The organism is Paenibacillus sp. JT31N17, assembly GCF_056269255.1.
Genome location: NZ_JBWDNP010000002.1, coordinates 115343 through 230685, shown reverse-complemented (window position 1 = coordinate 230685; position 115343 = coordinate 115343). Strand labels below are relative to the sequence as shown.

Genomic DNA, 115343 nt, shown 5'->3' with positions numbered 1-115343 from the left:
GGGCGGTTTTATTGCGCGTTGACCCGGGTCCCCCATTTCTGTCGACGCAAAGTTCAAATGATGTCAACAGCATTCATGACGAAACCTCCTTTTCCTTTGATTGATCTTGGAAGCGTTCTATTCTACGATTATTTCAACCCCTTTAATCAAAGACTATACAGGAGGGGAATTTTTTATGGGAGGTTAACAGGATGTCTGAACAACTTACTGGCCGGCAAGCATCCTCAGGCGGGGTCAAAGTTTCCGTGCAGCGTTTCGGGCGTTTTCTCAGCGGGATGGTTATGCCGAATATCGGCGCTTTTATCGCCTGGGGCTTGATTACGGCTTTATTTATCCCGACGGGCTGGATACCCAACGAATATCTCGGCAAGCTGGTTGATCCCATGATCACCTACCTGCTGCCCCTTCTTATCGGATATACAGGCGGTCAAATGATCCACGGCATGCGCGGAGGCGTTATTGGAGCCATCGCCACTATGGGGGTTATCATAGGCTCGGATATTCCGATGTTCATCGGAGCGATGATTGTCGGCCCCTTGTCCGCCTGGATCCTCAGGGCCTTCGACAGATCCGTGGAGGGCAAAATCCGCTCGGGCTTCGAAATGCTGGTCAACAACTTCTCCGCCGGCATAATCGGAGGCGCGCTTGCTCTTGGAGCTTACACCGGCATAGGTCCGGTCGTAGAGAAAGCAAGCCAACTGCTGGCTTCCGGCGTGGAGGGCCTGATTAATGCAGGTCTGCTGCCCTTGGCCAATATTCTCATTGAGCCGGGCAAAATCCTGTTTCTGAACAATGCCATCAATCATGGCGTGCTGGGGCCGATCGGGCTCGAGCAGGCTTCCAATACGGGCAAATCGATCATTTTCATGCTGGAGTCGAATCCGGGACCCGGTCTTGGCATTCTGCTTGCTTACTGGTTCGTGGGAAAAGGCCTTACGAAGCAGTCTGCGCCGGGAGCGGCCATCATTCATTTCTTCGGCGGCATTCATGAAATTTATTTCCCTTATATTCTGATGAACCCGCGGCTTATCCTTGCGGTAATCGCAGGCGGGGTTACAGGCAGCTTCACCTTCACGATCTTCAATGCCGGACTTGTAGCCACTCCATCCCCGGGCAGTATATTCGCCTACATTGCGATGGCGCCCAAGGGCGGATTGCTCGCTGCACTCAGCGGTATACTGACCGCTGCGGTCGTCTCTTTTCTGGTTGCCTCGCTGCTGCTCAAAACAAGCCGAAAAGCGGAAGAAGAAGGCGATCTGGAGCTTGCGCAGCAGAAAATGCAGCAAATGAAAAGTGAAGCCAAAGGGACCGCTGCAGCCGCAGTCGCAAATGCCGCTCCGGTTCCAGGAGCTGCTGTCAAAGCAAAAGCGGATGTTTCCAAAATCGTGTTCGCCTGCGATGCCGGCATGGGCTCAAGCGCGATGGGCGCGTCTATACTGCGCAAGAAAATCAAGGCCGCAGAGATTCCGGTAACGGTGACCAATACCGCCATCAGTGAAATCCCGGCCGATGCGGACATCGTCATCACCCACAGGTCGCTGACGGACCGCGCCAGACAGAAGGCTCCCGGAGCGGAGCATATTTCCATCGACAATTTCTTGAAAAGTCCTGAATATGACGAGCTTGTAAACAGGCTGAGCGTATCCTAATAGATCGAGGATTGATGCCGATGAACCTATCCAAGAGACAGCGACAAATTATTGAATTGCTGCTTAACAAGCAGGGCGAGCTGACGTCGGGCGAAATTGCCGAAGCCATCAAGGTCAGCTCGCGGACGATTCACAGAGAGCTGGCTCAGGTGGAGGAGGCCCTGAGGGACGCCGGCATCTCTCTTCTTAAGAAATCCGGATCAGGCATCCAGCTTGAAGCGGAGCAGGACAAACTTCAAGCCTTCAAGCAGCAGCTCTCCAGGATGAATCCCGATCATTTCACCGCAAGAGAAAGAAAGGTGCTCATTCTTTGCTGGCTGCTGGAAAGCCCGGAACCCGTCAAGCTGTTCCTGCTTGCCCATGATCTGCATGTGGCCGTTCCGACCGTCACCGCCGATCTGGATGAAATCGAGGATTGGGTCGTCAAGCAGGGACTCGCTCTGGTCAGACGGCGCGGATACGGGGTGCAAATTATCGGGCCGGAGGCTGCGCTCCGGGGAACGATCGCAAGGCTCGCCAGGGAGCAGCTTGACGATTCTGAATTATTCGGACGGTTCGGCGGGCAGCCTGCTGATCCGCTGTCTGGCGAGCTGCTGAATATGATCGGAAGAGAGGATAGTTTCTTCAAAGTCGAGAAAGCCCTGTGGCAGCTGGAGGATCAATGGCCGACAACCTTGTCCGAGGCCGATTATACGATGCTTCTTATCTCCTTGTCGGTCAGCTTGACCCGGATCCGCAAGGGAAGAACGATTTCCCCCGCTGAGGCAGCGGGGGCTTTGGCCAAGGAAGACGCGGACAGCGGAGAACAGGCCAGGCTTCGCATGTTCATGGATATGATGGGAATCACACTCCCGGAAGAAGCCGCCTATATCGGGCAGCAGCTCGCGGACTGGAACAAGCCGCAGGTGATTAATCCTTTGCTGGCCGATAATTTGCAGCTGGCTGACACCATTGTCCGGATGATCCGGATTGTCGAAGACAGGCTCGGGGTAGAGTTAATGCAGGACCGCACGCTGCTTGACGGGCTGATCCGTCATGCCGGACCGGCCCTGCAGCGTCTTCGTGAAGGGACCGCCATCCGGAATCCGCTGGTAGCCCAGATCAAGAAGGATTACGAGAAGCTGTTTCTCATTGTCAGGCAGGCGGTCAAGGACACCGTTGCCGAACCTTCCGTTCCCGATGAGGAAATCGGCTTTCTGGTCATGCATTTCGGCGCTTCGCTGGAGAGATTGAAGCAGTTTCCGCGGCATGTCCGCGCCCTTCTCGTCTGCACCAGCGGAATCGGTTCATCCAAGCTGCTGGAAGTGAGAATCAATAAAGAGCTTCCCCAGATTGATCTGATCGGACGCGCGTCCTGGTTCGAGGCTTCGCGATATCCGGAGGATCAGTATGATCTGATTATTTCAACCGTCGATCTGCCGGTTGAACCGGACCGTTATATCAAGCTCAGCCCTCTGCTGACGGCTGAGGAAGCGGTTAAGCTGCGAACCTACATTCAGACCATTACCTTAAACCGTCTTCCCTCCGTCAGACAGGAGAGCTCCCTTAGCAGCGATGCGCTGGAGAGGCTGCGGCGGATGAGCCGTTATTCGGCGATCATCCTGTACATTATGGATCAATTCGAGTGCTATCGCGAGGATATTCCTCCGGATGAATTTCATCTGAAGGGCATCTTAACCCGTCTGTGCGCCAGGTTGCGGCGCAGAGATGCCATCGACCGTATTGAACCGATTGTAAACCAGCTGCTGGAGAGGGAATCGTATGGCAGCCAGATCATTCCCGACACGAAGCTGGCCTTATTCCATACAAGAAACGAATTTGTTCCGCGTCCTGTGCTCTGCCTGTTCACGCTGGATCAGCCGCTGCTGCTGGATGATCAGAAGCCTGTCCATCAGATTCTGCTGATGCTTGCGCCCTTGAAGCTGTCCTCCGACAGCCTGGAGGTGCTGAGTGAAATCAGCAGCATGCTCCTGTCCAGCGAGCTGATTCATCTGCTGGAGCAGGGAGACAAGGCGTCCATACAGCAATTTTTCTCCCATGAGCTCGAGGCTTTTCTGCAAAACAAAATGGAATGGAGTGATTGACCTGTGAGCATTTTATCGAGAGACAAAGTAAAATTAAATGTTCAAGTGAAGGACAAATATGAGGCGATCCGTGTTGTAGGCCAGATGCTCGTTGATGCAGGGCACGTCCCTGCCGAATATATCGGCAAAATGATTGAACGGGAGGACAGTCTGTCCACCTATCTTGGAGGGGGGCTTGCTATCCCCCATGGCACCAATGATGCCAGGAGTCTGATCCGCTCGACCGGCATGTCCATTGCCATTGTTCCGGACGGCATTGACTTCGGTGAAGGCGAACCCGCCTATCTGATTATCGGAATTGCCGCCGCCGGCGACGATCATCTCGAAATTCTGACTCATGTGGCCGAGCTTGTATCTGATGACGACACACTTGAGACCATTCTCCAAACCGCTGACAAGGATGAGCTGCTCCGCATCTTCGAGCAGGGTATGGAAGCATGAAGGCGGTCCAGTTCGGCGCGGGCAATATCGGCAGAGGCTTTATCGGGCTGCTGCTGTCCCGTTCCGGGCTCGCCGTAAGCTTCGTCGACGTCAACGAAAACCTTGTCAATCTGCTTAATGCGCGGAAGCAGTATGAGGTCATCCTTGCCAATGCCGCTTCGGACGCGGCAACCGTACGGCAGGTTGCCGCCATTAACGGAAACGACATCGATCAGGTGACGCGGGCCGTAGCCGGGGCGGATCTGGTGACGACGGCCGTGGGGCTGCCGGTTCTGAAAGCTATTGCCGCGGGGATAGCCTCAGGCATCGAGCTCCGCCTGCAGAGCAGCATTCCCGCCCCGCTGCATATCATTGCCTGCGAGAATGCCATAGGCGGGAGCACGCAGCTCAAAGCCCATGTGTACAGCCATCTGTCAGCCGAATATCAGCAGCTAGCGGACCGCTTTATCCGGTTTCCCGATGCGGCTGTCGACCGGATCGTCCCGCTTCAGCATCATGACGATCCGCTGATGGTTACGGTCGAGCCTTTTCATGAATGGGTCGTTGACGGCTCTTCCCTCCTGGAAGGCTTCCCTGTTATCGAAGGCATGCACCTTGTTTCGCATTTGGAGCCGTATATCGAACGCAAGCTGTTTACTGTCAACACAGGCCACTGCTGCGCCGCTTATCACGGTTACCTGCGCGGTTACGCCACAATTCAGCAAGCGATGAAGGATGAGGCCGTTCAGTCCGAAGTCCGGAATACATTGCAGGAGACAGGCGCCATGCTGATCCGAAAATACGGCTTCGACGAGCAGGAGCATATGGATTATATCAGCAGCATAATGGAGCGGTTCATCAATCCATATCTGATGGATGAGGTTGTACGTGTGGGACGTTCCCCGGTCCGCAAGCTGTCGCCGGATGACCGGCTTATACGTCCGGCAATGGCCGCCCACGCGCTTGGTCTGGAGGTTGCCCATTTGGCGCGGGCTGCGGCCGCTGCCCTAAGGTTCAATTATAAGGAAGATCCTGAGGCTGTACAGCTTCAGGAGTCCATTGCCCGGTATGGCCTGCATCCGACAATCACCAGTTATACCGGAATTCCTGAGACCCATTCGGTTCATCAGGAAATCGCGCGACACTATGAGGCGTTGAATTAAGCAGAAACGGCGCCGCCGTCTTTTGACGGGCAGGTAAGTTTCTTCTCTAATGGATAATAGTGAAACTTATACATTCTATAAGGATAAGAAGAAACGGCTGAAGCCGTGTTTTAGCGGTAAAGTTAGTTTCTTCCTCAATGAGCAAGTATGGAGATATTTTATCTATCTTATATTTCAAGAGGATCCAGCTTAAAAAAGGAGGGTATGCCAACATGCCGAGCTTATTAATAACAGGCATCCCGGCTTCACCCGGCTATGCCATTGCTCCTGCGTTCAGGCTTCAACCGGATGCGTATATCCCGCAGCCTGAAACAGTTGCCGATGCAGAGCTGGAAACAGAGCGTTTCCAACATGCCCTGCAGCAGGCGCGCACAGAGCTTGAAGCGATTCGCGAATCGACGGAGCAGCGGCTTGGAGGCGGGAAAGCCGAAATATTCGAGGGCCATCTGCTCCTGCTGGAGGATCCTGATTTGATCGATGTTGCCATCGACAAGATCCGGACGGATCTCGCAAGCGCCCCTTATGCGCTTTATGAAACCGCCCAGACATTCATTCAGGCGCTCAAAGCGATGGAGGATGAGCTCCTGCAGGCCCGGGCAGTCGATATTGAAGATGTAACCGGACGGGTCATCAACATCCTGCGGGGCAGCTCCACCCGGACTCTCTCCGACATTACAGAGCCTTGCATCCTCATCGCCCGGGACTTGACCCCTTCGGATACGGCCCAGCTCAATCCGGATATGGTGAGAGGATTTATTACGGAGGCCGGCAGCCGCACTTCCCACTCCGCCATCATGGCACGCTCGCTCGATATTCCGGCTATTGTCGGAGCGGGAGCGCAGATCATGGCGGTCTCCACCGGAACGCAGATGATTATCGATGCCCTGGCGGGCGAAGCCATTATCGGTCCAAGCGAGGAGGAGCTCACGCGGTATCAGGATAAACGTTCCGAATACGAGTCCAGAGCGGCTGAGCTGAGCAAACTGAAGAATCAGCCGACTGTGTCCTCCGACGGGCATCATATAGAGCTTGCCGCCAATATCGGCAGTATACAGGATGTGCAGAAAGCCATTGACAACGGAGCGGAGGCCATCGGATTGTTTCGCACCGAGTTTCTTTATATGGGCCGCAGCTCTCTGCCTACGGAAGAAGAACAGTTCAGCAGCTATAAATATGTGCTTGAAAAAATGCAGGGCAAGCCCGTTGTTATCCGCACGCTGGACATCGGCGGAGACAAGGAGCTCCCTTACCTGAATCTGCCCAAGGAAAGCAACCCGTTTCTTGGCCTTCGGGCGCTGCGCTTCTGCCTGGCTAATGAAAGCCTGTTCCGTACCCAGCTTCGCGCCCTGCTGCGCGCTAGCCCATACGGAAATCTCAAGATAATGTTTCCGATGATAGCCGTGCCGGAGGAGCTGCGGGAAGCGAAACGCCTGCTTCGCGTGGAGCGGGAAAAACTGCTTGCGGAAGGCATTCCGGTAAACTTGCAATTGGAAGTCGGTATGATGATCGAGGTGCCGGCTGCGGCGATTGCGGCAGATCTGTTCGCCAAGGAGGTTGATTTCTTCAGCATCGGCACCAATGATCTGATTCAATATACGATGGCGGCCGACCGGATGAACGAGACGGTCTCCTATCTGTACCAACCCCATCACCCTTCCATTCTCCGGCTGGTGGCGATGATTATCCGCGCCGCGAAGCGCGAAGGGAAATGGGTCGGGATGTGCGGAGAAATGGCCGGCGACGCGGCGGCCGTCCCGCTGCTGCTCGGACTCGGGCTGCATGAATTCAGCATGAGCGCCGGCACGATACTTGCGACAAGGGAACTGGTTGCCGGACTCCCGTTCGGCACCTGGAGCCAGCTGGCCGAGCAGGCGCTCTCCATGGGCAGCCAGCAGGAAGTGAAGGATTTCGTTCAGGCGAATATGCAAGGAGGAAAACAATAGGATGCAAACTCAAACCTTTACCATCGTGAATCCGACCGGCTTCCATGTAAGACCGGCCAAGACATTCGTGCAGACCGCAAGCGGTTTTCCCTGCAAAATCACGGTCATCAACAAAGGCAAGAAGGTGAATGGCAAAAGCTCGCTCAGCATGCTGACACTGGGCATTGCCGCAGGGGAGGATGTCACCCTGGAGATTGACGGCGAGCAGGAAGCGGAAGCCATGCAGACACTCGGCCAGCTGCTTGTTCAAATTCACGAATAGCTTTCAGATGTCAGAGAATAGCAGCCAAAGAGTCAGGCTCCTTAACCGGAGCCTGACTCTTTGGCTTGATTCTTTGTTGCAAGTTAGAATTTCCAAGATTGAACACTCAAGTGTTTAACGCTGGATTGCTCAGAGGAACTTCTCTGCGAACTCGGCATGCCGCCCTTATTCCTTTACGCTTCCCAATACAATGCCCTTCATAAAGAAACGTTGCAGGAACGGATAGACAATGAGAATCGGCAGCGCCCCCAGGAATATCTGGGCGGCCTTGGCTGTCCGGTCGTTCACTTCAGCAAGTGAAGCCATGTCGGCGGATGATACCAAGGACAGGTCGCGATTGATTACAACGGTCTGCAAATAGCTCTGAAGCGGATAATGATCGGGAGAATTCATGAAGATCAGCCCGTCGAACCAGGAATTCCAATGATTGACCGTGGCAAACAGCGTAATGGTAGCCAGCGCCGGCAGGGATAAGGGCACGAATATCCGCCATAACGTCGTCCAGTGTCCCGCCCCGTCAATAAACGCCGCCTCCTCCAGCTCCTTCGGCAGTCCGCGGAAGAAATTGAGCAGCAGGATGACGTTAAAGACAGGAACCGCCGAGGGCAGCACCAGCGCCCAGATCGTATCCATGATGCCGGTGTACTTGATCGTCATATACAGCGGAATCAGGCCCCCGCTGAACAGGATGGTCACTACAAACACCCAGGCGTAGAACGTGCGCAGCGGAAATTTCCTGTTATCCTTGGCAAGCGGATAGGCAACCATGATGGTAAGCAGCATATTGACGACGACACCGATACCGACCCGCTGAAGGGTCACTAGGATAGAATTGAAAAAAGCCGGTTTCTTCAAGACGAACTCGTAAGAACTGAGTGTGAATTCCACCGGCCAGAACTTGACGAACCCCGCCTGTGCCGCACCGCTGGAGCTAAAGGATACAGCCAGCACATGAATCAGCGGCAGCAGGCATATGACAGAAAGCAGGCAGAGAAACAGATAGTTGAAGCCGATAAAGATCCGTCGGCTGAATGAATAATGTTCTACCATGGCTTCTGCTCCTTTCTTTAACTAGAAGATACGATAGTTGGCAAAGCGGTACGCAATATAATAAGAGAGTGAGATAAAGACCATGGACACAATGGATTTGAACAGGCCGACCGCCGTTGCCACACCATATTGGGCGTCAATCAAGCCAATCCGGTAAACAAAGGTATCGATAATGTCCCCTGTCTCGTATACCTGAGGACTATATAAATTGAACACCTGATCGAATCCGGCATTCAGCACATTTCCCAAACTTAGCGTGAGCAGAAGGATAATGATCGGCGCCATGCCCGGAAGCGTAACATTGAGCGTTTGCTTCCAGCGGTTGGCTCCATCGACAATCGCCGCCTCATAGAGAGCCGGATTAATACTCGTCAAGGCTGCCAAATACACGATCGTGTTAAACCCGAATTCCTTCCAGGCATCGGATGCCACCAGCACATAACGGAACCATGAATTATCGCCCAGAAAATAGATCGGCTCGATGCCGAACAAGCCAAGGAATTGATTGACGATCCCATTGGACGGGGACAGGATATCAATCAGAATCCCGCCAAGAATAATCCAGGAAAGGAAATGAGGCAAATAGATCAGCGTCTGTACACCGCGTTTGACAAACTCCTTCTTGACCTCATTGAGCAGAAGCGCGGTAATAATCGGTACGACAAGGCCTGCCACGATCTTCATTAGGGCAATGTAGACGGTGTTCAGAAGGATCAGCTTCGTCTCCGGCATTTCCAGGACATAACGGAAATTATCAAGCCCAGACCATTTGGAGCCAAAAATCCCCTTGGCCGGCACGAAATTCTCGAAGGCAATAATGAATCCGAACATGGGACCATAATGATAAATGAGAATGAGGATAAGTCCCGGCAGGATCATGAGATGCAGCGGGAGCTGTCCGCTCCATTTTTTCAGCGACATACGGCACCTCCTCAACGTTATTTAATAGAAACCAAAAGTGATTCAGCGGAAGCCGTGAACGAGGGGAAGACGGTATTCTCCCCCTCATTCCGACTGACAATTACTTGTTTTTAGCCCACTCGTTCACCTCGGCCGTAATCTCGTCACCGCCAAGCTTCTTCCAATCTTCAACAAATTTATCAAAACTATCGATGGGATCTCCCATTATAATCTTGGTAAACACCTCCAGCTCGCGTTTTTGCAGATTGGATTCCTTCTGTACCATTGCCGGCGTAGGCGCCCCGTAGAATTCAGTCATTTTCAATCTGTCGGAATTGACATAGTCATTAATGATGACGAAAGAGCCTGTTTTGCCGAAAACCTTGTCGTATGCCCAACCAAGCGGATCCTCGTTGGAGCCATTCAGGAAGGCAACGATTTTACCGTAATTGTCCGTTTCCTCCGGATTAAGAGCAGATGTGTCTTTGCTGTCAAGCGCTGCCGATACATGAAGATGAATATCCAGATTTTTACGTGCAGGCCAGGCAACGAATGGCGGGAATTTATGATATTCGAAGCCATCGCTTGTGAAATGTGCGGCATAATTCTCCGGTGTCGTCGTTTCTCCCCATCCGGTTTCCACAAACAGGTTCATCATTTTCAACAGCGCTTCAGGATTTTTCGCGTCCTTTTTAACTGCATAATATTTGCCGACCGCGAAGCCGACCTGAGGGGTCACAGGCTTGTCGTCGGCGGATGGAACGGCGTATGACTGCCACTCTGCAGTGGGGTCATTCTTCTTGGTGTCAACGAGCGGCCACAGCGGATTCGACATGCCTCCGAACTCGATTCCCAGCTTGCCGGATGCCGTCAGCTCCGCTTCTTTCCCGCCGTCTTTGACCCCGAATTCCTTGTCGATCTGGCCTTTTTTGTAAAGATCCTGCAAAGCGGCGAGCGCCGTCTTCATCTCCGGCTGAATGCTGCCGTATACGATGCTGCCTTCCGCATCCTTAATCCAGCTTCTTGGGTAAGCATGATAGGCGTTCATAAAACCGGTGATATCGGCAAAGCCTCCGTACAGATCTTTGTTTAGAGCAATGCCGTAGGTGTCGTCCTTCCCATTCTTATCCGGATCCTGCGTGGTGAACGCTTCCGAGATGGTCAGAATATCCTGCATCGTTTTGGGCTCGGGCAGATTAAGCTCCTTCAGCCAATCGCTGCGGATCCATACCATAGCCGCCCCGTCCATCGAGGAGCCTGTACTTGGAATCGCCATCAATTTACCGTCAAATGTAGCCGATGCCAGGGCGTTAGGACCGTCCTGGTTCAGTACTTCCTTGAGAAAAGGGGAGCCATATTTTTCATAGATCTCAGTCAAATCCATCAATTCGCCCGCGTCCTGCAGCTGCTGCAGCTGCTTGGAGCTTACCGGGATAAAATCAGGAAGATCTCCCGAAGCAATGGACACATTCATTTTCTGCTCGCCCTGTCCTCCCGCCTGGTCACCGCTGACTACCCATTGATTTTTAACCTTGATGCCAAGCTTATCTTCGATCGTTTTCGTCCAAACATTGCTCTCTATGGAATCGCCTGCGGGATATTTATAGGTGTCGTTGACGATCCGAACTGTAGAAATCTCGATAGGCGGATCAAACTTCCCAAGGTATGGTTCCGGCTCGCTGGCGCCGGCATTGCCGGTTCCATCCGTATTCTTCGTTTCCGTATCCGTTGCGGTCGCCTGGTTGCCTCCATCTGCTGTATTGGAGCTTTCCTTATTGTTGCCGGAGCTGCAAGCGGTTACAAAAAGCATAATACATACGAGCGTCAGAATTGCCGTCCATCTTGTGGGCTTGCTCATTTTTTCGAACCTCCCTATTTAGTGTGGTTGCTATGTTTCCAGTTTAAGGGCAGGCCATACATGCGTAAATGTCACTCTGTTCTGATTTGTTATCTTCTGTTTGGTTCATGTCTTGGCGCGGAACTCCTGAGGTGTCAGATTCAGCCGCTTCTTGAAAAAACGTGTAAAATAACCTGCGGTTTCGAAGCCGACCTTCTCCGCAATCTCATGAATCTTCAGCGGCGTCGTCTCCAGAAGCTCCTTGGCTTTCTCCAGACGGATCCGGGCAATATACTCCGAAAGATTATTCCCCGTCGATTGTTTGTACAAGACCGACAGATAGGTAGGATTCAAATACACGATCTCCGCAAGCTTCGTCAGCGACAGATCGCCATCCAGATGATGGCAGATATGCTGGTGCAGCTTATTGATCACCTGTGAAGTCCGTTCATCCTGAAGCTCCCTGCGCCGGGCAAGAATCAACAAGGACAGCGTCAGGAAGGTTTGGGCGGCCTGCTCGCTGGTAGAGTGCGTCGATAGATTGAATAAGCCTTCAAGGTCGATATCGCTTCCGTCGGCTCCGGGATTCAACCACTCCAGCTGGGCCAGCAGCAGGGCCGCTACCGAATAATAGACCTGCACATAATCAGCGAATTTGGTTGGCCGGCCCAGCACCTCCTTCAGGTATTCGATAAACGGTTCCTCCATCCCCTCGTTCATCAGCCGCTCCAGCTTATCCATCATCATTCTGACCGGAGGAAGCGGATCTCTGCCGCCTCCTTCATCCAGCGGATCTACGCTCATCAGCATGCCAACTCCGTTTCCAATTCCAAGAACCAGCTTATGCCTCATATTGGCGTACGCTCGGGACAGTCCCGTCCATGTTACAGGGTACGCAGGGCTGATGAAGGATACCGGCTGTTCCAGCAGGCGAAGGCAGGTTTCTTGGACGGATTCCAGCGTTCCCTGAACGAAGGAGCCTGTTTTCCTCCAGAGAGCCGCCGAATGGCATGCCTTGACTTCATGTGTTTCATGGCCGGAGGGCTGGATCAGCAGCACGAGATGATTGGCATCCAGATTTACGGAGAAAAAAACGGCTGTTTCAAAAAACTCGGCCGCAATATTTTGAATCGCGTACAAAAGCAGCATTTGATCCCGAGAATCGGCATTCTCCTCTGAACGGTCAATGCGCCCGATTACAGGGATCAGTTCCAGGTCAAGGGACAGCGGGATGTCCAGCTCCTGCATTCTCGCCTGAACAATGCTGCCGCTAAAATGAGGATCCAGCAGGGAGGTGAACCATTCCCTGTGCAGCAGAGGGAGCGCTTTATGCATCTGTTCCTTGGCCTGCAGCATGAACTGGTCGCTCCGCGTCTCTTCCCTCAAAGCCTCCATCGCCTTGCGGATGCTGCGGAGAATCGCCTCGTCGCCTTCGGTTTTCAAAATATAATCGACCGATCCTGTCCGAATCGCCTCCTGGGCGGTTTGCAGCTCGCGGATACCGGTAAGGAAAATAATTTTGCAGCGGGGCCACTGGCTGACCACCCACTTCTGCAGCTCCAGACCTGTCATACCCGGCATGCGGATATCGCTCAAAACAATATCCATCTTCGTCCGTGTCAGCCACTCCACCGCTTCTTCCGGCGCATAGGCGCGATAAAGCTCAAGCTCCAGATCCGCGGTATTTTCCAGCATTTCGTATAAGCCGTCTACCGTGTATGGCTCATCGTCCACGATCAACAGTCTGATCATCCCGGCATTTCCCCTTCCCTCGGCAGAGTCATGGTTACTTTCAGGCCTTTCTCTTCACCTGTCTCGAGCGTCAATCCGCCGAGGCCGCCATATCTGATCTGGATGCGGCGATGCACGTTCAGAAGTCCCGTATGCTCATGCGCCTGATCGTCCTGATGCAGCTTGCTCTGAAGCTCGCGCAGCTTCTCCTCGTCGATAGTGCCCCCGTTATCCTCGACGATGATGACGATCTTATCCGGCAAGCAGATGATGCGGACACGAATCCATCCGCCTTTGCGCTTGTGCTCCAGCCCGTGATTGTAGCAGTTCTCAATCAGAGGCTGCAGGATAAGACGGGGGACCGCAGCGGCTCCCGCTTCTTCCGGCAGTTCATCGAATTCCACTTGAATCCGGTTCCCGAAGCGGACGGACTGAATTTCGGCATAGGTGCGCGCATGCTTGATTTCGTTCTCCAGTGGAACCTCATCCGCCCCGTCGCGTGTAATGAATTCAAAATACTCCCCGAGATGCTTGGTAAAATAAATGACATTGTCATGGTCCTTGAGCATGGCCATCCGGTACAAAATGAAATAGCTGTTATATAGAAAATGCGGATTGATCTGCGATTGCAGATGTCGCAGCTCGGCTGTACGCGCCCGGTACTGCTGCTCGTACACCTCATGCACCAGCACATCCAGACGCTTGACCATCCCGTTGAATTGCCCGTATAAATAACCGAATTCATCCTTGAGCGGATAATTCATTTCCAGATTGAAATGACCCTGCTCAATCCGCCTGAAGGACCGCACCAGTTTCTTGAGCGGCTGGTGGATAATCAGATAGATGCTGTAGGAGAACAGCAGCACAATAAATATCGAGGCAATGGACAGGGCAGAGAACCAGGACCGGTAGGAATCAAGCGATGCGGTCACGCTTTTGCTGGGAATATACATGAACAGCGTCATCCCAAGTCTCGTGGAGGACTTCGAAACCACCATATACGGATCATCCTTCAGCGTGACCTCGCGGATCTCCGCTTCATGGGCGGCGCTTGCCGCATGACTCATTCCCGCCTCCTCCAGCATGCCGGCATCGGCTTCATTGCGTGTTCCGCTGACCGTCCAGGACATCCTCTCCCCGGCCAGGATAGCGCCGCCCCCTTCATTGGTGAATTCCTTGAGGACATCGGCCAGCTCCTTCCGGGAAATCTCCACTGTCAGCAGGAACACCGGCTTCTGATCGCTGGAGACAGCCGGGTCCGGATAAGGCAAGCTGATGAATATCCGGTCCTGCCACACGAGGAATGGAGACTCAAAACGATTGGTCGACTTCGCGAGTGATTGAAATTGATCCTCATTAAATGAGGTGAAAATATTATCGTTAGCCGATACTGTCCGGTTCATCGACGGAATAAAAGCGCTTGCATTTTCAACGAACTTGCTGGAGCGCTTGAGGATATCCAGTCGTTTCTTCAGGCCCAGCTGCGCCTGCATCTTCTCGATCTCGGACATAACCTCCGCGGAGGAGGACAGCTTGAGCAGATCCTCGTCATTGACATACTCCTGCAGCAGCGAGATCACCCGGCTCAGGTCGAATTCCAGCATGTTCACGTACAAGGAAGTCCGCGAGAGCAGCGACTGGGTAATTTCCTTCTCCACTGTGCCCGAACCGGCGTCATTCATCCGCCAGCTGATCAGATACATCGGGCTGAGTATGACCAGAAAGGTCAGCACCAGCTTGGGGTATATCGACAATGAAGTCATCCTGTTCCATAGGTTCATGCTCCCACTCCAATCATGGATCGTTGTGTGACTGCTTCTGCTTGTTGACCTGGATCCTCATACGGCGGATGCTGAACATGAAATCGTTCGATTTCATATTCAAACCAACCGCCTCTATACAAACCATATCGCACCGCCAATCAATTGTATAGACCGTACCTTTCTCTCGCTATAAGGTCAAAAAAAAATCTCCCGGAATTTATGGGAGACTGAAGCAATAACCTATATTTTACAGGCAATTATCGCGGAGAAAGAATGGCCGGCTTTACGACTTGCCCTCATGATCTTTCACCGTTGTTGAAGCTTTTCCCAAAATCCCCGCCATCCTGTCATGGTGCTTGTTGTAAGACGGATACGTTAAAATTCATTTACGCAGTGGGGCGGCTTGCCGCCAGACAAAACTGCCTTAATGTTATCTATCGCAATGCCGGCCATTTTCAATCGGGTTGCGATGGTGGCGCTTCCGATATGAGGCAGCAGCGTTACGTTCTCCAAACCCAATAAACGATGCCGGGATGTGATGGGCTCCTGTTCAAATACATCCAGTCCCGCCCCCCATATCCGTTTGTTTTTCAAAGCATGAAACAATGCCGCTTCGTCAACGTTCTCCCCCCTGCTCGTATTGATCAAGACAGCATTGGGCTTCATCAAATTGAATTCCCTTTCGCCCAACATTCTGCGGGTCGCCGGAGTAGAGGGCGCCACCATGACAACAAAATCCGATTTGGTGAGCAGGTCGTCCAACCCGGCATAAGCGACGCCAAGCTGCTGCTCCGCTTGAGGTTTCCGGTTTCGATTGCAGTACAGGATATTCATGCCGAAACCGGCCGCCCTTCGGGAGACGGCCTCACCGATACGCCCCATACCGATAATCCCCAAAGTCGAGCCCCAGACATCCTGCCCTGTCAGCAGCATCGGCCCCCAGCTGTTCCAGCGATCCGCCTCAATAAACGCCATCCCTTCCACGATTCTTCTGGAGACTGCCAGGAGAAGGGCAAATGTCAGATCTGCAACGGCTTCTGTCAATACATCCGGCGTATGCCCCACATAAATCCCCCGTTTTGAAGCTTCCTGAATATCGATATTGTTATAACCAACCGCCATCGTACTGACAATTTTAAGCTTTGCGCCGGCACTCAGGACCTGCTTGTCAATTTGATCGGAAACATTAGTAAGGAGCGCATCCGCTTCAGCGGCTTCTCTCACAATCTTGTCGTGGGGCATCGGCTCGTCTTCGGACGGCCACATATGAATGCGGTAATTTCTCTCGTCGAGTTCCTGAATGATTGGGTCCGGCAGTTTCCTCGTAATCACAATCTTCTTTCGGATTTCCATTTAATAAGCATCCTCCAGCAACGCAATCAATCCTTCTTTCGTTGGCACACGCGGATTATTCCGAATCAACCTGTCGATCTGCAGGGCTTTCTCCGCAATGCCGGGCAGGCTCTCATTCTTCACCCCGATAGACGAAAGCTTCGTGGGAAGACCAATCGATTTCAACAGCTCGTGCACCTTGTCAGCAACCAGCAAGGATTGCTGCCTGGACTCAAGCCGGCTGCAGTTCAAATGGAAGGCTTCAGCTATAAGCGACATTTTCTTGCCCTGCACCTCGGCGTTGAACATCATCACATAGGGAAGAAGCAATCCCGTTATCTCCCCGTGCGGCGACTTGGCGGCTCCGCCTATTGGATAAGCCAGAGCATGAGCAAGAGCGGTTCCCGCATTCGAGAACGCGATCCCGGCAAACAGACTGCCTAACAGCATGTTTGATCTGGCTTCCAAATTTGTTCCTTGCTGCACAGCCGTTACCAGATTGTGATACAGCAGCTCGATCGCCTGTAAAGCGAATGTGTCGCTGATGGGATTGGAGCCCTGAAATAAAATTTCGCCCTCTGCTTGAATATACTTGAAGTCCTTTGCCATATAGGCTTCTATCGCATGCGATAAAGCGTCGATCCCTGAGCATGCGCTCACGTATGGAGGCAGCTCAAGCGTCAATTCAGGGTCCAGCAAAGCAACGGAAGGACGTAAATAATTGTTCGAAATCCCCACCTTGATGTTATTCTCCGTATCGGTTACAACGGCAACGGAGGTTACCTCCGAGCCGGTCCCCGCGGTTGTGGGAATAGCGATCAGGGGAGCAATGGGATGATCGATTGCATTTTCCCCAAAATAGTCCCTCGGATGCCCCCCTTGCGCCAGCAGCAAGGCAACGACTTTGGCAAGATCAATACTGCTGCCTCCGCCCAATCCGATAATCGCGTCGATGTTCATCTGAGCTTTGGCAAACTCGTAGCATTCGACCGCCTTCTCGACCGGAGGCTCGGGTACAGCCTTATCATAAACGATCAGTTGATATCCCCAGTCCCGCAGGAGGCCGGTGACCTTCGTTGTCAGGCCGCTCTTTGTGATCCCCCGGTCTGTTATAAGCAAAAGATTTTGGGCCTTCAGCCTTTTCAAAACCGCATCCAGCCTCATAATCGAACCGTTTCCGAATACGATTCTTTCCGTCAAATAAAAATCCCAATAGTTCTTCATGTCCGCCTCCTTGATACCTAACCCATATCGATAACGACGATTCTCTCTTCCGTCATTTCCTGAACCGCATAATAGGGTCCTTCTTTGCCGATCCCGCTATCCTTGACCCCGCCATAAGGCATAATATCCGCCCGGTAGGAGGAAGCGTCGTTAATGATGACACCGCCAAACTCCAGCCTTTGAGCCGCTTTCAGGGCCAATTGCAGGCTGGATGTGAAGAAACCCGCTTGAAGGCCATAGCTGGAATGATTTGCAGCTTCCATGGCCTCTTCCACCTCATCATAAGGAACGATGCATATGACTGGAGCAAACACTTCCTGACATACCACCTTCATATCGGGGGTAACCTCCGTAAGAATCGTCGGATGCAATAGCGCTCCCTCACGGACTCCGCCAAAGGCCACTCGGGCTCCCTGCTGCACCGCCTCTTGAATCCATTCCTCCGCACGCATCGCAGCCTTCTCGGAAATCATCGGCCCTACAATCGTATCCTCCAGCTCCGGGTTGCCCACTTTCAACTGGCTTGCAATGCTCGCAGCCCCTTCAATAAAATCATGATAGATGTCGCGGTGAACATAAATTCTCTGAACAGATATGCAAGCCTGACCATTGTTCGCAAATCCGCGCGTGACACAGAGGCGGATCGCTTTCTCGATATCAGGCGCGTCTTTGTGAACGATATTGGGCGAGTTGTTGCCCAGCTCCAGGGAAACCTTCCGAATTCCCGTTGAGCTTTTGATATGCTTGCCTACCCCGGCGCTGCCGGTAAAGGTATACATGGCAATCCGCTCGTCTTCAAGCAAGTACTGGCCTGTCTCTTCGCCCGAACCGTTAACGATATTCAAAAACCCCGGAGGCAGACCGGCCTCCAGCAGGATTTCCGCCATTTTGACTGCACTGATGGGGGCGAGCTCGGACGGCTTCAATACGATGGCGTTGCCGGCAGCCAGCGCCGGGGCTACTTTATGCGCGACCAGGTTAAACGGGAAGTTGAAGGGCGTAATGGCACAAATAACGCCTACCGGGACCCGAATCGTGAACGCTATCTTCCCTTCTTGTCCCGGCTGCCCCTGGATTGGGACTTCCTTGCCTGCAATGCGCTTCGCCTCTTCCGCCGAAGCGATAAACGTCTGGATGCCCCTTTCCACTTCCGCGCGGGCGTCCCGCAATGCTTTGCCGCATTCCCGCACTATCGTGAACGCCAATTCCTCTTTCCGCGCTTCAAACAGCTCCGCCGCTTTCCTTAAAATCCCGTAACGCTTCATGACCGGCACCTTATGCCCGCGAAACGCGGCGGCGGCGCAGCTTACGGCCTCCGCTACATCCTCCCTGGACGATTTGGACACTGCCGCCAGAATCTCGTTAGAATACTTATGAACGACAGGGAATGTTTCACTCGACTCCCGCCACTGCCTTCCAATTAAATTTCCATAGACCAATATGCTCATTGCAGCCTCCCTGGGTATGATCGTTAACAAAACACAAGACGCCACTGACTCTGGGGAAGCGGTCAAATGGCATCCTGCATGCATGCTTAGATTACGATTACGATACTCTATGCTTCTTAATGAAGTCTTCCGATACCTCCGTCCCCATTCCAGGCACTTCGGGCAGCAGGATTTCGCCGTTCACCATCTTCATCTTGGTTACCAGCATCCCATGATCCTGCTGCTTCAAGCTTCCGCTTTCGAGATAAATCGCATTCGGAATGGCGCAGAGGGCATTGACATTCGCGGGTCCTCCTCCGTGACTGGCAATTTTCAAGCCGGCCGCCTCGGTAATCGCTCCGATTTCCAGCCATTCCGTGAGCCCGCCCGCTCTCCGGTTGTCGGGCTGATAGATGCTGCCTGCGCCCGTTCTGACCGCGTCGTAAAACTGGTAGCGCGTGTAATAGTTTTCCCCGATGGCAAGCGGAATCGTAAGCTTGGCCGCCAGACGTGCCTGACTTTCCTTATACTGCGGAATCATCGGCTCCTCGTACCAATAAACCCCCAATTCCTCGTATGCCTTCCCGCGGCGCAGAGCTTCCATTTCATCGAACGCCTGATTGGCATCGATCATGACCCGGATATCAGAACCCAATTCCTTCTGCACGATGCGGATCCGGTGAAGATCATCCTCCAGAGAGGTCTTGCCGACCTTCAGCTTGACCGCGCGAAATCCCTCTTCTGCAGCATCCACGCATTTTTGAACGTACTCTTTCTCCGTATCGTAGTACCATCCGGCCATCGCGTAGGCAGGAATCCGATCCCGGCTGGCTCCTACAACATGACAGGAGGGTTTGCCAAGCGCTTTTCCGACAATATCCCACACGCAAGTGTCCAAGGCCGCGATCGCAAATTGCGCGATTCCTTCTACACCGTGATAATCCGCAGAGGCCCACAGCTTTTGCCGGATTTTCCGCGCGAAGAAAGGGTCCTCGCCGACCATGAGCGGCAGCATCTCCTTCTCCAGGATGACCTTGACGATATCGCAAATGGATCTGACCCTTCCGACATGCGTCGTCGCATAGCCGGTAATGCCTTCGTCCGTAAATAGCTTCGTCACCACATATCCGCCAGCGTCAAACGTGTTCATCGCATCGAAAACCGGCTTCTTGACTTCCGTCTGCAGTATGATTGCTTCCAGACCCGTAATTTTCAAGTTCAGCACCCCGCTAAGAAATTATTTATTCCCCGTACTATCCATGTCTGTTTACTCAAATATATACAACAACCTTATTGGCTTCGACCTGCACCTGGTAGGTTTCTACCGAAGGCAGGTCCTGCTCCTCTTCCACCGCGACTTCGTATGTTTTCACCAGGCATTTGTGCGGATCGAACAGCGATTTGCCGGTCGTCAGGTCAAATTCCCAGCCATGCCAGGGACAACGGATGATCTCCCCCTCCCGGGCATACTTGTATTCGCCGGGGGCCGACGGGAGGGTTGTTCCTTTAATCGAGCCCACGCATAGCGGCGCAGCCTGATGCGGACAGGTGTTCTTCAGCGCGTAGTACTTGCCGCCGACATTAAAGATGCCGATACTGCGATTTTCCAGGGTCATGACCACTCTGGCGCCCTGCGGCAAATCGCCTACATTCCCAATGATATGTCTTCCCACAGTGCATCCTGCCTCCTTGCCCGTTTACAGTTTATAAAACTCTTTCGCATTCTCGTAGAAGATTCGGCTCCTCAAGGCATCCGGCAGCTTCGGGAATGCCAGCTTCGGCGAATCGAAGTCCCAATGCGGATAGTCGCTTGAAAACATGAGGATATGCTCCGCATCCAGCATCTCCAGCATTTGCAGCAGATGCTGGTCGTTATCCGGCCGCTCCAGCGGCTGCGAGGCAATGCGCACATGGTCGCGCAAATATTCACTCGGCTTCTTTGTCAGCCAGGGAACCTCATACCGCAGCCCTTTATACTCCTGATCCAGACGCCACATCAAGGGCGGCAGCCATGAAACCCCGCCTTCGACCAGCACAATCCGGAATCCCGGGAACCGTTCGAATACTCCTTCTGTCAGATAGCTTACAAGATGCGCCTGGAAGGCAAGCGAGAGGCAGGTATGCCATTCAATATAGTGGGTCGGGTATCCCGGCGACGGCTGGACATTAATGCCCATCCCGTCCGTGCCCGGATGAATCGCGAAAGGCAGTCCGTGCTTGTCGCAAGCCTCATAGATCGGGTAATACTGGCGCTGTCCGAAGGGAGCGCGCGCTCCGGAGTCCGTCATCACCTGCACAAAATGCGGGTGGCCGGCCCAGCGTTCAATCTCTCGCGCCGCAGCTTGCGGATCCTGGTGGGCAATCGTTATCGAGCCCTTGAAGATGCCGTCTGCATTGTGCTTCCCCAGCCAGGTATCCGCCAACCATTCGTTATAAGCGGACGCGATAGCCGTGGCGAAATCGGGATCAGGGATCATGTTGCAGAACGCCCGCGGCATAAGAATGGCATGCTCATGGCCGAACGGCTCGAAGAGCTGCTCCCTTACGAAATCCGGGTCGGTTCCTATGCCTCCCCCGCCCGGCGGCACAGCGTCCATGCGCATGCCATGCACGGGATTGTCGAAAAAGCCGCGGCCGCTCCCTTTGTACCGGCTTTTCCATGGCTCCGGCATATAAGAGCGGATCTCATCCATGCTTCTGGGATACGGATGAACATCGCAATCTATGATGGCTTTGGTTGATTTGCGGATCGTCTCTGCTGCTGCTTCCATAGTGAGCCTCCATCCAATTCAATTTTATAAATAGGCCAACCGGCCAAAGCTTGACCGGTCAGCGCTTGCAAACAGGCTTTGCTCCTTCATTTATGACTGGGTTTCGTACCAGTCATTCGCTTCTTTGGTGAGCTGCTCGCCGCCCGTTTTATACCAATCCTCCACCATTTGGTCGAAGGTGGCTTCAACGTCTATCTCTCCCGTAACGGCCTTGATCACGTATTCTTTGACGCGCGTATCGAGAATTTCCATATTCTGCGCCTGGGAAGGGAGCGTCACCTTCAATGCGTTCTCGAAGTATGGATAATCGCGCAAGACATCGCCGCCAAGCTTGAATCGCTGCGTTTCACGTGGTCCCCCAACGGTGCCCAGCCATTCCGGATTTGTCCATCTCATCGGGTTGGTTGTCCATACGGCTCCGAGCTTGGTGATCTGGGGATCGAACAATTCATGTTCTCCCCATTGCGGATTAAAGATCCGTTCGCCGGCGTCGTTCATGATCATCATAACGCCATCCGGACCCCACTCCAGCATGTCATTCGTCGGTTTGTCTGTATTAATGTAATCCAGAATCTGCAGCAGCTTGTCATATTTCTCCTGCTCTTCCTCCAATTTCTGGCTGAATACAAGAACCGACTCCTGCAAGCCGACCCGATAATAGCCTTTATGTCCATCCGGTCCAGCTACCGGAGGAAGATTAATGTAATACGGCTGCGGCATTTCAGCATTAAAATCCTTTTGTGCGGCCAGAGAGTAAAACTCTTCCGGATTGTCCTTGCGCTCTTCGAACCAGGCCTGCCACTCCGGATTAGCGACGACCCATTTGAAATTGACATGACCGTCATTGTCATACTGATAATCATCGAAGCTCAAGTTGTCCATATAACCGATTTTGCCTGACGCAAACTTTCCGGCTACATCCTCCACCTCTGTGTTTTTCCCCTTCTCCGTAATAAACTCAGGGTCAATGAGCTCCATTTCATACCACTTGTTCAGTCGAATCAAGGCTTCTTTGGTTTCCTGGGTGGTGAGGCCAAACTGCAGCTTGCCGTCTACATCACGCCATTGAAAAGGACTTCCGCCATAGGCGCCAAAGATGGTCTGAAACCAGACCTCGCCAGGATAATCGCTGCCGTTCGATAGCGCGTAGGTGTCCTTCTTACCGTTGCCGTCCGGATCTTCATTGCGGAATTTAATGAAGATCTGCTCCAGCTCGTCAAGCGTTTCGGGAAGCTTATTGACGCCCACCTTCTGCAGCCAGTCCGCGCGGATGGCGCCCGGACGCGGAACGCCGCCGTTCGGATAAAGGCGCGGAAGCCCCATGTTCTGACCATCCACCTGGGCAATGGTCAACAGCGTAGGGTCATTCTTCTCAAGAAGACCGTAATAATGCGGCATGTTAGTTTTAATCATATCTGCGGGAAGCTTCGCCAGAATCCCCTGCTTCGTGTACTCCGGAACATCTGCCAGCGACACCACCGTCAAATCCGGAATGGAACCCGTTGCGAGCGCCAGGTTCAACTGCTCCTTGCGATTTCCGCCATCCAGCTTCAGGAAATTCAGCTTGACGTTGAATTTCTTCTCAAAGTACCGCTTGCCGAATGCATTATCCTCCGGACTGTCCCCCAATTGGAACGTATACTCATAAGTTGGCGTTTCGGCAAATTGGGCCGGCGTTTCGGTCTCTGCCAATACTTTCTCGAAGATGACCTCTGCCGCTTCCGCAGACAAAGGGTCCAATCCGGCCGTCTCGCCTCCTGCTTCTCCGGCAACCGTCGACGGTTCTGTTTTCTTCGCGCTGCTGCCGGTGCAGCCCGCTAACAAAGCGGTTGTCATGCACAGAATCAGAGCCAACGCCCACGCACGCTTCATTGTCCTGCCCATTCGGTGATCCCTCCATGGATATATTTTTATCTGGTCCATCATGCTGCAAGCAATCAGCCTTTCACTGCGCCCATTACGACACCTTTCACGAAATACTTTTGAATAAACGGATAGATGCATAATATGGGAAGCATGGTGATCAGAATGCCGGCCGCTTTCATGCTTTCCGGCGTCGGCATCAAAGATTTGTCGAAATAATCCATCGTGCTGCTCATCATACTCGCGCTCTGCTCAATGACCAGCTTTCGGATATGCACCTGTATGACCTGCATCTCGGATGACTGAACGTAAATCAACGAATCAAACCAGGAGTTCCAGTGATTCACCGACACCCACAGGCTGATGGTCGCAATCGCAGGGGCCGCCAGCGGAGCCATAATCTGAAAGAAAATACGCACATCGCCGGCCCCGTCTATCTTCGCTGATTCCTCCAGGCTCTCCGGGATTGTCATAAAAAAGTTCCGCAGGATCAGCATGTAGAAGGTATTGAATAGAAACGGCGGCGCCAGGATATAAACCAGCGGATTATTGAGCAGCCCCAAATTTTTAATCAGAATGTAGGTCGGGATGAGACCGCCGCTAAAAAACATCGTGAAAATAAAGAGAAAGGTGAACGACTTTTTAAATGGAATTTTTTTGGAGAGCGCATAAGCGGCCAAACACATCAATATAACCGCTGCAGCCGTCCCTGCCACCGTGCGTCCGATTGTATAGGCATAGCCCGTGTAAATATAGGATTGGTTGATAAACCCTTCATAAGCTGCCCAAGTAAAGCCCTGCGGCCAAAGAACAATCGAGCTGTCCAGCGCCGCCATCCCTTCTCTGGTGCTGACCGAGAGAACAAACAGGTACCAGATGGGATAAAGGACCGACAACGAGAGCAGCACCATGCCCGTATAATTCAGAGCATCAAACCAGGTGAACTTAATCCTGCCTGACATGCTGACACCCCCTACCATAGTCCGGCTTCGCCATATTTTCGAGCCAAGCGATTGACGAGCAGGACAAGCCCCAATGCAATCACATTTTTAAATAAGCCCACCGCTGCCGAGAAGCTGTAATTCATTTGTACAAGCCCCACCCGGTATACATACGTATCCAGAACATCTCCCACTGCATATACCGCAGGGTTATACAAATTGAAGATTTGGTCAAAGCCGGCATTCATGATATTTCCTACATTAAAAATCATCATGATGATGATCACATTCGCGATTGACGGCAGCGTCACATGCCACATTCGCTTGAACCGGCCGGCGCCGTCAATGGTAGCCGCTTCATAGATCTGCTGATCGACGCCGGCAATCGCGGCCAGGTAGATAATGGATCCCCAGCCCACACTTTGCCAGACATCGGAAGCAATGAGGGTCGGCACGAACCATTTTCCGCTTGCCAGGAAGAAAATAGGCTTCCCTCCAAGCAGAACAATAATTTCATTGACAAGCCCGGAAGGGGAGAGCAGCTCCACCATGATGCTGCCGATGATGACCCACGACAGAAAGTGGGGCAAATAGGTGATGCTCTGGATAATTTTTTTGAACCTTCCATGGAAAACCTCGTTAAGCAGCAAAGCAAGCACAAGTCCGGATGTGTATACGAAGATTAACTTAAGAAAACTGATGATCAACGTATTGCGCAGCACCCGGCTGAAATCCGGTGAATCGAACATCCTCTCGAAATGAGTAAATCCAATCCATGGACTGCCGATAATGCCCTTCATGACGGAGAAGTCCTTAAAGGCAATCGTCACGCCGTACATCGGAATATAATAAAAGATTACATACCAGACAACCGCCGGCAATAAAAACAACAGCAGGACCTTGGTTCGTTTGATGTCCCTGATTACTGCCCCGATCTTGTTCTCCCCTCTAATTGCTGCGGGAGAGGCTATTGCTTCGATTCCCTTCTCCAACTCAACCATGGATGTCCCTCCTTTCCCTTAGAATGTGTTATGAACGTTCCACCACCTGGTCTATCAGCCCCAATGCAACCGCATTCATGGATGTTGATGATTCAAGCGCTGTGGATAGAACAGGCCGGATGCGGATGTCTTCCGCTGTCTCCTATTCAAGCAGGATTCATCCGTTTCGACAATAAACATGATTCCTCGGTATGCACATTGTTCTTCGTCCCTAATCATAAAACCCGGAAATTCCAGCCATTATCAGGTATTTCAGCTGCTGCTTCTTCCTGTAAGCGGACTTTTATGTGCATGCTGCGAAATATGTGCATGGCCCTGGGAGCGAATAGAGGCATTAGGTTGCGGACATTTACGGTTTGCAGCGCAAAAAAACCTCCTTCAAATGCGTAGTGAAAATCATTTGATGAAGGCTCCTGCCAAGAATAAATAAATCAATGACGGGTTTATCTCACTTTCTGAAATCTCCCGGCGTCACTCCAACCACCTTCTTAAAAACCCTGATAAACGAAAAAGAGTGCACATAACCAACCTTCAGCGCGATAACCTGCACGGAGTCCGTTGTTTCCATCAGCAGGCGCTTGGCCGCTTCCATCCGGACATGGACCAAATAATCGATGAATTTTTCCCCGAATTCTTCTTTAAACAGCTTGCTGAGAATACGCGTGCTCAGATTGAACTCTTCACTGAGCTGAAGAAGCGACAGCTCCGGATTGGCATAATTAACGTCAATCCATTTTCTTACCTGGCGAATCGACTGGCTATACTTTTTTTGCTCGCGTATTTGCAGCAGATAGGATTGCATGCCGGTCAGAATAGATGTTGACACCATTCTAAAATCCTCCAAAGTGTCGAAGCGGCTTAGTTTGTCAGCCAGCTCCGGCATCCATTTCTCCTCCCAAATGCCGGTTCGTCCGCCATGCTCCGACATCTTTTGATTGAGGTGATACAGCAGATAGTTAAGCACCCTCAAGATATCTTCACGGGTAGAGAGACCGCTTTGAAGCTCATCCATGAACGAGGAAAACAGCTGCTGCCAGTTCTCGCCGCCCATTCGGTAATGGTGAACAAACGCCCGGATCAATTCCATATAGCGATACAGATCCCCTGCGGGTCTATCCGGCAAGTCCCGGTATTGAATCACTGCCCCGTTCCCGAAGAAAGGCTTATGATTCAAAGCATCCAGCGCATGCCCATACAATTGAGGGAGCTCGCTTGCCTTGTCAGCTTCCCCCCCTATACCAAACGTAACGGTAAACTTCAGATTTTGCTCGGACCAGCGGGCTGCCCTCTCCCCTAAATCGATCATCGGCCCATCGCCGCTTTCCGTCCCGACCTCCGCTTCTTTTGCAAAGTAGAGAATTCCAAGCTGGGATGCATGGATCCATTCAGCCCAAAGCGATCCTCCGCTTTCAGCTGCCATCTCCTGAACGGCACTGTAAATGACATACTTCAGAAGATCCTGCTCCCGGTCTGTATACTCGCGCATAAAATCTGCAAAGCGGTCAATTTCCATAACGGCAAACACGAAATGCTCAAATTGGCTGGGAAGGCTCAGCCGCTCCATTTCCTTCTTCCACTCGTCGACGGGCTTCGAAAATCCCTCTTCCAGAAGCTCCATGAATAAATGGTGGCGCAGACGGTGAGCATCATATTCAAATTGCGATTGAAAAACTCGCGACTGCTCCAATAGTTTGTCAACAGCCATGTCGATCATGCGAATTTCGTCCTGACCGCCGCCGCGCTCTCCCACCATGCTGCTGATTCGATTGAAGATCGACTCGATCGGTTTATAATTTCGGCGTGTGACGTAAACGATCGAGGCCAGTCCCAGCAGGATCGACACAAATCCGATCCCAATCCAGACGTACGGAAACGACGAAAGCAAGCCAAACCGGTATTTTGACTGGACACCTGTTGAAATTTCCCAATTCGTATAGTCGGATTGAACGCGCGAGATGACTTCACCGGAATCCGCATCTTCTTCCAAAGTCGTAAAGATCAATCCTCCATCCGCATCCAGCATACGTACAAAACTGATGTCCAGCTTGGACATATCCGCTACCATTTCCCGAAGGACATCCACCCGTATATTCACGACAATCACACCGTCTCTGCCTGTCTGGAACGGTGCTTTCCTTACCAGCGTGACTACCTCCGTCGATGTCGGACGCTTGCTGTCCTTATAGACGCGTTTACCGCTCCAGGAGGTTAATGAATTTCCTGCCATATGCTGAAGCAGGAAATCCCGGTCTTCGAACTCGTCAATATTAGAGAAAGCGCTTTCAGTTACAACTTGTCCATCCGAATAACGGTAAATGTACAAGGAATCAATAATTGAGAAATTGAGAAGCAGATTGTTCAGCTTTTGGTTCATCCGGTAAATCGTGTAGGGCGCCTTTCCCTGCTCATCGAAAAATTGCCGAATGGTCTCATCCACCAAAATATCCCGGATGATGACCTTGTCGATCGGTTGAAGGATGTTCTCAACGGATTGATCGAGCTGCTCACCGATAATCTCGATCGATTTGATGGTGGAGGTTTTGATATATTCACTTAATGCGAAGAAAAATACGAGGAATAGAACGGATGAGAGCATAAAAAAGATTGGCAGGTATGATAACAAGGTTTTATAAAACCAATGTTTCTTCATCCTCATCGTACATTCTCCGGCTGATAGACTGTAAATTCCATGAATAGTCCCTTTCTCTCCATGAGTTAATGACCCTTTTTAGCTACATACGCGAGCGTCTTGTACTAGGAGACGGCAAGAAATAGGCTGCCAGGATCAGATTGATCAGATTCTCCCGATAACCCGTCAAATCGAAGCAAGATTCATTCCGGGGGCTAGAAGTCAAGTCTAAAATGAAAACGTATACTTCCTTGTATTCAAGAAAAGAGTCTGCGCAAAGGCAGACTCCCGTAAACAAGACAATTAATATTAGTATATCATCTCGTCAAGGTATAGACAACATGCGGATCCCCTTGGTAAAAGGGTCTATTCATTCCCTTCACCGGAGCAGCGCTGCAATACGGCGGTTGATTCGCTCCCTCGTTCCCAGCAGCCAGGCAGCCTCTACGGGGTAAGTCTTGAAGGTTATCGCTTCCTCCAGCTCCTGCTCCATGACTTCCAGCGCAGCGTCTCTGCCGCCAAGCCGTTCTAGCAGCTCGAGCGCCCGCTGATCCTGCAGCGCTTCATAGAACACCTCCCAGCGGATAGAATCGATGGGTCCCTCCGCTCCCGGATACACGGCGAAAGCGTCACCGGATGGAAAAGCATATTCCGCATCGGTAACCCGGAACGGATCGATAGCTCGGACCGAATGCCGCGAATACCAGAAGTTATACCCCCAATGCAGGAATCCCTGGATGCCGAATTTATAGAGCTGCAGCCCCAGCACGCGGTTGCGGGCCGAAGGCATGCTGAAGAAACGGTTCGAAACCTCTTGATGCTGGCCGCAGCAGTAATAGGTCCACAATGGCTTTACATTGTTCTCCAGAAAGGGAGCGATATGATCATTGGATGGAATCGGTACGGGAACAAGTCCATGATCATAGAAGGCATAATCCGACAGCGCCTCAATAAATGCAAATTCAGCCAGATGCTTCTTCAGAATGCCGCTGGCCAGCCGGTAAGCCTCCAGATGATCGGCATTCGGCTCATCCGACACATGAAAATAGCTGTTCTTCTCAAGACCTTGCCCGCGGATAAACTGTACAAGCCGGGGCAGAAACTGATCCAGGAACCGCGTATAGGCTTCGCCTCCGGCTTCTGTTTCCCAGCCGAAGATCCGTTTCTCCTCTCCTTCCACGGTAGCGACAATCTTCGGCGCATGCTTCGCGCCCCACTGTGTGAACAGATGGGAAAATTCGAAATGCTGAATCCCCTGTCCATGGCACATATCGATCCAGCGCTTCAGCAGCGTGAAGTCAAATACATATTCATGCCCGGCTGTTTGCTCCACGCCGATCAGCTGCACGGTCGGGCGTTCGCCCCCGATGGCTGTATCCAGCGGCGGGGTAAACAACGGAGTAAGCAGCATATTTACGCCATGAGCTGCGGCATTATGCACATAACGCTCAATCAGCCGCCAATGCTCCTCGCTGAATACCTCAACCCCGTATTGGGTCGCCAGACAATCGCAGTGAAACCATTCCGTGTGCAGCAGCTCCTGCTCAGGCAGCTCGGCCTGCACGATCTCCAGCTTGAACTGCTCCTCTCCCAGCAGTTCTCCGGCAGCATTCTTGAACCTGATATCGATCGGATACGAGGTTGTTTCTTCCGCATATAGAGGCGCAGCGCTCTCCGGCCTTGAGGGCAGACTTACGGTGATCCATACCGCACGCCACTGGCCGGCAACCGCCCTCAGCCCGTCGCTTAACGGGTACAGCGGATCGGGAAACAAGCCCGGCGTCGTACGCAGGTAACGGTCATCGGGATTGACGTATACAGGCATCTCCGAAGGAGCAAGTCCCACGGAGCGAATGGTCATATAGGGCAAGAGCGGCGAATCCGCCTCTACACGGAGGTCGGCAATCGTTGTGCTGGAGCGGTAAGCGATCTGGAAGGAAAATACCTCTTTCCATAGAGCGGTTCCGTCTGCTGAACGTTCATCCTGAAGCTCCGAATCGGCAAACACCTTTGCCAGCGAGCTTAAGGAGCGTGTTTCAAAAGCTGTCGTCGTTTCCTTCATGGGTTTAATCCCCTTTGTCCAGTTAGAATCCGTATGCCGCCCCCGAACCCTGGATCAATCAGGGAAGCTCCGGTCAGTTATTATGGCTTCATCTTAACAATGGGTGAGCCTGTCGGCAATCTCAAAATATTAAACCATTCTATAACAGAATTGACCTTGCGGAAAGGATGTCCATCAGCATCCCATGTATTCTTTTCCCGCGTATGTTAGAATTATTGTGATAGGATCATATAAGCTGCCATTCAAATATAGAACAATATTATTATGGAACAAGGAAGCTGCGCTACGCCTGACACGCGTATCCGCAGGGAGGACAATCATGCTGAAGCCCGATTCATTCGCGTTCCGTTATGCCGAGCCGCTTCCCTATATGCTGCTGGATTCCATGGGCTGGCAGAGCGCAAGCTCCGGAAGCTATGGGAACAAGGGGCTTAAGCGGACAGACCATGGCCATGTTATTTTTCAATATACTTTAAGCGGCGAAGGGATAATCGAAATTGAAGGACAGACCCATACCCTGCAGGAGGGCAAGGCTTTTATGGTGAAGATTCCAAGCTCCCACCACTACTATTATGCAGGCGGGCAGGGAAAGCCATGGGAGTTTGTCTGGCTGAACGCCAAAGGCGAGGATGCCGTCCGCATGTGGGACCGTATCCTCGCCAGAAGAGGGCCGATTGTATCGCTGCAGAACGAATCACAGCCGGTGGCGCGGTTTTGGGAGCTGTACCGGGCTGTAGCCGTTGAACGGATATACGAATCCGCTCCGCTTTCGCAGCTGCTGTATGGATTCATGCTGTCCCTGCTGGCGCCGGATACATTCACTGCTCCTGGTCCGGAGTCTCATCCGATTATTAAGAAAGCAAAGGATTACATGAAGAATCACTATGCCCGCAATTTGTCGCTGGAGGACATCGCGTCGCAATGCGGCATTTCCCGATCATACTTGTGCCGGCTGTTTCAGCATAAAGAAGGCATCTCCCCATTGGAATTCCTGCGCCGCCGGAGGGTGGAGGCTGCCGTTACCATGCTTCGCCGGACCGCTGTCAGCGTGCAGGATATCGGCAGAATGTGCGGCTTCGACAGCCCCAGCTATTTTGGCAAAGTATTCCGGGAATACCTGGGGCTGTCTCCCCGCGACTATCGGACCGGGAAGCTGGATCATCCATATGACACGATATTTCTGGAATAGCTCTGCAATTGGCCGTATTTCCCAGCCCTCCTGCATTGATTGGCGTGCTGCGCGTCAGTCAGAATTCGCAGACTCAGCCGGTTCATCACGAAGACTGGCCCTGCAGGATGCAGGACCAGTTCATGAACCGTCTACGATTCTAGTATCATCTGTAGAGTCGAATGGCGGTCAATTTCTATACGATCGTGGAATGTAATCAGCCGGTCTGTTCTATTGAAAGGAACAGCCGCACCCCCGCACCGGATCTCCGCAATCTCCCTGCCCTCCAATAGAGCGCTCGAAAAGGACTGCAGCGCCAAATTCCCGCGTTTGACCTCCAATTCGAGAACGCCTCCCAGGTGACGGAATTCTCCCCAGCCTTCGCTCAAGCTCCAGAAGCAGCTGAATTGGTCCTCATTCAGCTTCGGATTAAACCCGATATGTCCCTTGGTCATATCGTATTCAAATCCGCTAAGCGCAAGCAGCAGACCATAAGAAGCCATGGAACGCACATAATTGCTGCCGCATTCGAATTCATTCCACGGATTGCGCTTCTCTCCGTCATAACGGTCTCTGATCGCCCTGACGGCGGTTAAGCCTTCCTCCACAAACCCCTCGTAAATCATATGGCAGGCAGCCTGATACTCGAAGCCGTTCATGCACTCGTCGGCGTAAGGAACCGGAACGACCGGACTGTTATTATCAGGCCAGGTGCAGATTAAGAGACCATCCTCCTCGTTGAGCGCGTAGATCCGGCAGGCGTTGGGATAGTCGCGCAGGCACTCGATAAAGTTGTTGTCATAAATCGATTTGACCGCCTGCTTCACCTTGCTCTCATCCAGCACATAACCAAGACCGACGATATGGGCGAACCATTGGCCCAGCACCTGGTCAATGCCGCAGCCTTCGCCAATCTGATATTTGATTTCACCCGCTTCTTCATTCCAGTAGGCCGCAGCGGCTCCGAACGGCTCCAGAACCGTTTTGTCCTTCAGATCGACCAGCTGGTGAAAATATCTTCCATTATATAGATGCTCATTCGCCCACTTCGAGCCGCTGGCGAAAATCCCGTTATATTCGGCTGTTTTCTCCGGCTCTCCCATCGCTTCCGCCATCTCGGCCGCGGCCTTGAGCGCCGTCAGATACATACTGGTCAGCCACGAGTTCGGGCCGAACAGCTCCATGTCGAGAGTATGATGCTGCCGTCCCTCCATCACGCCGTCCTTGTCATAATCCCAACGGTTCTCATTGGTCGGCTCCCATGCATATTCAAGCGCCCGCTGCACCTTCGGCCATACCGAGCGGAGCCACTGATGATCGCCGGAGATCTTCCACTCCCGATAGGTCTTGATGATGCCTCCCATCTGTCCGTCTGCCGCAGCGAAGAAGAAATTCTCCCTCGTTGTCCGCTCGGCTGGAAGAAACAGCCGGAAGGCCATTTTGCCATTATCGAATTGAGCGTAGTTATAGTCGATATTGCGCATCGACCGGGCCAACGACGGGAACAGAAAAGCCGTCGCCTGCTCATAATTCCACACATGGGTGCAGGAGCCCTCGCAGGAGCCTTCATTCGTATGAACGCCTTCGAAACCATACAGCGTTCCATCGGTCAGTCGCAGAACGGTCGGCGATTTCAGAATGGAGATGTTGCCGGCAACGGCGTCCAGCACATAATCCGGCAGCGTCGAGCGGAACAGCGTATCGCGGAACAAGCCGGATTCCTCGCGCAGCCGGTCATATTCGGTCAATACATACTGCGCGGTCTCGGTCGAGTCCGCAAACCGGGTCGCGTAATAGTTGGTCCAGGAAGGATTCCTGCCCGCCTCCGCACCTTCCCCGGCTCCGGGATTCCAGAAATTCACACAGTTCGGGAAGCTCCAGCTGATGACGAAGCGGAATACCGCTTTCTCACCCGGCCCGATGCTCTGATGCCCGCACAGCAGCCCGACATCCTGATGCTTGTTATGCGAGCTGCCGGCATCCAGTTCCCGGGGATTGTCGTAATGACGCTCCTGCAGCCGCCCTGGCGTAACAAAGTCCTTCCAGAACACGGTCAAATTATCAAACCAGCTGCCGCGGTACCAATACGATTGATAGCTGGTATCCGATTGGTCGGTTGCCAGCGTCAGGTCGCCGAATTCCGGCGAATCGGCCTCGTAATGAGTGGAAGAGAACGTCATCGCCGGATTGCTGCCAAGCTCCATTTTCTTATTGACGGCTCCCTTGAAGAACGGATTCGTCAGCACGCCGGCCAGGCTGATATCCAGCGTATCCGCCGTCTTGTTCGTCACTTCGTATTCAAAAATGGCGCAGGGGAGCGAGGAGTCGTGGTCATTCAGCGGAATAAACGGATTGAATGCCGTCAGCACAACCCCGATAGGATCGCCGGCATCTGCAAAGGAGATTTCCGCAAAGGGATACTCTCCCTTGAACGCCGTTTCCGAGAAATGCGGGAAGCCCGTCAGATTCTCGCGTCTTGGCCCATAGCCGTAGCCCTCGTATTTCCCCCTGCCCTCTCCCATATAAGGCGCTTTCAAATCCCCGTGCAGCACCTTCGCAAGCTTCACCTCCCCGTTATGCTCAGCCTTGACCGTGAAGAAGGAGAAACCGTTGTAGCTGAGCTTATTGGGGCGGTTGTAAATTTCCCAATCGATCAGCCGACCATTGCCGGCAAGTCCGATGCTGCCTGCGCCTATCCCGCCGAGCGGAAACGAAATCTGTCCCGTTCTGGCGCCGGTGAAGGTGAATTTCTTGTCTGCCGGGTATAAGCTTTGTTCAAATGTTTTCTGCATCATAATAGCCTCCTCATCTGATTACAACTTTAATCCGCCGGTGCTGATTCCTTCAACCAGATATTTCTGGCCTGCTATATAAAACAGCAGCGGAATGCTGAGGGACATTGCGACTCCCGCAAGAATCGCGGACAAATTCCCCTGGCCAAAAGCTCCGCTCAGAACAGCCATTCCGATCGGCAGCGTCATCTTCTCGAACGTATTGAGAAAGATGAGCGGACCGAAAAAATCATTCCAGGTTCCGATGAAGGTCATAACGGATGTAACTGCGACAGCGGGAAAAGCCATCGGCATAATAATCTTCAGAAAGACATACATCCGGCTTGCCCCATCCATATAAGCAGCCTCGTCATAGGTAGTGGAGACGGTCATCATCAGCTGCCGGATCAGGAAAATCCCCAGCGGATTAATCAGCCCCGGCAAAATCAACGCCCAATGCGTATCGACCATCTCCAGCTTTGACATCAGAATAAAACGCGGTATGACGGTCACCTGGGCCGGAATCATCAGCCCCGACAGAAAGACGAGAAACAGCAGATTCCTTCCCGGGAACCGGATTCGTGAGAAGGCGAAAGCCGCCATGCTCGAAATGAGAATATGACCAGCTACGATAATCAGGCTTATTTTCATACTGTTCAGAATGAAATTCAGAAAAGGCACGCGGATGAATACTTCCGCATAGCTTCCCAGATGAAAGCTGGTCGGGAAAATAGCGGGCGGCAGCGAGAACGAGTCCTTGGGCAGCCGGAAAGAAGTCGAAATGATCCACAGGAAGGGAGCCAGCATCAGGAAACAGAGCAGCAGCAGCCCTCCGTCCAGCAGCAGTCTCTCCCATCCGGTGCGGCTTACGCGTTCCCGCTTGGGCGCAAGCCCGGCTCCTGTTTGAACACTCGGTTCCATAAGCATATCCTCTCCCTCTTATTCCTGATCATAGTAGACCCATCTTTTACTGAGCGAGAACTGGAATACCGTGATCAGCAGGATGATCAGGAACAGGCTGAGCGACAAGGTGGAGGCATAGCCCATATCCTGATTTTGAAAAGCCACCTCATAAATATACATATTGACTGAACGCGAGGCGTCGCCAGGTCCGCCGCCCGTAATCAGATAAGGCTCATCGAAAATCTGCGTCGCGCCAATAAGGGTGGTCACCAGCACGAAGAAGATCGTAGGCGAGAGCATCGGCAGCGTAATGGAGAAGAAGCGCTGCAAGGGCCTCGCCCCGTCAATCTCGGCAGCCTCGTACAGATTTGCCGGGATATTTTGCAGACCGATAAAGTAGAATAGGAACGCGCTGCCGATCCCTTTCCAGAAGCTGTACACCGCAACAGCCAGATACACCCAATGCGGCGATTGCATCCATGGGATCGCATCAATCCCGAGCAGCCCCAGGAAGTAGTTCAGTATGCCAAAATCGGTGTCAAAGATAAACTGCCAGGCAACGGCAACCGCCGCCGAGGTAGTCAGCACCGGAAAATAAAACACGGTCCGGTACAGGTATTTCCAGCCATTGGCGATCTTCCGGTTCACAGCCAGTGCCAGCAGCAAGCCCAGTACAGCATGGAGCGGCGTCAGAATAAGCACATACTTGAGCGTATTGCCGTACATCTCCAGCAGCCTGCCGTCCTGAAAGAACTGCCTGAAGTTATCCCATCCGATCCAGGATGCCGGCGTGATCACATTGTATTTGGTAAAGCAGAGATAGATGGATACTACAACCGGCTCCCCGATAAATACAGCGAAGAGCAGCAGCGCGGGAGCAAGGAAGGTATAGCCCGCGATAGCATCCCAGAGCGTCCGGTTTCGTGTCATGCTTCACGATCCTTTCTTGGTAAGCCGCGAGCCGGTACGGGCGTGCCGGCCCGCCCTGCTTATTTTTTCAGAATGACGTCTATCTCCGCCTTGGCCTTCTTCATTGCGGTTGCGGCATCGGATTGGTTTGCGAGAATCTCCGACATATACCGGTTGAACACCCCTTCGATTTCGGCATACTGCATCGGCGCCTCAACCGCCTGGGCAATATCGGCGCTTTCCTCAAACACCTGCCAGTTCTCGGCCTGCGTAGTCGGAAGCACCTCCTCCATGACCGAGATCCGGGTCGGAATCGACGTATTGGCGAGCGTTGTTTTTTGGGAGAACTTCCCGCTCAGGAAAGCGGACAGCTTATAGGCGGCCTCCGGATATTTGGACGATTTCAGCACCGGAAACGCACCGGAGCCGAAGATTACTTTGTTCGTCTTGAAGGTCGGCAGCAGCTGCAGGCCGATGCTGGTGAACTTGTTCTTGTCATAGGAGGCGAACGGCCATTTGCCTGCCGCATACATGGCGACCTGACCGCTCATCAGCATTTGGGTGGCATCCGTCTTGGGACCCGGAACCGGCGCGACTTTATATTTATAGATCAAATCCTGGAAAAACTGCATGATCTCGATCGCATTGGGATCGTCCAGCCTGCTGGCCGTCATGTCTTCATTCAGGATGCTGGCTTCATTGTTGTACAACCAGGCCGATGCGCCGAAATAAAAGTTCGGAATGGCAAACCCGTATACCTTCCTGCCGTTCTTATCCGTTGTCAGCTTCTGGGCATATTCCAGAAAATCATCCCGGGTCCAGTCCTTGCCGGGCAGAGGCAGGCCTGCCTCCTTCAGCAGATCCGTGTTGAAATGCATGACGATATTGTTCCAGTCCCACACGAAGCCGTAGGTTTTGCCGTCCACGACAAATGGAGCCTGCAGCTTGGGATGGAGATCGTCATAATCGTCCAGCGCTTCCGGATTTACTTCCATGTAAGGATCGAGCGGCAGCAGAAGCTCCTGCCTGGCGAACATCTGGATGCCTTCAATGGCTACCCGGATGACATCCGGCGGGTTTCCTCCGGCGATCATCGTTTGAATTTTGTTGAAATAATCAGCCCAGCCCTTGTTCACCACTTCAATCCGCTTGACCTTAATATCGGGATACAGCTTGTTGAATTCCGCCAGGATGACTTTAAGCTGGGCGTCGGACGCGTCGCCCTTGCCCCACACCAGCGTCAGTTCAGCTTTCTCGCCGGTCGTTGTATTCCCTGAAGCCTCCTCATCTGCGGTATGGTCACCGCCAGCGCCGTCGTTCGTTTGATTGGTTGTCGTACCTGACGAGCTGCAAGCGGCAAGCATTGCGATTATCATCATAGTCAGAAGAGGAAACAGCAATAATTTCTTCAAGATGAACACCATCCCTGCTTGAATTTAGTCTGACCCCCGTGTAGGTAGACGTCATTGAAGCTGCGGAGACCAGCTGTTTTCGTTCACGTGCACGAATTTAAACAAAAAATATTACAACCTGCTTGAGGGAGCGTCCTCCCAATTTCCAGAACAAACCACATACACCAATTTTCATATTACGTTCACGTGAACATTTTGATCATAGCATAGGCTTTTTTTCATGTAAACGTTTTATTTTTATCGAATAAGGACCTGCTTAACGCGAAATTTGTCGGTTTTCCCGGCTGTCTTGACCCCGATATTGATCTGCGTTACGATAAGTCAAATTGATACTACAGCGGAGGCAAAGCCCGTCATGAATGTTACCAGTAAGCAAATTGCCGAGCTATGCGGAGTTACCAGAGGAACGGTGGACAGGGCGCTGAACAATCGTCCCGGCATCCGTCCGGCTACACGGGCAAAAATATTGAAGGTGGCCGAGGAGCTCGGTTACCGCCCCCATTTCCTTGCTCAAAGTCTTGTAAAAGGACATACAAAAACGCTTGGGATCGTGCTGTTCGATATTCAGAACCAGATTTTCTCCCAGTTATTCCATGCCTTCGAGGCCGAGGCTCGAAAGCAGGGGTATTTTGTCTATCTTGTCCTGTCCAACCGCAGCAAAGAGCTCGAGCTCGAATATATTAACAGTCTGCTCGACCGCAAGGTGGACGGGATCGCGCTGCTGTCCATCAATGAGGGCAAAAAATTCGAGTCCGCGCTGCTTAAATCCCGTACGCCCATTGTCACCTTCGGCAACCGCATATCCGGGCCGTTCCCGTACGTCTGGCTGAATGACAAGCAGGCTATCAGCGACGCCGTCGATCATCTGGCAGGGCTTGGATACCGGCAGCTGATCTATGTCAGTCTCCCGCTCCGCCGCCGGGGGGAGGAGAATATCTATGTTCCCGAGCAGAGATACGCCGGATTGCTGGAGGCTTGCGGAAGAAACCCGGACCTCGGCTTCAAGGTCGTCATGTCAAGGGAATATATAGCGGAAATATCAGCTCTGTACGAGCAGTCCCGCGGGAAAACCGCGATCCTCTGTTCGAGCGATATCTATGCGCTGGAGATCCTGAAATGGCTAAAAGCCCAAAAGATCCGTGTACCGGATCAGGTTGGGCTGATGGGTTTTGACAATATCGATATTCTGAATTACGTCAATCCGGCGCTTGCAACCGTGGATTACAATGTGAATGAAATCGGCGCCCGTCTGGCTGATACATTAATTGCACGTATTCAGGGCCGCGACGTCCCGGACGAGTCGTTTATCCGGCATGCCATCGTCCCCGGCGAATCTCTTTGAAGTCCGGTTGAAAAGACAGCTCCGCACGGGGAAACATCTTCCGACATTCGTAGGCGCTGCAAGCCGGCAGCCGAGCCGCACTAGCTCCGCTCCTCCAGAATAACAAATCCCCAGCGGTCAAGCGTCAGCTCCTGTCCGTTCTCAACCGGCCGGCCCGAAAGCAGCTCCTGCGCACCGGCAAACGGGCTGTTAAGGCTTGCCGGCTGATCCGAATAGTTAAAAATATAGCGGATGCGGCGGCCAAGCTCATTCATTCCCGACTTGATAATAAGCGGGAATGCCAGCTGCTGCTCCACGCTCCATAACCCCGCTTCCCGAACAGCCTGCTCCAGCAGCTTGGCTGTTAGGGCAGGACTCGGCAGACAGCCTATGTAGGTGGCGCTGCCTTTCCCGTAATGATTGCGGGTAATGGCGGCATATTCGCCCCAATGGGAATGATCGTAATAAGCGAGCACCTCCGCCGAATGCGGGGTGATCAATTCCATCCAGGCTTCAACCACATTGTCCTCTTCCCCAACCTGATAGGGATCATCCCTCAAACCGACGTTGCGGGGCTCGGCAAACATGCTGTAGGAGATTCCGCAGGCTTCTCCGACCATCCCCGGCTGTGCGGTTGTCCGAACCTTCACATCCTCGTCGGTAAAACCGCTTTTAAATGTGTAGACGATATGGCCGCCTTCCCGGACGAAAGCATTAAGCTTCTCCAGCAGCTCGCTTGGAGCGGTATAAAGCGCCGGTACGACCAGCAGGGAATATTCCGCCAAATTGCCGCTTCCCGGATGCACAAAATCGCACTCGATATTCATCCGGTACAGTCCATCGTAGAGACGTCGAACAATATCGTTGTATTTGACGCCGCCTGGCAGCTTGAACCATTCCAGAGCGGTCAAGGACTCGTTGCTGACCAATATGGCCGTCCTGTTACGTTTCTTCAGGTTGATCAAGTGAGTGCTAAGCCGGCCGAAATCCCTCCCGATTGTTCCGGCTTCCTTGTACACCGGATTAGGCTGAAAATCGTGGCTGAGCAGCCCCTTCCAGTAAGTCTCGAAGGAATTATGGATGGAATGCCAATGCCAGTAAGCAACCATATTGGCTCCCGAAGCCAGATGGCTGAACGCCTGCAGCCGGAGCTGGCCCGGATAGGGAACCCAATGGGCGAAGGCCTGGGCCTGCGTCTCCATCACCAGATAATTGCTCCCTTTCAGAGATCGCGCCATATCGCCGCCGAACGAAATTTCCGTCCCGGTCAGCTCATCCTGCGAGGGATGATAGATGTCCACACCGGCAATATCAAAAGCCTCCGCAGCGGCAAAATGATCCACATCCGGCTGAACGCCATAGGAATAGCCCCGCCATTCAAAATCGAAATTTTGCGTAACAAATTGACCCGCCTGCTTGTATTCGCCTACAATCGCCGCCTGCCAGGCGAGAAAATCCGTTACCAGCTTACGCTGGAATCTGGCAAATTCCGCCCCCAGACTGCCGTTGACCGTCCCTATTACGGACGGGAAGTCTTCCCAGCTGTTGATCCGGTTGCTCCAATAATCCAGCCCGAAGCGGCGGTTGATCTCATCCAGGGACTTGAATTTATCCCGCATGTATTTGACAAAACGAAGCTGTACATTCGGTCCCGAAGTGTGATAATGCTTCGTTTCATTGTCTGTCTGATAGCCGATCACAGCGGGGTGGGTGCTGACGCGGGAGATCAGCTTGCGGATGATCCGCTCCGCGTAGAAGAGATAGACAGGATGGGTGATGTCCATGATCTGTCTTGCGCCATAACGCCCCGGCCCCTTCTCTGTTTCCGCCAGCACGTCCGGGTACTCGCGGACCATCCATGTCGGAACCGCATAAGTCGGCGTTCCCACAATAACGGCGATTTCCGCCTGATGCATCGCGTCCAGTACCCGGTCGACGGAGGAGAAATCAAATATGCCATTTTGCGGCTCATGCGTGCTCCAGGTCGATTCCGCGATCCGCACCACATTGATCCCCGCAGCCTTCATCATTTCAATATCCCGGTCGAGCCTTTCATAAGGCATATATTCATCATAATAGGCCGCGCCGTACAACAGCTGCTTCACACTGCCGCCTCCTTCAATTCACACCGTTTAGCCTTTAATGGCGCCTTCCGTAATTCCCTCCATGATGAAGCGCTGGAAGAAGGCATAGATGATAATGACCGGAATCGCCGTAAGCACCAGTGCTGCGAGAATAAGCGACCATTCCTTGTTGTACTCGCCAAACAGCATATTGGTCGAAAGAATGAGCGTATACCGCGTGACATCCGTCAGCATCAGCAGCGGAAGCAGGAAGTCATTCCAGATCCACAGAAAATCGAGAATGGCGATCGTCACCGTAATCGGCAGCAGCAGCGGGAAAATAATGCGGAAATACGTCTGAAACTCGCCGCAGCCGTCTATATGAGCCGATTCCTCCAGCTCCCGCGGAATCGATTTGACGAAGCCATGATAGAGAAAGATGGCCATATTGACGCCCAGTCCGATATAGATCAGGCCAAGCCCTGCGGCGCTGCCCTGCAGATGCAGGCTTTTGGCCACCCGCGTTAGCGAGATCATGATCGAGTGGAACGGCACCAGCATGGAAGAAACGAACAGGAAGAAAATAAAAGCGCTCAGCTTGCCTGGCGTTCTGGACAGCTTGTAGCCTGCAAGACCGGCCGAGAAGACAATCCCGGCGATGCCGATAACAGATACAATGACCGAGTTGAGGGTGCTGTTCAGCAGATGAATCTGCGTGAAGGCCTGACTGTAGTTCTCAAAGTGCAGCTTGGTCGGAAGAGACATAACCGAGCTGAACATTTCCCCCTGCGTTTTGAACGAATTGATAAACGCCATATAGATCGGGAAGAAGGATATGGCTCCAAGCACCGTGAGGACGGCATTGATCAGAATGGAAGCAGACCGGTTCTTACTCATGACTCCACCTCTCTTCGCTTCGTGACGCTGATTTGAATGATCGTAACGATCAATACGATAACAAACAAAATGATCGATTTGGCGCTGGCATAGCCATAACGGAAGTTGTTGGAGAAGGCTTCCTCGTAGATGTTCATCGTAATGACCTGTGTGCTTCTGCCAGGTCCGCCGCCTGTCAGCCCGTATACGACCTCAAACACTTTGAAGGCTCCGTTGAGCGTAAGGAAGAAACAGATGGTGACCGCATGCGTAATCATGGGAAGCGTCACGCTTCTGAACCGCTGCCAGGCATTGGCCCCGTCGATGACCGCCGCTTCCTTCAGGGATTGCGGAACGCCCTGCAGGCCTGCCAAATAGATAATCATCATATAACCGACACCGTTCCATAGGGAAACGATAATAATCGAGAAGAAGGAAAACTTGGGATCGCCGATCCAGGATTGATCCATGAAGGTCAGGAATGTTTTCTCGGCAAGCTGTGTTGTGACCTGCGTGAAGATAAAGGTCCACATAAAGGCGCCGATAATCATACTGATCATATTAGGCATAAAGAATAACGTCCGGAAGAACCCTTTGGACCTGGTCCGCGATTCGATAAGTACAGCCAGAAACAGTGCAAAAACATTTTGCAGTACAACCATAAACACAACATACTTCAATGTAAACCACAAAGAAGTCAGAAAATCCGGGTCATCCTTGAGCGCTTCAACAAAATTGGTAAGCCCGACAAAATCATAGGTCGGGTTCAGGCCATTCCAGTCCGTAATGCTGTAATACATGGCACCCAGCATCGGAATCAGCAGAAAAGCGGTATAAAGGATCAGAGAAGGCGCCAAGAAACCAAACAAAGAGGCATACCTTTTAACTTGCTTTGCTAACATGTTCCATCACCTCATGATTGGAGTCGCACACTTTGGAAAAAGGCGGAAGAGAAGCTTAAGGCCCGGGGGACTTTGCTCTCTTCCGCAGCGGATTGGCTTATTTGTTTACTTTGTTGAAGTCCTTCCAGGCTTTATCCAACGCTTTAATCACGTCATCCTGCGACATTTGCTTCACAAAGTAGCTTTGCAGCGCTTTGCCCACTTCATCCTTAACGGCTTGCGGCATAACCGGATCCTGATAGGATTTGCCATCTTTCACATAGACCATGGCGTCATTAACCCAAGGATAGGTTTCAAACGTATGGGATTTGGCAACCGGATTGAATTTCAAGCTTTCGTAAAATGCGCTGGAAGTCTTGTCATCCAGTACATAGTTCAGGAAATCAAGCGCGTACTCTTTATTTTTGCTCGATGGCGATACAGCCAGTGCCGTTGACGTACTCAGATCGATTCTCGTTGCATCCGGGTTATCGTTAACCGGCAGGGGCGCAACGCCGAAATCAAAATCAGCTTTGGATTTGAGAATCGTATCGGCAAACCATGGACCTTGGATCCACATGGCCGCTTTGCCGGCTGCAAACGCTGCTGCGCCGTCGTCTCCGTTGACTTCCATCGCTTTGTCCGTACCGTTCGCATTAACCAGGTCGATAATGTTGAACATATCCTTCATTTCGGCAAAAGAACCTTCGTCCTTATTCATCTTGTCGATGAAATCCTTGTGATCCGTACTGACAAGCGCGCCTACCGAAAGCGGCAGGAACAGCTGCGGAATCCAGGCCTCCTGATAGGAGAGGAGGAACGGCGTGATTTTCTTCGCTTTGAGTTTTTCGACGATCGCCTTCATTTCCGTCAAGGTTGTCGGAGGCGTGATGCCGTTGTCTGCGAAGATTTTCTTGTTGTAGAGGAAGCCCCATGCCAGAGATTCCATCGGAACAGCTACAATTTTATTATCAATCGTTACGGAAGGCTTGACGCTGTCCAGCAGCTTGTCGGCAAGCGGCTGATTCGTCAGATCTTCCAGATATCCGGCCTTGTAGAAGGAAGGAGCCTCATTGACCGCATGAAGGCTGAAAATATCCGGGGCATCATTGGATGCCATTCGCGTTTTCAAAATTTGCGGAGCGTTATCCGAGTTCGGCATTTCCAGCTGAACTTTGATATCCACATTTTTTTCCGCTTTCTCTTTGGCTACAAAATCATTGATGTAACCCTCGTATTGCTGCTTAAAGCGGGGCTGGCCAATAAAAAATTTAAGTGTGACCGACTTTGGCTTGCCTGCGTTCGCATTGCCTCCATCTGCTGCACCATTCGTATTGTTATTTGTGCCGCCACCGCTGCCGCATCCTGCCAATAGACCGACAGACAGAGCCGTGCTAAGTACAATACTCCATGCTTTTTTCATCTGTGAAGACCTCCCTGACACCTGATTTGAATACGGTTTCATTGTAATACTTAAATGAAAGCGTTTAATTGGACGGAATTATCCTCTCTCTTTGCACTTTATTAAACCTCATGCATTCCTTTGCGCAATTCTCCCGGGGCAATTCCATGCTGTTTCTTGAATACTCTGTAGAAATATCCGAGCTCCTCATAGCCGCACATCTCGGCAACCGTCTTGATCGGAATCCCCTGAAGTATCCATTCCTTTGCCTTTATCATTCGCACCTGCTGCACGTAATCCGTCATATTTTGTCCAAATTCCTGCTTAAATATTTTGCTTAAATACTCTTTCGATACAAAAAATGAGCGGGCTACCTTATCCAGCGAAATCGACTCGGCAAAGTTGTAATCGATAAAGGTTCTGATCTCATCCAGATTCAGCTTATTGCGGAATTTCCGCTGTTGGATCAGCAAATGCAGAGAGGTCAAGTAACGCTCGCCCAGCTGCTGGACCATCCCTTCAAGACCGGGCAGCATGAGCTCTGAATCATACTCCACCTGGCCAAGCTCAATGGAATTGCTCACCGTCAGCTCCTTGAGATGGGACAGAAATTCCTGATACAGCTGTCTCATCCAGGTTTTATCGCTATATCCCCCCGACTGAAGCTCCTTCAAAAAGGCATCCAGCACATGTCTGATTCCCTCTTCATTCAGCTCATGGTAATGTACGGACAAGAGCAGCTTGTACCGTTTGATCAAATGAAGAATATCGGCGTCGAAAGGAACATATCCGCCTGATCCTGCCGGTTCGGCTTCCAGCTCCGCCTTGCATTTGCCCAGGGCATGGTTGAGCTCCGCCGCATCGATCGGCTTCAACAGATACTCGTTGACCTTATACCTTATGGCATGCCTGGTAAACTCGAAATCATCGTAGCCGCTGACCACAATAATTTTGATTTCCGGATGGTTCTCGTTCAAATATTTCAGCAGCTCCACGCCGCCTGCGCCCGGCATATGCATATCGGTAATGACAAGCTGCGGAGCAAACGTCTGAATCAGCCTTTCAGCCTCCAGCCCATCCTCGGCCTCGCCTACAATTTCCATATCAAGCTCCTGCCAGGAGCCGAACCGTTTGATAATATCTCTTGTCCACTGCTCGTCATCCACGATAATCGCCCTGATCATTTAGTTCTCCCCCATTTCCGTCATTGGCAAATAAATTCTTACCGTTGTTCCCAAGCCCAGAACGCTCTCCATTGTGACGCCATAGTCAGGGCCATCATGCAGTCTGATTCGCGCCGCCACATTGCTAAGCCCGATATGATCCCCGCTTGTCCCGATTGAATCCGCATCAATCTGCAGCTTGCGGTTCACCCGGTCCAGCCTTTCTGCGCTCATGCCCTTCCCGTTATCCTGAACGGTAATAAGCATCCCCTGTCCGTATCTGGCGGCCTTCACCGTCAATGTCCAGCTTGACGACTTCAGATCAAAACCGTGCATAAAGGCATTCTCGGCGATCGGCTGCAAAATCAGCTTCGGTATCTGACAGATCTCAAGGCCCGGCTCCACCACGATCTGCGTCACAATCCGGTTGGGATACCGCTGGCCTTGAATGAACAGATAATTGCGCAGATGATTAAACTCCTTCTCCAGCTCCACCCACTCATTCGGCTCGCGGATGACATATCTGAACATATCGCTCAGTGCCTTGATCACCGCATACAGCCGGTCCGGCGTCTGCGAGAAAGCCATTCCGCCGATAAGCTGCAGCGTGTTTTGCAGAAAATGCGGGTTGATTTGGGCCTGCAGCGCTTTCAGCTGCGCTGTTTGCTTCTCCAGATTGATGCTGTACTCCGTCTTGATATGATCCCGTATCCGCTGGGACATATTGTACATTTTGAGCTCCAGCAGCCCGATTTCATCGACCCGTTTGGTAGGCGAGATGTTCTCGTCCTTCATGAAGCTCAGATTCTGCATGGACCGGGCCAGCTTCACAATCGGTTTGGACGAGGTCCAGGCCATAATAATGGCTATCGCCAGGGACACGACAATGGACACGGCGCCGACAATCAACCCGTATTGCAGCGTCGTTCTGGCGCTTTGATTGATTTGGGACATCGGAATCATTTTGACCAGCTTCAGGCCCCAGGGATCGAGCGTATCGTAGAAGACATAATTATCCTTGGTTTTGAGGTAGCCCGGACCGCTGCCCATCTGCTGCAGCAATCCTTCCACGTCTTCTTGCTTCTGTGAGCCGCTGGGCTGAAACATGATTTTGCCGGCCTGATCGGCTATGAATACGGTGCTCTCCAGACCCGGATTAATCAGGTCCATGGCATCAGCGGTTATTTTCCAGTTCACCTTGAGCGTGACAAAGCCCAGCTGCTCTTTCGTCTCAAAACGGTTCAAGCTCCGGGTCAGCTCAAAATAGCCCGGGGTTTCCGTGCTGTTCTGAATCAGATAATCCTCTTTGCCGGCAATCATCCGCAAATACATGTCCGGTATATGAGGCGGCGTTTTGATCGCCGTCTGCATCATGCTGATCTTGAACTGCTTATGATTCTTCAGCATATACAGCTGGATATCGAACAAATTCTCATTCGCCGAATAAGAGACGGAGGTAATCGTGTCGATAACTTCCTTTTGCACATCGTACAAGCTCGCATTGCTGGTTTCATCCAGTACACGCAGATATTCATTAAGGGCAGGGCTGATGAAGATCGTATAAACAATGGTGTTGAGCCCGGACAGCTCCTGCTCCAGATAATCCCCGGTCCATCCGATTCGTGACAGATTCGATGCCAGCACCTCGTCCTCCATGGATGCCCTCGTGTTGTCCGTTGCGAGCAGCGTCACAATGATTACCGGCAGCACCGTGAGCACCACCATGATCAGGATCAGCTTATTGCGGATGCTTTTGCGGAAGGGCCCCGTTATTGTGCTATAAACGGATTTCAAAAAAGCCATATTGGACCTCCTCGTAAAAATATGGCCGAAAATAGCCTGGTTCGTATGCCGCTTTTTTTCGGGCCTTCCTAACATAGCACAAAATTGATAAAGCCGGGAGTCGTCTGTAAAGTATCCCCAAATGAAGACACAAAAAAAATCGCCAAGTATAATACTTGACGATTGACTAGTTTGAGGTTATTTTATTACCATACCGTTGGTCCTTATTTGATATCATAAAGCCCGAGACGGTTGGTAAAGGATGTATGGATTCTGGGAAAATTGCGGCTTTCCTGAGCGTTCTGTTCGGCTGGTTTCAGCTTCGCAGTCAGCTCCATGAACCAGGCTTCGTCATGCGTTGAAAGAGCCAAGTCGATGAGGTTCAGTATTTGCCCGACATCGTCAAACGAGGCTACCGGTAAACGCTTCAGGCCATGCTCACGAACCGTGATCGATTTCCCAACTGCTTCTTCATTGTCGGATTTAACTACCATCAGCTTCACAATTCCCTGCTGCCCGTCCATGGATTCAATATAACCATGAATCAATTCTCCGTTGCTCGTATTCGCCTGTACCCAATCGCTTATTTCAAATGTCATCTACAACACCACCCATCGTGAAATTTACTAACAATCTGTAACAAACTAAGTTACACCTGTCTAGACAATTTGACGACTCACAGCATGATGCTGAATTCCCGTCTGGTATTGTCTGGCATACTGTAATTATAACTGTTACAGTTACTATTGTCAATCCTTCCGCTGAGAAATATTGAGAGCATGTAAAAGCTGAATCATCCTTGGGGACTGCTTTGAAGCAAGTCTCCTCCCGCAGGAATTGATGAAGTTTTTTGTGATAAAAGCTTTGTTCCCACGTTAAAAAAGCATCAGTGCAGCCCTCCAGGAGAGGGCGCGTGCTGACGCTTTTTAGGACTGGAGAGTTTATGCTCACTCAAAATCGTAACGTTGTTCCTTCCAGGGATCCCCGTACATATGATACCCGTTGCGCTCCCAGAAGCCCGGCTTGTCTTCGGCCATAAACTCGATGCCGCGCAGCCATTTTGCGCTTTTCCAGAAGTAGAGATGCGGTACGACCATCCGCACCGGGTAACCGTGATCCGGCGTCAGCAGCTCCCCGTTATGACGGATGGCCAGGAAAGAGGTATCCCGCATAAAATCCTCCAAGGGCAAATTCGTCGACCAGCCATGCTCTGCGTGCAGCATGACAAATTTCGCCTCAGGCCTCAGCTTTACCTTCTCCATAACCGCTGCCACCGGTACGCCTTCCCACACATTGTCCAGCTTGGACCATGTGGTGACGCAATGGATATCGTTGCCGAATTCCTTCATCGGCAGCTTCATAAAGTCGCTGTAGGGAATAACCGCATCTTCATCCACCAAGCCGAATATCCGCAAATCCCATTTGCTCATATCCCGGTAATAAGGCACCTCGCCGTAATGCAATACCGGGAATCCCGCCGTCAGCCGCTGTCCGGGCGGGACCCGTAATGCCTCGTCATCCCTTTTGCCTTGAGCATGATCCAATTCCATTCCCATCACTTATCGCCTCCAAACAAGGGGTTATAGGCCTCGCCGCGTACGAAATACCAATGGTCCCACCGTTAACGACAGCGCGAGCATGGCCGCTCCAAACAGGAAGGAGATGCCATAGCTTTGCAGCCAAAACGGGCTTTCATCAATCCAGTTGTAGATATAGCCGCCGACCAGCGGCCCGATGAAGCCGGTAAGGCCGGTAAGCGCGGAATAAACCGCCACATACATCGGACGATCCGATTTGGGCGTGTCGCCAATGATCAGATTGAATACCAGCAGGTTGTATCCGCCGAGGCCAAATCCAAGCGCGCAATGAACAATAATCAGCACCAGCAGCGCAGGCAAAATCTCGATGCCCGCCCACAGCATGCAGGAAGCCGAAATAATCGGCAGCGTCCAGAGCAGCAGTGTGCGCGTGGCGAATCTTGTATTTAGTGTGCCCCAATAATAATAGCTAAACATCATTGCAATCATTTGAACCGTCGTGATCACCGTAATTCTCCATTTGCTGATCTCCAGAATTTCCAGCATCACGAAGGAAAACAACGGAATGGCCACATTTTGCAGCAAAATAAACAATGCGATAAACACTACTGCCCGCATATAAGCCGAATCCTTCAGCGGCTTGAGAAACAGCGCTGCGGAGCTTGTCGCCATCGACCGCTCGAAGGGCAGGTTCGGATAGCGCCACAGCTCAATTCCATTCCACACCGTACAAACCGCACTGATAGCATACAAAATGACAAAGCCGGTTTGCTCGTTGAAATGATCGAGAATCTGACCGCCAACCAGCAGCGAAATACTGGCAAATGCCCAGTGGATCGTATTGCGGATGCCAAAATAACGCCCGCGCACCTTCATCGGCACCATATCGGCGATCATCGAGGTAAAAAACATACCGCTTGTGGACGCACTTACGAAGGACACCAGGAACATCCCGATAAATACAGGAACGCGCAGCTCTTCAGTCACGAAGAAAGGAATGAGTCCGGTAGCTACCCAAATAATCCGGTGGGTTATGCCAAAGACGGTGAGCAGCAGGCGGCGGTTGTTAAAGCGCTGCATCGAGAAAGCGGCCACCAATTGCACCAGATTGGCCAGCTGCGGAATCGCAACGGCCAGACCGACATCCTCCGAATTGCCTCCCAGGAAGACAATATAAATCGTTAACATAGGGCCGCCCAGCAAATTGCCGATAATGGTGGCCGGAATTCCTTCCATAATCGAGGTTAGCAGACCTCTACGCTGGTCGGACAGCTTCTTTCGGCGAAAAACCGAAATGAGATGAAGCCAAAATGACATGGTGTTTTATCCCCTTCTGGATGACTGGACCGACTGTATTTCTGCTAACACCACTGTCAAAAATTTTACACCAACAGCTCACCGAGCGTCCGCACCATCACGCCTGTTCCACCCTTGGACTCCCAGGAGCGCTCACGATCCAGATACGCCGTTCCGGCAATATCCAGATGCACCCAAGGCCTCTCCTCGGCAAAAGCCCCGATAAACAATCCACCGCTGCTGGCTCCGCCGAACCGGCCGCCGCTGTTCTTCATGTCCGCTGCATCGCTCTCCAGCTGCTTGCGGAATTCCGGATATGCGGGCAGCTGCCAGATCCGTTCGCCTGCTTTCTTGGACGCAAGCATCACTTCCTGCAGCAGGGTCTCATCATTGGTCACGGCACCCGTAGCCACATTGCCCAGCGTGACCAGTACAGCGCCTGTCAATGTAGCCACATCGACGAGTCTCGTTGCCCCGCGGCGGATAGCCATGGTCAATCCGTCTGCCAGTACCAGACGGCCCTCGGCATCGGTATTGACAACCTCAATGGTGAGACCGCTCATCGTCTTGATCACATCGCCCGGCTTGAACGCGCGGTCCGACGGCATATTCTCAGCAGTAGGGATTACAGCCACCACGTTAACCGCAGGCTGAAGCTCGCCGATTATGCGCATAGCGCCGAGCACAGCCGCGGCGCCTCCCATATCGGAGATCATAGCCTCCATTCCCTGCGGCTTCTTGAGCGAAATCCCGCCGGTATCGAAGGTAATGCCTTTGCCGACAAGACCCCAGACATCCTTGTCCTGTGGGGCACCGTTATAGTGAAGTACGATCATTCTTGGCGGATTGGCGCTTCCCTGTCCGACGCCCAAGAGTCCCCCCATCCCCTGCTCCGCTGCGGACCATTCATCGAGAACCTCACAATCCAGACCATGCGTCAAAGCCAGGGCTTCCGCCTCTTCCGCCAGCATCTCGGGGGTAAGCTTATTGCCCGGCAAATTGACCAGGTCGCGCGCATAGCCAACCGATTCCGCGAATACCGTGCCGCGCCGTATCCCTGCATCCCAGGAAGCGGCAGCATGCGCCTGCGAGCCTGCGTGCGTATAATTGACGGTCTGAAGCGTCGACTGCCGCTTCTCCTCGTCCTTCTTCTCCGACTTGCGGCTGAAGCTGCCGAGCAGGTAGCCTTCCGTCAAAGCCTGCGCAAACTCTATAACCATAGATTCCTGTGTAATGATAGAGATCCCTCCGGGCAGAATCTGACGGACAGAAACAGCCTTCACCCGCTTAGCCGACTTCGCGGCTGCCGCTGCAGCATCACGAAGACTATCAGCGTTCAGATCCGTACTCGGCACGCCGACGTAAATGACATAGGCTTGCGGAAGAAGTCCAAGCGTAGCCAGACAAAGCGTCTCCCTGGGCTCCGCGTTGAATAGTTTGCTATGAAAATGAGTTCTGAGAGATTCATCAAGCTGGGGATGAACCCACTGCGCATCCGCCGCCTCCTCCGCACGCAACTCTTCCCGGCTCACGAAACAGACAATCGTATCGAATTCTGCTTCTTGCGCCGCGTATGTAAACTTTATACTCACCCGAATCACCGCTTTCATTATTCATATTCCTTTTTTTGTATGCAAAAAATCGGGTTGAACCGATTTCTGAGTACATACCCAGAACCAAGTTTATAACCCGATTCTAATCGTTTATTCCACCAATGGCAAATAGATATTGAACTCCGTTCCCACGCCGCTGTTGCTGGATAGCCGTATGGTCCCGCCATGATTGCGGATGATCCGGTAGCTCACCGAGAGTCCCAGACCTGTACCGGCTGCCTTTGTCGTGAAAAAGGGCTCAAACAGCTTTGCTTTCGTCGTATGATCCATGCCTTGTCCATTGTCGCGTATCGTAATTTCCGCATAGGTGCCGTCACGCATGGTCACGATATCGATCAATCCCGAACGTTCGTCTTTCATCTCCTCGATGGCATCCATGGCGTTGCGCACGATGTTCAGAATCACCTGCTTGATCTGCTTCACATCAATCGATACCGTGAGCTCTTCATCATAGGATTCAAACTGGATTTGGCAGCCCTTCATATGAGCTTCGCTTTCGCACAGCAAAATCACTTCCCGAAGCAGCGAATTGATGGGAATATTCTGTTTCATGGGAGCAGACGGCTTGGAGGAGTTAAGAAACTCATAAATGATATCGTTAGCCCGGTCGATCTCAGCCAATATAATCCGGGCATATTCTTCTTTTCCAAGCTGCAGTAAATGTGGGCGCAGAAGCTGAATGAAGCCCCGGATCGATGTCAGAGGATTGCGGATCTCGTGGGCGATCGCCGCCGCAATCTTGCCCAGCATCGCCAATTTATCGTTCTGGTAAGCGCTCTGCTCGATCTGCTTATACTCCGTTACATCCTTCACGCTGAACAAATAATCGCCATCCAGCTGATCCCCGTATGTAACCGTCACCAGCATATGGCGGCCGCTGGAATCCTGAAACTCCATATAACGGCTTCTTCTCAGAAACATTTCCTTATACAGCTTTATCAAAATACGTTTGGTGCCCCGCCGCAGCTGCGAGTTGGCCAGAATTTCCCGAAGATTGCAACCGATGAGTGTTTTGCGGGGAATATCAAGCATCTTGGCCATCTGCAAATTAATAAAGGACAGGATGCCATCGCTGTCAAATATCGCAATGCCGCTGTCCATGTGCTGCAGCACATTCTCGTATTTATTTTTGACCATCCGAAATGAACGATGGGAACTCAGCAGCATATCGCGCATTTCATTAAAGCGCTGCTCCGGAGTCTCATCCGGCTGCAGCCGGAATCTGAAGGCTACCATCAGCTCAATCAGGAAAATAAAGGACCGGCTGTACAGTTGAAGCGCTTCTTCAGATTCCACATTCGCCACCAGCGTTTGCATGGATTCCTCATGTATCGCGATGATGTCCTCCGGATGAATGCCATGCAGCAATTTTCCTATTTCGGTCGCTTGAAAGAGTGATGCCTCGCTGCCGCTGCGAATATACTCGGCAAGAGCCGGAAAGTAGCGTTTTCGAATTGCTTGCATGTTCTACCCCTCTCCTGCAGCACAAATCGGTTAATCGATATGAAGCGGAGAGACCAGCCATTTACGAAACGTCATCACAGTCCCGTGTGCACGATCACGTATCATATCCATATCATCGACGAGCTTCTCCACATTGGTTATTTGGCCCCGGCTCAGTCCATGAAATTGGTCAAACAGCCGCACTTCGATGCCGAGCTCCGATTCTCCTCTGCATCCGGCGATGGTTCGTATTCCCATATATCCTTTCTCACTGAATGCATTCAGCTTTATTGCCAATTCTGAAATGATATACGCAATAATCGTCTGATCAACGAGACCAAAGCCGATCGCTTTTGCAATGCCCCTTCCTCTCTGACGTGCGATGATGACATCGGCCGTCCCGCGAAAATGGAACATTTCCACTATACGATATCGCCTCCACTTCGTTAAACCAATTATTCCTGGTCTGCTTCCAAGTAGGGATATGCCTATACTAATCATAGAGATATCATCTATTTTGTGTCAACAGGAGATACTGTCGAAATACGCTGTTCCAAAAAGGAACAATATACCCAAGCTTTCGTCCCTGTTTCGGGACGAATTTGTAATATTGTGGTTAATATTACTTATTCGGGGATGGTTCTGTAATATTCTGGTTATTATTGCTTGTTCCCACCCGATCGCCGATCATCGGAGTCTCCCGGATTCTTCTCCCTTTTTTCGTCAAAATCGCGGCCTTTGGAAGTGTTTTTTGCCTCTTCCCGCCCGCGTCCTTGTTTGGATTCCGATTGGTCGTCCCGGGAGCGCTCCTGCTGATGCAGATTCCCGCCCCCTGTGATCCCATAGCTTCTATTATTCAGCCCATCCCGGTTATCGCTGCTGCGATGCCGGCTGCTGTCCTGGTTTTTACTGCTGCCGCGCTGGTTATTAACCTTATCCTCGTTCTGCTTGCGGCTATCCTTATCATGCCTTTTCGGGATGGGATGCTTCTTATCTGCAAGTGCCCCGTTTGCCTCATTTGGATGCAGCGCCGTATTAACCTCGCTCCCCTTCTTTGGCGAAGTTTTGCTGGTATTCGCTTTGCTATCGGAGCCTTTTTTAACCCCGGAATCCTTGCTGGCAGCCGTTTCTTTCTTATCCTTGTTATTTCCCGAGGGTGCGGCATCCTTCTCATTTGTCCCGGGCTGCTTCTCCTTATCCGCCGTTTGCGATTGATCAGACGCCGTATCTTTCACCTGGCTTTGCAAATCCTTCTCCTGCTTCAGCAGCTCCTGGAGCTGCTTCTTGTTCTGATCAGGCTGAACCTTCTGCGTATCACCGACAACCGCTTTGACTCCTCCCCAGTCCTCCGTGGTATGGGAAATCGAATGTTTCTTCAATTCCTCTACCGTAACCTCATGCCCCTGGCTCTTGGCCAGCAAATAAACAGCCATTTTTCCGGTAGATATTCCCTGTTCATTGGCTTCATCCCGCACTTCCTTCGGCGCAGACAACGTCGTCACTTCAACATGGGCTTCGCTTGGGAGAGAGGATTCGGCCAGCGCCTTTTGAACTGCTTCATCCATATGCTGCGTCAGCATCGATTCGTAGAATACGTCGTCATCCTGCCTCATCATAATGCTTGTAATGACAATATTGCCTTCATGATTTGCAAAATAAGGCCTCGCTTGAATACGCTCCATAATCGACTCCGTCACCTGCTCCAGAGGCAAATCACGGAAGGGAAGATCTGTAATGACAGCAGCTCCCGCCTGATTCAGGGCGCGAAGCTCAATCACGCGCTCGCTCTCGTCAATTCCCAGCTCCAGGCTAGGATTGATATCCATCGTCAAATATGCGGCCACAGCCGAATGCTCCTTGAAGGGTATCAGCAGCAAAGGTATGAGAAGAAGAAGCGTGAGCGCGACAGCCAGCGCGCTTAAGCGGTATATCCTGCGCGGACGATTCCGTCTGGCATTCGCCGGAAAAGTTATCTCTTCGCCGATGGATGCATCCGGTTTGAAAGGCACCCGATAGAATGAGCCATCAGGCGTCAGCACGATCAAATGACGTTTGCCTACCTCCATTATGATTCCGCGATTCATACTCTCTCTCCCTTCGACGGCGCTGCTTCCCTGTAAGATGATAGAACGGGCTCCAAATAATGCTGGAGATAAGGGTAGTCCCCATGCTGCAGCACAGCTAGTGCAATCAGATATTTGCGATTCCGCTCAATGGTTTTTCTCGAAACTCCGGAAACCTCACAAAGCTCTTTGACCGGGAGCTTGCGGGTCGTTTTCAATGTCATGTACATCCCTGGATCCGAAGCCAGACTGCAGCTAATAGCAATCAGCATCTGCCGGGAATCCGTATGCTTAGGCGATAAATCCGGCAAATCCATAAAGGAAATGCCATACATTTGCAAATTACGGTTATATTCAGCAATTTCCATTTTCCTGGAGTCCGCCTCTTGAGAAAGCTGATAGCGGTGAACCGATTCCCGCAGTTCAATGGGATTTACATTTTGTCCCTCTTCATCCAAACTATCAAAAGCGCTGTAGGGTACACATAAGTGATGGCGCTGTTCTTTTCGCACATAGTCAATAAGCCTGCGCCGGATCACCGTTTCGACAAACCCGAGAAACGATTTTCCTGCCTGGCTTGAAAACTGCTCAATCGCCTCGTTGAAGGCGCTGAGCGCAATACTGAACTCATCATCCCGCATGGGATCTATGTATCTTTTACAAAAACGGCTCGTAACTTTAGCGATATACGGCTTATAGGCAGCGATGAATTCATCGCGCGAAGCTTCACCGGAACGGATAAGCTCCACCATCGTCTCGGGACTGGCCCTGTCGTGCTTCTGCGGCGGCAAGCCGGCCCCGTGTTTGCCGAATAATCGTTTAAATACGACGAGTAGCAACCATTCCACCTCACCTTACATGCTTCGTGCTGATCCTCTGTCTTGAGGGGGTGTAACAACCTGTTCTTATCAAAGAAAAAAGCCCCCTTGACAAGGAGGCGTAAACCGTTAACAATATCCTTCAGATGTCCGCCGCTTACGAAGTTTGTTACGCCGCTGGCTTAGCGTTCCCAGCCTTCGTTTCAATTCCGTTTGCCAAGCTTCATCAGAAATTTGTTTAGCAAAGCAGAGCAGATCAAGTGCCATATCGATCTGATTTTGTACGACGTCCATGGGATCCTCGTCCTCGTTGTTTACGCAGTTCTCGAACAGGGTCACATTGTCCTGCTCCACATATTCAAGAAAATCGACTTCGGAAGCACCGTCGCCGTGGGCATATTCAGCCAAGATTTCATATTCGTTCTCAACCATATGATGAATTTCCACTCGATGACATACCGGACAGAATAGAATAGGAACATTATGAATATGTGTACGAAAATGTTTTAACGTACCGTTTGTGCCAATCATGCTTGCACCGCAACAGAAACTCATGACAGTCTCCCTCCTTACTCCACATTGAACATCTGTAAGAATCAGGTTTTAAACTTTTATAAAGGTATTCGTCACCTATGTTTATAATTCCTGCTTGACTGCGGATTAATACCCGCCCTACTTGACCGGCCTTCGTTTGCCACAGGCGGGGAATACGGCGAAAACCCGGCAGTCTCACGGAGACTGCCGGGTTTTATTGATTAATAAAGGAAAAATTTATTTCGCAACCAGATGTTTGTCGCCTGGTTTCCAGTTGATCGGGCACAAGCCGCCGGATTGCAGCGCCTGCAGAACACGAAGCGTTTCTTCAACGCTGCGGCCTACATCGTTATGGTTAACGACTTGATATTTGATTTCGCCTTCCGGATCGATGATGAACAGGCCGCGAAGCGCAATGCCTTCTTCTTCGATCAGGACGCCGTAGTCACGGGCAACACTTTTCGTAATATCTGCGGCAAGAGGGAAGTTCAATTTGCCAAGACCGTTATCGTTAACAGGTGTATTGATCCAAGCGCGGTGGCTGTGTTTGCTGTCTACGCTGACACCCAGAATTTCGGTTTTCAGCTCGCTGAATTGGCTTGCTGCTTCACTAAGAGCAGTGATTTCTGTCGGACATACGAAAGTGAAATCCAACGGATAGAAAAAGAGCACTAACCATTTGCCTTTGTAGTCTGCAAGGGATGCATTGCCGAAATCTTGTCCATTTCCAGTCACGGTTTCCAAAGAGAAATCAGGAGCCGGACGACCTACCAAACGTTCTGCCATTTGTGAATACCTCCTAAGGTTTTTTCGCGCTTTTGCTTCCGTGACCACTTCCGCTTGTGCGGCAGTTTGTCCAGGAAAGCTTGCGCTTTGATTATTCGGCGCCTCCCTTCACCCAGTCCCGATTGGTACGGATGACCGGATTTGGGAATTGCATGCGCCTAAAGAATTCTTGCCCTGTTTAAAATCCTAACATCACTTTGTAACAAAGTCAAGAATGAAATAATTACTTTTTAATAATTATTATAAATTATTTCTTCATAGCGGCAATAATCAAATCGCCCATGGCAACGGTGCCGATCGCCTTGCTTTTATCAACCGCGATATCTCCCGTGCGGTGGCCGGCGTTAAGCACGGATTCAACGGCATCCTCGATCGATTGCGCAGCATCCTTATAGTCAAAGGTCAGCCTGAACATCAGCGCAACGGAAAGAATAGTCGCGATCGGATTGGAAATGCCTTGTCCCGCAATATCAGGCGCAGAACCATGTACCGGCTCGTAGAGGCCGAAGCTTCCTTCGCCCAGGGATGCGGATTGCAGCATACCGATTGAACCGGTCAGCATCGCCGCTTCATCGCTCAGAATATCGCCGAACATGTTTTCCGTTACGATAACATCGAAGCTTGACGGACGGCGGAGCAGCTGCATTGCGCAGTTATCGACCAGAACATGCTCCAGCTCCACATCGGGATAGTCAGGGGCGATCCGGTTCACAACCTCGCGCCACAGGCGGGAGGTTTCCAGTACGTTCGCCTTGTCGACCGATGCCAGCTTCTTGCGGCGTGTCCGGGCTATCTCGAATGCCTGGCGGACAATGCGCTCAATCTCCGTAACATTGTATACGCAAGTATCCACGGCTTCTTCGCCGCCTGCACCCTCGCGGCGGAATTTCTCGCCAAAATAAATTCCCCCGGTAAGCTCGCGCACAACAATCAGATCTGTGCCTTCAAGCACTTCAGGCTTCAATGTAGAAGCTTCTTTGAGGCAGTCAAATACAGTTGCCGGACGAATATTGGAGAACAGACCGAGCGCCTTGCGAATGCCGAGCAGTCCGGTTTCGGGACGAAGCTCCTTCGGATTGTTATCCCATTTGGGTCCGCCAACCGCTCCAAGCAGCACTGCGTCGGCCCCCTTGCAAATATCGAGCGTTTCCTGAGGCAGCGGAGTGCCCTTCTCGTCGATGGCGATACCGCCGAACAAGCCATGCTCGGTTTCGAACTGGTAACCGAACAGCTCCTCGGTTCTCTTCAATACTTTAAGCGCCTCGGCTACAACTTCCGGTCCGATTCCGTCGCCCGCGATGACCGCTATTTTTTTCACGTCTGCCATAATGGTAATGAACTCTCCTTTGAATGGGGCTGCTGCCGCTCTTGAGGTCGCGATGCGTTCGCTGCCGAAGCTGACAGCCCTTTTGATTATGATTCTCAGTCTATGTTCAGTTGTACCATATTTCCGCGCATAAGACAAAGATATTAAAGCTATGACTTTTATAGGCGTTACGCATAAGCATATAACCGGGCAGTTAAGAGTAAACGGGCTTATTTTGCTTCTGCTTTCATGGAATCAGCTTTGGGCAGTTCTACGCAGTCTCTAGAACAACCCCATGTCCTTGGCTTTTTGGGCAGCATCCTTGCTGCTTTTGCCGCCCAGCTTGCGCAAAATATTGGTTACATGATTTTTGACCGTACGCAGCGACAGAAATTCCTTCTCCGCAATCTCGGATTGACTGTATCCTTCATGAATCATGGATAGCAGCTGCAGCTCTGAGGGAGTAACCTGCCGCTTGAACTTATCCACCTCGTATTCACGCTCCAGCTGCTTCAGGCGCCGGAACTCCTCCAGCATCTGGCGGGCCGCGGAGGCATCAATCGACGAATGATCGGCTGCCGCCTTGCGGACAGCTTCGGGGATTGTCGAGAAATCCGATTTGACCAGGTAATTAACCGCCCCGGCACGGAACGCTTCCACAACGAATGCTTTATCATCCATAGAGGTCAGCATAATAATCCGCGCATCCGACGACAAAGGGAGCTCTCCTGCAAGCCTCAGCCCGTCAGGGCTGTCGGCAAGCATAATATCAAGCAGGATGACATCCGGTCTCACCTCACCCGCACGCTGCAGTGCATTCTCCGCCGTATCCGCCTCCGCAACCGTTCTCATGTCTGGCTGACTGTTAATGTAGGCGGCCAGCCCTCTGCGCCAATCGGGATCATCTTCCACAATCATCACTTGTATGCGGTTAACATCTGTCATCGCCATGCTCCTTTTGCCTGTTTAATCGCCGGAAAATGGAAGGACACTACAGTTCCCCTGCCGGGCTCGCTTTGCAACTTCAGCTCGCCGCCCTGCCGATGCATCAGCTGGCTGCAGTACGCCAGACCAAGCCCGAAATTCATGGCTTTGCCGCTTTTCGTCGTAAAGAAGGGCTCTGTGACTTTGCGCAGATGCCGCTTTTCGATCCCCACGCCGCTGTCGCGCACCTCAATGGTGCTGCCGCGCTTTCCGCCAATCACTCTCACTCTGAGCTCTCCGCCTTCCGGCATCGCTTCAACCGCGTTGGACAGCACATTGTTGATCGCCTCAGCCGTTTGCGCGGGATCAGCCAGAACAGCAGCTCCCTCATCATAGTCGGCATGAAGAACGATCCTGCCCTGGAGCCGGGGCTTAAGCGCCTTCAACTGATCGCGAACGAGAGGAGCAAGACTGATCTGCTCCGGCTGCAGTCTGAGCTCCTGGGTGCGCTCGTGCACGCTGCGGATCATTTCCTCGATATGCACGGCAGCGGAACCGATGACGCGGATATCATCCCGCAGCTCCTCATCCGGTTCAGCCGCCCGCTCGATTTTGTCGCTGAACAGCTTGATTTTGCCAATGTCATTCTTGATGGCGTGATTGAGCATGGCTGTGCCGCTTGTAATCGCCCGCAGCGAGAAATCCAGTCTTTTGCGCTCAATAAGCAGCTGAACCCCAAGAAAACCAAAATTAAACAACGCTACTATAAAAACTACAAATGCAAAGGCGATTGGCCACACATTATAACGCCACATGCCGTAAACGCCGAATAAAGGCAGCAAATAATTCATAAACAGCGCAATCAGGACCGCTGGAAGGACCGCGGCCATCATCACCGCATGCGCTCTCCGGTCAGCCGGATGGCGGTCACGCTTCATAAGGAGCAGTACGGCTCCCAGAATCATATAGGGAATTGCCCATATCGCCAAAAGTCCAAAATGGACAGGGGTATTCGAGGTGACCGGAACCGCCAGCATCCCCACGGGGAACAGCAGCGCTGCAATTGGAAGCTTCCTGGCCCAGGAGAATGGAATCGCCCCCACGTGATAGGCGGAAGCAAAGCAAAGAAATGCGTATGGCAGAACATAATAGCTTATCCAGGAGCAGCCCCGCTGAAGAATGCGCAGCAGCTTCTCACGATCGTCATTGATCAGCCCGGATTCAAGCCAGGACAAAATCCAGCCCTCAAGAACGGAGGCCAGGGCTCCAGTCCCGCCGCAGAACGCGACCAGACTGAGCCAGCGAACGACGACGCTCTTCCGGTTGGTTGCCATCAGCAAGGCAGATGTGGTCCACAGCGCGATCCAAACAAATAACATCCGCTTTACGATCCTCCCAAAACATATATACCCCATTATAGCATGGGTTCATAGACCTAGGCGGGAAAAAAACGAAGACAGGCGGACATCAAATGCTATATATTCTGACTGAGAACCGAAAAAAACGCTTCAGCTCCACCAATCAAAGGCAAGGCTGAGGCGTTCTCTTTTTGCGGTCATGCTATTATTACGGACATCGGCTTTAAATCAGGCTCATCTTGTCGCGCCGGCCCGGCGACTTGCGTTTATCGATCAAACGATTAAGCGCATCGATATAGGCGCGTGCGCTGGCTTCCAGAATGTCGGTGCTCAGGCCGCGGCCCTGCGCCGATACGCCTTCCTGACCAAGCACGACATGGACCTCGCCAAGCGCGTCCTTGCCCTGTGTAACAGACTTGATCGAGTAGTCTTCCAGCTCGACCACTTCTCCGGTCACCGCATCAATCGCATTGTAAATCGCATCGACGGATCCGTTGCCCTCGGCTTTTTGTTCCCTTACACCGCGCTCCTCGATGCTGATACGGACAGTGGCGCTTGGCACCGACTGGTTGCCGTAGCTGACCTGGATCGTTTCCAGTGTAAAGATTTCGGGCGTATCCACCAGCTTCTCCTCAAGAAGCGCGCGAATATCCTCATCGCTGACATCCTTCTTCTTATCGGCCAGATCTTTGAATTTCGCGAACGCCTTGTTCACGGACTCCTCGTCCAGTTCATAGCCTAAATCGATAAGCTTCTCGCGGAAGGCGTGCCGTCCGGAGTGCTTGCCAAGAACAAGCTTGGATTCCTTCAAGCCGATAATATCAGGGGAAATAATCTCGTAGGTCGTTTTCTCCTTCAGCATGCCGTCCTGATGGATCCCGGATTCATGCGCGAATGCGTTTGCTCCCACGATTGCTTTGTTGCCCGGTACGACCATGCCGGTCAGCTTGCTGACCAGACGGCTCGTCTTGGCAATTTCGCTCAGCGTGAGCGACGTCTTCGCCTGGAAGAAATCAGCGCGCGTCGCAAGCGCCATCGCGACTTCCTCGATTGCGGTATTGCCCGCACGCTCGCCAATTCCGTTAATGGTGCCTTCAATCTGATCGGCGCCGTTCAGAATCGCCGCCAGCGCATTGGCTGTTGCCATTCCCAAATCATCATGACAATGCGCGCTCAGCTGAATCTTCTCGATGCCCGGAACCTCCGATTTCAGCGTTTTGAAGATATGGCCGAACTCGGATGGATTCATATAGCCCACCGTGTCCGGAATATTAACGACCGTCGCACCGGCGCGAATGGCCATCGCCGTTACTTCACAGAGAAAATCAAGCTCCGTGCGGCCGGCATCCTCCGGGGAGAATTCCACCTTATCAAAATACTGTTTCGCATAACGGATCGCTCTCTCGGCTGTTTCCAGCACCTGCTCCTTCTCCATCCGCAGCTTGTGCTTGCGGTGAATCGGCGACGTAGCCAGAAACAAGTGGATGCAGGGATCCTGCGCACCCTTCAGCGCTTCCTTGACCGCGTCAATATCCTGCTCCCGCGAGCGGGCCAGACCGATGATTGTCGCGTTCTTGACGGCGCGCGCAACCGCATTAACAGCCTCCAGATCGCCTGGCGAGGCGGCAGGAAAACCGGCTTCAATCCGGTCGACGCCCAGCTTCTCCAGCTGCAGGCCGATTTCGACCTTTTCTTTCGTGTTCAGGTTCACACCGGGTGATTGCTCGCCATCGCGAAGCGTCGTATCAAATACATAAATTTTACGCAAGTCGTACACCTCCATGAACGGAATGATCCCGGATGGCGAGACGGCCCCCTCATTTGCCAGGCAGGCAGTGCGGGGAGCGTCCCGATAATCCGGGATAAGATGCAACCGTATTTAAGAAGAAAAACAAGCCCGCCGTTCACATAGCGTGAACGACGCAGCCTTCTTTCCCCATCAGCTCATTCAAACAGTCGATTACTTCTTGATCCAGTGCATCAATTCACGAAGCTGTCCGCCGACAACCTCGATTGGATGCTCGGCTTCGTTGCGGCGCGTAGCCGTCAGCATAGCACGGTTGGATTGGTTCTCAAGGATGAAGTCACGGGCGAAACGTCCGGTTTGGATGTCTTCCAGAACGGCTTTCATCGCTTTTTTCGTTTCATCCGTTACAATGCGAGGTCCGGAAACGTAGTCGCCGTACTCGGCAGTGTTGGAGATCGAATCGCGCATGGAAGCAAGTCCGCCTTCATACATCAGATCGACGATCAGCTTCAGCTCATGCAAGCACTCGAAGTAAGCCATCTCTGGCGCGTAGCCGGCTTCAACCAGCGTTTCGAAGCCTGCTTTAACCAGTGCGCTTGCTCCGCCGCAAAGCACCGCTTGCTCACCGAACAAGTCGGTTTCGGTCTCTTCACGGAAGGACGTTTCGATAACGCCTGCACGCGTACAGCCGATACCTTTTGCATATGCAAGGCCGATTGCTTTGGCATTGCCTGTAGCATCCTGCTCGATTGCGATAAGCCCTGGAACTCCAAAGCCTTCTACATAGGTGCGGCGAACCATGTGGCCCGGCGATTTAGGAGCGACGAGCAGTACATCGGTATCTTTATTAGGGATAATTTGTCCAAAATGAACGTTAAAGCCATGGGAGAACAAGAGAGCCGCGCCTTTTTTCAGGTTTGGTTCAATTTCTTCCTTGTACACTTTGGCTTGCGTTTCATCAGGCATCAGGATTTGTACGACATCAGCGATTTTCGTCGCTTCCGCTACGGATAATACTTCAAAACCGTCGTTTTTAGCTTTGTCGGCCGATTTACCGGAACGAAGACCGATAACCACTTTCAAACCGCTGTCGCGCAGGTTTTGTGCTTGCGCATGTCCTTGGCTGCCGTAACCGATAACGGCGATCGTTTTACCTTGCAGAACGCTTTGGTCTGCATCTTTTTCATAATACAATGTAACTGCCATTGATAATAAAGCCTCCTTTAATTTGACCCTTTTGAGCGGGTGTTAAAGGAGGGATGGTCGGAATAAAGCTGCTATCCCGAGCTCCCCCGCTTTAACTCCCGCCCAAAATGGCGGTTCATGTTTAGCTTCTTCTACTACTTGGCGCTGCCGCGGATCATAGCGGTTACGCCAGTTCGTGACAGCTCGCGGATACCGTAAGGCTTCAGGAGCTCTACCATGGCGTCAATCTTGTCGGTATCGCCGACAACCTGAACCATCAGCGTGCTTGTGCCAATATCTACAACAGCTGCCCGGAACGTATCCACCACACCGAGAATTTCCGGACGGGATGAGGGTTCGGCATTGACCTTGATCAGTGCCAATTCGCGGCCAACCATAGGGTTGGCGCTCAGATCGATAACCTTGATAACGTCAATAAGCTTGTACAATTGCTTTGTTACTTGCTCAAGCGTGTGGTCATCGCCAGACGTGACGATGACCATCCGGGACAAGCCCGGTTCTTCGCTTGTCCCCACGGTGATGCTTTCAATATTGAACCCCCGGCGTCCGAACAAGCCGGAAACGCGCTGCAGAACGCCGGGTTGATCGTTTACGAGTACGGCGATTGTATGTTTCTTCATTCCGAATCCCCCAATAGCATATCATCGATCGTCGATCCTTGCGTAACCATCGGATAGACATTCTCGTCTTTGCGGACGACAAATTCGACAACAGCCGGTCCCGGATGATCCAAGGCCGCAATCCAGGCATCACGCGCTTCTTCCTTGTTCGTCGCACGGAAAGCCTTTACTCCATAAGCTTCAGACAGCTTTACGAAGTCGGGGCTGCCCGCCAAATCAATGTGGCTGGTCCGGTTCTCATAAATAAGCTCCTGCCACTGGCGTACCATTCCGAGCACCTGGTTGTTGATAATGGCCACTTTGACCGGTATGTTGTTAATCGCGCAAACCGCCAGCTCCTGTGCGCACATCTGCATGCCGCCGTCTCCATTAATGGAGACAACCAGCCGGTCAGGATGCGCCATCTGGGCGCCGATGGAGGACGGGAATCCAAAGCCCATCGTGCCGAGGCCCCCGGATGTGATCCAGGAACGGGGCTGATTAAAACGGTAATACTGCGCCGCCCACATCTGATGCTGACCGACATCTGTCGTTACAATCGCTTCGCCCTTGGTCGTCTCATGGATCATCTCGATAACCCACTGCGGCTTCAGCACCACTTCGGAATCGACGTAACCCAGCGGATGATCCAGCTTGGACTGCTGGATATGCGCACGCCAGGCATCGGCTTTGGCTGCATACTTCACTTCCTTGTTGGCCTGCTGCAGCACGGTTTTGATATCGCCAACGATCGGAATATCGGTAGGAACGTTCTTGCCGATTTCCGCCGGATCGATGTCAATGTGTACGATTTTTGCATTTGGAGCAAAGCCGTCGAGCTTCATCGTTACCCGGTCATCGAAGCGCGCTCCGATATTAACCAGCAGGTCGGCCCCTTGGATGGCTTTGTTGGCTGTAAAGGTGCCGTGCATTCCCGGCATTCCCATCCACAGCTCGTGGCCGCTCGGGAATGCGCCAAGACCAAGCAGCGTCGTTGTAATCGGCACGCCCGCTTTGGTGGCGAATTCATACAATTCCTCATGCCCGCCGGAATATACAACCCCTCCGCCTGCAAGAATGACCGGACGTTCCGCTTCCTCAATGGCTTTGATCATTTTGTCAATTTGCGGCTTCTTCGCCGAAACCGTCGGATTGTAGCCGCGGATGCTGACTTCGTTCACAGGCTTGAACATCGCCTTGTGCGAGGATACATCCTTGGGAATATCGATCAATACCGGGCCTTTGCGGCCAGTGTTGGCAATATGGAAAGCCTCATGGATAATGCGGGGCAGATCCTTAACGTCGCGCACCAGATAGCTATGTTTGGTAATCGGCATCGTAATGCCGGTAATATCCGCTTCCTGAAAAGCATCCGTCCCGATAAAATTCGTCGCTACATTGCCGGTGATGACGACAAGCGGCACCGAATCCATATACGCGGTTGCGATACCTGTCACTAAATTCGTAGCTCCCGGTCCCGACGTCGCTATACATACGCCGACTTTACCGCTTGCACGCGCATAGCCGTCTGCCGCATGAATGGCGCCTTGCTCGTGACGGGTCAGCAGATGATGGAAATCCGAGAATCCATGCATCGCATCATAAATGAACAATACAGCTCCTCCGGGATAACCGAAGACGCAATCGACACCCTCAAGCACCAAGCTGCGAAGCAGCATTTCCGAACCGGTAATGACATCTGGTTTACTCATTCTTTCCATCAATTCTTCTTTTGACCTTAGCGTTGCACTTTGAGCGACCATTAAGTCGTCCTCCTCTCTAGAAAAACAAAAAAACCTTCCGCGCCCTGACGCTTGTTCAGCGTCTAGGGACGAAAGGTATATCTTCCGTGGTACCACCCAGGTTTGTTATTCACTTCGCAGCAAATAACCTCAACAGGTAAGAACGGCGTGCATGCCATCGTTCATACCCTGGCACATTAACGTGTGCCCTACGATTTCCCCTAATACGGTCTCCACTATAAGATGCTTCAATCATCATCCAATCGGGAAAGCTTTTCAGGGAAACAGCTCCGAGGTGAGCTCGTTGGAAAGGGTTTTTGGCGACGGTTGCAGCAAATCCGTCCGCTCTCTGAGCAAAAGAGCCCTTAACACTTCGTCCTCTTCATAGCAGATACATTATTTTGTGAATATCAGAACAAAACCTGCTTGGCCGTTCCGATATTTCCGGAATATAACGCTTATCATCCATGACGACACATAGCCCAGCCCGATACTTCGTGCCAGCGATTACTTGCGTCATATGATGAGCTTCATCTTGCTTACAGCTTATTATATGCTTCGGCACCGGGTTAGTCAAGAACCATTATAAGCTTCTGCCGAAGCAAAAACTCAAGAAATCTATCCTTGCACTGCGGAGCAATTCCCGGCGTCCGTACATAAGATGGTAAAGCATAATAAAAGCCGGTATAAGCAGCTGCAAATTTAAGCCTGGCCGAAAGCGGGTTGATCTCATTGATTAGACGTAGACGGGCGCGGACCGATGATCCCGAGATTATCCGCCTGATAATCAGGGAACTGATCCCTCTTTCCTATACGACATCCCCCAGGGATGCGCAAGCAATCCGCGACCTGCCCAAGCGGCTTCGTGACGGCGTCACCTTCGTCGCTGCACGAACAAAAACGAGCACGCCGATGGGCTTCGTCCATCTCTATATACGAGGTGAGACGCTGCTTTACGACATGCTCGCTGTTCATCCCCAGCATCGGGGAAAACAGCTGGGAACCCAATTGATGGCACAAGGGGAAGCATACGGGCGGATTCACAAATGCAAAATAGCCCGGTTATTCGTGGATTACAGCAATCCCCGCGCAATGCGGCTTTACACCCAGCTTGGCTATGAAACCGTCCGCGACCTGCCAGAATATCAATGTTATGAAATGATCAAATCATTGACAACTTCTTTTTAATACTCCTAATCTGCAGAACGGCAGTTATTAATAGAAGTTTTTAAATCCCGGCTGGCAGCATGGACCTCCGAAGCCGCCGCCGAAGCCGCCGCCATAAGGGCCTCCAAAGCCGCCGCCACCGAAGCCACCGCCGAAGCCACCAAAGCCACCGCCGAAGCCGCCGGCAAACGGAAGTGTGCCGATCGCCAGTAAATCAAACAGCACGAGCGGCAGAATCGCTTTGGTCTTGACTGATTTTGCTTTATCTTTGCCCGCCGGACGCAAATAGAGCTTATTCTGATGGACGCGGACGAGCTTGCCCGTCCGTACCGAGCCGTCTTTGCGAACCACATAAATGGTTTTGCCAACAAGTTTACGAGCTTGCTCATTGGAGACGCGTTGCATATGCAATCCCTCCTCTAATTTTCTTGCGAACCTTTACTCCCGGCATCCCGCTGCATCGGGCCATTCGCTTAAGGCACCGAAAGCTTAGTTGTCCTATATAGCTTATTCGGAACCGGCAATTAGGGACTGTACCGTTGTCCATAGGGGACAAAGATAGGCCGTGCGGTTGTCCTGTTTTTAGTTACTTCCTTGAGCATGGCAGCGGGATAGGGTCACATGCCTTGAATTCCGGAATTTCAATGGACGCAACAAAAAAGAGCCTGTTCCATAGATGGAAGGCTCTTTTTTGTTCATGCTATGTGTAAACGCTACGCGTTTACTTTCTCTTTTGCGATGCCTGCAAGCGAGTTGAATGCATTAATGTCATTGACAGCAAGGTCAGCGAGCATTTTGCGGTTCACTTCAACTCCAGCTTGTTTCAAGCCGAACATGAACTTGCTGTATGACAGCCCGTTCAAACGTGCTGCAGCATTGATACGAACGATCCACAGTCTGCGGAAATCGCGTTTGTTGCGGCGACGGTCGCGGTATGCGTAGAGCAGCGACTTCATCACTTGCTCTTTTGCTGTTTTAAACAGGCGATGCTTGGAGCCGAAGTAGCCTTTAGCCAGCTTCAAAACTCTTTTACGACGACGTGCGCGGACAAATCCGCCTTTAACTCTTGCCATGAATAGAAACCTCCCGAATGTTGGTTATGCTTATGTTTACTCTCGTAATGTACTATTTCAAGTTTGAAAGACCTTGCTTCAAGCGGCGTACATCGCCTGCTGCCATAAGCGGCTGCGTTGCCAGTACGCGCTTTTGACGGGCTGACTTGCCGGAGAGCAAATGATTGCGGAACGCCTTGAAGCGTTTCACTTTGCCGGTACCGGTAATTTTGAAGCGGTCTTTCAAACTGCTGTGTGTTTTCATTTTAGGCATTTGGTGATCCTCCTCATAGATTAAACCTTAGTTGGTTGTTTTGGGCGCCAATATCATGATCATGCTGCGGCCTTCAAGCTTCGGCATACGTTCCATCACGCACAGATCGGCAACTTCCTTCGCCAGCCGGTCAAGAATTTTCTGACCGACGGATGCATGCGTAATTTCGCGGCCGCGGAAACGGACGGAGCATTTCACTTTGTCGCCTTCACCCAGAAATTTCACAACATTGCGGAACTTTGTCTGGTAGTCGTTCTCGTCGATATTGGCACGGAACCACACTTCCTTGGTATCCACAATCTTCTGATTCTTGCGGGCTTCCTTCTCTTTCTTCTGCGTTTCATAGCGGAATTTGCCATAATCCATGATGCGGCAAACCGGCGGTTTCGCAGTGGGCGCAATGTTAACAAGATCCATGTTTAAATCGATTGCCATTTGCAGCGCTTCACGAAATAATTTGATTCCGATTTGTTCTCCATCGGCGCCTACTACACGTACCTCGCGGGCCCGAATTTCATCGTTGATTTGATGTTCCCTGCTAATAACCTGCCACCTCCAAATTTTGCGAATCACAAACAAAATAAAAAATGCGGATCCGCACGGACCCGCATTCCATTAACCAAGATTGTAGGCATTTCAATCATCGCCACTCTCTAGCGGCGAGCCTAAGTCAATCATCGATCGCGAACCAGCCAGCCGACTGCCGGACAGGTGAGAAGCGGGTGCTTCTGCTTTTGCTTAACACCAGACATGCTGGCGCTACCGAATTAATATAGCATAACAATCCAATTGATGTCAATCACCAAATGACAAGCGGAGTCAGATCAGACCTGTTTGCTTTGCACTTCTTCCAGACGTAGCACACGCGTATGCTGGGTATGGCTCCATTGCTTGTTGTTTTGTGTAAAGAAGGCATAGAACGTAATAGGCAGCCATGAGAGCTGGAATACGATCATGGACAGCAGATGCGCATACATCTTGCCGGATTTGATGCCTTCCAGAATCATCACGAGCGGGAACATGACCGCTGTTGCTGAGATCGCAACAATCGGCACCCAGTACGGCAGGTAATAATAAATCGACGTAAATGCATTATGGGCAGGAATTATATTATCCATCCAGAGCATCGCAGTCGCTACAAAGCCGATAAAGGTGTTGTACACCGAGATGGAGTACAGTGCGGCATCGAATTTCACAAAATTGCGCTCCTTGATGCTCGCCCACAGCAGCGGGAAGAAGTAATGCCGCGCTACTGTAAAATGCCCCTGCATCCAGCGCAGACGCTGGCGCGATGAAGCCTTGAAGGTCAGCGGCTTCTCGTCGTATACCTTGGCGTCGTAATTAAGTACCGGGTGAATACCGCGTTTTACACACCGCATCGAGAACTCCAGATCCTCTACCAGGCTGGTTGCTCCCCAACCCATTTCCTTCAACAGCTCGGAATCAAAGCACATGCCTGTTCCTCCGAGGTAGTTGGCCATGTTCAGGTTTCTGCGGGACAGCTGCCACAGCCGGTTGCAATACCAGTACGTGATGGCATACGATGCTGTAACCCATGAATCGGCAGGATTCTTCGTATCCAGATAACCCTGAATGACTTTCTTGCCTTCACAAAGGTCATTATTCATGTGGACGAGGAAATCGTTGCCGACTAGGTTGTCGGCATCAAACATGACGATCGCATCGTACTGGCGGGGCATGCCCCAGAGCTCCTTGAGCATCCATTCAATCGCATGTCCTTTGCCGCGCAAATGCGGATTTTTCCTCTCGCAGGCATGAACACCGTGGCTCCGTGCAATATCGGCGGTGGTATCTGTGCAGTTGTCGCAAATGACAAAAATATCGTAAAGTTCTTTCGGATAATCAAGCTTTTTCAAGTTTTCGATTAATGCCCCGACCACCTGCGCCTCATTGTGAGCGGCGACAAGCACTGCGAATGACTTTTGCGGTTTGTGGTTGAGATGTCTTTTTTTTCTGACGATGCCGAATAACGAAATTGTAAACTGGTAAACACCGACGAAAGCCAAGAAGATCTGGAAAAAAATTAAAAGAGAATTGACCATAACTTTTACTGCCCCCTTGAGACCCCATTTTTCATATTCTCTCTGTTTTTTGTTGCGTGCGTTGTTCATTGATGCGGTTTTATGTTTGTTTTCCGCAGCCATAATGATTTTCCACACAATTATTCTTTTTGTCAAAAGCGCAAATGGCCTTTTTTCGGTCATGTAAGCTTGGAAAAGGGCTTACATAACCATTCAATGAGCTCAAACCATGTTTTTCTGTCGTTACTCCCTTATTTTGACTCATTTACGAAAAATGCTGCCCATTTACTTAACGAAAATACAATGGGAAAAGTTTCATCCAAGCCTGTTTCCAATGTGACGAAATGATGAACGCAAAGGCATATTTCCATCATTCACCATTGGAGACGGCGTTTTGGACAGTATCCTAACTTAAGCTTCTCATGTATCTCCATAACATCTTAACCATCCTATGCCGATTGTAAAACGGAAAATTTCGGTCAAAATACGATTAAATTCTCCTGTCCATGCAAAATAGGCGTTTTTCTTTGAATAAACGCCCCCAAATAGCTCGCAAGATACAAGAAACGACCTGCAACTCTAATTTGCACCCTAGTTCGTATAAGCCTATATGTGGTTAAATAGTGATAAGCAAATGATGCGGATTGACACAGCGTGAACAAATCGGCTGTAAACTGAAAATAAATTCGGAAAATCCAGCTTCGCCTTAAGGAAGGAGGTTTGCTCTGTGAGTCGAGTCGTGTACTGGCTGCAATCCAATGAGCAGCGGATATTTCTGTGGGTGAACCGCGGACCTTCCCATCGGGGTTTGAATAAGTGGCTTGGAAGATGGTTGAATATGATCACGCATACGGGCGGCGCGACGTTCACACTGGTCACCGCCCTATTATGCGCGCTGCTGGCCGCCGAGCCCTGGCATACCGCTGGTTGGCAGGCGGCGATTGCAGTCGCCATCAGCCATTTACCGGTCGCGCTTGTGAAGCGCAAATTCCGGCGTTTGAGACCGCATCAAGCTCTGCCGAAGGTAAACACAGTGCTTAAGCCATTATGTGATTCCTCATTCCCATCCGGACATACCACAGCTATTTTTGCCTGGCTGATGCCTTGGCTGGCCGCAGAATCCGCTCTGATGCCTCTGCTGCTGCCGGTCGCTCTTATTCTTGGCGTCTCCGTCGGATGGTCGAGGATGTATCTGGGACTGCATTATCCCTCTGATGTTGCGGCAGGGGCTGTACTGGGATCGCTGACCTCGATGCTGGTGTGCGCCACCTGGTCCTTCAACTGAGTCTGCCGCTTGGTTTCCCTGTGCGCAGACACAGCCTCTTGGCCGATGACAACCTCCACCCGGTAGATCGGATTGCCGCGATCGACAAATTTGGCTTCATATTCAGTCAGCACGAGATCGTCGCGCAATCCTTCCTTATGCAAATCGAGTGAGATGCTCCGCATATGAAGCTCCATGTCCGCGAAGCTGTTCAGCGAAAACTCGAACAGAGACTGGGAGTCCGTTTTGAAATGAATTTCACCGAGTGAATTCAGAATCTCGATGTATTTCGACACAAACCGCGAGTGGGTCAGCCTTCTTCGCGCATGCTTGCTTTTTGGCCAGGGATCGCTGAAATTCAAATGTATGCGCTGGATCTCACCGGGAGCAAAAATGTCTTCGATCGTCTCGATATTAGCCCGGACAAGCGCCAGATTCCGCGGATTCTCCTCCCCTTTTTCCGCCCAGGCGGTGCGCGCCTTGTCGCTTGCCCGGCGAATCAGCTCGTCGTACATATCAATGCCGATGTAGTTAATCTGAGGATTGCGAACGCTCATATCCGTGATAAAACGTCCTTTGCCCATTCCAAGCTCCACATAAATAGGATGGCCATTGTCAAATAATTCGCTCCAGCGCCCCTTGAGCGGCGCCGCCTCCAGAACGACGAGCTCCGGCTGCGCTTCCAAGCTTTCCCGAATTCCTTTTCTTCCTCTAAGACGCATAGTCGCTTGATTCCTCCAATATCGCTTTACCCTTATTCGTCCTTATTGTGCCGAACAACAGCGCGCTTGTAAAGACCAGCCTCAAATATAAAAAAACAAAAAGCCGATGGCGTCAGAAGTCTCGCCGCTCGGCTTAGGCTGTATATTCAAAAAACATTCTTTTAATTAAGTATCTGACGGGAATTGCCCTGCGCGCTATCCGATTCATAGGTTTCCACCAAAGCTTCATTCAGCTTCTTGCGAGCCGAAACTTCAATATTATGGTTACCATGAAAGCGTATACCGGCCAGTGCCATCATTTCCTTGCGTGTCAATTGAATCGTAACCTTCTCGTCCCCTTGGGGAATTTTCACTTGCGTGTTCATCCTGAATCACCTCACGGTTTTTAGTTAATAGAATTTCCAGAAAACCGACAAGCTATGACAAGTGATTGGAATAAGGGTGAAATAACCGAAAATGTTGATTTGTCGCACTTTTAATATAACACTTTATGTAAGGTATTGCAAGCCTTTTTCGTTAATTTGAGCGGACTTTTTTCCAGTAAATAATGGGGTTCTCCAGTCGTTTAAAACTGGATTATTTTTGAGATGGGGCGGCGGCGTAGCGCTCCGTGCAAATTTTCGATACAATTGTGATTAATGATTGCAAGATGACTTATGCAAGAGGAGAACATGCTATGCAGGCGATTACGCAGGTTGACCATCCGGGCGCTGCGCCCAGGCAGTGGTCGGATAAACGGTTCCATACCTGGAACTATGAAATGCGCGAGCAGTTCGGCGGGAAGGTATTCAAGGTCATGCTGGATGCAGGCTTCACCTGCCCCAACCGCGATGGCTCCATCGCTGCCGGCGGCTGCACATTCTGCAGCGCGCGGGGATCGGGAGATTTTGCCGGCAGCCGCCGGGACGATCTGGTCACGCAGTTTAATACGATCAGGGATCTGCAGCATCAAAAATGGCCCGAGGCGCGTTATATTGGATATTTTCAGGCTTATACCAACACCTATGCTCCTGTTGAAGAGCTCCGTGAATATTATGAAGCGATTCTGAGCCAGCCTGGTGTCGTTGGATTGTCGATCGCGACAAGACCGGATTGTCTGCCGGATGATGTGGTGGACTATTTGGCGGAGCTGAACGAACGAACCTATCTATGGGTAGAGATGGGGCTGCAGACGGTTCACGAATCCACGTCGCAATTGATCAACCGGGCGCATGATACCGATTGCTATAAGGATGCCGTCGCGCGTCTGCGGGCGCGAGGAATACGCGTATGCGCACATATTATCTACGGGCTGCCCCAGGAAACGCATGAGATGATGCTGGATACTGGACGCGCGGTGGCAGCCATGGATATACAGGGAATCAAAATCCACCTGCTGCATCTGATGCGCAAGACACCCATGGTCAAGCAATATGAAGCCGGTCTGCTGCGTTTTCTTGACCAGAATGAATATATTGGTCTGATCGCCGATACGCTGGAACTGCTCCCTCCGGAGATGATTGTCCACCGGCTGACCGGCGACGCTCCCCGCGACCTGCTTATCGGACCCATGTGGAGCCTGAAGAAGTGGGAAGTGCTCAATGCTATTGATGATGAGCTCAGCCGCCGCAATACCTGGCAGGGCCGGTTATGGGAGGCATAGGCTGAGAATGGGGTTCCTATCCGTTCTGGGCATGGCCCACAAGCTGGCTGCCGGCCGCCTGTCACCCGGAGATACAGCTGTTGATGCGACATGCGGCAATGGCAATGACACTCTGTTCCTGGCCGAGCAGATCGGCCCCCGCGGCCGCGTGTATGCCTTCGATATTCAGCAGCAGGCTCTGCGGCGCACGAAGGAGCGTCTTGCTTATTCCCTCCCCCGGGAGCGGATTCCCGAATTGTGTCTCATCCATGGCAGCCATGCCGGCATGGCCATGCATATCGCGGAGGATTCCAGGAAGCGTCTGGGCGCTGTCATGTTCAATCTTGGCTTCCTCCCGGGACCTGAGGCCGATACATCCATTATCACAGCGAGCGTATCTACGCTCGCTGCCCTGGATGCATCCCTTGGGCTGCTTCGTCCGGGCGGCATTTTGACAATCGTGCTGTATCCCGGCCATCCCGGAGGCGATCAGGAAGCGGCTGCTGTGGAGCAATGGGCGTCCTCGCTGCCCCAGGGTGCGGGACAAGCCGTACTGTACCGCATGCCGCAGAAGCCTGCCTCGCCCTTCCTGCTGGCAGTGGAGAAGAAATCAATCCAGACCAAAGACTAGTCCCGGGGCAATCGCTTGAAATTATAAGGAGGAATTCATAATGGCTGTACGTAAACTGGAGCATGTAGGCATCATGGTTAAGGATTTGGATCAATCGATTCCCTTTTATACCGAAGTAGTCGGTTTGAAGCATCTGTATACCATGACGCACACCAACGGCATCATTCGTCTTGCTTTTCTCGCGGGGGCTGACGCCCAGGAATCCCAGCTTGAGCTGGTGGAAGGCTACGAAGGAGAGCTGGCTGTTGAAGGCAGAACTCATCATACCGCCTTCACCGTGGATGATGTTGAGGCAGAATTTGCCCGTATCAAGCGGCTTGGCGTTCCATTAAAAGACACCGAAATCACGACATTGCCCAATGGAGCGCGTTATTTTTTCTTTTATGGCCCCGATGGCGAGTTTCTCGAGATGTTCCAGCCTGCACCTGGCCGGTAGAACCGGCACACCACGATACATAAATAAAGGAGAGATCCACTTGACACAAGCTTATCCCCTGCAATTCAAAGCCGAAATGAAAGAACGCATTTGGGGCGGCCGCGCCCTTGAACAGTTTGGACTCGAGCTTCCGGATGGCGCTATTGGCGAAGGATGGATGATCGGCGATCATCCTAACGGTATAACCAAAGTTATGAATGGCGGGCTGGCCGGGCTCGGACTTGACGACATCAGAGAAAAATACGGACGGGAATTCTTCGGAACAAAAGGATTTTCCGAGCGCAACGGCCGCTTCCCGCTGCTGATCAAGCTGCTGGATTGCAATGATGACCTGTCCATTCAGGTCCATCCGACTGATTCTTACGAAGGCCTACCCGCTGGCGAGCTCGGAAAGACGGAAATGTGGTATATTCTTGAAGCCAAACCTGGTGCTAAAATCATTTATGGCCTCAAAGACGGCGTTGACCGCGGCATTCTCGCCAAAGCCATTGAGGAAGGCAAGGTTATGGACTGTCTGCAGGAGGTCCCCGTGGAAGCAGGAGATGCCTTCTATATTCCGGCAGGGACCGTTCACGCTTTGTGCGCCGGTGTCGTCGTAGCCGAAATTCAGCAAAATTCCGATACGACCTACCGGGTGTACGACTACAACCGCCCAGGTCTGGACGGCAAGCTCCGCGAGCTGCATGTTGAAGATTCACTGAATGTCATTGCTTATGAGGGCGCAGGCGCAACCAGAATGAAGACGGATGCGGCCAAGGCCAATGAATGGCTGCAAATTGCCAAATCACCCTATTTTATCGTTGAAAAAGGGTTGGTGCGGGCACCGTGGAAGCTCTCCACGACTGCAGAGAGCTTCGTAATCCTCGTGGTGGCTGAAGGCACAGGTGCTATTAGCTGGAGCGGAGGCAAGCAGGAGATCAAGGCAGGAGAATGCTTTCTGCTTCCCGCCAGTCTCGGCGCCTATGAGCTTGACGGTGAAATGACCGTCCTGCGAAGCACCACTCCTTAACTTTCGCGCATAATCAGCATTGACTCCCCATGTTTTGCGAGGGCGAGTGATCCAAGAAGCTGTCCGCATTCCAATAAAAAATCCCCGCCAGAACGGGACCGTTTCGGGTCCCGCTTCCTGACGGGGATTTTTAATTAGCTTCAGGCTTCAGTAGATCCTTATAGGGATGAATGCCCGGCTCTGTCATCAAATGGCGCTTCCGCCGAACATGAAGCGGTATTCCCAATGCTTGCCGGCGATCGTGTCCGTGCGGACTCCGCCTGATTCTTTGGAGTACGTCTGCAGGATTTGGCCATTGCCCAGATAGATTCCAACATGGGTAATCGTCTGTTTTGATTTATCAATGCCGGAATAGGCTGATGCGGATGTTCCCTTATAGGACATGAAGAACATGAGATCTCCGCGCTTCAGCTGCTGCCAGTTTGTTGTGGTATGGCCCTTTTGTTTGACATAAGTTCCCTGCTGGCGGGAATCTGCCGGTAAAGTAAGGCTGATGCCGTCTTTGAATGCCGTCCGGACAAAATCGGAGCAGTCAAAGGTTGTAGTCGTATTGCGGTCGGAGCCGAACTCATAAGGCGTGCCCAAATATTTCATACCGGCAGCAATCACTTTTTCGACCAGTGCGTTCTGATCGCCGCCTCCGCTGTTTCCATTGCCCGGATTAGCAGGAGCCGTCGGCTGTCCGCTTACTTGTATGTACTGCTTGTCCGTGCTGATATATCCCGTCACTCCGTGCGAATCCCTTACGTTGTACCAGTAGGAGTTCGGCTGGCTCAGAATGGTTACCGTTTCACCTCTGGCCAGATAACGCATGCGCGTTGCGCTGGTGGAAGGTCCTTCACGAAAGGAAACGGAGGATACGATTGTTCCAGTTCCCGTACCTGCCGGTGTGCTGCCTCCCGAAGCTGCCGACGGCTTGATATAACGGCTGGAGGTGGACACATAGCCGGTGCTGCCCCCGGCATCTTTCACCCGGTACCAATAGTCGTTGACTTCTGACAATATTTCAACCTTGTCACCGGCATGCAGATACTTCATCACACTGCTGGATGTGGATGGGCCGCTCCGAAAGCTGACCGAGGCTACAATTTCCGCCGATGCTGCCATAGCCGTCAAGGGGACATTCAATAAAGCAATCAGAATAAGGGCCAAAATCATAGTTGTACGCTTTTTCATTCCGTGATGACCTCCATTTTTGGCTTGCTTTTGATATATTCGCGGTGATCTCAATTCTCATGCTCCGATGGACAACAATATAGTGCCTTTAGCATATCCCTCCTTGATTTTCCAATTTAGGTCAATCCTGCTCGCCCTTTCCCATTGTACTTTCCACCCGTTTCAAGGATAAATCATACCTTCGGCTTAATTTACCATGGCAGGTATAGGATATTAGGATTATGAAAGCGATTGCAAAGATAATAAAAAAAAGCACCCCCGAGGGGATGCTTTTGAAATAAAACCATTGCCAAATCTTACTTTCATGACATTAATATACCTTTTACAATCGGTCCTATATAAGTACTTTGGAACTATTATATCCCAGTAATTTTAGTTCCGAGGTAATTGTTTCCATTATCGATCCGGTCTTTCATATTTTACATTTATGGTTCTTTCGCATTAAATTTGTCTCATAATTCATCCATTGGAAATCCTTTCACTTACATGTTCTGCCAGGCCTCGGCACTTGTTTGCCAATCCACACGATAGCCCGGCACTTCATGTCCCTTCTGCGTGATATCCATTAATACGTCATAGCGGTTTGTCGCGTCGATGATGGATTGATATTCCCCTTTTTTTATTGAAGGAAACGCAATAATTTCACCGGTATGAAAATAGACATGCAGCAAGGACTCATTCTCGTTATAAGAGCAAAAAGCAATTTGTTTGGATTCCACTGGCAAAAGCATAAAAACGCCTCCTTTGTATCTGAGTATGCATACAGCCTTGCTTGTATCTTTTTCCCCAATCCTGCTGCTTTTATGATAGAGAAATCCGCTGCCTCAATGAACAGCAACATAAGCCAACTAAAGGCTCTACTGTATCCTTACCCATATTCTTTGGACAGAAACCCATTTTTTTGGAATCATGGAGAAAAAATATCCGTTAGATGGCTATTATATGTGTGGCTCTCCCTCATTAGAATGGTGCAAAAAAAAACCAGCGCTATACGCGCCGGTTAGTTAATGCTATCAGGTCTGAGCCGGCTCTGAGCCAGGCTGCGCCCCATCTTCCATTCCCAGAGGCTCCACATGAACATGAACACTCATAATATTATGCTTGCGCTCCATGCGGCGCTCAATCTCATCGCTTATCCGGTGGCTCTCGACAAGCGTCAGCTCCGGATCGACCTGCACCACGACATCGATCAAGACATTGCTGCCATGAACACGGGCTTTAATGTCTTTGATGGAACGGACACCATGTGTGCTCTCAATCGTCCCGCGCAAGGAATGAAGCTCGTTCTCATTGAAACCATCCGTGAGCGCATGAGTCGAGCTGTAGAAGATTTCCCAGGCTGTTTTGCAAATAATAGCGCCTACCGCCAGTGCAGCCACCGGATCCAGCCACGGCAAACCGAATTGTGCGCCGATTATCCCCACAGCCGCTCCAACGCTGACAAGCGCATCCGACAAATTATCTTTGGCCGCTGCGAGCAAAGCCTGGTTATTAATCCGTTTGGCCAATCTTTTATTATATATGTAGACACCAGCCATTACCGCTCCGGCTGCCAGCGCTATCCATGCGGAGACTAGACCCGGAACAGCCTTATGATCGGCAAACAAAGACTTGAAGGCATCAATCAGCACTTGGATCCCTACTGTTGCCATAATGAAAGAAGCGATCAGAGCCGCGATCGTTTCCGCACGGAAATGTCCGTAAGGATGGTCCTTATCCGGCGGTTTTTGTGAGATCCGCAATCCAACCAGGACCGCGGTCGAGGCGACAATATCCGTCAGGTTATTGAAACCGTCGGCGACAAGCGCCGAGGAGTCAAACCCGTACCCGGCCACGAGCTTGCAGCCCGACAGCACGATATACGCCCCGATACTGACCAAGGCTCCCTTCTCGCCCTGTCTTATCTCCTGATACTGATTCAATGCCAGGCACCTCTTTCTGTTTATGTAACTTACGCTCGTGCCATTTTTTCCGATGTCGTTATCATACTAAACCAATATCGTGTGGGTCTAGAGAAACAGTGTTGGCAAAGACCTTACATTTATGCCGCGGCACAACTTGTTTGCGCCGGTTCAAATTGGCGGTTCCGCCTGCTGCATTCTAGCATATCCGTTCCGGGAGAAAATGAAACTTATGCTGCACAACGACAAAATAACCCCGCCTCTGGATGGCGGGGAGAGCATCAATGCCTAGGGTATTCACAAAACAATAATATCGTTTACGCCATCCCGGCGCAGCTTGCCAGTAACGTTAATTCTTCAAATCATACTTATAGAGGACCAAATAAAAACAGCCTTCCTCGAAGGCTGCCATCGCATGAAATAAGAACAGTGCGCTGTGTTTAATATCCCGGTTCTTCCTCGAGCCGCTCCGGTTCACCGCCCGAGAGCTTATTTCCGCAAGACAGGCAGTGCTTGCTGCTAAGATCATTCTCCGTCAGACAATGATTGCAGATGACACGGATTTCGCCAATCGTGTTCTCAGGTCTTGGCTCCTCAGGAAAAGGCGTCCCGCATCCGGGGCAAAATCTCGTATCCAATGGAACAACAATGCTGCAGGTCGGGCAGGTTTTCTCAAACCGGATATTCTTGATACGCTCTTCCAGAAACTGAATCTCCTGATTCAGGCCATCCACCTTCAGACAGTGGCTTACAACCTCCTCTTCGGATTGCGCAATATTCCCCTCCTGGTGAGAGGCATGTATAGCTGTTCCGATAAGATAAAATAATTTATCCTTTTCTTTCTCTTTGCCGGATATTTGCGATTTGAGCTTCGTGATTTCTACGGTCTGCTGCGCCTTCCTGGCCGCGTCGCTTGCGCCCTGCTTCATTTTATCGAAAAAAGACATAGCCATCTTCTCCCTCGTTTCGTCAAATTTCTCCTATAATTCTTTTATATTAACACATGAGTATCCTTCAAGCTATGTCTGTACGGACAGAAAAAAGAGACCCTCGTCATAATAGGCAAGCAGGTCTCCATGCATACAGATTTGCTTTCTTTGGCCCCGATCACGGGTTGAACGGGAGCTGTTCCTTATCCACCAGTTCCTTATAAGAAGGATCGTAATAAGCCGTGAAGGAGAGGTTGACAATAATCGGGACGCTGCTGTCCGAGGAAGCAGACGACTTTGCAATTTCCAGGTTATCCACTTCGATAAGCCGCGGCAAAGCCTCAAGCTCGCTCACAAAGCTTAATATATCGGAATAGTTTCCCTTGACAGACTCGGAGACCTTCAATTCCTTGACCGCAGGAGCGGAAGCCGCCCCGGCGTTCCCGGTATCCTTACTCTCCTCACCAGAATCTGCCGCAAAAGAAATCGACAAGTTCTTCACCCCGGTTTTTTTCTCGATATCCGCAAGATCAATCAGCATTTGTTCCGTATTATCCCACAGCGGCAGCGCTGCCTGTACCGTATCCTGCGAATATTGGGACTCCGTCGATTTCTTCTCGTCCAGCTTCTTCTGAAGCAGCTGCGTTTGACTCTCCAGCCTGACGATATCCCCATCCTGTCCGGATACGCGCTGGCTCTTGGGCAGTACCATATAGATGTAAGCCACAAGCAAAATGAGAAACATCAAGACGATAAGCAGCACGATGAGCGAACGGTTCTTAATCAGCTGTTCCATCGTTTTCCCCTTCCTTGGCCTGCTTCAGCAATATGGCGTAGGATGTGGTATAACGCTCCGATCCGGAGGAGTCTTCCGGTGTTGGCTGGATCGTTTGAAGCATGGAGCTCTGTATCGAGTCCCACTGCCGTATGTCAAACAAATAACGCGAAGCGTCACGCATGCTCACAAAGCTGGCGTTCAAGGTTATTTGTCCGTCGCCGGAGTATGAAATATTGTGGATCTGCGCCTGATCCGGCAGCTTGTCCTCAAGCTCCTGAATATAGACAACCGGATCCTGCCTCTCACTTGTCAAGCGCTCAATGGTCTCCAGGGGATTGGACTTCGTCCCCGCCGAAGCGCCCTGTCCCGTGGTCAAGCCGTTCTCCAATAGGATAAGATTATCTTCCAGCTCCTGTATTTTCACGTCTTTGCTGGCGATTGCCGAATTGGCAGTCAAGTAGAGATAGCCGATAATGCCTAAACCAAGCACCCATACTATTAAACAACTGAGTATAAAAAGCGGCAGCTTTCTGGCTTCCCGGTCCACGCGAGGGAGCAGATTGATTCGGGTTCCCTTCTCTACGGGTATGGACAACCCAGCGGCTATCAGAAAAGCTTCATCTTCTGTGTCATCCAGAACCGTGTCGTGATGTCTCGTCTGGATTTCGATATCGGGCTGCGATTGCCGGAATGCTTCCAGAAGTTTGGCCTTGCTGTCGCCGTTTCCTGTGACGATGGCCCTGGATATCCGCGTGCTTCCCTCATGGAGACCAAACTGATAGAAATTGAGCATCCTTGAAATCTCGGCAGACAGCTCGGCCAACTGGAGCTCAGACAGGCCTTCACCCTCATATTCGCCGTTCTCAGCCAGATTAATCGCCCGGATGAACACCGGATTGCCATCATGAAACATATGGATTTCAAGCGAAGCTTCATCGATATGAACAAGCATGGTTTCCGTCAATGGTTCGTTTTGCAGAGGATAGACAGCACGAGAAAGGGCAGTCGACACGATTTCCGCTCCAGCTGCCCGTATACCCGCTTCCTTCATCACACCCACACAGATTTCAATATATTTTCGCGGAGCCGCAAAGATGAGTACCTGAGTGCTCTCCTCGTTCTTCCCCAGCTTGATATAATCATAGACCGGATCCTCGAAGGGCAAATGCAGTGAGGTTTCCACTTCAAGCTCTACCAGCTGTGCTACTTCACGTTCATTGATCGTCGGAATACTCATTTTGCGCACGATTATTTGCGAAGTAGGAACGGTTAAGGTAGCAGTCGCACCGACCAGCTGCTCCTGCTTCGCCCACTGCTTGACCGCCTCCCGGAGCTGGTCCTCATGTACGATCTGATCATTGAGCATCGTTCCGTCCGGCAAAGGTATAAATCCGCTGCTGTCCAGCTCCCAGATTTTCCTCTTGCGCATGACCGCGTAGCGGACGCCGGAGTGATCGATCGTCAGGCCGATTCTTTTGGAGCCTATCGTAAACATTCATTATCACATCCTGCTAGGCAATTATGGAGAGATATCCGTCGATCAGCATCGTTCCATAACCATAGGAAATAAGCGTCCCTACTGCCAGAAACGGCCCGAACGATATCGGTTGTTTTCGTTTCACAATTTTAAACATTAAGAGACCGCCGCCGATCAACGTTCCAAAGAGACTTGCCAGTAAGAGGGCAAGCAAAATATGCGGAAAACCGACCGCAAGGCCGCAAATCGCAAACAGCTTCGCATCGCCAAGCCCCATCCCTCCGCGTGACATTACAATTACAAGCAGGATTACCCCTCCGCCAATAAGACTTCCCAGCAGGTAATGCCCTACGGGCTGCTCCCCAGGGTAAAGCAGGCGAATCAAAACAACGGCAGGCAGAAAAGCCAGCAGAATCTTGTTCGGAATGAGCATGTATCTGAGATCCGACACGGAAATAATGACCGTCAGACTGACGAGAATAAGCCCAAGCAGCGCTTCGATTCCGAGGTCAAAACGCAGATAGACCCAGACAAAAAGAAGCCCGGTCGCAAGCTCGCCAAGCGGATAGACGATGGACACTTTTGCACCGCAGTGGCGGCATTTGCCTCTGGTGAGCAGATAGCTGAGCACCGGCAGCAGATCCCGGGAACGAAGCCGGGTGCCGCATGCTGTACACCGCGAGGGCGGATGAATAATGGATTGTCTGGCCGGGACGCGCAGACCAACTACATTAAAGAACGAGCCGCAGGCGAGGCCGAGCACGAATACGTATAATGCGATAGCTAGTGTCATCAGGTTTGACCGCTTTCAGTGGTGTAGTGAGAAAAGGAACCGGTTGGGCCGGTTCCTCTTAATAATTTAACTAATCACTTCTTCTTGTTTCTTTCCCTTTCCTGCTATTACATCGTCAGGTTTAAAGTACCAAGTTTTCACCGTCGTAATGATTTGTACTGAATGTAATTTCCCATTTGTATCAAATTTCACATAGCCTCCATTAATCATATCTTTAGAACTTGGAAGGACAATATCGGATGCTAAATAATTCATCTTCATAAGGTTATCTGTATTCGTAGGATTAGTAGGATCAGCTATTTTTACAATTGCATCTTTAAAAACACCATTCTTCTCTGAAGTAATATATAGTCTTGCCGCATCATAGATTTGCGCAGCCGTTGCAACATCCGAATCTTCCTTCGAATTGTCTATAATACCGCTAATCAACGGAATCGCGATCGCTGCGATAATACCCAAAATAACAATAACAGCCAATAACTCAATCAACGTAAACCCTTTTTCATTCTTCTTCATCCGTTTCAATGCTGTAACAACCATTTTCATTTCCTCCCAGTATCGTTTCTTTTTATATTTTCTCTTTGTAACCGACCGCACTCCCTCTACCGACAACCCCAACCCCTATCACTCTCTATGCGCCGATCCCCCCACATTCAAATTCACCGTGAACCAGGTCTGCTTCGCTACCAAATATATCTAACCCATCTGCCCGTAAAGACTGAACATCGGCAGCATGATCGCAGCTACGATAAGCCCTACCACGCCTGCCAGAAACACAAGCAATATTGGCTCGATCAACGATTTCAGGCGGTCCACGGTATTCTCTACATCCATCTCGTAGAAGTCCGCGACCTTCGAGAGCATCTGATCCAGGGAACCTGTCTCCTCTCCAATGGCAATCATCTGCGTAACCAGGGGAGGGAACACCCAGGCTTTCTTCAACGGCTCCGATAATGGGTTTCCTTGACGGAGCGATTCGGCGGATTTGCGGATAAATCCGCCGACGACCTTATTGCCAACCACTTCCTCCACGATGCTCAGCGATTGCAGCATCGGCACCGAGCTTGCGTATAGCGAGGAAAGCGTACGCGTCATCTGCGCAATGGAGCCTTTCTGCCTCAGCTTGCCGAACACCGGAATCTTCAGCTTGGCATAATCGATCCAACAGGCGCCGCGCTCGCTGCGCTTCATTATCAGATAGCCGGCGACCAGAGCGCTCAGGACCAACAGCCAGATGTACCACTGATGCTGGATGCTGCTGCTCATCCCCATGACAATCTTCGTGATGAGCGGAAGCTCCGCGTCCACGGAATCAAACATCTGCACGAACTGCGGCACAACGGAGTTAAGCAAATAGACAACGGCGGCAATCGCAATCAACCCGACGACAACCGGGTAGGTCAGCGCGGATTTGATTTTCTCCCGCGTGACATGCTGCTTCTCGAAGAAAGTAGCCAGACGCTCCAATGTGCCTTCGAGGTCTCCGGATTCCTCACCGGCACGGACCATGCTAATGAACATCGGGGGAAAAATCCGCTTATGCTCCGTCACCGATTGGGAGAACGCGCTGCCTCTCAGCAGATTGGAATGCACATCGTGCAGCGCCTTCTTGAGCGCCTTGCTCTCTGTCTGTGCGGCCAGAATACTGGTCGTGTCGACAATAGTCACACCGGCGCGGATAAGGGTCGCGAACTGCCGGCAGAAGATAACAAAATGCTCCGTCTTGACCGGATTGCCGATATAGATATCCATCGACATCATCGTTGTCCGATGCTCCTCCAGCGAGAGCACAATAAGTCCGCGTTTGCGCAGCAGCTCCGCAGCGGCCGCTTTGTCCATCGAGGTGAGCGTGCCTTTAAGCTGCTTGCCGCTTCCGCTTTTGACATGATAAGCAAACTGCGCCATCAGAAGCCTCCTTCAGCCAGATAAGCTTTGGCCGCGGCAGGATCGACAGCCCCCTGCATCAGCAGCTCCTTGATGCTGGCATCCAGCGTATGCATTCCATGGGCTTTGCCCGTCTGCATTGCGCTTTTGATCTGGTGGACTTTCTCCGTCCGTATGAGATTCGCAACCCCGGCGGTGTTCATCATAATCTCGGTCGCGCAAACTCTTCCCTGCCAATTCACCCGGGGCAGCAGACGCTGTGAAATAACAGCAAGCAGCACAGCTGCCAGCTGGGTCCGGATCTGTCCCTGCTGATGACTCGGGAACGCATCGATGATCCGGTCGATCGTTTGCGGAGCGTCTGTCGTATGTAAGGTGGCAAATACAAGATGGCCGGTCTCCGCTGCAGTTACAGCAGCCGAAATAGTCTCCAGATCCCGCATCTCGCCGACAAGGATGACATCGGGATCCTGGCGCAGCGCCGCCCGCAGCCCATTGGAAAAGCTCTTCGTGTCGCTTCCGACCTCGCGCTGATCCACGATCGATGAAGCATGGGGATGCAGGAATTCTATGGGGTCCTCAAGCGTTACAATATGCTTTTTCTGCTTGCGGTTAATATAGTCGATCATCGCCGCAAGCGTGGATGATTTGCCGCTGCCCGTAGGGCCGGTCACAAGCACAAGCCCCTGATGCTTGCCAGTCAAGGTACTGATGACAGGCGGCAGCTCCAGTTGCACAAGCGTCGGAATAAGGGTCGGTATCGTACGGGCGGCAATGCTTACCCTTCCACGCTGGAGATAAGCATTGATCCGGTAGCGGGAGCAGCCTTCCAGCTCGTAGGAGAAATCCAGTTCGCCCGCCTGCCCGAAATGCGCCTGCTGCTCCCCGTTCAGCAGCGACATCGCCATATTTCTCGATTGCTCAGGGGTAACCTGCTCCTCGCCGAGCGGCTTGAGAGCTCCGTGAACGCGTATGATCGGCGGGGAGCCAACAGATATATGGAGGTCGGATGCCTGACTCTCGTGCGCTGTGCGCAGCAATTCTATGATCTGCTCCATCTCGTTATTCACCGTCTTCCTTTCACTCCCTTAGCCTTCATGCACAACGGTCTCGCGCAGCACTTCCTGCAGGCTGGTAATGCCCCGGGTCGCTTTCTCCAGACCATCGTCCATCAAATAAATCAGGCCATCCCGCAAAGCGGCAGCCCTCATCTCCTGCACCGATGCCTCCTCGCCAATCAGCCTGCGAAGCGCATCGTTGATGCCGAGCACCTCATGGATCGCCACCCTGCCGCGGTAACCGGTTTTGTTGCAGCTGCCGCAGCCCTTGCCGCGAAAGAGCTTGTCCGTATGTATCTCATGGCTCTTCAGAAATATCGCCTCCTGCTCGCTCGGCGCATATTCTTCTCTGCAATCCGGGCACACACGGCGAACCAGCCGCTGGGCCACGACCCCTATTAATGAAGATGCGATCAGATAAGGGGCAACCCCCATATCCCGAAAGCGCGTGACCGTACTGACAGAGTCATTCGTATGCAGGGTCGAGAGCACGAGATGCCCCGTCAGCGAAGCGCGGATGGCAATCTCTGCAGTCTCGCCGTCCCGGATCTCCCCAACCATGACAATATTGGGATCCTGACGCAAAATCGAGCGCAGACCGGCAGCAAAGGTAAGACCGATCGCCGGATTGACATGCACCTGATTGATTCCCTCCAGCTGATACTCCACAGGGTCTTCCACGGTGATGATATTCACGCTCTCCCGGTTGAGATGGCTGAGAGCGGAATACAGCGTGGTTGTCTTGCCGCTGCCTGTAGGGCCTGTAATCAGGAGAATCCCGTATGGCACCTCAATCATTTGCTTGAAAGCCTCGTAATTTCGGGGACTGAAGCCGAGCTGGTCAATCGCTTTGACCCCTACGCTCAAATCGAGAATCCGCAGCACGATCTTTTCGCCATGAATGGTAGGCAGTGAGGATACTCGGATATCCACCGTTTTGAAATCCACCTGCATCTTCATCCGTCCGTCCTGCGGAAGCCGGCGTTCGGCAATATTCAGCTTGGCCATGATCTTCAATCTTGCGGTGATGAAGCCTTGCATCTGCTTGGGGATAAGCCGCTCTGTGCGGAGAACGCCGTCCAGCCGGTAGCGGATTGCCACATTGTTCTCGCCCGGATCAACATGAATATCGGAAACCTGCAGCTGTACGGCCTGCTGAATCATCTGGTTAACCAGACGCACAACGGGAGAATCTTCATCCGTAATCTCCGTTTCGCGAATATCCTCATAAGAAGGAAGATCGGTCATGATCTGGCTCATGGAGTCCTGAAGGCCGTAATGACGGGCAATCGCCCGCTGCAGCTCATCCTTGGTGGAAATCGCCGGCTCGATTCGGAAGCCTGTGCTCATCCTTAGCTCTTCAATGGCAAAATAATCAAGCGGGTCGGCCATGGCGACCATCAGCTTCCCGCCCTCTTTTTGAACCGGGATGGCCTGATAACGGCGCGCAAGACTTTCCGGAATGATTTGAGTCAGGGAAGGGTCGATCTGATATTTAAAAAGGCTGATGTGCGGAATTCCCAGTTGAAACTCCAATACCTCTATCAGCTGCTGCTCTGTTATGTAACCTTGGGTGATTAATAAATCTCCCAGCTTTTGCTTGGTTTTGCTTTGTTCCCGAAGCGCTTCCTTGAGCTGCTCTTCCGATATAACGCTGCTCTCTACCAGCAAATCGCCCAATCTTTTTTTGACGATGCTCATAGGAATGCCCCCTCTTAATCCGTATGAACGCCTTTGGAATTCATTTTGATTGATTTAGACTTAAGACCTATTAACAAAATATTAATAATTCATAAGTCCTATTATTTTGTTTTCTAAACGTAATACAAAAGTATCATTTAATATAAAGTCAGTATACAACGATGTCGATATATAAGACAATAACTCTTTTTATACCGCGATAATTATATGTTTTTCTACAATTTTCCGTGTATAATAGATTCATCTGGCGATAATAGTTCTTTTGAACTATATTAATCTATCGCAATTGGAATGTTTGAGTACCTGAACCAGAGGAGAGATCGTATGAAAAAGTGGGCGAAAAGAGGAATTGCGGCGTTCCTTGTCTTATGTTTGTCATTCTCGCTGTCCGCTGTTCCCAAATTAGAGAGGACCACGGTGCATGCTGCCGGGGAGCCATCGATGGTCGTAATCAAAGCTGTCAATAACAACCGATATGTATCGGCGGATGGCTCAGGCGCTCTAACAGCCAGTGAAACAAGCGCCAATATGGCGCAGCAGTGGTTCGAGCTTATTCCACTTGACAATAATCAAGTCGCTTTGCGCTCCAGGGCCAGCGCCAAATATATGACCCTGACGAGCGCAGGCAGCAAAGTGATTGCAGCTGCCGCTTCTGTTGTTGGAACGAATGAAAAATTCACCTCTGTCACCAACACGGACAATTCGATCTCATTGAAAGCTGCCAATGGCAAATATATTAGCGTAGATAATACAACGAATGCAGCGTTGATCGCCAGTGCCTCCTCAACCTCCAAATCAACCAGGTTCATGACCGCTCCCCGCATTACCCGAATCCTGGAGATCACCGACAGCGGTTCCTCGGATCTGCAATCGGTGCTCGGATCTCAGGCAGGCATGTCCATTGAGACGGTGAGCATGAAACATTTTGTTGCCTTCCGCGGTGAGCTTAACGGCAAATACGACGCTATCTACATAGGCAAAGGGCTGTATAACCCTAAAACGCTTGGCGAGACGACCGACAAAACACGCGATGACGCGCACGATACCAAAGACATTATGAATGATATTACCCTGCTCAAGGCAAACGAAATTGTGGACTCTTTTATCAATAAGGGACAGCTTGTTATCTTATACAGCGACTCATCGGACAAGAGCGGTCTTATCTATCAGGGCAGCTCCAAGTCCCGGCAGACTCACGGCAAGCTCTACGATACTTTTGCCAGATACAAGACGGACACGCGTAATAATGTTCTTTTTATCGATAACTCAGGTCTTAGCGGCTTGCGCAATACGCTGGCTTCGCAAACATACAGCCGCATGCTGGATCAGCGTCCAAACCTGGTCATGAAGGAGTCCCCTGTGGATTATTTGACCAGTCCGAATGATCTGAACCGGGCCGGCGATACCCTTACCTACACGTTCGACATTCCGAATGCAGGGCAGTTTGATCCGGGCAATTTGACTGCCAATCTATATTTCGGCATCGATCAGGTACTCCGCTTCACCGCCGATCAGATCGTCGCATCGGCTGCCGTAAACGGTACTTCAGGCGAAATCAGCTTCCGGCTGCCAAAGGGATATTCCGGCCTGCATTATTGGAAGCTTGACGTCGTCGATAAAACGAGCAAGCTCAAAAGCTCCGCCTCCGGCGTCATCCGCTTCCGGGATGAAGTGACAACGGTACGTGTGCTCCAGGTTACGCCGAATAATGATTCAAACAGCAGCTTGAAGAGCAATAAAAATTTGACGCAATCCTATTTAAGCGCCGACGGCGAATACGCCATCAATATCGATGTTGTGAATTTCAATGCTTTTAACAGTGCTTACAACACCAAAGACTATGATAAACTGAACGGCCAATACGACATGCTGATCTTTGGCTTCCGGGATTCCTATAACGATTCCGCCAGTATCAGCGATAATGCAGCCAAAACGGTGGACCACTTTATCGCAACAGGCCAGAGCGTCATGTTTACGCATGATACGGTTTATATCGCGGAAAATGAAAACACCAATAATTGGGTTGAGTACTTTCAGAAGGAAACCGGTCAAAATGGGACTCATACCAACCTCGGTCTGGGTGCGCCGCAGACTTCGACCGATACGGTCAAAATCAATGACGGGCTGCTGACCCAGTTCCCGTTCAATCTCGGCAATACCGACACGAAAGTGGCAACTACCCATGACCAGTACTATACGCTGGATCTGGAAGACGAAAATGTCGTTCCCTGGTACAACATCAACGGCGGCACCCGCGATCCCGACGATAGCTGGAATCATTATTATACGTATTCCAAAGGCAACGTCACCTATTCAGGCAGTGGACATATATTCACGGGCAGCTCTCTCAATGATGCCTTTCCCGACTGGGAGGAACGGCTGTTTGTCAATACGATGTTCCGGGCATACATCGGCTCCAATCACGCGCCTGACGTGCATGTCTATACCCCTTCCGCTTATACGGCACAGCAGGATAATTTTATCCCGAGTTATCATGACATTGCCCTTAGCTTCGAACCGGAGGATCTCGATCTGCTGGACCGCAGCTTATCGGTTGAGGTGAACTTCATTTACAATAACGGGAAACACAAGCAATACGAATACGCAAGCGCCCAATCCGGCGTGACAATCACTAAATCCTTCGCCAACCCTTTTCCCAACGGCGGGGACATGACGATTGAGATCACCGTCACTGACAGAAGCGGCGCACGGACGGTCAAGGAAGTGCCGGTGAAGATCAGGAAAGTGTCTTCCAATCTTGAGGTAAACCGGATTGCCAGCGGTATATCTGCCGGCAACCTGGCAGAACGGAACGCGCCTGTGACAATTACGTACACAGCCACGCCAAAGCCGATTGCCAAGTCAGCAACAACATCAGGCGGAGAGCTAGTGATCAAGGATATCTCGTTTAGGGAGAAGCTTCCGGCTAATCTGGAGATTGCGGGCCTGCCTGGCTCAGTAACCAAATCAGGCACATTGTCCTCTGGCTATACATTAACCGGCTCCTTCAGCAATATTGTTTATTCCCTGGATGCAAGCGGACAGTTCTATCAGGCGCAGCCGCTCATCTTCTCAGTCAGCGCCAAGCCCACGGTTACCGGCAATTTCACATTGAACGATGCGGCACTCACCTACAAGGATGTGGGACAATCCGCTTCATTGCGGCTGCCTTACAATCCGCTTTCTTTCGAGTCCTATATCAAGCTGGATAATCTGAAAATCAATGATGCCATCATTGCAGTTGATGATCCGGCGACTACGGATGACGATGTAAGGCTGCTTCCGGAATATGCGCCGCAGGATGCCACGGTGGGCTTAATATGGTCCTCTAGCGACACTTCCATTGTTACGGTTAACGATAACGGAACCTTGAAAGGCATTAAACCCGGCAGCGCCCAGGTCAGAATTACAGACATATACAGCGGATTAAGTGCTGTTTCCAATGTAACGGTCATTAAAAGCGGGTTCACGCTGACAGGCGGCTCCAAGGTCGTAGCAGGCGGCACCATTCCCATCACGGCACTGCTGCTCAAAGGCTCCGATGAAGATATCGACAACCAGGGAATCGACTGGTCGGTTGATCCTGCCGACAGGGCGGAAATGATCTCCAGGACCGGGAGCAGCGGCAGCTGGATTGGACAGTTAAAAGGAGTCCAAACCGGAAAGGCCACAATCAAAGGGGAGGTCACCGTCCATTTTAGAAATACCACTGCGGCCAAGGTCTACTCCGCGGCCAAGGAAGTCACGGTAATCGGGAAGCCTGTTATAGATGGAAGCTCCAGTCTGTTGGTGGGCGACAGTGCTTCGATGACATTGCAATGGCCGGACGGGACGCCGGATTCCTACTCGGTGGACTGGAGTCTGGATGATTCCGGTGAAGCATTCGCCGGGGTGTCTCCAACCGGCACGGTTACCGCAATCAAACAGGGAACCGTTCAAGTGACCGCAACCATCACGACGGATACCGGCTACTCCTTCACGGTCGCCAAGGATATCGTGATTACGAATCCAACCCTGCAAATCACAGGACCCGCAGCTGCAGGTGTGGGGGACGAAATTGATCTGCAAGCGGCATGGACCGACACAAGCCGGACGCTTGGGGCGGTCGCATGGACGATTGACGATCCTGCCAAGGCCGGTCTGGCAAGCAGCTCCGATACCGGCAGCAAAAAGCTGCAGGCCAGGCAGCCCGGAACGGTCACCGTTACGGCTTCGGCAGATTTGGCAAATGGCGATACCGCCACTGCAAGCCATACGGTAACGATTGTGGACCGCAGTGTGGGCATCAATGGCAATGATTTTATTCACAAGGGCAATACATCGGCATTCCGGCTTGAGTGGAATCAAGAAGCGCCTTCCATCCGGTCCGTTGTTTGGGAACAGTCTCCTGCCGGCTTTGCAGAGTCAACCAGCAAGAACAATACAGGCATTACGCTCAGGGCTGACGCTCCAGGTGTCCTGACACTGAAGGCTACGATAACCACAAACAGCAATTTTGTGTTTACAGCGGAGAAATCCGTTACGGTTGATACGCTTCTGCTCTCCGGAGCGGATACCTTCGTCATTGGCGAACAACCGGATATTACAGCCTGGTGGTCGGGCCGGATAGGCTTGCCGGGCAGTATAGCAGACAAAGTGATCTGGAATTGGACGCTGGACGATCCGGCCACCGGTCTCCCCATCAGCATTGCTGCCTGCACATTCAATGGTCCTCTCTGCTCGCTGACGGCCAATGAGGCCGGAACTGCATATATTACGGCCAAAATCAAGCTGGATAACGTGATTGTTGCCAGTACCGGAAAAGCGATTCATATCGCAGGACTGCCCCTGCTGAAGACCGACAAGAGCCGCATAGCCAAAAACGCTTCTGCCAGACTGTTCCTTGAGTGGCCAAGCAGCATACCAGACGTCACGGTTAACTGGCAGCCAATAGCAGGAGGGGGAGCTGTTTTAACAAATGGAGCGACGATATCAGAGCATAATCTGGTCGGCAGCGGCTCAAGCGGAGTCTATACGGTCAGTGCTACTGTCATAACCGCATCCGGTTACGAGATCCCCGTCTCGGCGACGGTTGCCGTGATCGATGTTGCTTCGCCAAATAAACAGACCATCAGCGTCAATGAAACACGCAGTTTAAAGGACCTGATTACGGTCAAGCCTGATCCGCTCAGCGCCGAAATCAAGCAAACCATGAAGTGGGTCAGCGGAAATCCGGGGATTGTCACCGTGAATCCGGATACAGGTGAAATAACCGGGATCAAGGCCGGGCACAGTAACATTACGGTGACTTATCAGCTTGATGCGGATAAGGACCCTGATTCCGATACGTCAGCTGTCATTCCTATCGAAGTGACGGATGGCGACCGCTATTAATTGGCCGTCTTCCCAAGCACCCGGCATGTCCTTCCCGGATATGCCGGGTGCTATTATGCTGCCGAAGGAAGATATCGTTAGAACGAACCGTTACCTGAACAAAAAAAAGACGCTTTAGCAGCGCCTTTTGCCAAATTTCCATATTTTACTACCGAACAAAACAGCACTCGCCGGCTTATGTTGCTCTTACTCCAGCCATTGTCTGCCGGTCGTCACCCTGATTTTGTCTACCCGGGGCAGGCCTACATTCTGATCGATGAATACCCTCGAGTCATACTCGATCTTGAAGCGGGCCAACTGACCGGCAGTTTCAATGGTGCTTGCCTGGTCATCGAATTCAAGGCGTGTCTTATCGTCACTTTCCCGCGTATCACCCTGGACGGCATTAATCGTCAGCTGTTCGCGGGCAAAGAAACCGCCCTTTATACTAAACGTCGAACCCACACCGTACAGCTCGGCTTTCCCTGCTGTATAGAAGAAGGCATCCAGCGTCGGATCCTGGTCAGGGTCCCAGCCCACGCTTTGAAAAGCATCCACCCGGTAAACATCCATGGCCCCTTGGGAGATCAGCACCATCTGCTTCCCGTTCAAACCGCGAATAGAAGCATCCACAACCTCCGCGCTTCCCAGCGTAAAGATCGTGGCATCCACTTTCAAATCGCCTTTGAGAACAATGTTTCCGTTAACCAGAATGTTCGCATTGATTGTCACGGGATGATCGTAATCGTCTACAATCAAATCACCGTCTATAATCAACCACTTTCCCTCGCTCTTGTCTTTCGAAGCATAGCTGACTTCATTGACCTGGCCGCCCAGCTTCAAATCCCCTTTAATCAAGGTGGTCCGTTCAAGATTTCTCAGCTTGCTCCCGAGCTGCTGCTCGTCATCATTCTCTGAACCATCTGCCGGCATCTGCTGCAATATATCCGTACCGCTTACGCAGCCGCCAAGCAGGGCTGCCATTTGATGCTGCGATATCTTTTCTTCAATCGTGGAATCCAGATTACATGGCTGCACCGATGCCCGGATTTTGTCCACAAACGATTTCTTCACATCAATAGAAACAAATTTCTTCTTCTCCTCCAGCATCATTTTATCCATAATGTCGTGAAACTCATCTGCATTTGCCCCATTGAAATTCATTAACGGCTCATAGCTGCCATTCCGTTTATACAGCAATGAGCTTCTGGATATTAAATGCTTCTCGTCCGTTATGAATGGATATTGGCCGTTCATGGATAGATCAACGCCCTTATATTTGTAGCGGGCCTCCTTATCGATCCTGAGCTGATTGCCTGCATACAGATTGCCGGCAATATAGGGTGAGCCGTTCAATATGACATCGCCCTCCGAACCGGCAGCATATTTCAGAAAGTCCGGGAAGTTGTCCAGCACAACGTCCTGCATCAGCTTCCGCTTTGCTCCGTTAACCGTCGCTTCTGCTGTAATTCTAATATGGTATTCATCAAAGAGGATGCCATTGTAATCACCCGGATTTCTGTCGGTTACTTCGAGACTGTCGACCCTGTATTCGGGTTGCTTGGAGGAATCCAGCTCCGTTTTTTTGATTTCCTGCGGATTTTCCAGATCTGCTTCATACCGGGCTACAAATTCATCCAAATGTGCGTTTAACTGCTGCGGCTCCGAGCGTTCCCCGTCAAATTCGTCATAGATCGAAGCGATCGCCTCATTCACAGCCTTCTCCGCCAGATGGAGACTCTGCACATTATCCTCGCTTCTCTGGGAGCGCTGGGCCCCGCCGAGGCTTGCGCCGAGCATGGCGACGCCGAGCATGGCGAACAACAATATCATAAATACGACAAGCAGCAAAGCCGAGCCTTTTTCTCCGCGCATCCTACGCCGCCTTTCCCTTTAGAAGTCTGTCCGATGATCTCTCATTCCCTAGAATCCAAATCTGCTCTCAAGCACCAGCTCATGGTCCTGGCCGCCATAGGATTGCTTCAGCTTCAGCTCGATTTGAATAAGCCCTCCCTCGCAAGCCGTGAGTCCCTGACAGTCCAGACTAATGAACGACCCTGTCAAGTCGGAGTCAATTGCGATTACTTTGCCGTCGATAGAAAGCGCTTCTCCCGATATCCCTGTAAATCCGATTTTCTCATCGGCCTCGTCTTTGCGTTTCAACGTTATGCTGTTGATGTCTGTCTCTTTCTGTTCGATGATTTCGGGGCCGAAGGTGTACAAGCCCGTTATGATCGAGGACATGATAAAGTCGCCTTCGTCGCGCAGGGAATTCTCGATCCGGACCTTATGGTATGTATTCAAGCCAAAGGTAATGGAGGAATAGATAATACCCGTTACAACGGACAGGATGGATAGCGCAGCAATCAGTTCGATCAGTGTAAACCCTTGTTCTTCACGCATTCTTCTCTTTACCCATTCAACGTATGGACTCATCGCTTATGTACCCCTCTACTTCCACTATATCCCGCTTCCGGCCGCCATCCGAGCTTTGGACCTGAACCAGAACGGGCAATAAATATTTGGACAGGGACATGTTATCATCTGTCATTCCGCCAGCAAGCTCCGGCTGATAGTTAATCGTGATCTCGTAATCAATTCCGTTGATTTTCGGCCTCAGCACCTGTGCAAGCGTCTCTGTGTTTCTGACGAGGCCGGAGTACGGCGTGCAATCGAACACGCCCTGCCCGTTCAACATGCATGCATCAGGTTCAATGACAGGATAATTCCCGTCCTTGTCGAGCATGAAATAGCCTTTGATACTGTCGAACGATTCCTTCTCCATATAAAATAAAGCGTTGCGCGCCAGGTTCACCATCACGGTCTTATTCTGATTTCCTTTACTGTATGAAAGAGCGTTCATGAAAAAAGCTGTCATGGAGAGGCTGACTACGGAAAGAATGACGATTGCAGCCAGTATTTCTATCAGTGTAAAGCCCTCTTCCCCTCTCAATGCTCGCATCACTTCTTCCCATTCCTCTCTTCGGACACTTTATCTCTTATTCTACCATAATACGCCACTATTCATAGGTAATATTAACTATTTTATAAACAAATAATAGTTCAATATATCTATTAAATAATATTACCCACATTCTCTGAGCCCATCGATTGCCAAGTGAGGCTGATAGCACTTACTTATTACCGGATCAACAAAAAAAAGCGGCCGAGCCTCCTCATAAGAGGAAACTCAACCACTCTGCTGCGTGCCTGATCATTCACAACCAGCCAGGCCAATATGCTGCTCAACGATAGATTTTACTCGGGCGGATACATCCGCTCGCGAAGCGCCTTGACCTCATCATTCTCCAGGTATTCATCGTAGGACATAATCCTGTCAATTACGCCGTTTGGTGTAATTTCGATAATCCGGTTCGCGATCGTTTGAACGAACTGATGGTCATGCGAGGTGAAGATCAATGTACCGTCAAAATCAATGAGACCATTATTCAGCGCGGTAATGGATTCGAGATCCAGATGGTTGGTCGGTTCGTCCATCAGCAGCACGTTCGAGCCCGAAAGCATCATCTTGGAGAGCATGCAGCGGACTTTCTCCCCCCCGGACAATACGCTTGCCTTCTTAAGGGCTTCGTCTCCCGAGAACAGCATCCGGCCCAGGAAGCCGCGGATAAAGCTCTCATCCTGATCCTTGGAATATTGGCGGAGCCAGTCGACAAGGTTCATCTCCACGCCATCAAAATAGGCCGCATTGTCCTTCGGAAAATAAGCCTGTGTCGTGGTGACGCCCCATTGATAAGTTCCGGAGTCCGGCTCGAGCTCGCCGGTCAGCACTTGGAACAGCACCGTCTTGGGCAGCGTATTCGGACCAACAAGGGCGATCTTATCTCCTTTGTTGACGGCCAGCGTCCAGTTGTCGATCAGCGTAACTCCGTCTACTGCCTTCGTCAGCCCTTCGGTCAGCAGAAGCTGTTTGCCCGCTTCGCGCTCCGGCTTGAAGTTAATAAACGGATATTTGCGGTTCGACGGACGAATGTCGTCAAGTGAAATTTTGTCGAGCAGCTTCTTACGTGAAGTTGCCTGCTTCGACTTGGATTTGTTGGCGCTGAAGCGTTGAATGAACGCCTGCAGCTCCTTGATCTTGTCTTCCTTCTTCTTGTTCGAATCCCGCATCAGGGAGAGAGCAAGCTGGCTGGACTCGTACCAGAAATCGTAGTTGCCCACGTACAGCTGGATCTTGCCGAAATCAATGTCCGCAATATGCGTACATACCTGATTAAGAAAATGCCGGTCATGAGAAACGACGATGACGGTGCCCTCATAATTGCCCAGGAAATCCTCAAGCCAATGAATCGATTCCATATCAAGGTAGTTGGTAGGCTCATCGAGCAGCAGAATGTTCGGCGTTCCGAACAAAGCTTGCGCGAGCAGAACCCGTACCTTCTCGTTGCCGGAGATCTCTGCCATCGTCTTGTCATGCAGCTCCGGCGGAATGCCCAGACCGTTCAGCATGCTGGCCGCTTCGGACTCCGCTTCCCAGCCGTTCATATCGGCGAATTCCGCTTCCAGCTCGCCGGCGCGCATCCCGTCTTCATCGGTAAATTCCGTTTTGGAATAGATGGCGTCTTTCTCTTTCATTACCTCGAACAGCTTCTTGTAGCCCATGATGACCGTCTCGAGCACGCGAAACTCATCATACTCGTAATGGTTTTGCTTCAGGACCGCCAGGCGCTCTCCCGGAGTAATATGAACCTCGCCGCTTGATTGCTCAACCTCGCCGGACAATATCTTCAGAAACGTCGATTTGCCCGCTCCGTTGGCGCCGATCAATCCATAACAATTGCCCGGCGTGAATTTAATATTCACATCTTCGAATAGCGCCCGCTTGCCGTAGCGAAGCGTAATGCCGCTTGTACTAATCATTGTGTGTGATCCCGTCCTTCACTCCAAAATCTAGTTCATCACACCATTATAACACATGAGGGCGTATTATTCCCATGTGAGCTTCACTTCTGCGCCCGTTTTTGAAGATTCATAAACCGCGTCAGTCTCCGCCATCTCTATTTTCAAGCTTTAACTACGTTCTTTTTCTCAGCCATACCTGCATCAAGGAGAACAGCTGATTCATGTCAAGCGGCTTGCTGATATAGTCCGACGCTCCCGCCTCCAGGCATTTCTCGCGGTCCTGCTTCATCGCTTTGGCCGTAACCGCTATAATCGGCAGCTGCTCCAGTCGCGGAATTCTCCGGATTGCCCTCATCGTATCGTATCCGTCCATTACCGGCATCATGATATCCATCAGCACCATATCAATATCCGTCTCCGTCTGCAAAATACTCAGGCATTCCTGCCCATCCTGAGCCGACAGCACGTTCATTCCTTCATTCTCCAAGGCATTCGTCAGCGCGAATACGTTCCGGATATCATCGTCGACCACAAGGATCTTCTTCTTCTTGAAACCGGAAGTTTCCATATGAACGGCAGCCGCTTGTTCCACAGAGCTGCCGGTGCCAGAGGCCTGCTTCTCTTCCGCAGCCATAAATTCCGCCTGAGCAGCCAGCAGCTCCACAATCTCCTTTTCCTTGGAAGGCACAATCAAAGTGAAGGTGCTTCCGACGCCTTCTTCGCTTTCGACCCTTATTTCCCCGCCGATCAATTTGGCAAATTCGCGGCTGATGGACAAGCCCAGCCCCGTTCCGCCGTAATGCCTGCTCGTGGTGCCGTCCGCCTGCTGGAAAGCATCGAAGATGAGAGAAAACTTATCCGGGGCGATTCCGATTCCCGTATCCGTAACGGAAATGGACAGGCCATATTCCGAACTGCTTTTGTCCATCCCAAGCAATCTGCCCATCTCCTCGGCTTCAAGCCTGCTGACTTTGAACATAACCGAGCCCTTCTCCGTAAATTTGAAGCCGTTGGACAGCAGGTTCCTGATAATTTGCAGCAGCCGTTGCGTATCGGTATAGAACAGCTCGGGAACATCAGGCCCCCATTCGATAACAAAATCAAGTCCTTTCAGCTCCGCCACTTTGGAGAATTGCTGCTCCAGCATGGAGGGAAGCTCCGTCATATTCATGGGCTCTATGACAATGTCCATTTTGCCTGACTCGACCTTAGACAAATCCAGTATATCGTTAATCAGCGTCAGGAGATCCTGGCCTGCCGAATGTATAATGCGGGCATATTCCTGCTCCTCAGGAGTATGCGTGCCATTGCGGTTCTCGCCCAGCATCTGCGACAGGATCAGCATGCTGTTAAGCGGGGTGCGCAGCTCATGCGACATATTGGCCAGAAACTGCGATTTATAGATGGAGCTTTGCTCAAGCTTGCCCGCATGCTCCTCAAGCACAATGCGCGTTTTCTCTAGCTCGTTGGATTTCTCCTCGGCAAATCGGTTCTGCTCCTCCAGATGCTCGTTGGCAACGCGCAGTTCTTCCTGCTGCGTCTGCATTTCCTCCGATTGCACCTGCAGCTCCTCGGTCATCGTTTGGGAATCCTTCAGCAGCCGCTCAACCTCCATCCGGCTTTCAACACTGTTAATCGTCGTCCCGAAGGTCTCAAGAACAGTACTGAGGAGCTTTAGCTGCAGGTCATTGAAGGTCCCGAGCGTCGCCAATTCAACAACGGCCACGACTTCTCCCTCGAATTCCACAGGAGCGATCAGAATCTGGCTTGCAGCGGTTTTTCCCAGTCCCGAGCTGATCTGGATATAATCGCCGGGCACCCGGTCCAGTTGAATAATCCTTTTATCTCTTGCGGCTTGTCCCACAAGGCCTTCGCCAAGCCGAAAGCTCCTTGCTCCAACCTCGGCGCCTGACGCTGCATAAGAGGCTCTGTTGACAAGCCTGAAATGCTCGCCCTGACCGCTATGGATATAAAACACACCGTAAGTGGCATCCAGGAGAGGCGTTATTTTGGCAATAAAAAGCCGGGCCAGCAAATCTAGATCTCCTACCCCCTGATACATGCTGACCACCTCGGTCAGCTTCATCTGTTTCCAGTTCTGCTGCTCCTGCGACTCCAGCAGGTTGTTGGTAGCTATGGCAAGATCGCGGATTTCATCCCTGGACTTGATTTCAATTCTCTGGGTCAGATCGCCGCCGGAAGAGGCGATTTCGCCGATTGACCGGGTCACTTCCTTGATCGTGTTCACGATCGCACGCGAAATAATCATGGCAGCCGTGACCGAGATCAAGGCGACGATGACCAACAGGCTGTACATTCCGATTTTCAAAATATTATTCTGCTCTTTCAGCCGCTCCGCGCGGTCGTTTGTCAGCACTTTCTCCGTTGCGCGGAAATCCTCAAACTGGGAACGGATCGAATCCATATCCGCCTTGCCCGGATCCGTCTTGAAAAATTCAAAAATTTCAGCTGTTTTATTCTCTCTCTTCATGTCGATCGTCGGAGCGCCGGCAATATCGATCCAGTGCTGAAGCGTCACTTTCAGCTTCACTAGTCTGTCCTGCTGGCTGGCATTATCGGTCAAAAGAGCATAAAGCCGGGTATAATCATCTTTCCAGCTGTCTATCGCTTCATTATAAGGGGCAAGATAATTGGTATCGCCTGTAATGATATAGCCGCGCTGCGCGGTTTCCATATTAAGAAATTTCTTCTCGATTTCATTGGTCAGATTATGAACTTCGATATCGTGATCAGATATAAAATCAATTTCGTTCTGCAGCGATGAGATACGGGTCGAGACGAGGAAAACGGATAATGCCAGACATAAGACTACAACTAGGTAACCGATGAATATTTTGAAGCGTATGCTCCGCCCTGAATAAATCGACATCATTATCTGCTCCTGCCCTTGTTTCGTAACAGATTTTGCTTCTGCCCAGTGTCATTCCTACTAAATAATATACTATATCCTGATAGTTTTGCATAAAACTTAATGGCAATTTTCAGACGATAAATGATATGCCATTGACATCGTACCGCCTGGAGACGTTTGTGATGGAATCGGTAATGGTTTAAACTTGTAAGGGAATGAATCAATCCGAAATGGAGGCATTGTCATGAAGCTATTATCCATTGAACCGACGCCAAGCCCCAATTCCATGAAGCTCAACGTTGACGAGAAGCTTCCGCAGGGACAAAGGCTCAGCTATAAAAAAGAAAATGCAGGCGGCGCGCCAGAGCAGCTGCGCGGGCTGCTGGACATAGACGGAGTGCGGGGATTGTTCCGCACCGCGGATTTCATTGCCCTGGACCGCAAGCCGGGGGCCGACTGGGAGCGGATTCTGGCAGAGGCGCGGGCTCTGCTGCAAAGCGGCGAAGACGCGCAGGAAGCCGGCGGCGGAATATCGCAGGAGCATTATGGCGAAGCCCACGCATCGGTGCAAATGTACCGCGGCATCCCGATGCAGGTGCGCGTCCGTATGGGCGACCGCGAGATCAAGGCCGCCCTGCCTGCGGCATTCACAGAAGCGGTAACTGCCGCGGCTGCCGCTTCCCTCATTCGCGAGCGCAAGCTGGAGGAGCTCGGGATCCGCTACGGCGAGCCCGAAGAGATTGCCGCGGAGCTCGTGAAGGAGCTTGAAGCCGCCTACCCGCAGGAGCGGCTTGACGAGCTTGTGGCCGCCGCTGCCGCTGCCGGACAAAGCGGCGGCGATGCCCAAGCGGCGGCGGCCCCGGTGCGGCCCGCCCCGCTGACGGCGGCCGAGCTTGACGAGCGGCTCGCTTCGCCGGACTGGAGCGTACGCTACGAGGCGCTCTCGCGCACTTCGCCGGAGCCGGCGATGCTGCCGCTGCTCGCCAAGGCAATTGCCGACGACAACGTCTCCATCCGCAGACTGGCCGTCGTATATCTGGGCGATCTGCGCGTGCCGGAGGCGCTGCCGCTGTTGTTTCAGGCGCTGCGCGACTCCTCCGCTTCCGTACGGCGCACCGCCGGCGATACGCTCTCGGATCTGGGCGATCCATCGGCCACCGGTCCGATGATCGAGGCCTTGCTGGACCGCAACAAGCTGGTCCGCTGGCGCGCGGCCCGGTTTCTCTACGAGGCCGGAGACGAAACAGCCGTCGAGGCGCTGCGTGAGGCTGCAGCGGATTCCGAGTTCGAAGTCAGCCTGCAGGCGCGGATTGCGCTTGAGCGGATCGAGCGCGGCGAAGAAGCCGCCGGCTCCGTCTGGCAGCAAATGACCTCACGAAACCGCGATTAAATATACCGGATATACAGGATGCAGCCTCTGCTGCTTCATTTAATCGCTCGGTAATCTCTTTATTCCGTAATTGCCGGGCATCCAGTCAGGTTGTACACCAATAGCCAATAGACGAAAAAAAAGGACAGACCCCATGCGAGCTGCTGCTTCGCGGGGGCTGTCCTTTTTTGTATGCATGAATCCAACCTGCTCCATGAATAATCCGGATTTATCTTCCTGTTTACTTGCGAACGTACGTTTGGTATAGTTGTCCTATCAAACATATGTTCTGGTTAATGTTCTGGCTTCAGCTGATTATGCAGCATGGAGCAATCCGTTCCCAATCCAAGAAAGAGGTATATGTGAATTGGCGAAAAAAATATATGAATACGCGGTGGCGAAGCAAACGCTGAATAAAGTCACAGCCAAATCAATGCCGTTCGAGTGGTCCATTAATCCGTACCGCGGCTGCACCCATGGCTGCAGCTTCTGCTATGCGCGCGCGTTTCAGAGCTTTATCGGTCGTGAAGCCGACGACGAATTTCAAAACCGGATCACGATCAAGCAAAACGCGGCAGAAGCGCTCGAAGCCCAGTTGGCCAAAAAAGCCAAAAAATTCGGCGGAGATCTCGATGCGGCAGCAGATCAGATCGGTATGATTGCAATCGGTACGGCAACCGACCCTTATCAGCCCATTGAAGGCAAGGCGATGATAACAAGGGAAATCCTTAAAGTGCTGGCCAAGTACCGGATCCTCACCTCGATTACTACGCGCTCGCCGCTCATTTTGCGCGACCTCGACCTGCTGTCAGAGATGCGCATCTCATCCATTAACATCAGCATCAACACGCTGCGCGCCGATGTTACACGCAAGATGGAGCCCGCAACCCCTTTTCCGGCCAAACGGCTGGAAACCGTCGAAACTCTTATGAAGCGGGACATTCGGGCCGGAATTTTCATAGCTCCGATTCTCCCTTGTCTGACCGACTCAGGCAGGGATCTCGAGCAGCTGATTGCCGCCGCCCGGGACCACGGCACCGCATTCGCGCACGCTTCCCTGCTGCGTCTGTCCCCTGACGTGAAAGCATGGTATCTGCATATGCTGGAGCTCCATTTTCCCCAGCTTCTGCCCGCTTACCGCAATCTGTTTCCGGGCGCATACGCCAACCGCGCTTATGCGGATCAACTGATGGAGATGGTGCATAAGCTGCTCGAGCAATACGGCTTGTCCGGTCGGCCGCAGCGCCGCAGGGATTTACAAGCGGGTTCCAGACCCCCCGAACAGCAATTGCGCCAGACTCGTTCCGCTGCCGGCGGAGCCGTGGAGCAGCTTGAATTTCAATTTTGATTCTGTATCTTCAAGAAAAAACTTGCCGCCCTTTGGTGACACGGAAAGTTGCTTCCCATAAGCCCTATAGACAAGAAAACAAGGCGGGATTATCCGAATGAACCGGATTGTGCCCGCCTTGTTTTTATTTGGCCAAATTAGGTCACATTTTTTTCGTAAAGCGGCTCATAATTTCTTCGTATTATGCAAACCTAGTACAGACCCGTACTCATGCTGCTGCGCTTTTGAAAAGCAAAATTGAAGAAGGAGCCCTACAAAAAATGGCGCATACGGATACTCAGTCGTTCACTTTACTTTGCACAAGCGACATTCATGGCCATATCTACCCCACGGACTACCAAAGCCGGCAAATCAAGCATCTGGGACTGGCGAAGCTGGCTGCTATGATCCGGCAGGAGCGTGAGCGGGATCCGCAGCTGCTTCTGATCGATAATGGCGACCTGCTGCAGGGAACGCCGTTGATGCACCACTTTGTCAAATATAACCGCTCGGGCATTCATCCTGCCATTATGACCCTTAATCATCTGGGCTATAATGCTGCGGTGCTCGGGAATCATGATTTCAACTATGGCCAGGAAATCCTCCGTCAGGCTGTCCATGACTCGGCTTTCCCGTGGCTGTCTGCCAATATCATCGATTCCCGAACCAGGCAGCCGGCGTTCGGCCAGCCTTATCTCATCAGACAAATCCGTCATGAAGCCAAAGTAGCGATTCTTGGTCTTACGACACATTTCATTCCTCAATGGGAAATTCCCGAATTTATTCGCGGGTTAACATTCATCGACGCGCTGAGCGCAGCGAAGAAATGGGTGGAGCTGATACGGAAAGTGGAGAAGCCGGACGTCATGATCATTTCCTATCATGGCGGTCTTGAGCGGGATCCGGATACCGGAGAAGCTGTCGAAGCTTTAAGCGGCGAGAATCAGGCATATGCGATGTGCACCGAACTGGAGGGCGTGGATGTGCTGCTCACCGGCCATCAGCACCGGCTGCTGACCGATGAGGTAAACGGGGTGACGATTTTGCAGCCTGGCTGTAATGGACTGGCACTTGGCAAAGTCAGCATTCAGCTGGTAAAACGAAAGGAGGCGTGGATGATTGCCCAGAAAACCGCCTCGCTTATCCTTACGAATGAAACCGTTCAGCCCGACATCCAGATCATGAAATTAACCGAGCGGCATGAGCAGCAGACACAGCTATGGCTGGATCGGCCCATAGGAGAGGTTTTCGACGATGCTCCTCTTCAGGATCCCTTGTCAGCAGGCCTGAGCGATCATCCATTCATGGACGATATGAGCCCGGATCAGTTGGATGCCACCGCCGCCGGGTTAACCCGCAATGCCGTCTTAACCAGCGATTCACCCGAATCAGGGTCTTCCGTAACGATGAGAGATATCATTTTCGATTATTAAGCTGAAGATTATTGGATCGGAATAGTATTTGCTTTTGGTTTAGCGAGTATCCTTATCCCGAAGGCGGCAGGTTAAGAGATGTTGGAAGCAGCAGCGGCTGAATCATTGGTGACAGCTGCAGGATAGCGTTTGACCCATTGGTGGTCGATCCTCATCTGGGCGTCGGTTTTCAGAAAATAATTGTAGCGGACAACACCTGCCTGGTCCGGTGTGGGATCATCCCATGTTGCATCCAGATGATACCAGTTGGAATCGATATTGACCAAGTTCCAGACATGGCTGATTTCACCGACTTTGCCCTCAATCATACGGGATTCGATACCTGCTGAGGACAGCATTCGATATAGAAGCAGCGCATAGCCCTGACATACCGCCTGCCCGTATTCAAGCGCCTCATAGGCCGTATAACGCTGCAGGGATTCGTCATACGCCAGATGCAGCACGATCCAGTCGTGGATCGCCTTGACCTTTTCCCTCTGGGACATTGATGGTTGTATAATGTCAGGCAGCAGATCACGGACCTTCTCCTGCACGATAAGCTTCTGCTCCAGGGTCTCCCGGTATTTGACTGTCAGCTTGATATTGGCGTCTCCGCCCCATGTATGAACCGCATACAGATAAGAATCCACGATATACGCCGTATAATCATCCGCTTCGAAGGCTTCCTTGAGCAGGCTCGCAATATGAGCCGAGAGCTCATCTTTATTCCCTGAATAATCAATATTCATCTCGGTTTTCTGCAGCACCAGCTGCTGCTCCACATGGTCTTTAAGCTCCCCAAGCGAGGACAGGTCCGAAGCGGCTTTAACCTTAGTGAAGCTGAAATCCGAGCCGAGCACAAAGGTTAGCAGGATGATGATAACCCCCATGATGGAAGAAAGCCTGTTCATAGTCCGCCTCCCCTTTTCTCCATTTTGTTCCATTATACCCTAACGCAGAAGGGGGAATAAAGCTTTGGCGGCAATTAATCATGATCCGTTATCTTTATAGCGCAAATTCTGCTGTTTGTCCTCCCCAGGTCCGGATGTATCAAGAATTCGGCCCAAGTATTTGGCACAAGTTCTTCTGAATTTATTTCCGCTCTCATTCAAACACAAAAAAAGCCGCATCTCATACCGTTCGCAGGAAAAAACAGTTTAAATGAGCGGAATCCGTATAAGGTTTACAATTATAGGGGAAAACGAAACAATGAAGATATTCACGGCCCAGCCGACGAGTCTACCTGCATCGTACAATTCGCAGTATGCCGTCAGCCGGCTGCTTGCTTGCGGCAGCAAAGAAGCCTTGTTTCTTTCCCGGTCCAGATAGCGCAATCATGCGCAGCAGCTTTCGGCAAATCAGAGATGTCTAAAGCCGCGCCTTGCACAACTATCAATTTAAAACGAAAAAGCACCTTCAGCCCCGCGATGCTGCGGTTCAGAAGATTCTCCCGTTTACTTCCGGCACCTCGCGGGCTCTCCCTGCGCTGAGGTATGACAGTGCGCAATAGCCGTTAACCTCCCGTTCAACAGGGAACTCCTCTGACGCACAATAAGGAGATTGCCAGCGGAGTGTTGTACGTTAGGCCGGGAATCATCGAGGTATCAATTCAGCTGGAAACAGGGCTGGACTGAAGCCTGACCCGGCTTTTCGGTTAGTCTCTGATCCACACCGCCATTTCGCCTGCTCCCCTGTTCGCCCAAGTGTAATAGGGGATGAATGTAACCTCAACAGGCTTCGATTGCCCGCTCACGCCGCTGCGGTACAAGGCTCCATTCCATTCGCCGCTGCCCCGCCTGAGGGCCTGTCCGGTTATGTGCGGAATCCCGCCCGCCGGCTGCGCTTCCGGGCTTGCTTCAAGACGGCTGCCCTCAGGCAAAACAATTTGATGCAAATCCGGCCCGTTGTCCGCCTCCTCCAGACAATAAACAAAAGGTCCGCGCTGAATTGCCGTCTTCCCTGCGGTCTGGCGGATATGCGGATGCCCCTTCATCCGCAGCACAGGCATGGAGAATGTTAAATCTACGGTATCCCCCGCTTCCCACTGCCGGTTAATAACCGCATATCCATCCTCAACCAGCTCATCAAGTTCGAGAGGAATGCCATTCACAAGGCAAGCTGCTTCCCCGCACCAATCCGGTATCCGCAGCGCCAACCGGAATGAAATCGGCGATTCCGGAAAGACCCGGAAGCTGACGGTTCCTTCCTGTGTATAACGCGAGTTCTGCTCGATCAGCACATGTTGATCGTCCAGCCGCCACTTCAGCCTGCTGCCGATATACAAATGCGTATAAAGCGTTCTATCCTGCGTGCAGTAAATATACTGCCCCAGCGAGGCGAGCAGCCTGGCGATATTGGGCGGGCAGCAGGCACAGCCGAACCAGCCCTGGCGCTCCGGCATGACATGATCGTACAATCTGTTCTTGCCATGCGCATGCGGATATACCTCCAGGGGATTAACATAGAAGAATCGTTTGCCGTCCTGCGACATTCCGCTCAGAACTGTATTGTACAAAGCGCGTTCCAGCACGTCGGCATACTCGCTCTTCGGTTCAAGCCGCAGCATCCGGCGGGCGAAAAAGATCAGGCCGATCGAGGCACAGGTCTCCGCATAGGCCGTATCCCCCGGCAGATCATAGTCCAGCGTGAACGATTCCCCATGCGCCATTGAGCCGATCCCGCCTGTAATGTACATCCGCTTGGAGACAATATTGCGCCACAGCCTTGTGCAGGCTTCAAGCAGCTTTGCATCAGAGGTTTCGGCGGCAACGTCCGCCATGCCCGCGCACATATAAACGACGCGGACGGCATGCCCCTCGGCCGCCGCCTGTTCGCGGACGGGAAGATGAGCCTGGCTGTATGCATAATCGCGGGTCACCGATATTTCCGGAAAATGAACCGTTCCGCCGCGCTGCTGCAGCTCCTTCTCATAAAAGTGGGGCTGCGCCCCGCGCTGATCGAGAAAATATTGGCTCAGCTTCAGGTAACGCTCTTCGCCGGTAGCGTGGTACAGCTTGACCAGCGCAAGCTCGATCTCCTGATGGCCGTCATAGCCCTGCAGCTTGCCCGGCTCAGTGCCGAACACGGTACCGATATAGTCGGCATACCGGCATACGACGTCCAGCAGTCTGTTTTTTCCCGTTCCGTTGTAATAGGCCACAGCCGCTTCGATCAGATGGCCGGCACAATACAGCTCATGGCATTCCGCCAGATTGGTCCATCTGCCCGCTGGCTCCTTTACCGTGAAATAGGTGTTCAGATAACCGTCCGGCTGCTGGGCTCTGGCGATGATATCGATCACTTCATCGGCCGCTCGCTCAAGCTCCGGATCGGGTGCGGTCCCCAGCAAATAACCGACGGCTTCCAGCCATTTGGCCACATCGCTGTCCTGGAACACCATCCCGTAGAATTCTCCCTCCTCATCGCCCGCGGCGATGCGGTAATTGCGTATCGCGCCGCTCGGCGCGGCCTCGGGCACCCGGTCGTTCAGAACCTCCCATTGATAAGGCACAACCACCTCGCGGACAAGCCGGATATAATCGGACCAGAAATCATCCTGAATCTCCGCTGCCGCAAGAAGAAACGGCTGTCTCTGTCCTCCGGAGGCAAAGTTAGTTTCTTCCCCAAAACGATCAGAAAAGGATGCGTCGCCTTTTGTGCGTTCTGATTGTACATGAAATGTGGACTGCTGCGATTTCGGTTTCATCTTGAATCGTCCTTTCGAAGTAGCATCCATGCAAAACCTCCACCCTGCTCGGCGCACCTAGAATTGAAGCGGCAGCCTGATCGTCACGACCGTGCCTTCGCCTTCCGCCGAGTCTATATTCAGCCCATAATCCTCTCCATACAACAGCTTGATCCGCTGCTCGATGTTTTTGATCCCGATGCCATCCGATTGCGGGTCCAGCAGCTTTTGCACCGTGCTTTTGTCCATCCCCTTGCCGTTGTCCGCCACCTTGAAGCACAACACGCCGGAAGATTCTTCGCCGCTGATGACGATCAGACCTCCGGAGCGCGCATCCTCAAATCCATGAATAATGGCATTCTCGATTATCGGTTGAAGAAACAGCTTCGGGACCTTGCATTCCTCGGGCAAGCCGTCCATTTCGATTTGGATGGTAAATACGCCATCGAAACGCTTTTCCATAATATGCGTATAGCCGCGAAGCCAGATCAAGTCGTCCTTCAGACGAACCGGCTCCTGCTTGTTGTTGACCGTATACTGCAGCATATTCGACAGGCTGACGATCATTTTGCTGATGGCCAGCTGGTCCTTGCCGATTGCCATCCAGTTGATGATATTCAGGGTATTATACAGGAAATGCGGATTAAGCTGCAGGTTGAGCGCCATAATCTCCGCCTCCTTCTCCCTGAGCGTAACCTCGTAGTTTTCCCGGATCAGCTCCTGGATTTTATCGTTCATATGATTGAACTTCTTGATCAGAACATTAAATTCGTAGTCGGGCTGATCGGGAATCTTGGTGGAAAAATCGCCGGTTCCCGTCAAATGGATCGCGACCAGCAGCTTCTTGATCGGCTTGATCAGCCAGCCCGATACGATATACGCAATAAGAATGGCCAGCAGCGTCAGCGTTCCCGCGAGTATCAGATCCAGATAACGGATGGCGGGCAGCTCGCGGATCAGCTGCTTGTAGGGAACGACGGATATCGTCTTCCAGCCCGTCACGGTCGAGGTGTCAAAGCAGATCAGCATCTCATTGCCGTCCACCTCTCCGGTCAGCGTCCCGTTCTCCGCCTTGAAGGCGGCATCCAGCCATCCGCTTGTATCAAGCGTCGCCAGCTTCGCCGTGTCCGGGTGGTAGACGATCTCTCCCTTATCCGAGACGACATACATAAAAGAATCCTTGATCGGCAGACTGAATTTCAGAATATCCCGGTAATACGTTTCCGAGAAATTGATCAGCAGCACCGGCTTCTCGACATGAGCCGCAAACGAGCGGATGACGCCGTCCACAATCGGGGCGCTGTTGATGACCCGGGCGGTCGAAAACATATATTTGAATTTGGGATCGACGCCGCGCAGCTCCGGCTGGGCGAATTTGCTGGAGTAGTCGTAGGTTGGAATCCAGATCAATTTGCCCTGCTCTTCGATCGCCCGACGGTAAATATCCGAGGACCGGAAGCCCTCGGGCGATACGGAGAAGAAGGGTGAATTTGTCGTGATCGACGGGGCGTTGCCGCCAAAGCTGTAATAGCTGGTGACCAGCTGCGCCGTATATTTGTCCTGATCCCGGCCAAAATATTTGGTCAGAATCGCCGTCACTTTCTTATCCATCTGCACCAGGCTGTGGTCGCTCTTGTCGGTCACATGATTGAACAGATCGTACAGATCCTGATCGGAGATGAGCGATAAGGTACGCTCCTCGATTCCGCTGAGAATGATGTCGATAATTTCATTGTTCTTCTTCACGATTTCCAGAATGCTGTCTCTGGAGTTGTCCAGGATAATGCCCGAGCTCGTGCTGTAATGCTCGAAGCCGTTAATAATGGACGGCAGCGAGATAAGCAGCACGTAGAAGAAAATCAGCTTGGTGCGGAACCGCATGCGCATAAACCGGTCCCGCAGCGAAGGCAGCAGTTTCATAAAGCTCCTCCTAGCGCCGGGTCATGGAGCGGGATATAGTGCGGTATTCCTCGGGCGTAAGAGAGAATTCTTTCTTGAACACGCGGTTGAAATATTTCACATCCTGATAGCCGAGCTTGGCGGCAATCTGATACACTTTGTCGTTGCTGCCCTCGAGCAGCTCCTTCGCCTTCGCCAGTCTGATCTGGGTCAGATAGAGACTGAAATTGATGTTCATCTTGCTTTTAAAATAATTGCTGAAGTAGCTGGAGCTGAAATGAAAGACGGCGGATACCGATTCAAGCGACAAATCCTCCATATAATGCTCGTCAATGTAGGCCAGGCAGTGCTGAATGAGCGCTTCCTTGCGGCTTGTTTTCAATTCCCGCATCCGGTCCGCAATCGTGCCCAGCACGGATGCGGCGTTTTTCTTCAGGTCCTCTATATCGGCCGACTGTTTCAATCGGCTGTCAATTACCTCAAGCAGGGAGGAGCGAAGCTCATCCTGCCCCAGAAATTCAGGCGTGTCGACCGCTTCGGCAAACAGCGCGGCGATATACCGCAGGAGCTCTCCGGGCTCCGGCCACCCCGGGGCCGCAATTCGCTCAAACATGCTGCAGACGAATGATTCCCGTTCGCGCATATCCCCGTTGTGAAGGACGTCGGTCAGCAGCGCCGCATCCTTGCTGCCATGCGGGGACGGCAGCTGTACCTTGGGCTGCGGCTGTTTAACGCCGAATACATCCGGGCTGACGCCAAGGAATACCCGCCTGCCCGGCTCGTAAAACCGGCCTTCGCAGGCCTGCCGCGCCTGTGCCGCGAGCCTTGGCCCCGCAAGCGCGATATTCGCCGCCTCGACGCTGATACCAATGGACATGCGAAGCACGGCAGTCTGCCCTTCGATTTCAATTGCTTCCGAAATGCCGGACAAGGCTTCGAGCACGGCGGCAGACAGCGGCGCATCCGTTGCCGTTATGAGCCGGCTGCCGTCCTGGTCCAGAAAAAAGCTGCAGAATCGGCCGTAATCACCAATCAGATCTCCGATGGCGTCCTTGATTTGCATTTTGCAGGAGCTCGCTTCCGGCTGCGGCATCCGGCTTGCATCGTAGGCGATATCCGTCAGCAGCAGACGGCCGGCTCCGCCGAAACCGAGAATATCCTCCACTTCGGTTAGTTTCGCGGGCGTATCGGCTTCACCCTTTAACCATCCATTCAATAGCCGTTGATGATAGACCGGGAATACACGCTGCAGCTTCTGTTCCATCTGCCTTTTCTCCTCAAGCAGCCGGACCTCCGTCTCGATGCTTCGCTCGGCCTTCTCCAGCACATGCGTAAACTGATCGACATCGAGCGGCTTCAGCAAATAATCAAAGGAACCAAGACCGATAGCTTTCTGCGCATAATCGAAATTGCCGTATCCGCTCAAAAATATAACCTTGCGCGGATTATTGTCATCACTCAGGCTGCCGATAAATTCAAGCCCATCCATCATCGGCATCTGAATATCCGTAATAATGATCTGAAAGGATTCCTCCGTACAGAAGCCCAGCGCTTCCTTCCCGTTTCTGGCGGTATAGACCGCATAATGGGGCCGTAGCTTGTGAAACATATTCGACAGTCCAGCCAAATGCATCGGTTCATCATCAACAAGCAGTATGTTATAAATAAGCTGCAACCTCCCACCAGATCCGCAAGATTATCCATCAACAGATCAACGGCAATCAGCCAGTCTGAAGATACAATATGTATCTCCAATACTAATTGAATGCGCTTACAAATTGCAAACGCTTATTTTGTAGAACCCTGTAGAAACAACGGTTGAACCGTGAATGTTTTGTGAAATGCCGTCGGGAGCCGCACCTGATGTCCCGGCGGCGGCAATAAGCCTTGCGGCCTGCTTTTTCAAAATTTTGCCCGGCAGGAATATTGTCGTCATGATGCATTGTACATACTTCATAAGAATTAACGGTTGATGCTGCCCTTGGAGGGAAACCTGGAACGTTACGTACAGGAATTTATAGGGTGAGACTCGGGTAGATTCAAAACGTTTAAAAAACCGGGCAGCCATGAAACGGATTATCATCGTCGTTTCCGGCTGCCTGGTACTTGCTGTTCCTTCACCTGACTTGACATGCGGTTATCCAAAATATCAGTCTTGCCATCGCCGAAAGGTCTTCGATGTCGATTAGACCATCCGCGTTCAGATCGGATTTTCGCATACTGCGGCCAGTTCGGATCTGCCGCTGTCCTGCCGTATACGGCTGCAATAATGGCAAGATCTCCGACCGTAACTTTGTCGTCGTCATTCATATCACCCGGCCGCGTCTCGTACAAGCGTTTGCTTGTATGGAAACGCCTACCATATGACAACCCTCCCGATTTAAATGATTTATTTTCAATCAGCCCAAAATCAGAATGGCAAGCCTGGCCAAATCCTCAATATCCACGACACCGTCGCCCGTCAGGTCCGCTGCTTTTATGTGTTCCCAATCAGGATCGGAGGAGCTTTTGCCGTAATGAACGGCCATGGCTCCCAGATCGCCGACACTATGCCGGCCATCGTTGTTTACATCTCCCGGCTCCTGTGCGTTAACGGAGGATTGGAACGATTGCAGCGCATCCGCCAAATCCGACACGGCCCTGGCAACCGTATCCGCTGCCGCCCCGGCATCCTGTTCGACCGATGCGGCCCGGCCGATCTCCGCAGCAAGCAGCGCCTTCGCTCCCGGCGGATACTGCCCCGGCATCGTCCCCTCCGATGCGGCATCCAGCACAGCCTGCGCTTCGGCGATCAGCTGCCTGAGGGCTGTTTTATCGACCTCGCCAGTCACGATCAGCAGCGCAAACACCGCTTCCTTGACGCCATGTTCCCTGCCGTCGGCTTCCGCCGCAACCGCAGCTGCCGCAATCGTGGTGCTTCCCGCCCCATTGGCAGCCTTCACCTTCCAGCGCAGCTTCAGCAGCGGACCGTCATCGCGTATGCCGCTGTCAAGTCCCGGACTTGCCGCTATAATACGAAGCTGTCCGCCACTGCCCTGCGTTTGCCCCGCAATCGCAAAGCCGTCCCTTGCCGGCACGGCATCCAGAAACTCCAATGCTTCCGGATCATAGGTCACCGATATGTCCTGGGCATAGAGAACGCCCTTTACTCCGGTGAGTCCATAAAGGGTTTCAAATTCCCCTCCAGCCGCAGCTTCAGACGGTCCGGACACAGCGGCCGACAAACCGGACGGCTCCACCGGCTTGCCCAGCAAAATCCGTGAAGCGAGGCTCGTCAAATCGGCAATATCGACGATTCCATCGCCGTTCAGATCCGCTTTGGCATGCTGCTGCCAGTCAGGGTCTGCCGACGTTCGGCCATAGGAAGCGGCCATGATGCCGAGATCGCCGATACCAAGCCTGCCGTCGCCGTTCAGATCCGCGCTGTCTTCGGCCGCAGCCGGATCGGGGTTTGCTGGACCCTCCGCTCCTGCACTGTCTTCCGCATTGGCGGCGTCGGCGGCAAATAATGGCGGGCACAGCGGCATCCACAAAACCGCCGCAAATATGACAAATGCGAGACAAAAACGAATAACAGGTGCGCGAGTGAATAACCGCATTCCCCAAACTCCTTTCTTTCCATTTGTGTATGGTATCCGGCTTCCCCGCCGTACGCTTAAGCGCCTTCCCGTCAGCGTCGTATCCTTGCATGGCTGACGTTCGCCTGCTGTATCGGGTTACCGGCTTCATAATGTTGCCGAGGAATATCCAAGCGGTTATGCAAATGGGCCAGCCCCCGTCATACCGCCTGATACGCACGCCGAGGCGTGCGTTATGAAAACAGGGCAGGTCGCCTGGAGCTCCGCGCCCGTTGCTGCAGATGCCGGTCTACCCCGCAGTTTCCGTGCGGTAATCCAGAAGCGCCAATATCAGAGTGACCGCTTCAGCCCGCGTCGCATGCTCCATAGGGGCGAACAGGTTGCCCCCTCTTCCCTGAATCAGGCCGGCTTCCGAAGCAGCAGCGACCGACGGGTGCGCCCAGGCAGGAATTTGCGCAGCGTCCGCGAAGGATGATTTCAGCCCGGAATCCGGATTCAGCTTCAAGGACCGCGTCAGCATTACGGTAATTTCCGCTCTTGTGATGGAATTGCCCGCACGGAACGAGCCGTCTTCATAACCCTCCAGTATGCCGGCTGATGCCGCCTGGGAGATGAAGGATGCCGCCCACTGCGGGATATGACCGCTATCTTTAAAACCGGCAGTTCCTCCGCCTTCGTCATCGAGCTTCAGCGCCCGCGCCAGCATCGCCGCGAACTCCGCTCTTGTCACCTGTCCCTGCGGACGGAATTTCCCGTCCTCATAACCCGTCACAAAGCCCAGGCCAACCGCATGTTCGATATTCTCCTTGGCCCAATGGCCCTTGATATCGGAGAACAACAGCTCCGTGCCGTCACTTTTACCGGTCTTCGCCTTGGCCTGCACGCCGGCCGTCAATTTCACGGCTTTGAGCTTGCTGTCCACCAGCTTCACATCCGTAAGCTTCACCGAAGCGTCGCCTTCGGCCAGCGCTTCAAAGGTAAGCGTGCACAGCTCGATGCTGCCGCTGTCTCCGGCAACCTCACCCGTCTTCGTGTGGGCGAAGACGATGCGGTCCTCCTTCGGCGTTGGCGAAACGGAGAAGCCTTTTGCCGTGCTCTTCGCGCTTTTGAACATAAGCACCTTCTTGTCGTAAACAAAATTAACCTCGTATCCGTAAACATCCGATAAGTTCGACCCGGTTGCGGTTACCGTTACCGATTGCCCCACGGTCGGAGCGGATGTTGAGAATGCCAGCTTGAAGGAAGGGCTCTGCGCCGCCATTGCGGCGGAAGGCTGCAGACCATAGAGCAGGATCATAACGATAGACAGAAGGATTGGCGGCCATTTCAAATTCATCGGGAAACCTTCCTCTCGTAGGAAATGAGGGGACGGCACAGTCGGCCGTTCCCCTCCGC

The 115343-nt window shown here is 51.9% G+C and carries 91 protein-coding genes and 1 other annotated feature; of the genes, 18 read left to right on the top strand and 73 right to left on the bottom strand.

Features of this window, described 5'->3' with window-relative positions; all coding sequences use genetic code 11:
- The first annotated feature begins 191 nt into the window (after window positions 1-191).
- From AC0YOB_RS08575 to AC0YOB_RS08550, 6 genes are all read left to right on the top strand, one after another.
- Window positions 192-1649, top strand: a complete 1458-nt coding sequence (locus AC0YOB_RS08575; protein WP_475792490.1) for a PTS mannitol transporter subunit IIBC — start codon at window positions 192-194, stop codon at window positions 1647-1649.
- A gap of 20 nt (window positions 1650-1669) precedes the next feature.
- Window positions 1670-3733: a BglG family transcription antiterminator gene (locus AC0YOB_RS08570; RefSeq protein WP_475792489.1), complete on the top strand. Its 2064-nt coding sequence runs from the start codon at window positions 1670-1672 to the stop codon at window positions 3731-3733.
- Between the two features lie 3 nt (window positions 3734-3736).
- Complete coding sequence (locus AC0YOB_RS08565) at window positions 3737-4174, top strand: PTS mannitol transporter subunit IIA (protein WP_475792488.1); 438 nt, start codon at window positions 3737-3739, stop codon at window positions 4172-4174.
- Window positions 4171-5316 (top strand): mannitol-1-phosphate 5-dehydrogenase, encoded by a 1146-nt coding sequence (locus AC0YOB_RS08560; protein ID WP_475792487.1) that lies wholly within the window; start codon window positions 4171-4173, stop codon window positions 5314-5316. The genes AC0YOB_RS08565 and AC0YOB_RS08560 overlap by 4 nt, the downstream gene beginning before the upstream one ends.
- A 212-nt stretch (window positions 5317-5528) precedes the next feature.
- On the top strand, window positions 5529-7259 hold the full coding sequence (gene ptsP / locus AC0YOB_RS08555) for a phosphoenolpyruvate--protein phosphotransferase (protein WP_475792486.1): 1731 nt from the start codon (window positions 5529-5531) through the stop codon (window positions 7257-7259).
- 1 nt (window position 7260) lies between these two features.
- Window positions 7261-7521 (top strand): HPr family phosphocarrier protein, encoded by a 261-nt coding sequence (locus AC0YOB_RS08550; RefSeq protein WP_210045533.1) that lies wholly within the window; start codon window positions 7261-7263, stop codon window positions 7519-7521.
- 165 nt (window positions 7522-7686) lie between these two features.
- On the opposite strand, the gene AC0YOB_RS08545 is transcribed toward AC0YOB_RS08550, so the two are convergent.
- The 16 genes from AC0YOB_RS08545 to AC0YOB_RS08470 all read right to left on the bottom strand — a co-directional run bounded on the left by AC0YOB_RS08545 (window position 7687) and on the right by AC0YOB_RS08470 (window position 30052).
- A complete protein-coding gene (locus AC0YOB_RS08545; protein WP_475792485.1) occupies window positions 7687-8571 on the bottom strand; it encodes a carbohydrate ABC transporter permease in 885 nt (294 codons plus the stop codon).
- A 21-nt stretch (window positions 8572-8592) separates the two neighbouring features.
- Window positions 8593-9492, bottom strand: coding sequence for an ABC transporter permease (locus AC0YOB_RS08540; RefSeq protein ID WP_210045531.1), 900 nt, complete (start codon window positions 9490-9492; stop codon window positions 8593-8595).
- A gap of 100 nt (window positions 9493-9592) precedes the next feature.
- On the bottom strand, window positions 9593-11329 hold the full coding sequence (locus tag AC0YOB_RS08535; RefSeq protein WP_475792484.1) for an extracellular solute-binding protein: 1737 nt from the start codon (window positions 11327-11329) through the stop codon (window positions 9593-9595).
- Window positions 11330-11434: 105 nt separating this feature from the next.
- Window positions 11435-13060 carry a response regulator transcription factor gene (locus tag AC0YOB_RS08530; protein ID WP_475792483.1) on the bottom strand — a complete coding sequence of 542 codons (1626 nt, stop codon included), beginning with the start codon at window positions 13058-13060 and terminating at the stop codon, window positions 11435-11437.
- Window positions 13057-14820 (bottom strand): sensor histidine kinase, encoded by a 1764-nt coding sequence (locus AC0YOB_RS08525; protein ID WP_475792482.1) that lies wholly within the window; start codon window positions 14818-14820, stop codon window positions 13057-13059. The genes AC0YOB_RS08530 and AC0YOB_RS08525 overlap by 4 nt, the downstream gene beginning before the upstream one ends.
- A 357-nt stretch (window positions 14821-15177) precedes the next feature.
- The gene (locus AC0YOB_RS08520) at window positions 15178-16155 is read right to left on the bottom strand and encodes a 2-hydroxyacid dehydrogenase (RefSeq protein ID WP_475792481.1); all 978 of its coding nucleotides are present in this window, start codon (window positions 16153-16155) and stop codon (window positions 15178-15180) included.
- Window positions 16156-17358 (bottom strand): hydroxyacid-oxoacid transhydrogenase, encoded by a 1203-nt coding sequence (locus tag AC0YOB_RS08515; protein WP_475792480.1) that lies wholly within the window; start codon window positions 17356-17358, stop codon window positions 16156-16158.
- A gap of 17 nt (window positions 17359-17375) precedes the next feature.
- A complete protein-coding gene (locus AC0YOB_RS08510) occupies window positions 17376-18806 on the bottom strand; it encodes an aldehyde dehydrogenase family protein (RefSeq protein WP_475792479.1) in 1431 nt (476 codons plus the stop codon).
- 97 nt (window positions 18807-18903) lie between these two features.
- Entirely contained in the window at window positions 18904-20001 is a 1098-nt protein-coding gene (locus AC0YOB_RS08505; protein WP_475792478.1) for a mandelate racemase/muconate lactonizing enzyme family protein, read from the bottom strand.
- A gap of 55 nt (window positions 20002-20056) precedes the next feature.
- Window positions 20057-20458, bottom strand: coding sequence for a Rieske (2Fe-2S) protein (locus AC0YOB_RS08500; protein ID WP_475792477.1), 402 nt, complete (start codon window positions 20456-20458; stop codon window positions 20057-20059).
- Between the two features lie 24 nt (window positions 20459-20482).
- The gene (locus AC0YOB_RS08495; RefSeq protein WP_475792476.1) at window positions 20483-21556 is read right to left on the bottom strand and encodes an amidohydrolase family protein; all 1074 of its coding nucleotides are present in this window, start codon (window positions 21554-21556) and stop codon (window positions 20483-20485) included.
- A gap of 90 nt (window positions 21557-21646) precedes the next feature.
- A complete protein-coding gene (locus tag AC0YOB_RS08490; protein WP_475792475.1) occupies window positions 21647-23440 on the bottom strand; it encodes an extracellular solute-binding protein in 1794 nt (597 codons plus the stop codon).
- Between the two features lie 53 nt (window positions 23441-23493).
- Window positions 23494-24381 carry a carbohydrate ABC transporter permease gene (locus AC0YOB_RS08485; RefSeq protein ID WP_475792474.1) on the bottom strand — a complete coding sequence of 296 codons (888 nt, stop codon included), beginning with the start codon at window positions 24379-24381 and terminating at the stop codon, window positions 23494-23496.
- Between the two features lie 11 nt (window positions 24382-24392).
- Entirely contained in the window at window positions 24393-25361 is a 969-nt protein-coding gene (locus AC0YOB_RS08480) for an ABC transporter permease (protein WP_475792473.1), read from the bottom strand.
- 448 nt (window positions 25362-25809) lie between these two features.
- Window positions 25810-28017, bottom strand: a complete 2208-nt coding sequence (locus AC0YOB_RS08475; protein WP_475792472.1) for a helix-turn-helix domain-containing protein — start codon at window positions 28015-28017, stop codon at window positions 25810-25812.
- Between the two features lie 352 nt (window positions 28018-28369).
- Entirely contained in the window at window positions 28370-30052 is a 1683-nt protein-coding gene (locus AC0YOB_RS08470; protein ID WP_475792471.1) for a DUF4091 domain-containing protein, read from the bottom strand.
- A 319-nt stretch (window positions 30053-30371) separates the two neighbouring features.
- Here AC0YOB_RS08470 and AC0YOB_RS08465 point away from each other — a divergent pair, with 319 nt between their 5' ends.
- Window positions 30372-31241, top strand: coding sequence for an AraC family transcriptional regulator (locus AC0YOB_RS08465; RefSeq protein WP_475792470.1), 870 nt, complete (start codon window positions 30372-30374; stop codon window positions 31239-31241).
- A gap of 131 nt (window positions 31242-31372) precedes the next feature.
- Here the strand turns inward: AC0YOB_RS08465 and AC0YOB_RS08460 are convergent, their stop codons facing one another.
- The 4 genes from AC0YOB_RS08460 to AC0YOB_RS08445 are packed head-to-tail and all read right to left on the bottom strand — an operon-like array spanning window position 31373 to window position 37215.
- A complete protein-coding gene (locus AC0YOB_RS08460) occupies window positions 31373-34015 on the bottom strand; it encodes a GH116 family glycosyl-hydrolase (protein WP_475792469.1) in 2643 nt (880 codons plus the stop codon).
- A gap of 18 nt (window positions 34016-34033) precedes the next feature.
- Entirely contained in the window at window positions 34034-34912 is an 879-nt protein-coding gene (locus AC0YOB_RS08455) for a carbohydrate ABC transporter permease (RefSeq protein WP_475792468.1), read from the bottom strand.
- An 18-nt stretch (window positions 34913-34930) separates the two neighbouring features.
- Complete coding sequence (locus AC0YOB_RS08450; RefSeq protein WP_475769054.1) at window positions 34931-35824, bottom strand: carbohydrate ABC transporter permease; 894 nt, start codon at window positions 35822-35824, stop codon at window positions 34931-34933.
- A gap of 59 nt (window positions 35825-35883) precedes the next feature.
- Window positions 35884-37215: an ABC transporter substrate-binding protein gene (locus AC0YOB_RS08445; protein WP_475792467.1), complete on the bottom strand. Its 1332-nt coding sequence runs from the start codon at window positions 37213-37215 to the stop codon at window positions 35884-35886.
- 355 nt (window positions 37216-37570) lie between these two features.
- On the opposite strand from AC0YOB_RS08445, the gene AC0YOB_RS08440 reads away from it, so the two are divergent.
- A complete protein-coding gene (locus AC0YOB_RS08440) occupies window positions 37571-38557 on the top strand; it encodes a LacI family DNA-binding transcriptional regulator (protein ID WP_475792466.1) in 987 nt (328 codons plus the stop codon).
- 80 nt (window positions 38558-38637) lie between these two features.
- Here the strand turns inward: AC0YOB_RS08440 and AC0YOB_RS08435 are convergent, their stop codons facing one another.
- The 23 genes from AC0YOB_RS08435 to ilvB form a co-directional block, all read right to left on the bottom strand.
- Window positions 38638-40641, bottom strand: a complete 2004-nt coding sequence (locus AC0YOB_RS08435; RefSeq protein ID WP_475792465.1) for a beta-galactosidase — start codon at window positions 40639-40641, stop codon at window positions 38638-38640.
- Between the two features lie 27 nt (window positions 40642-40668).
- Complete coding sequence (locus AC0YOB_RS08430) at window positions 40669-41496, bottom strand: carbohydrate ABC transporter permease (protein ID WP_210045509.1); 828 nt, start codon at window positions 41494-41496, stop codon at window positions 40669-40671.
- The gene (locus AC0YOB_RS08425) at window positions 41493-42377 is read right to left on the bottom strand and encodes a carbohydrate ABC transporter permease (protein ID WP_475792464.1); all 885 of its coding nucleotides are present in this window, start codon (window positions 42375-42377) and stop codon (window positions 41493-41495) included. The genes AC0YOB_RS08430 and AC0YOB_RS08425 overlap by 4 nt, the downstream gene beginning before the upstream one ends.
- Window positions 42378-42474: 97 nt before the next feature.
- A complete protein-coding gene (locus tag AC0YOB_RS08420) occupies window positions 42475-43779 on the bottom strand; it encodes an ABC transporter substrate-binding protein (protein ID WP_210045507.1) in 1305 nt (434 codons plus the stop codon).
- A gap of 101 nt (window positions 43780-43880) precedes the next feature.
- A complete protein-coding gene (locus AC0YOB_RS08415) occupies window positions 43881-44942 on the bottom strand; it encodes a response regulator (protein WP_475792463.1) in 1062 nt (353 codons plus the stop codon).
- Window positions 44943-46724 carry a sensor histidine kinase gene (locus AC0YOB_RS08410; RefSeq protein WP_475792462.1) on the bottom strand — a complete coding sequence of 594 codons (1782 nt, stop codon included), beginning with the start codon at window positions 46722-46724 and terminating at the stop codon, window positions 44943-44945.
- A gap of 203 nt (window positions 46725-46927) precedes the next feature.
- The gene (locus tag AC0YOB_RS08405; RefSeq protein WP_475792461.1) at window positions 46928-47302 is read right to left on the bottom strand and encodes an IDEAL domain-containing protein; all 375 of its coding nucleotides are present in this window, start codon (window positions 47300-47302) and stop codon (window positions 46928-46930) included.
- A 348-nt stretch (window positions 47303-47650) separates the two neighbouring features.
- On the bottom strand, window positions 47651-48253 hold the full coding sequence (locus AC0YOB_RS08400; RefSeq protein ID WP_475792981.1) for a sulfite oxidase-like oxidoreductase: 603 nt from the start codon (window positions 48251-48253) through the stop codon (window positions 47651-47653).
- Window positions 48254-48283: 30 nt separating this feature from the next.
- Complete coding sequence (locus AC0YOB_RS08395) at window positions 48284-49558, bottom strand: MFS transporter (RefSeq protein WP_475792460.1); 1275 nt, start codon at window positions 49556-49558, stop codon at window positions 48284-48286.
- 65 nt (window positions 49559-49623) lie between these two features.
- A complete protein-coding gene (locus tag AC0YOB_RS08390; RefSeq protein ID WP_475792459.1) occupies window positions 49624-51147 on the bottom strand; it encodes a leucyl aminopeptidase in 1524 nt (507 codons plus the stop codon).
- Between the two features lie 93 nt (window positions 51148-51240).
- On the bottom strand, window positions 51241-52614 hold the full coding sequence (locus AC0YOB_RS08385) for an ATP-binding protein (protein WP_210045502.1): 1374 nt from the start codon (window positions 52612-52614) through the stop codon (window positions 51241-51243).
- A 30-nt stretch (window positions 52615-52644) separates the two neighbouring features.
- On the bottom strand, window positions 52645-53016 hold the full coding sequence (locus AC0YOB_RS08380) for an ATP-binding protein (RefSeq protein WP_475792458.1): 372 nt from the start codon (window positions 53014-53016) through the stop codon (window positions 52645-52647).
- Between the two features lie 236 nt (window positions 53017-53252).
- Window positions 53253-54677 (bottom strand): anti-sigma factor domain-containing protein, encoded by a 1425-nt coding sequence (locus AC0YOB_RS08375; protein WP_475792457.1) that lies wholly within the window; start codon window positions 54675-54677, stop codon window positions 53253-53255.
- Window positions 54674-55504: an RNA polymerase sigma factor SigI gene (gene sigI / locus AC0YOB_RS08370; RefSeq protein WP_475769044.1), complete on the bottom strand. Its 831-nt coding sequence runs from the start codon at window positions 55502-55504 to the stop codon at window positions 54674-54676. Before sigI ends, AC0YOB_RS08375 begins: the two co-directional genes overlap by 4 nt.
- Before the next feature lie 99 nt (window positions 55505-55603).
- Entirely contained in the window at window positions 55604-56029 is a 426-nt protein-coding gene (locus tag AC0YOB_RS08365; protein WP_210045499.1) for an FH2 domain-containing protein, read from the bottom strand.
- A 216-nt stretch (window positions 56030-56245) separates the two neighbouring features.
- Entirely contained in the window at window positions 56246-56794 is a 549-nt protein-coding gene (locus tag AC0YOB_RS08360; RefSeq protein WP_210045498.1) for a peroxiredoxin, read from the bottom strand.
- Between the two features lie 247 nt (window positions 56795-57041).
- Complete coding sequence (gene leuB, locus AC0YOB_RS08355) at window positions 57042-58121, bottom strand: 3-isopropylmalate dehydrogenase (protein ID WP_210045497.1); 1080 nt, start codon at window positions 58119-58121, stop codon at window positions 57042-57044.
- Between the two features lie 261 nt (window positions 58122-58382).
- On the bottom strand, window positions 58383-59045 hold the full coding sequence (locus AC0YOB_RS08350) for a response regulator (protein WP_475792456.1): 663 nt from the start codon (window positions 59043-59045) through the stop codon (window positions 58383-58385).
- Complete coding sequence (locus tag AC0YOB_RS08345; protein ID WP_475792455.1) at window positions 59042-60403, bottom strand: sensor histidine kinase; 1362 nt, start codon at window positions 60401-60403, stop codon at window positions 59042-59044. Before AC0YOB_RS08345 ends, AC0YOB_RS08350 begins: the two co-directional genes overlap by 4 nt.
- Window positions 60404-60605: 202 nt before the next feature.
- Window positions 60606-62150 carry a 2-isopropylmalate synthase gene (locus AC0YOB_RS08340; protein ID WP_475792454.1) on the bottom strand — a complete coding sequence of 515 codons (1545 nt, stop codon included), beginning with the start codon at window positions 62148-62150 and terminating at the stop codon, window positions 60606-60608.
- Between the two features lie 192 nt (window positions 62151-62342).
- A complete protein-coding gene (gene ilvC / locus AC0YOB_RS08335; RefSeq protein WP_210045493.1) occupies window positions 62343-63335 on the bottom strand; it encodes a ketol-acid reductoisomerase in 993 nt (330 codons plus the stop codon).
- 134 nt (window positions 63336-63469) lie between these two features.
- A complete protein-coding gene (gene ilvN, locus AC0YOB_RS08330; protein WP_210045492.1) occupies window positions 63470-63955 on the bottom strand; it encodes an acetolactate synthase small subunit in 486 nt (161 codons plus the stop codon).
- Window positions 63952-65697 carry a biosynthetic-type acetolactate synthase large subunit gene (gene ilvB, locus AC0YOB_RS08325; RefSeq protein WP_475769039.1) on the bottom strand — a complete coding sequence of 582 codons (1746 nt, stop codon included), beginning with the start codon at window positions 65695-65697 and terminating at the stop codon, window positions 63952-63954. The genes ilvN and ilvB overlap by 4 nt, the downstream gene beginning before the upstream one ends.
- A 711-nt stretch (window positions 65698-66408) precedes the next feature.
- On the opposite strand from ilvB, the gene AC0YOB_RS08320 reads away from it, so the two are divergent.
- Entirely contained in the window at window positions 66409-66864 is a 456-nt protein-coding gene (locus AC0YOB_RS08320) for a GNAT family N-acetyltransferase (protein ID WP_475792453.1), read from the top strand.
- Between the two features lie 27 nt (window positions 66865-66891).
- Here AC0YOB_RS08320 and AC0YOB_RS08315 read toward each other — a convergent pair whose 3' ends face one another.
- The 5 genes from AC0YOB_RS08315 to AC0YOB_RS08295 all read right to left on the bottom strand — a co-directional run bounded on the left by AC0YOB_RS08315 (window position 66892) and on the right by AC0YOB_RS08295 (window position 70232).
- Window positions 66892-67248: an eL33 family ribosomal protein gene (locus tag AC0YOB_RS08315; protein WP_475792452.1), complete on the bottom strand. Its 357-nt coding sequence runs from the start codon at window positions 67246-67248 to the stop codon at window positions 66892-66894.
- A 308-nt stretch (window positions 67249-67556) separates the two neighbouring features.
- Complete coding sequence (gene rplT / locus AC0YOB_RS08310) at window positions 67557-67916, bottom strand: 50S ribosomal protein L20 (RefSeq protein WP_210045488.1); 360 nt, start codon at window positions 67914-67916, stop codon at window positions 67557-67559.
- Between the two features lie 52 nt (window positions 67917-67968).
- Window positions 67969-68169 (bottom strand): 50S ribosomal protein L35, encoded by a 201-nt coding sequence (gene rpmI, locus AC0YOB_RS08305; RefSeq protein ID WP_210045487.1) that lies wholly within the window; start codon window positions 68167-68169, stop codon window positions 67969-67971.
- Window positions 68170-68196: 27 nt separating this feature from the next.
- On the bottom strand, window positions 68197-68739 hold the full coding sequence (infC, locus tag AC0YOB_RS08300; RefSeq protein ID WP_475792980.1) for a translation initiation factor IF-3: 543 nt from the start codon (window positions 68737-68739) through the stop codon (window positions 68197-68199).
- A gap of 5 nt (window positions 68740-68744) precedes the next feature.
- Window positions 68745-68909: a sequence feature (ribosomal protein L20 leader region), on the bottom strand.
- Window positions 68910-68993: 84 nt separating this feature from the next.
- A complete protein-coding gene (locus AC0YOB_RS08295) occupies window positions 68994-70232 on the bottom strand; it encodes a glycosyltransferase family 2 protein (RefSeq protein WP_475769037.1) in 1239 nt (412 codons plus the stop codon).
- Window positions 70233-70938: 706 nt separating this feature from the next.
- On the opposite strand from AC0YOB_RS08295, the gene AC0YOB_RS08290 reads away from it, so the two are divergent.
- Window positions 70939-71496, top strand: coding sequence for a phosphatase PAP2 family protein (locus AC0YOB_RS08290; protein ID WP_210045485.1), 558 nt, complete (start codon window positions 70939-70941; stop codon window positions 71494-71496).
- Here AC0YOB_RS08290 and trmB read toward each other — a convergent pair.
- Together trmB and AC0YOB_RS08280 are read right to left on the bottom strand one after the other, a co-directional pair.
- Entirely contained in the window at window positions 71415-72197 is a 783-nt protein-coding gene (gene trmB, locus AC0YOB_RS08285; RefSeq protein ID WP_475792451.1) for a tRNA (guanosine(46)-N7)-methyltransferase TrmB, read from the bottom strand. The two genes, AC0YOB_RS08290 and trmB, sit on opposite strands and share 82 nt — an antisense overlap.
- A 161-nt stretch (window positions 72198-72358) precedes the next feature.
- Window positions 72359-72562, bottom strand: a complete 204-nt coding sequence (locus AC0YOB_RS08280; RefSeq protein WP_210045483.1) for a hypothetical protein — start codon at window positions 72560-72562, stop codon at window positions 72359-72361.
- 311 nt (window positions 72563-72873) lie between these two features.
- Here AC0YOB_RS08280 and mnmL point away from each other — a divergent pair, with 311 nt between their 5' ends.
- Genes mnmL through AC0YOB_RS08260 form a run of 4 tightly spaced genes read left to right on the top strand, consistent with a single transcriptional unit; the run spans window position 72874 to window position 75894 of the window.
- Window positions 72874-73839: a tRNA modification radical SAM protein MnmL/YtqA gene (gene mnmL, locus AC0YOB_RS08275; RefSeq protein WP_475792450.1), complete on the top strand. Its 966-nt coding sequence runs from the start codon at window positions 72874-72876 to the stop codon at window positions 73837-73839.
- 7 nt (window positions 73840-73846) lie between these two features.
- Window positions 73847-74449: a tRNA 5-(aminomethyl)-2-thiouridylate-methyltransferase MnmM gene (gene mnmM, locus AC0YOB_RS08270; RefSeq protein ID WP_475792449.1), complete on the top strand. Its 603-nt coding sequence runs from the start codon at window positions 73847-73849 to the stop codon at window positions 74447-74449.
- A gap of 40 nt (window positions 74450-74489) precedes the next feature.
- Window positions 74490-74885 (top strand): VOC family protein, encoded by a 396-nt coding sequence (locus AC0YOB_RS08265; protein ID WP_475792448.1) that lies wholly within the window; start codon window positions 74490-74492, stop codon window positions 74883-74885.
- Window positions 74886-74925: 40 nt separating this feature from the next.
- A complete protein-coding gene (locus AC0YOB_RS08260) occupies window positions 74926-75894 on the top strand; it encodes a type I phosphomannose isomerase catalytic subunit (protein WP_475792447.1) in 969 nt (322 codons plus the stop codon).
- 186 nt (window positions 75895-76080) lie between these two features.
- On the opposite strand, the gene AC0YOB_RS08255 is transcribed toward AC0YOB_RS08260, so the two are convergent.
- The 11 genes from AC0YOB_RS08255 to AC0YOB_RS08205 all read right to left on the bottom strand — a co-directional run bounded on the left by AC0YOB_RS08255 (window position 76081) and on the right by AC0YOB_RS08205 (window position 87591).
- On the bottom strand, window positions 76081-77070 hold the full coding sequence (locus AC0YOB_RS08255; RefSeq protein WP_475792446.1) for a C40 family peptidase: 990 nt from the start codon (window positions 77068-77070) through the stop codon (window positions 76081-76083).
- Between the two features lie 482 nt (window positions 77071-77552).
- Window positions 77553-77801 (bottom strand): hypothetical protein, encoded by a 249-nt coding sequence (locus AC0YOB_RS08250; RefSeq protein WP_210045477.1) that lies wholly within the window; start codon window positions 77799-77801, stop codon window positions 77553-77555.
- Between the two features lie 282 nt (window positions 77802-78083).
- Entirely contained in the window at window positions 78084-78992 is a 909-nt protein-coding gene (locus AC0YOB_RS08245) for a cation diffusion facilitator family transporter (RefSeq protein WP_475789663.1), read from the bottom strand.
- Between the two features lie 419 nt (window positions 78993-79411).
- The gene (locus AC0YOB_RS08240) at window positions 79412-79918 is read right to left on the bottom strand and encodes a zinc ribbon domain-containing protein (RefSeq protein WP_210045475.1); all 507 of its coding nucleotides are present in this window, start codon (window positions 79916-79918) and stop codon (window positions 79412-79414) included.
- Window positions 79919-80078: 160 nt separating this feature from the next.
- A complete protein-coding gene (gene pilO, locus AC0YOB_RS08235) occupies window positions 80079-80696 on the bottom strand; it encodes a type 4a pilus biogenesis protein PilO (RefSeq protein WP_475792445.1) in 618 nt (205 codons plus the stop codon).
- Window positions 80680-82173, bottom strand: coding sequence for a pilus assembly protein PilM (gene pilM / locus AC0YOB_RS08230; RefSeq protein ID WP_475792444.1), 1494 nt, complete (start codon window positions 82171-82173; stop codon window positions 80680-80682). The genes pilO and pilM overlap by 17 nt, the downstream gene beginning before the upstream one ends.
- A gap of 16 nt (window positions 82174-82189) precedes the next feature.
- A complete protein-coding gene (locus tag AC0YOB_RS08225) occupies window positions 82190-82948 on the bottom strand; it encodes a prepilin peptidase (protein ID WP_475792443.1) in 759 nt (252 codons plus the stop codon).
- Between the two features lie 66 nt (window positions 82949-83014).
- Window positions 83015-83488, bottom strand: coding sequence for a prepilin-type N-terminal cleavage/methylation domain-containing protein (locus tag AC0YOB_RS08220; RefSeq protein WP_475792442.1), 474 nt, complete (start codon window positions 83486-83488; stop codon window positions 83015-83017).
- A gap of 156 nt (window positions 83489-83644) precedes the next feature.
- Window positions 83645-84853, bottom strand: coding sequence for a type II secretion system F family protein (locus tag AC0YOB_RS08215; protein ID WP_475792441.1), 1209 nt, complete (start codon window positions 84851-84853; stop codon window positions 83645-83647).
- The gene (locus AC0YOB_RS08210; RefSeq protein WP_475792979.1) at window positions 84853-85890 is read right to left on the bottom strand and encodes a type IV pilus twitching motility protein PilT; all 1038 of its coding nucleotides are present in this window, start codon (window positions 85888-85890) and stop codon (window positions 84853-84855) included. The genes AC0YOB_RS08215 and AC0YOB_RS08210 overlap by 1 nt, the downstream gene beginning before the upstream one ends.
- A 30-nt stretch (window positions 85891-85920) precedes the next feature.
- Window positions 85921-87591, bottom strand: a complete 1671-nt coding sequence (locus AC0YOB_RS08205; RefSeq protein WP_475792440.1) for a GspE/PulE family protein — start codon at window positions 87589-87591, stop codon at window positions 85921-85923.
- Window positions 87592-87915: 324 nt separating this feature from the next.
- On the opposite strand from AC0YOB_RS08205, the gene AC0YOB_RS08200 reads away from it, so the two are divergent.
- Complete coding sequence (locus AC0YOB_RS08200; RefSeq protein WP_475792439.1) at window positions 87916-92964, top strand: DUF5057 domain-containing protein; 5049 nt, start codon at window positions 87916-87918, stop codon at window positions 92962-92964.
- A gap of 186 nt (window positions 92965-93150) precedes the next feature.
- Here the strand turns inward: AC0YOB_RS08200 and AC0YOB_RS08195 are convergent, their stop codons facing one another.
- The 5 genes from AC0YOB_RS08195 to AC0YOB_RS08175 form a co-directional block, all read right to left on the bottom strand.
- Window positions 93151-94818 (bottom strand): hypothetical protein, encoded by a 1668-nt coding sequence (locus AC0YOB_RS08195; protein ID WP_475792438.1) that lies wholly within the window; start codon window positions 94816-94818, stop codon window positions 93151-93153.
- Window positions 94819-94866: 48 nt separating this feature from the next.
- A complete protein-coding gene (locus AC0YOB_RS08190; RefSeq protein WP_475792437.1) occupies window positions 94867-95379 on the bottom strand; it encodes a type II secretion system protein in 513 nt (170 codons plus the stop codon).
- Window positions 95363-95905, bottom strand: coding sequence for a type IV pilus modification PilV family protein (locus AC0YOB_RS08185; protein WP_475792436.1), 543 nt, complete (start codon window positions 95903-95905; stop codon window positions 95363-95365). The genes AC0YOB_RS08190 and AC0YOB_RS08185 overlap by 17 nt, the downstream gene beginning before the upstream one ends.
- A 296-nt stretch (window positions 95906-96201) precedes the next feature.
- Window positions 96202-97824 (bottom strand): ABC-F family ATP-binding cassette domain-containing protein, encoded by a 1623-nt coding sequence (locus tag AC0YOB_RS08180; protein ID WP_475792435.1) that lies wholly within the window; start codon window positions 97822-97824, stop codon window positions 96202-96204.
- A gap of 154 nt (window positions 97825-97978) precedes the next feature.
- Entirely contained in the window at window positions 97979-100696 is a 2718-nt protein-coding gene (locus AC0YOB_RS08175; RefSeq protein WP_475792434.1) for a CHASE3 domain-containing protein, read from the bottom strand.
- Window positions 100697-100922: 226 nt separating this feature from the next.
- On the opposite strand from AC0YOB_RS08175, the gene AC0YOB_RS08170 reads away from it, so the two are divergent.
- From AC0YOB_RS08170 to AC0YOB_RS08160, 3 genes are all read left to right on the top strand, one after another.
- Complete coding sequence (locus AC0YOB_RS08170; protein ID WP_475792433.1) at window positions 100923-102068, top strand: conserved virulence factor C family protein; 1146 nt, start codon at window positions 100923-100925, stop codon at window positions 102066-102068.
- Window positions 102069-102414: 346 nt separating this feature from the next.
- The gene (locus tag AC0YOB_RS08165) at window positions 102415-103395 is read left to right on the top strand and encodes an SPL family radical SAM protein (RefSeq protein WP_475792432.1); all 981 of its coding nucleotides are present in this window, start codon (window positions 102415-102417) and stop codon (window positions 103393-103395) included.
- Window positions 103396-103655: 260 nt separating this feature from the next.
- Entirely contained in the window at window positions 103656-104807 is a 1152-nt protein-coding gene (locus AC0YOB_RS08160; protein ID WP_475792431.1) for a metallophosphoesterase, read from the top strand.
- A 71-nt stretch (window positions 104808-104878) separates the two neighbouring features.
- Here AC0YOB_RS08160 and AC0YOB_RS08155 read toward each other — a convergent pair whose 3' ends face one another.
- From AC0YOB_RS08155 to AC0YOB_RS08125, 7 genes are all read right to left on the bottom strand, one after another.
- Window positions 104879-105697 carry a transglutaminase domain-containing protein gene (locus AC0YOB_RS08155; RefSeq protein WP_475792430.1) on the bottom strand — a complete coding sequence of 273 codons (819 nt, stop codon included), beginning with the start codon at window positions 105695-105697 and terminating at the stop codon, window positions 104879-104881.
- Between the two features lie 743 nt (window positions 105698-106440).
- Window positions 106441-108522, bottom strand: coding sequence for a glycoside hydrolase family 127 protein (locus AC0YOB_RS08150; RefSeq protein WP_475792429.1), 2082 nt, complete (start codon window positions 108520-108522; stop codon window positions 106441-106443).
- 27 nt (window positions 108523-108549) lie between these two features.
- Window positions 108550-110391 (bottom strand): sensor histidine kinase, encoded by a 1842-nt coding sequence (locus tag AC0YOB_RS08145; protein WP_475792428.1) that lies wholly within the window; start codon window positions 110389-110391, stop codon window positions 108550-108552.
- Between the two features lie 10 nt (window positions 110392-110401).
- Entirely contained in the window at window positions 110402-112045 is a 1644-nt protein-coding gene (locus AC0YOB_RS08140) for a response regulator transcription factor (protein ID WP_475792427.1), read from the bottom strand.
- A 404-nt stretch (window positions 112046-112449) separates the two neighbouring features.
- Window positions 112450-112740, bottom strand: coding sequence for a hypothetical protein (locus AC0YOB_RS08135; protein WP_475792426.1), 291 nt, complete (start codon window positions 112738-112740; stop codon window positions 112450-112452).
- 29 nt (window positions 112741-112769) lie between these two features.
- Window positions 112770-113969 (bottom strand): dockerin type I domain-containing protein, encoded by a 1200-nt coding sequence (locus AC0YOB_RS08130; RefSeq protein WP_475792425.1) that lies wholly within the window; start codon window positions 113967-113969, stop codon window positions 112770-112772.
- A gap of 268 nt (window positions 113970-114237) precedes the next feature.
- Complete coding sequence (locus AC0YOB_RS08125; RefSeq protein ID WP_475792424.1) at window positions 114238-115284, bottom strand: S-layer homology domain-containing protein; 1047 nt, start codon at window positions 115282-115284, stop codon at window positions 114238-114240.
- Window positions 115285-115343: the final 59 nt, after the last annotated feature.

Excerpts from the sequence above, each read along its gene's own strand:
- AC0YOB_RS08575 (WP_475792490.1), top strand. The coding sequence starts at position 192 with ATGTCTGAACAACTTACTGGCCGGCAAGCATCCTCAGGCGGGGTCAAA.
- AC0YOB_RS08570 (WP_475792489.1), top strand. The coding sequence starts at position 1,670 with ATGAACCTATCCAAGAGACAGCGACAAATTATTGAATTGCTGCTTAAC.
- AC0YOB_RS08560 (WP_475792487.1), top strand. The coding sequence starts at position 4,171 with ATGAAGGCGGTCCAGTTCGGCGCGGGCAATATCGGCAGAGGCTTTATC.
- ptsP (WP_475792486.1), top strand. The coding sequence starts at position 5,529 with ATGCCGAGCTTATTAATAACAGGCATCCCGGCTTCACCCGGCTATGCC.
- AC0YOB_RS08550 (WP_210045533.1), top strand. The coding sequence starts at position 7,261 with ATGCAAACTCAAACCTTTACCATCGTGAATCCGACCGGCTTCCATGTA.
- AC0YOB_RS08545 (WP_475792485.1), bottom strand. The coding sequence starts at position 8,571 with ATGGTAGAACATTATTCATTCAGCCGACGGATCTTTATCGGCTTCAAC.
- AC0YOB_RS08540 (WP_210045531.1), bottom strand. The coding sequence starts at position 9,492 with ATGTCGCTGAAAAAATGGAGCGGACAGCTCCCGCTGCATCTCATGATC.
- AC0YOB_RS08535 (WP_475792484.1), bottom strand. The coding sequence starts at position 11,329 with ATGAGCAAGCCCACAAGATGGACGGCAATTCTGACGCTCGTATGTATT.
- AC0YOB_RS08530 (WP_475792483.1), bottom strand. The coding sequence starts at position 13,060 with ATGATCAGACTGTTGATCGTGGACGATGAGCCATACACGGTAGACGGC.
- AC0YOB_RS08525 (WP_475792482.1), bottom strand. The coding sequence starts at position 14,820 with ATGAACCTATGGAACAGGATGACTTCATTGTCGATATACCCCAAGCTG.
- AC0YOB_RS08520 (WP_475792481.1), bottom strand. The coding sequence starts at position 16,155 with ATGGAAATCCGAAAGAAGATTGTGATTACGAGGAAACTGCCGGACCCA.
- AC0YOB_RS08515 (WP_475792480.1), bottom strand. The coding sequence starts at position 17,358 with ATGAAGAACTATTGGGATTTTTATTTGACGGAAAGAATCGTATTCGGA.
- AC0YOB_RS08510 (WP_475792479.1), bottom strand. The coding sequence starts at position 18,806 with ATGAGCATATTGGTCTATGGAAATTTAATTGGAAGGCAGTGGCGGGAG.
- AC0YOB_RS08495 (WP_475792476.1), bottom strand. The coding sequence starts at position 21,556 with ATGGAAGCAGCAGCAGAGACGATCCGCAAATCAACCAAAGCCATCATA.
- AC0YOB_RS08490 (WP_475792475.1), bottom strand. The coding sequence starts at position 23,440 with ATGGGCAGGACAATGAAGCGTGCGTGGGCGTTGGCTCTGATTCTGTGC.
- AC0YOB_RS08485 (WP_475792474.1), bottom strand. The coding sequence starts at position 24,381 with ATGTCAGGCAGGATTAAGTTCACCTGGTTTGATGCTCTGAATTATACG.
- AC0YOB_RS08480 (WP_475792473.1), bottom strand. The coding sequence starts at position 25,361 with ATGGTTGAGTTGGAGAAGGGAATCGAAGCAATAGCCTCTCCCGCAGCA.
- AC0YOB_RS08475 (WP_475792472.1), bottom strand. The coding sequence starts at position 28,017 with ATGAGGATGAAGAAACATTGGTTTTATAAAACCTTGTTATCATACCTG.
- AC0YOB_RS08470 (WP_475792471.1), bottom strand. The coding sequence starts at position 30,052 with ATGAAGGAAACGACGACAGCTTTTGAAACACGCTCCTTAAGCTCGCTG.
- AC0YOB_RS08465 (WP_475792470.1), top strand. The coding sequence starts at position 30,372 with ATGCTGAAGCCCGATTCATTCGCGTTCCGTTATGCCGAGCCGCTTCCC.
- AC0YOB_RS08460 (WP_475792469.1), bottom strand. The coding sequence starts at position 34,015 with ATGATGCAGAAAACATTTGAACAAAGCTTATACCCGGCAGACAAGAAA.
- AC0YOB_RS08455 (WP_475792468.1), bottom strand. The coding sequence starts at position 34,912 with ATGGAACCGAGTGTTCAAACAGGAGCCGGGCTTGCGCCCAAGCGGGAA.
- AC0YOB_RS08450 (WP_475769054.1), bottom strand. The coding sequence starts at position 35,824 with ATGACACGAAACCGGACGCTCTGGGATGCTATCGCGGGCTATACCTTC.
- AC0YOB_RS08440 (WP_475792466.1), top strand. The coding sequence starts at position 37,571 with ATGAATGTTACCAGTAAGCAAATTGCCGAGCTATGCGGAGTTACCAGA.
- AC0YOB_RS08430 (WP_210045509.1), bottom strand. The coding sequence starts at position 41,496 with ATGAGTAAGAACCGGTCTGCTTCCATTCTGATCAATGCCGTCCTCACG.
- AC0YOB_RS08425 (WP_475792464.1), bottom strand. The coding sequence starts at position 42,377 with ATGTTAGCAAAGCAAGTTAAAAGGTATGCCTCTTTGTTTGGTTTCTTG.
- AC0YOB_RS08420 (WP_210045507.1), bottom strand. The coding sequence starts at position 43,779 with ATGAAAAAAGCATGGAGTATTGTACTTAGCACGGCTCTGTCTGTCGGT.
- AC0YOB_RS08415 (WP_475792463.1), bottom strand. The coding sequence starts at position 44,942 with ATGATCAGGGCGATTATCGTGGATGACGAGCAGTGGACAAGAGATATT.
- AC0YOB_RS08410 (WP_475792462.1), bottom strand. The coding sequence starts at position 46,724 with ATGGCTTTTTTGAAATCCGTTTATAGCACAATAACGGGGCCCTTCCGC.
- AC0YOB_RS08405 (WP_475792461.1), bottom strand. The coding sequence starts at position 47,302 with ATGACATTTGAAATAAGCGATTGGGTACAGGCGAATACGAGCAACGGA.
- AC0YOB_RS08400 (WP_475792981.1), bottom strand. The coding sequence starts at position 48,253 with ATGGAATTGGATCATGCTCAAGGCAAAAGGGATGACGAGGCATTACGG.
- AC0YOB_RS08395 (WP_475792460.1), bottom strand. The coding sequence starts at position 49,558 with ATGTCATTTTGGCTTCATCTCATTTCGGTTTTTCGCCGAAAGAAGCTG.
- AC0YOB_RS08390 (WP_475792459.1), bottom strand. The coding sequence starts at position 51,147 with ATGAAAGCGGTGATTCGGGTGAGTATAAAGTTTACATACGCGGCGCAA.
- AC0YOB_RS08385 (WP_210045502.1), bottom strand. The coding sequence starts at position 52,614 with ATGCAAGCAATTCGAAAACGCTACTTTCCGGCTCTTGCCGAGTATATT.
- AC0YOB_RS08375 (WP_475792457.1), bottom strand. The coding sequence starts at position 54,677 with ATGAATCGCGGAATCATAATGGAGGTAGGCAAACGTCATTTGATCGTG.
- AC0YOB_RS08365 (WP_210045499.1), bottom strand. The coding sequence starts at position 56,029 with ATGAGTTTCTGTTGCGGTGCAAGCATGATTGGCACAAACGGTACGTTA.
- AC0YOB_RS08360 (WP_210045498.1), bottom strand. The coding sequence starts at position 56,794 with ATGGCAGAACGTTTGGTAGGTCGTCCGGCTCCTGATTTCTCTTTGGAA.
- leuB (WP_210045497.1), bottom strand. The coding sequence starts at position 58,121 with ATGGCAGACGTGAAAAAAATAGCGGTCATCGCGGGCGACGGAATCGGA.
- AC0YOB_RS08350 (WP_475792456.1), bottom strand. The coding sequence starts at position 59,045 with ATGACAGATGTTAACCGCATACAAGTGATGATTGTGGAAGATGATCCC.
- AC0YOB_RS08345 (WP_475792455.1), bottom strand. The coding sequence starts at position 60,403 with ATGTTATTTGTTTGGATCGCGCTGTGGACCACATCTGCCTTGCTGATG.
- ilvC (WP_210045493.1), bottom strand. The coding sequence starts at position 63,335 with ATGGCAGTTACATTGTATTATGAAAAAGATGCAGACCAAAGCGTTCTG.
- ilvN (WP_210045492.1), bottom strand. The coding sequence starts at position 63,955 with ATGAAGAAACATACAATCGCCGTACTCGTAAACGATCAACCCGGCGTT.
- ilvB (WP_475769039.1), bottom strand. The coding sequence starts at position 65,697 with ATGGTCGCTCAAAGTGCAACGCTAAGGTCAAAAGAAGAATTGATGGAA.
- AC0YOB_RS08315 (WP_475792452.1), bottom strand. The coding sequence starts at position 67,248 with ATGCAACGCGTCTCCAATGAGCAAGCTCGTAAACTTGTTGGCAAAACC.
- rplT (WP_210045488.1), bottom strand. The coding sequence starts at position 67,916 with ATGGCAAGAGTTAAAGGCGGATTTGTCCGCGCACGTCGTCGTAAAAGA.
- rpmI (WP_210045487.1), bottom strand. The coding sequence starts at position 68,169 with ATGCCTAAAATGAAAACACACAGCAGTTTGAAAGACCGCTTCAAAATT.
- AC0YOB_RS08295 (WP_475769037.1), bottom strand. The coding sequence starts at position 70,232 with ATGGTCAATTCTCTTTTAATTTTTTTCCAGATCTTCTTGGCTTTCGTC.
- trmB (WP_475792451.1), bottom strand. The coding sequence starts at position 72,197 with ATGCGTCTTAGAGGAAGAAAAGGAATTCGGGAAAGCTTGGAAGCGCAG.
- AC0YOB_RS08280 (WP_210045483.1), bottom strand. The coding sequence starts at position 72,562 with ATGAACACGCAAGTGAAAATTCCCCAAGGGGACGAGAAGGTTACGATT.
- mnmL (WP_475792450.1), top strand. The coding sequence starts at position 72,874 with ATGCAGGCGATTACGCAGGTTGACCATCCGGGCGCTGCGCCCAGGCAG.
- mnmM (WP_475792449.1), top strand. The coding sequence starts at position 73,847 with ATGGGGTTCCTATCCGTTCTGGGCATGGCCCACAAGCTGGCTGCCGGC.
- AC0YOB_RS08265 (WP_475792448.1), top strand. The coding sequence starts at position 74,490 with ATGGCTGTACGTAAACTGGAGCATGTAGGCATCATGGTTAAGGATTTG.
- AC0YOB_RS08255 (WP_475792446.1), bottom strand. The coding sequence starts at position 77,070 with ATGAAAAAGCGTACAACTATGATTTTGGCCCTTATTCTGATTGCTTTA.
- AC0YOB_RS08250 (WP_210045477.1), bottom strand. The coding sequence starts at position 77,801 with ATGCTTTTGCCAGTGGAATCCAAACAAATTGCTTTTTGCTCTTATAAC.
- AC0YOB_RS08240 (WP_210045475.1), bottom strand. The coding sequence starts at position 79,918 with ATGTCTTTTTTCGATAAAATGAAGCAGGGCGCAAGCGACGCGGCCAGG.
- pilO (WP_475792445.1), bottom strand. The coding sequence starts at position 80,696 with ATGGAACAGCTGATTAAGAACCGTTCGCTCATCGTGCTGCTTATCGTC.
- pilM (WP_475792444.1), bottom strand. The coding sequence starts at position 82,173 with ATGTTTACGATAGGCTCCAAAAGAATCGGCCTGACGATCGATCACTCC.
- AC0YOB_RS08225 (WP_475792443.1), bottom strand. The coding sequence starts at position 82,948 with ATGACACTAGCTATCGCATTATACGTATTCGTGCTCGGCCTCGCCTGC.
- AC0YOB_RS08220 (WP_475792442.1), bottom strand. The coding sequence starts at position 83,488 with ATGGTTGTTACAGCATTGAAACGGATGAAGAAGAATGAAAAAGGGTTT.
- AC0YOB_RS08215 (WP_475792441.1), bottom strand. The coding sequence starts at position 84,853 with ATGGCGCAGTTTGCTTATCATGTCAAAAGCGGAAGCGGCAAGCAGCTT.
- AC0YOB_RS08210 (WP_475792979.1), bottom strand. The coding sequence starts at position 85,890 with ATGGAGCAGATCATAGAATTGCTGCGCACAGCGCACGAGAGTCAGGCA.
- AC0YOB_RS08205 (WP_475792440.1), bottom strand. The coding sequence starts at position 87,591 with ATGAGCATCGTCAAAAAAAGATTGGGCGATTTGCTGGTAGAGAGCAGC.
- AC0YOB_RS08200 (WP_475792439.1), top strand. The coding sequence starts at position 87,916 with ATGAAAAAGTGGGCGAAAAGAGGAATTGCGGCGTTCCTTGTCTTATGT.
- AC0YOB_RS08195 (WP_475792438.1), bottom strand. The coding sequence starts at position 94,818 with ATGCGCGGAGAAAAAGGCTCGGCTTTGCTGCTTGTCGTATTTATGATA.
- AC0YOB_RS08190 (WP_475792437.1), bottom strand. The coding sequence starts at position 95,379 with ATGAGTCCATACGTTGAATGGGTAAAGAGAAGAATGCGTGAAGAACAA.
- AC0YOB_RS08185 (WP_475792436.1), bottom strand. The coding sequence starts at position 95,905 with ATGCGAGCATTGAGAGGGGAAGAGGGCTTTACACTGATAGAAATACTG.
- AC0YOB_RS08180 (WP_475792435.1), bottom strand. The coding sequence starts at position 97,824 with ATGATTAGTACAAGCGGCATTACGCTTCGCTACGGCAAGCGGGCGCTA.
- AC0YOB_RS08175 (WP_475792434.1), bottom strand. The coding sequence starts at position 100,696 with ATGTCGATTTATTCAGGGCGGAGCATACGCTTCAAAATATTCATCGGT.
- AC0YOB_RS08170 (WP_475792433.1), top strand. The coding sequence starts at position 100,923 with ATGAAGCTATTATCCATTGAACCGACGCCAAGCCCCAATTCCATGAAG.
- AC0YOB_RS08160 (WP_475792431.1), top strand. The coding sequence starts at position 103,656 with ATGGCGCATACGGATACTCAGTCGTTCACTTTACTTTGCACAAGCGAC.
- AC0YOB_RS08155 (WP_475792430.1), bottom strand. The coding sequence starts at position 105,697 with ATGAACAGGCTTTCTTCCATCATGGGGGTTATCATCATCCTGCTAACC.
- AC0YOB_RS08150 (WP_475792429.1), bottom strand. The coding sequence starts at position 108,522 with ATGGATGCTACTTCGAAAGGACGATTCAAGATGAAACCGAAATCGCAG.
- AC0YOB_RS08145 (WP_475792428.1), bottom strand. The coding sequence starts at position 110,391 with ATGAAACTGCTGCCTTCGCTGCGGGACCGGTTTATGCGCATGCGGTTC.
- AC0YOB_RS08130 (WP_475792425.1), bottom strand. The coding sequence starts at position 113,969 with ATGCGGTTATTCACTCGCGCACCTGTTATTCGTTTTTGTCTCGCATTT.
- AC0YOB_RS08125 (WP_475792424.1), bottom strand. The coding sequence starts at position 115,284 with ATGAATTTGAAATGGCCGCCAATCCTTCTGTCTATCGTTATGATCCTG.